The 110678-nt window shown below is 71.3% G+C and carries 119 protein-coding genes and 3 tRNA genes; 43 read left to right on the top strand and 79 right to left on the bottom strand.

Annotation, left to right across the window (positions count from 1 at the left end; all coding sequences use genetic code 11):
• Positions 1-549: 549 nt before the first annotated feature.
• On the top strand, positions 550-774 hold the full coding sequence (locus AB0O48_RS00005; RefSeq protein WP_357254541.1) for a hypothetical protein: 225 nt from the start codon (positions 550-552) through the stop codon (positions 772-774).
• Between the two features lie 3 nt (positions 775-777).
• Here AB0O48_RS00005 and AB0O48_RS00010 read toward each other — a convergent pair whose 3' ends face one another.
• Both AB0O48_RS00010 and AB0O48_RS00015 read right to left on the bottom strand, forming a co-directional pair.
• Positions 778-1575: a carbon-nitrogen hydrolase family protein gene (locus AB0O48_RS00010; protein WP_357573073.1), complete on the bottom strand. Its 798-nt coding sequence runs from the start codon at positions 1573-1575 to the stop codon at positions 778-780.
• Positions 1576-1613: 38 nt separating this feature from the next.
• The gene (locus AB0O48_RS00015; RefSeq protein ID WP_357573072.1) at positions 1614-2447 is read right to left on the bottom strand and encodes an EamA family transporter; all 834 of its coding nucleotides are present in this window, start codon (positions 2445-2447) and stop codon (positions 1614-1616) included.
• A 41-nt stretch (positions 2448-2488) separates the two neighbouring features.
• Here AB0O48_RS00015 and AB0O48_RS00020 point away from each other — a divergent pair, with 41 nt between their 5' ends.
• Positions 2489-3115, top strand: a complete 627-nt coding sequence (locus AB0O48_RS00020) for an XRE family transcriptional regulator (RefSeq protein WP_357573071.1) — start codon at positions 2489-2491, stop codon at positions 3113-3115.
• 26 nt (positions 3116-3141) lie between these two features.
• Here the strand turns inward: AB0O48_RS00020 and clpX are convergent, their stop codons facing one another.
• From clpX to AB0O48_RS00045, 5 genes are all read right to left on the bottom strand, one after another.
• Complete coding sequence (gene clpX, locus AB0O48_RS00025) at positions 3142-4437, bottom strand: ATP-dependent Clp protease ATP-binding subunit ClpX (protein WP_145779357.1); 1296 nt, start codon at positions 4435-4437, stop codon at positions 3142-3144.
• Positions 4438-4648: 211 nt separating this feature from the next.
• On the bottom strand, positions 4649-5311 hold the full coding sequence (locus AB0O48_RS00030) for an ATP-dependent Clp protease proteolytic subunit (protein WP_007464109.1): 663 nt from the start codon (positions 5309-5311) through the stop codon (positions 4649-4651).
• 10 nt (positions 5312-5321) lie between these two features.
• Complete coding sequence (locus tag AB0O48_RS00035) at positions 5322-5963, bottom strand: ATP-dependent Clp protease proteolytic subunit (protein ID WP_007464111.1); 642 nt, start codon at positions 5961-5963, stop codon at positions 5322-5324.
• A 272-nt stretch (positions 5964-6235) separates the two neighbouring features.
• Positions 6236-7582, bottom strand: a complete 1347-nt coding sequence (gene tig / locus AB0O48_RS00040; protein WP_357254549.1) for a trigger factor — start codon at positions 7580-7582, stop codon at positions 6236-6238.
• A gap of 137 nt (positions 7583-7719) precedes the next feature.
• Positions 7720-7793: transfer RNA gene (locus AB0O48_RS00045), tRNA-Pro, on the bottom strand.
• A gap of 338 nt (positions 7794-8131) precedes the next feature.
• Here AB0O48_RS00045 and AB0O48_RS00050 point away from each other — a divergent pair.
• Positions 8132-8202, top strand: a tRNA-Gly gene (locus AB0O48_RS00050).
• A 199-nt stretch (positions 8203-8401) separates the two neighbouring features.
• On the opposite strand, the gene AB0O48_RS00055 is transcribed toward AB0O48_RS00050, so the two are convergent.
• From AB0O48_RS00055 to AB0O48_RS00085, 7 genes are all read right to left on the bottom strand, one after another.
• Complete coding sequence (locus tag AB0O48_RS00055) at positions 8402-8899, bottom strand: GNAT family N-acetyltransferase (protein WP_357573070.1); 498 nt, start codon at positions 8897-8899, stop codon at positions 8402-8404.
• Between the two features lie 68 nt (positions 8900-8967).
• Positions 8968-9597 (bottom strand): hypothetical protein, encoded by a 630-nt coding sequence (locus tag AB0O48_RS00060; RefSeq protein WP_357254554.1) that lies wholly within the window; start codon positions 9595-9597, stop codon positions 8968-8970.
• A gap of 99 nt (positions 9598-9696) precedes the next feature.
• Positions 9697-10293 carry a hypothetical protein gene (locus tag AB0O48_RS00065; protein WP_357254557.1) on the bottom strand — a complete coding sequence of 199 codons (597 nt, stop codon included), beginning with the start codon at positions 10291-10293 and terminating at the stop codon, positions 9697-9699.
• Positions 10294-10410: 117 nt separating this feature from the next.
• Positions 10411-11253, bottom strand: a complete 843-nt coding sequence (locus tag AB0O48_RS00070) for a hypothetical protein (RefSeq protein WP_357254561.1) — start codon at positions 11251-11253, stop codon at positions 10411-10413.
• Positions 11250-11759 carry a SigE family RNA polymerase sigma factor gene (locus tag AB0O48_RS00075; protein ID WP_357254564.1) on the bottom strand — a complete coding sequence of 170 codons (510 nt, stop codon included), beginning with the start codon at positions 11757-11759 and terminating at the stop codon, positions 11250-11252. Before AB0O48_RS00075 ends, AB0O48_RS00070 begins: the two co-directional genes overlap by 4 nt.
• A 171-nt stretch (positions 11760-11930) precedes the next feature.
• Positions 11931-12476, bottom strand: coding sequence for a hypothetical protein (locus tag AB0O48_RS00080; protein ID WP_357254566.1), 546 nt, complete (start codon positions 12474-12476; stop codon positions 11931-11933).
• A gap of 209 nt (positions 12477-12685) precedes the next feature.
• On the bottom strand, positions 12686-13231 hold the full coding sequence (locus tag AB0O48_RS00085) for a hypothetical protein (protein WP_357254568.1): 546 nt from the start codon (positions 13229-13231) through the stop codon (positions 12686-12688).
• Positions 13232-13371: 140 nt separating this feature from the next.
• Between AB0O48_RS00085 and AB0O48_RS00090 the strand changes: the two genes are divergently transcribed.
• A complete protein-coding gene (locus tag AB0O48_RS00090; protein WP_357573067.1) occupies positions 13372-13713 on the top strand; it encodes a hypothetical protein in 342 nt (113 codons plus the stop codon).
• A gap of 50 nt (positions 13714-13763) precedes the next feature.
• Here AB0O48_RS00090 and AB0O48_RS00095 read toward each other — a convergent pair whose 3' ends face one another.
• From AB0O48_RS00095 to AB0O48_RS00110, 4 genes are all read right to left on the bottom strand, one after another.
• Positions 13764-14231, bottom strand: coding sequence for a ribose-5-phosphate isomerase (locus AB0O48_RS00095; protein ID WP_357254572.1), 468 nt, complete (start codon positions 14229-14231; stop codon positions 13764-13766).
• An 88-nt stretch (positions 14232-14319) separates the two neighbouring features.
• Positions 14320-15519: a DUF1015 family protein gene (locus AB0O48_RS00100; RefSeq protein ID WP_357254574.1), complete on the bottom strand. Its 1200-nt coding sequence runs from the start codon at positions 15517-15519 to the stop codon at positions 14320-14322.
• Positions 15520-15599: 80 nt separating this feature from the next.
• Complete coding sequence (locus AB0O48_RS00105) at positions 15600-16175, bottom strand: hypothetical protein (protein ID WP_357254576.1); 576 nt, start codon at positions 16173-16175, stop codon at positions 15600-15602.
• Positions 16176-16373: 198 nt separating this feature from the next.
• On the bottom strand, positions 16374-17000 hold the full coding sequence (locus AB0O48_RS00110) for a disulfide bond formation protein DsbA (protein WP_357254578.1): 627 nt from the start codon (positions 16998-17000) through the stop codon (positions 16374-16376).
• A 221-nt stretch (positions 17001-17221) separates the two neighbouring features.
• On the opposite strand from AB0O48_RS00110, the gene pepN reads away from it, so the two are divergent.
• A complete protein-coding gene (gene pepN, locus AB0O48_RS00115; protein WP_365062174.1) occupies positions 17222-19771 on the top strand; it encodes an aminopeptidase N in 2550 nt (849 codons plus the stop codon).
• Between the two features lie 180 nt (positions 19772-19951).
• Here the strand turns inward: pepN and AB0O48_RS00120 are convergent, their stop codons facing one another.
• From AB0O48_RS00120 to AB0O48_RS00185, 14 genes are all read right to left on the bottom strand, one after another.
• A complete protein-coding gene (locus AB0O48_RS00120; RefSeq protein WP_357573066.1) occupies positions 19952-20359 on the bottom strand; it encodes a DUF5130 family protein in 408 nt (135 codons plus the stop codon).
• Positions 20346-20642, bottom strand: a complete 297-nt coding sequence (locus AB0O48_RS00125) for a hypothetical protein (protein WP_355032334.1) — start codon at positions 20640-20642, stop codon at positions 20346-20348. Before AB0O48_RS00125 ends, AB0O48_RS00120 begins: the two co-directional genes overlap by 14 nt.
• Before the next feature lie 75 nt (positions 20643-20717).
• The gene (locus AB0O48_RS00130) at positions 20718-22181 is read right to left on the bottom strand and encodes an amidase (RefSeq protein WP_365062176.1); all 1464 of its coding nucleotides are present in this window, start codon (positions 22179-22181) and stop codon (positions 20718-20720) included.
• Positions 22182-22269: 88 nt separating this feature from the next.
• Complete coding sequence (locus AB0O48_RS00135) at positions 22270-23271, bottom strand: amidohydrolase family protein (RefSeq protein ID WP_357254584.1); 1002 nt, start codon at positions 23269-23271, stop codon at positions 22270-22272.
• Positions 23271-23795, bottom strand: a complete 525-nt coding sequence (locus tag AB0O48_RS00140; protein WP_357254586.1) for a 3-hydroxyanthranilate 3,4-dioxygenase — start codon at positions 23793-23795, stop codon at positions 23271-23273. Before AB0O48_RS00140 ends, AB0O48_RS00135 begins: the two co-directional genes overlap by 1 nt.
• Positions 23792-24220 (bottom strand): RidA family protein, encoded by a 429-nt coding sequence (locus tag AB0O48_RS00145; RefSeq protein ID WP_357254587.1) that lies wholly within the window; start codon positions 24218-24220, stop codon positions 23792-23794. Before AB0O48_RS00145 ends, AB0O48_RS00140 begins: the two co-directional genes overlap by 4 nt.
• 130 nt (positions 24221-24350) lie before the next feature.
• Positions 24351-25124: a fumarylacetoacetate hydrolase family protein gene (locus tag AB0O48_RS00150; RefSeq protein ID WP_357571756.1), complete on the bottom strand. Its 774-nt coding sequence runs from the start codon at positions 25122-25124 to the stop codon at positions 24351-24353.
• The gene (gene dmpG, locus AB0O48_RS00155) at positions 25121-26188 is read right to left on the bottom strand and encodes a 4-hydroxy-2-oxovalerate aldolase (RefSeq protein WP_357254590.1); all 1068 of its coding nucleotides are present in this window, start codon (positions 26186-26188) and stop codon (positions 25121-25123) included. Before dmpG ends, AB0O48_RS00150 begins: the two co-directional genes overlap by 4 nt.
• On the bottom strand, positions 26185-27120 hold the full coding sequence (locus AB0O48_RS00160; protein ID WP_357254592.1) for an acetaldehyde dehydrogenase (acetylating): 936 nt from the start codon (positions 27118-27120) through the stop codon (positions 26185-26187). The genes dmpG and AB0O48_RS00160 overlap by 4 nt, the downstream gene beginning before the upstream one ends.
• Entirely contained in the window at positions 27117-27914 is a 798-nt protein-coding gene (locus AB0O48_RS00165; protein WP_357254594.1) for a fumarylacetoacetate hydrolase family protein, read from the bottom strand. The genes AB0O48_RS00160 and AB0O48_RS00165 overlap by 4 nt, the downstream gene beginning before the upstream one ends.
• A 20-nt stretch (positions 27915-27934) precedes the next feature.
• On the bottom strand, positions 27935-29416 hold the full coding sequence (locus AB0O48_RS00170) for a 2-hydroxymuconic semialdehyde dehydrogenase (RefSeq protein ID WP_357254765.1): 1482 nt from the start codon (positions 29414-29416) through the stop codon (positions 27935-27937).
• Positions 29417-29439: 23 nt separating this feature from the next.
• Positions 29440-30768, bottom strand: a complete 1329-nt coding sequence (locus AB0O48_RS00175) for an NAD(P)/FAD-dependent oxidoreductase (protein ID WP_357254596.1) — start codon at positions 30766-30768, stop codon at positions 29440-29442.
• Positions 30765-32045 (bottom strand): kynureninase, encoded by a 1281-nt coding sequence (gene kynU, locus AB0O48_RS00180; RefSeq protein ID WP_357254598.1) that lies wholly within the window; start codon positions 32043-32045, stop codon positions 30765-30767. The genes AB0O48_RS00175 and kynU overlap by 4 nt, the downstream gene beginning before the upstream one ends.
• A gap of 14 nt (positions 32046-32059) precedes the next feature.
• Positions 32060-32962 carry a tryptophan 2,3-dioxygenase family protein gene (locus AB0O48_RS00185; RefSeq protein ID WP_357254600.1) on the bottom strand — a complete coding sequence of 301 codons (903 nt, stop codon included), beginning with the start codon at positions 32960-32962 and terminating at the stop codon, positions 32060-32062.
• A 147-nt stretch (positions 32963-33109) separates the two neighbouring features.
• Between AB0O48_RS00185 and AB0O48_RS00190 the strand changes: the two genes are divergently transcribed.
• The 3 genes from AB0O48_RS00190 to AB0O48_RS00200 all read left to right on the top strand — a co-directional run bounded on the left by AB0O48_RS00190 (position 33110) and on the right by AB0O48_RS00200 (position 35069).
• Complete coding sequence (locus tag AB0O48_RS00190) at positions 33110-33562, top strand: Lrp/AsnC family transcriptional regulator (RefSeq protein WP_357254602.1); 453 nt, start codon at positions 33110-33112, stop codon at positions 33560-33562.
• A gap of 139 nt (positions 33563-33701) precedes the next feature.
• Positions 33702-34226 carry a hypothetical protein gene (locus AB0O48_RS00195; protein WP_357254604.1) on the top strand — a complete coding sequence of 175 codons (525 nt, stop codon included), beginning with the start codon at positions 33702-33704 and terminating at the stop codon, positions 34224-34226.
• Between the two features lie 75 nt (positions 34227-34301).
• Positions 34302-35069 carry a class F sortase gene (locus AB0O48_RS00200; protein ID WP_365063205.1) on the top strand — a complete coding sequence of 256 codons (768 nt, stop codon included), beginning with the start codon at positions 34302-34304 and terminating at the stop codon, positions 35067-35069.
• Between the two features lie 24 nt (positions 35070-35093).
• On the opposite strand, the gene AB0O48_RS00205 is transcribed toward AB0O48_RS00200, so the two are convergent.
• Both AB0O48_RS00205 and AB0O48_RS00210 read right to left on the bottom strand, forming a co-directional pair.
• Positions 35094-35504, bottom strand: coding sequence for a type II toxin-antitoxin system VapC family toxin (locus tag AB0O48_RS00205; protein ID WP_357254606.1), 411 nt, complete (start codon positions 35502-35504; stop codon positions 35094-35096).
• Positions 35501-35779: a type II toxin-antitoxin system prevent-host-death family antitoxin gene (locus tag AB0O48_RS00210; RefSeq protein ID WP_357254608.1), complete on the bottom strand. Its 279-nt coding sequence runs from the start codon at positions 35777-35779 to the stop codon at positions 35501-35503. The genes AB0O48_RS00205 and AB0O48_RS00210 overlap by 4 nt, the downstream gene beginning before the upstream one ends.
• A gap of 135 nt (positions 35780-35914) precedes the next feature.
• Between AB0O48_RS00210 and AB0O48_RS00215 the strand changes: the two genes are divergently transcribed.
• Together AB0O48_RS00215 and AB0O48_RS00220 are read left to right on the top strand one after the other, a co-directional pair.
• Positions 35915-36190 carry a type II toxin-antitoxin system prevent-host-death family antitoxin gene (locus AB0O48_RS00215; protein ID WP_357254610.1) on the top strand — a complete coding sequence of 92 codons (276 nt, stop codon included), beginning with the start codon at positions 35915-35917 and terminating at the stop codon, positions 36188-36190.
• Positions 36187-36444, top strand: coding sequence for a Txe/YoeB family addiction module toxin (locus tag AB0O48_RS00220; RefSeq protein WP_357254612.1), 258 nt, complete (start codon positions 36187-36189; stop codon positions 36442-36444). Before AB0O48_RS00215 ends, AB0O48_RS00220 begins: the two co-directional genes overlap by 4 nt.
• On the opposite strand, the gene AB0O48_RS00225 is transcribed toward AB0O48_RS00220, so the two are convergent.
• The gene (locus tag AB0O48_RS00225) at positions 36410-37123 is read right to left on the bottom strand and encodes a TioE family transcriptional regulator (RefSeq protein WP_357254614.1); all 714 of its coding nucleotides are present in this window, start codon (positions 37121-37123) and stop codon (positions 36410-36412) included. The two genes, AB0O48_RS00220 and AB0O48_RS00225, sit on opposite strands and share 35 nt — an antisense overlap.
• 94 nt (positions 37124-37217) lie before the next feature.
• On the opposite strand from AB0O48_RS00225, the gene AB0O48_RS00230 reads away from it, so the two are divergent.
• Positions 37218-38810: a DUF6194 family protein gene (locus tag AB0O48_RS00230; RefSeq protein WP_357254616.1), complete on the top strand. Its 1593-nt coding sequence runs from the start codon at positions 37218-37220 to the stop codon at positions 38808-38810.
• Between the two features lie 15 nt (positions 38811-38825).
• On the opposite strand, the gene AB0O48_RS00235 is transcribed toward AB0O48_RS00230, so the two are convergent.
• Positions 38826-39362: an HNH endonuclease gene (locus AB0O48_RS00235; RefSeq protein WP_030333470.1), complete on the bottom strand. Its 537-nt coding sequence runs from the start codon at positions 39360-39362 to the stop codon at positions 38826-38828.
• A 302-nt stretch (positions 39363-39664) separates the two neighbouring features.
• Here AB0O48_RS00235 and AB0O48_RS00240 point away from each other — a divergent pair, with 302 nt between their 5' ends.
• The 3 genes from AB0O48_RS00240 to AB0O48_RS00250 all read left to right on the top strand — a co-directional run bounded on the left by AB0O48_RS00240 (position 39665) and on the right by AB0O48_RS00250 (position 42851).
• Positions 39665-40663, top strand: coding sequence for a mechanosensitive ion channel family protein (locus AB0O48_RS00240; RefSeq protein WP_365063207.1), 999 nt, complete (start codon positions 39665-39667; stop codon positions 40661-40663).
• Positions 40664-40921: 258 nt separating this feature from the next.
• Complete coding sequence (locus AB0O48_RS00245) at positions 40922-42307, top strand: MFS transporter (RefSeq protein WP_357571758.1); 1386 nt, start codon at positions 40922-40924, stop codon at positions 42305-42307.
• 115 nt (positions 42308-42422) lie between these two features.
• Positions 42423-42851, top strand: coding sequence for a globin (locus AB0O48_RS00250; protein WP_357254620.1), 429 nt, complete (start codon positions 42423-42425; stop codon positions 42849-42851).
• Between the two features lie 19 nt (positions 42852-42870).
• Here AB0O48_RS00250 and AB0O48_RS00255 read toward each other — a convergent pair whose 3' ends face one another.
• From AB0O48_RS00255 to ettA, 4 genes are all read right to left on the bottom strand, one after another.
• Positions 42871-43455 (bottom strand): YbjN domain-containing protein, encoded by a 585-nt coding sequence (locus AB0O48_RS00255; RefSeq protein WP_357254622.1) that lies wholly within the window; start codon positions 43453-43455, stop codon positions 42871-42873.
• 131 nt (positions 43456-43586) lie between these two features.
• Positions 43587-44318 (bottom strand): hypothetical protein, encoded by a 732-nt coding sequence (locus AB0O48_RS00260; protein WP_357254624.1) that lies wholly within the window; start codon positions 44316-44318, stop codon positions 43587-43589.
• Positions 44315-44761 (bottom strand): thioesterase family protein, encoded by a 447-nt coding sequence (locus AB0O48_RS00265; protein ID WP_357254626.1) that lies wholly within the window; start codon positions 44759-44761, stop codon positions 44315-44317. Before AB0O48_RS00265 ends, AB0O48_RS00260 begins: the two co-directional genes overlap by 4 nt.
• Before the next feature lie 12 nt (positions 44762-44773).
• Positions 44774-46450 carry an energy-dependent translational throttle protein EttA gene (gene ettA, locus AB0O48_RS00270; protein ID WP_357254771.1) on the bottom strand — a complete coding sequence of 559 codons (1677 nt, stop codon included), beginning with the start codon at positions 46448-46450 and terminating at the stop codon, positions 44774-44776.
• A 426-nt stretch (positions 46451-46876) separates the two neighbouring features.
• Between ettA and AB0O48_RS00275 the strand changes: the two genes are divergently transcribed.
• A complete protein-coding gene (locus tag AB0O48_RS00275; protein WP_357571759.1) occupies positions 46877-48277 on the top strand; it encodes a trehalose-6-phosphate synthase in 1401 nt (466 codons plus the stop codon).
• Between the two features lie 41 nt (positions 48278-48318).
• Entirely contained in the window at positions 48319-50883 is a 2565-nt protein-coding gene (otsB, locus tag AB0O48_RS00280; protein WP_357571885.1) for a trehalose-phosphatase, read from the top strand.
• Between the two features lie 52 nt (positions 50884-50935).
• On the opposite strand, the gene AB0O48_RS00285 is transcribed toward otsB, so the two are convergent.
• From AB0O48_RS00285 to cobC, 4 genes are all read right to left on the bottom strand, one after another.
• The gene (locus tag AB0O48_RS00285) at positions 50936-52222 is read right to left on the bottom strand and encodes a hypothetical protein (protein WP_365062186.1); all 1287 of its coding nucleotides are present in this window, start codon (positions 52220-52222) and stop codon (positions 50936-50938) included.
• Positions 52223-52469: 247 nt separating this feature from the next.
• A complete protein-coding gene (cobA, locus tag AB0O48_RS00290; protein WP_357571761.1) occupies positions 52470-53765 on the bottom strand; it encodes a uroporphyrinogen-III C-methyltransferase in 1296 nt (431 codons plus the stop codon).
• Positions 53766-53805: 40 nt separating this feature from the next.
• Positions 53806-54891: a nicotinate-nucleotide--dimethylbenzimidazole phosphoribosyltransferase gene (gene cobT, locus AB0O48_RS00295; RefSeq protein WP_357571886.1), complete on the bottom strand. Its 1086-nt coding sequence runs from the start codon at positions 54889-54891 to the stop codon at positions 53806-53808.
• Positions 54891-55976 carry an Rv2231c family pyridoxal phosphate-dependent protein CobC gene (cobC, locus tag AB0O48_RS00300; RefSeq protein ID WP_357254631.1) on the bottom strand — a complete coding sequence of 362 codons (1086 nt, stop codon included), beginning with the start codon at positions 55974-55976 and terminating at the stop codon, positions 54891-54893. Before cobC ends, cobT begins: the two co-directional genes overlap by 1 nt.
• A 109-nt stretch (positions 55977-56085) precedes the next feature.
• On the opposite strand from cobC, the gene AB0O48_RS00305 reads away from it, so the two are divergent.
• Positions 56086-58215 carry a transglycosylase domain-containing protein gene (locus AB0O48_RS00305; protein WP_357254633.1) on the top strand — a complete coding sequence of 710 codons (2130 nt, stop codon included), beginning with the start codon at positions 56086-56088 and terminating at the stop codon, positions 58213-58215.
• 33 nt (positions 58216-58248) lie between these two features.
• On the opposite strand, the gene AB0O48_RS00310 is transcribed toward AB0O48_RS00305, so the two are convergent.
• Positions 58249-59652, bottom strand: a complete 1404-nt coding sequence (locus tag AB0O48_RS00310; RefSeq protein WP_357254634.1) for a cobyrinate a,c-diamide synthase — start codon at positions 59650-59652, stop codon at positions 58249-58251.
• Between the two features lie 171 nt (positions 59653-59823).
• Here AB0O48_RS00310 and AB0O48_RS00315 point away from each other — a divergent pair, with 171 nt between their 5' ends.
• Positions 59824-60645, top strand: coding sequence for an SURF1 family protein (locus AB0O48_RS00315; RefSeq protein ID WP_357254636.1), 822 nt, complete (start codon positions 59824-59826; stop codon positions 60643-60645).
• Positions 60646-60768: 123 nt separating this feature from the next.
• Positions 60769-61449, top strand: a complete 681-nt coding sequence (locus AB0O48_RS00320) for a hypothetical protein (protein WP_357254638.1) — start codon at positions 60769-60771, stop codon at positions 61447-61449.
• Positions 61450-61459: 10 nt separating this feature from the next.
• Here the strand turns inward: AB0O48_RS00320 and AB0O48_RS00325 are convergent, their stop codons facing one another.
• The 5 genes from AB0O48_RS00325 to AB0O48_RS00345 form a co-directional block, all read right to left on the bottom strand.
• On the bottom strand, positions 61460-63052 hold the full coding sequence (locus AB0O48_RS00325) for an ATP-dependent DNA ligase (protein ID WP_365063212.1): 1593 nt from the start codon (positions 63050-63052) through the stop codon (positions 61460-61462).
• A gap of 128 nt (positions 63053-63180) precedes the next feature.
• Positions 63181-63387 carry a hypothetical protein gene (locus AB0O48_RS00330; protein WP_030333429.1) on the bottom strand — a complete coding sequence of 69 codons (207 nt, stop codon included), beginning with the start codon at positions 63385-63387 and terminating at the stop codon, positions 63181-63183.
• 77 nt (positions 63388-63464) lie between these two features.
• The gene (locus AB0O48_RS00335; protein WP_357254778.1) at positions 63465-64808 is read right to left on the bottom strand and encodes a dipeptidase; all 1344 of its coding nucleotides are present in this window, start codon (positions 64806-64808) and stop codon (positions 63465-63467) included.
• A gap of 36 nt (positions 64809-64844) precedes the next feature.
• A complete protein-coding gene (locus tag AB0O48_RS00340; RefSeq protein WP_365062192.1) occupies positions 64845-65978 on the bottom strand; it encodes a M48 family metallopeptidase in 1134 nt (377 codons plus the stop codon).
• Positions 65979-66139: 161 nt separating this feature from the next.
• Positions 66140-66757: a hypothetical protein gene (locus tag AB0O48_RS00345; protein ID WP_365063215.1), complete on the bottom strand. Its 618-nt coding sequence runs from the start codon at positions 66755-66757 to the stop codon at positions 66140-66142.
• Positions 66758-67281: 524 nt separating this feature from the next.
• On the opposite strand from AB0O48_RS00345, the gene AB0O48_RS00350 reads away from it, so the two are divergent.
• A complete protein-coding gene (locus AB0O48_RS00350; protein ID WP_088949799.1) occupies positions 67282-67683 on the top strand; it encodes a rhodanese-like domain-containing protein in 402 nt (133 codons plus the stop codon).
• Positions 67684-67911: 228 nt separating this feature from the next.
• On the opposite strand, the gene AB0O48_RS00355 is transcribed toward AB0O48_RS00350, so the two are convergent.
• From AB0O48_RS00355 to AB0O48_RS00365, 3 genes are all read right to left on the bottom strand, one after another.
• Entirely contained in the window at positions 67912-69453 is a 1542-nt protein-coding gene (locus AB0O48_RS00355; RefSeq protein WP_357571763.1) for a cobyric acid synthase, read from the bottom strand.
• Entirely contained in the window at positions 69450-70508 is a 1059-nt protein-coding gene (locus tag AB0O48_RS00360) for a cobalamin biosynthesis protein (protein ID WP_365062195.1), read from the bottom strand. Before AB0O48_RS00360 ends, AB0O48_RS00355 begins: the two co-directional genes overlap by 4 nt.
• A gap of 205 nt (positions 70509-70713) precedes the next feature.
• Positions 70714-71508: a single-stranded DNA-binding protein gene (locus AB0O48_RS00365; RefSeq protein ID WP_365062199.1), complete on the bottom strand. Its 795-nt coding sequence runs from the start codon at positions 71506-71508 to the stop codon at positions 70714-70716.
• 304 nt (positions 71509-71812) lie between these two features.
• Between AB0O48_RS00365 and AB0O48_RS00370 the strand changes: the two genes are divergently transcribed.
• Both AB0O48_RS00370 and AB0O48_RS00375 read left to right on the top strand, forming a co-directional pair.
• Complete coding sequence (locus AB0O48_RS00370) at positions 71813-72235, top strand: HPF/RaiA family ribosome-associated protein (protein ID WP_357254647.1); 423 nt, start codon at positions 71813-71815, stop codon at positions 72233-72235.
• A 122-nt stretch (positions 72236-72357) separates the two neighbouring features.
• Positions 72358-73347 carry an alpha/beta hydrolase gene (locus tag AB0O48_RS00375; RefSeq protein WP_357254649.1) on the top strand — a complete coding sequence of 330 codons (990 nt, stop codon included), beginning with the start codon at positions 72358-72360 and terminating at the stop codon, positions 73345-73347.
• A gap of 29 nt (positions 73348-73376) precedes the next feature.
• On the opposite strand, the gene AB0O48_RS00380 is transcribed toward AB0O48_RS00375, so the two are convergent.
• A complete protein-coding gene (locus tag AB0O48_RS00380; RefSeq protein ID WP_357254651.1) occupies positions 73377-74072 on the bottom strand; it encodes a hypothetical protein in 696 nt (231 codons plus the stop codon).
• A gap of 160 nt (positions 74073-74232) precedes the next feature.
• Here AB0O48_RS00380 and AB0O48_RS00385 point away from each other — a divergent pair.
• Positions 74233-74305: transfer RNA gene (locus AB0O48_RS00385), tRNA-Arg, on the top strand.
• A gap of 47 nt (positions 74306-74352) precedes the next feature.
• Here the strand turns inward: AB0O48_RS00385 and AB0O48_RS00390 are convergent.
• Positions 74353-75045, bottom strand: a complete 693-nt coding sequence (locus AB0O48_RS00390) for a site-specific integrase (RefSeq protein WP_365062202.1) — start codon at positions 75043-75045, stop codon at positions 74353-74355.
• Between the two features lie 241 nt (positions 75046-75286).
• Here AB0O48_RS00390 and AB0O48_RS00395 point away from each other — a divergent pair, with 241 nt between their 5' ends.
• Both AB0O48_RS00395 and AB0O48_RS00400 read left to right on the top strand, forming a co-directional pair.
• Positions 75287-75520 carry a hypothetical protein gene (locus tag AB0O48_RS00395; RefSeq protein ID WP_365062205.1) on the top strand — a complete coding sequence of 78 codons (234 nt, stop codon included), beginning with the start codon at positions 75287-75289 and terminating at the stop codon, positions 75518-75520.
• A gap of 244 nt (positions 75521-75764) precedes the next feature.
• The gene (locus AB0O48_RS00400) at positions 75765-76061 is read left to right on the top strand and encodes a hypothetical protein (RefSeq protein WP_365062207.1); all 297 of its coding nucleotides are present in this window, start codon (positions 75765-75767) and stop codon (positions 76059-76061) included.
• Positions 76062-76579: 518 nt separating this feature from the next.
• Here AB0O48_RS00400 and AB0O48_RS00405 read toward each other — a convergent pair.
• Complete coding sequence (locus AB0O48_RS00405) at positions 76580-77077, bottom strand: MarR family winged helix-turn-helix transcriptional regulator (RefSeq protein ID WP_357254656.1); 498 nt, start codon at positions 77075-77077, stop codon at positions 76580-76582.
• A gap of 31 nt (positions 77078-77108) precedes the next feature.
• Here AB0O48_RS00405 and AB0O48_RS00410 point away from each other — a divergent pair, with 31 nt between their 5' ends.
• The gene (locus AB0O48_RS00410) at positions 77109-78185 is read left to right on the top strand and encodes a bifunctional NAD(P)H-dependent oxidoreductase/GNAT family N-acetyltransferase (protein ID WP_365062209.1); all 1077 of its coding nucleotides are present in this window, start codon (positions 77109-77111) and stop codon (positions 78183-78185) included.
• Between the two features lie 3 nt (positions 78186-78188).
• On the opposite strand, the gene AB0O48_RS00415 is transcribed toward AB0O48_RS00410, so the two are convergent.
• Both AB0O48_RS00415 and AB0O48_RS00420 read right to left on the bottom strand, forming a co-directional pair.
• Complete coding sequence (locus AB0O48_RS00415) at positions 78189-78497, bottom strand: hypothetical protein (protein WP_357254660.1); 309 nt, start codon at positions 78495-78497, stop codon at positions 78189-78191.
• Between the two features lie 389 nt (positions 78498-78886).
• Positions 78887-79396, bottom strand: coding sequence for a hypothetical protein (locus AB0O48_RS00420; protein WP_357254662.1), 510 nt, complete (start codon positions 79394-79396; stop codon positions 78887-78889).
• A gap of 132 nt (positions 79397-79528) precedes the next feature.
• Between AB0O48_RS00420 and AB0O48_RS00425 the strand changes: the two genes are divergently transcribed.
• Positions 79529-79909, top strand: coding sequence for a VOC family protein (locus AB0O48_RS00425; RefSeq protein WP_357571888.1), 381 nt, complete (start codon positions 79529-79531; stop codon positions 79907-79909).
• 286 nt (positions 79910-80195) lie between these two features.
• Here the strand turns inward: AB0O48_RS00425 and AB0O48_RS00430 are convergent, their stop codons facing one another.
• Positions 80196-80480 carry a MerR family transcriptional regulator gene (locus AB0O48_RS00430; RefSeq protein ID WP_357254784.1) on the bottom strand — a complete coding sequence of 95 codons (285 nt, stop codon included), beginning with the start codon at positions 80478-80480 and terminating at the stop codon, positions 80196-80198.
• Between the two features lie 707 nt (positions 80481-81187).
• On the opposite strand from AB0O48_RS00430, the gene AB0O48_RS00435 reads away from it, so the two are divergent.
• A complete protein-coding gene (locus tag AB0O48_RS00435) occupies positions 81188-81685 on the top strand; it encodes a SigE family RNA polymerase sigma factor (protein WP_357254664.1) in 498 nt (165 codons plus the stop codon).
• Positions 81685-82731, top strand: coding sequence for a hypothetical protein (locus AB0O48_RS00440; protein ID WP_357254666.1), 1047 nt, complete (start codon positions 81685-81687; stop codon positions 82729-82731). Before AB0O48_RS00435 ends, AB0O48_RS00440 begins: the two co-directional genes overlap by 1 nt.
• A gap of 99 nt (positions 82732-82830) precedes the next feature.
• On the opposite strand, the gene AB0O48_RS00445 is transcribed toward AB0O48_RS00440, so the two are convergent.
• From AB0O48_RS00445 to AB0O48_RS00460, 4 genes are all read right to left on the bottom strand, one after another.
• Positions 82831-83721: a discoidin domain-containing protein gene (locus tag AB0O48_RS00445; protein WP_357254669.1), complete on the bottom strand. Its 891-nt coding sequence runs from the start codon at positions 83719-83721 to the stop codon at positions 82831-82833.
• A gap of 11 nt (positions 83722-83732) precedes the next feature.
• A complete protein-coding gene (locus tag AB0O48_RS00450; RefSeq protein ID WP_357254671.1) occupies positions 83733-85331 on the bottom strand; it encodes an alkaline phosphatase D family protein in 1599 nt (532 codons plus the stop codon).
• Positions 85332-85609: 278 nt separating this feature from the next.
• Positions 85610-85933 (bottom strand): STAS domain-containing protein, encoded by a 324-nt coding sequence (locus AB0O48_RS00455; RefSeq protein WP_357254673.1) that lies wholly within the window; start codon positions 85931-85933, stop codon positions 85610-85612.
• Between the two features lie 311 nt (positions 85934-86244).
• Positions 86245-86991 carry a GAF and ANTAR domain-containing protein gene (locus AB0O48_RS00460; protein ID WP_365062214.1) on the bottom strand — a complete coding sequence of 249 codons (747 nt, stop codon included), beginning with the start codon at positions 86989-86991 and terminating at the stop codon, positions 86245-86247.
• A 430-nt stretch (positions 86992-87421) separates the two neighbouring features.
• Between AB0O48_RS00460 and AB0O48_RS00465 the strand changes: the two genes are divergently transcribed.
• A complete protein-coding gene (locus AB0O48_RS00465; RefSeq protein WP_365062216.1) occupies positions 87422-87745 on the top strand; it encodes a plasmid stabilization protein in 324 nt (107 codons plus the stop codon).
• Positions 87746-87811: 66 nt separating this feature from the next.
• Here AB0O48_RS00465 and AB0O48_RS00470 read toward each other — a convergent pair whose 3' ends face one another.
• The gene (locus tag AB0O48_RS00470; RefSeq protein WP_357254679.1) at positions 87812-88525 is read right to left on the bottom strand and encodes a GAF and ANTAR domain-containing protein; all 714 of its coding nucleotides are present in this window, start codon (positions 88523-88525) and stop codon (positions 87812-87814) included.
• Between the two features lie 236 nt (positions 88526-88761).
• Positions 88762-89763, bottom strand: coding sequence for a hypothetical protein (locus tag AB0O48_RS00475; RefSeq protein WP_357254681.1), 1002 nt, complete (start codon positions 89761-89763; stop codon positions 88762-88764).
• A 99-nt stretch (positions 89764-89862) separates the two neighbouring features.
• Here AB0O48_RS00475 and AB0O48_RS00480 point away from each other — a divergent pair, with 99 nt between their 5' ends.
• The 6 genes from AB0O48_RS00480 (at position 89863) to AB0O48_RS00505 (ending at position 94797) form a co-directional block, all read left to right on the top strand.
• Entirely contained in the window at positions 89863-90351 is a 489-nt protein-coding gene (locus tag AB0O48_RS00480) for a hypothetical protein (protein WP_365062219.1), read from the top strand.
• Between the two features lie 78 nt (positions 90352-90429).
• Positions 90430-90825 carry a VOC family protein gene (locus AB0O48_RS00485; RefSeq protein WP_357254685.1) on the top strand — a complete coding sequence of 132 codons (396 nt, stop codon included), beginning with the start codon at positions 90430-90432 and terminating at the stop codon, positions 90823-90825.
• 117 nt (positions 90826-90942) lie between these two features.
• Positions 90943-92118 (top strand): ATP-binding protein, encoded by a 1176-nt coding sequence (locus tag AB0O48_RS00490; RefSeq protein ID WP_357254687.1) that lies wholly within the window; start codon positions 90943-90945, stop codon positions 92116-92118.
• Between the two features lie 49 nt (positions 92119-92167).
• Positions 92168-93316: a hypothetical protein gene (locus tag AB0O48_RS00495; RefSeq protein ID WP_357571889.1), complete on the top strand. Its 1149-nt coding sequence runs from the start codon at positions 92168-92170 to the stop codon at positions 93314-93316.
• On the top strand, positions 93289-94002 hold the full coding sequence (locus tag AB0O48_RS00500) for a response regulator transcription factor (protein ID WP_357254689.1): 714 nt from the start codon (positions 93289-93291) through the stop codon (positions 94000-94002). Before AB0O48_RS00495 ends, AB0O48_RS00500 begins: the two co-directional genes overlap by 28 nt.
• Positions 94003-94074: 72 nt before the next feature.
• Positions 94075-94797 carry a hypothetical protein gene (locus AB0O48_RS00505; protein WP_357571771.1) on the top strand — a complete coding sequence of 241 codons (723 nt, stop codon included), beginning with the start codon at positions 94075-94077 and terminating at the stop codon, positions 94795-94797.
• 100 nt (positions 94798-94897) lie between these two features.
• Here AB0O48_RS00505 and AB0O48_RS00510 read toward each other — a convergent pair whose 3' ends face one another.
• The 5 genes from AB0O48_RS00510 to AB0O48_RS00530 form a co-directional block, all read right to left on the bottom strand.
• Complete coding sequence (locus AB0O48_RS00510; protein ID WP_357254693.1) at positions 94898-95653, bottom strand: lysophospholipid acyltransferase family protein; 756 nt, start codon at positions 95651-95653, stop codon at positions 94898-94900.
• A gap of 84 nt (positions 95654-95737) precedes the next feature.
• Complete coding sequence (locus AB0O48_RS00515; protein ID WP_365062223.1) at positions 95738-97798, bottom strand: glycogen debranching N-terminal domain-containing protein; 2061 nt, start codon at positions 97796-97798, stop codon at positions 95738-95740.
• Entirely contained in the window at positions 97798-98169 is a 372-nt protein-coding gene (locus tag AB0O48_RS00520) for an SCP2 sterol-binding domain-containing protein (RefSeq protein WP_357254697.1), read from the bottom strand. Before AB0O48_RS00520 ends, AB0O48_RS00515 begins: the two co-directional genes overlap by 1 nt.
• Before the next feature lie 196 nt (positions 98170-98365).
• Positions 98366-98782, bottom strand: coding sequence for a CBS domain-containing protein (locus AB0O48_RS00525; RefSeq protein ID WP_357254699.1), 417 nt, complete (start codon positions 98780-98782; stop codon positions 98366-98368).
• A gap of 73 nt (positions 98783-98855) precedes the next feature.
• Positions 98856-99569: a TMEM175 family protein gene (locus AB0O48_RS00530; RefSeq protein ID WP_365062226.1), complete on the bottom strand. Its 714-nt coding sequence runs from the start codon at positions 99567-99569 to the stop codon at positions 98856-98858.
• A 125-nt stretch (positions 99570-99694) separates the two neighbouring features.
• Here AB0O48_RS00530 and AB0O48_RS00535 point away from each other — a divergent pair, with 125 nt between their 5' ends.
• Positions 99695-100276: a nucleotidyltransferase family protein gene (locus AB0O48_RS00535; RefSeq protein WP_357254703.1), complete on the top strand. Its 582-nt coding sequence runs from the start codon at positions 99695-99697 to the stop codon at positions 100274-100276.
• Positions 100277-100318: 42 nt separating this feature from the next.
• On the opposite strand, the gene AB0O48_RS00540 is transcribed toward AB0O48_RS00535, so the two are convergent.
• The 4 genes from AB0O48_RS00540 to AB0O48_RS00555 all read right to left on the bottom strand — a co-directional run bounded on the left by AB0O48_RS00540 (position 100319) and on the right by AB0O48_RS00555 (position 104724).
• The gene (locus AB0O48_RS00540; RefSeq protein WP_357254705.1) at positions 100319-100789 is read right to left on the bottom strand and encodes a PPOX class F420-dependent oxidoreductase; all 471 of its coding nucleotides are present in this window, start codon (positions 100787-100789) and stop codon (positions 100319-100321) included.
• Between the two features lie 87 nt (positions 100790-100876).
• On the bottom strand, positions 100877-101902 hold the full coding sequence (locus AB0O48_RS00545; protein WP_357571774.1) for an aspartate-semialdehyde dehydrogenase: 1026 nt from the start codon (positions 101900-101902) through the stop codon (positions 100877-100879).
• Between the two features lie 198 nt (positions 101903-102100).
• Positions 102101-103438: a pitrilysin family protein gene (locus AB0O48_RS00550; RefSeq protein WP_357254709.1), complete on the bottom strand. Its 1338-nt coding sequence runs from the start codon at positions 103436-103438 to the stop codon at positions 102101-102103.
• Entirely contained in the window at positions 103435-104724 is a 1290-nt protein-coding gene (locus tag AB0O48_RS00555) for a pitrilysin family protein (protein WP_365062230.1), read from the bottom strand. Before AB0O48_RS00555 ends, AB0O48_RS00550 begins: the two co-directional genes overlap by 4 nt.
• A gap of 100 nt (positions 104725-104824) precedes the next feature.
• Between AB0O48_RS00555 and AB0O48_RS00560 the strand changes: the two genes are divergently transcribed.
• Positions 104825-105562, top strand: coding sequence for a phosphodiesterase (locus tag AB0O48_RS00560; RefSeq protein ID WP_365062232.1), 738 nt, complete (start codon positions 104825-104827; stop codon positions 105560-105562).
• On the opposite strand, the gene AB0O48_RS00565 is transcribed toward AB0O48_RS00560, so the two are convergent.
• Positions 105529-105747: a hypothetical protein gene (locus tag AB0O48_RS00565; protein ID WP_357254715.1), complete on the bottom strand. Its 219-nt coding sequence runs from the start codon at positions 105745-105747 to the stop codon at positions 105529-105531. The two genes, AB0O48_RS00560 and AB0O48_RS00565, sit on opposite strands and share 34 nt — an antisense overlap.
• Before the next feature lie 274 nt (positions 105748-106021).
• Here AB0O48_RS00565 and AB0O48_RS00570 point away from each other — a divergent pair, with 274 nt between their 5' ends.
• From AB0O48_RS00570 to AB0O48_RS00580, 3 genes are all read left to right on the top strand, one after another.
• Positions 106022-107116: a 3-deoxy-7-phosphoheptulonate synthase gene (locus AB0O48_RS00570; protein ID WP_357254717.1), complete on the top strand. Its 1095-nt coding sequence runs from the start codon at positions 106022-106024 to the stop codon at positions 107114-107116.
• Positions 107117-107408: 292 nt separating this feature from the next.
• The gene (locus AB0O48_RS00575) at positions 107409-107633 is read left to right on the top strand and encodes a hypothetical protein (RefSeq protein ID WP_357254719.1); all 225 of its coding nucleotides are present in this window, start codon (positions 107409-107411) and stop codon (positions 107631-107633) included.
• 49 nt (positions 107634-107682) lie between these two features.
• Positions 107683-107877, top strand: coding sequence for a hypothetical protein (locus AB0O48_RS00580; protein WP_357254720.1), 195 nt, complete (start codon positions 107683-107685; stop codon positions 107875-107877).
• A 62-nt stretch (positions 107878-107939) separates the two neighbouring features.
• Here AB0O48_RS00580 and AB0O48_RS00585 read toward each other — a convergent pair whose 3' ends face one another.
• From AB0O48_RS00585 to AB0O48_RS00595, 3 genes are read right to left on the bottom strand one after another with little or no spacing between them, the layout of a single operon-like run.
• Positions 107940-108482 carry a DUF1360 domain-containing protein gene (locus tag AB0O48_RS00585; protein WP_357254722.1) on the bottom strand — a complete coding sequence of 181 codons (543 nt, stop codon included), beginning with the start codon at positions 108480-108482 and terminating at the stop codon, positions 107940-107942.
• 54 nt (positions 108483-108536) lie between these two features.
• Entirely contained in the window at positions 108537-108869 is a 333-nt protein-coding gene (locus AB0O48_RS00590; protein ID WP_357254724.1) for a hypothetical protein, read from the bottom strand.
• Complete coding sequence (locus AB0O48_RS00595) at positions 108869-109204, bottom strand: DUF6158 family protein (RefSeq protein WP_357254726.1); 336 nt, start codon at positions 109202-109204, stop codon at positions 108869-108871. Before AB0O48_RS00595 ends, AB0O48_RS00590 begins: the two co-directional genes overlap by 1 nt.
• A gap of 131 nt (positions 109205-109335) precedes the next feature.
• Here AB0O48_RS00595 and AB0O48_RS00600 point away from each other — a divergent pair, with 131 nt between their 5' ends.
• Both AB0O48_RS00600 and AB0O48_RS00605 read left to right on the top strand, forming a co-directional pair.
• Positions 109336-109758 carry a hypothetical protein gene (locus tag AB0O48_RS00600; protein WP_365062237.1) on the top strand — a complete coding sequence of 141 codons (423 nt, stop codon included), beginning with the start codon at positions 109336-109338 and terminating at the stop codon, positions 109756-109758.
• A 25-nt stretch (positions 109759-109783) separates the two neighbouring features.
• The gene (locus tag AB0O48_RS00605) at positions 109784-110113 is read left to right on the top strand and encodes a DUF3817 domain-containing protein (RefSeq protein WP_357254729.1); all 330 of its coding nucleotides are present in this window, start codon (positions 109784-109786) and stop codon (positions 110111-110113) included.
• A 39-nt stretch (positions 110114-110152) separates the two neighbouring features.
• On the opposite strand, the gene AB0O48_RS00610 is transcribed toward AB0O48_RS00605, so the two are convergent.
• A complete protein-coding gene (locus AB0O48_RS00610; protein ID WP_357254731.1) occupies positions 110153-110653 on the bottom strand; it encodes a DUF6232 family protein in 501 nt (166 codons plus the stop codon).
• Between the last annotated feature and the right edge of the window lie 25 nt (positions 110654-110678).

Below are 110678 nucleotides of genomic sequence, written 5' to 3' on the forward strand. Positions count from 1 at the left end.
TATAAATCATAATTGGCACTGGCTTTACAAGCACCCTGTTGAGTTCTCAAAGAACAACCACACACCGACCAGAAGCCCCACCTCAGTGGAACCCCGTTTCGGGGCAACCGCTCAAACCTACTTGGTCGAACTTTCATTGTCAACCTCATGTTCGAGGCGATCAATGTGGTTCGTCCGGACCCACGATGACGCACGCCGAACCCGGCGGTCGTTGCTGTCGTGGGAAGCCGCAGACCGGCCGATCGCCGCTTCGCGGCCATCCGCCCGGCTCCTGCCGGCTTCAGAACCTTACCCGGTCGGCTTCGCGTTCGCAACCCCGTTTCCGGGATGTTCCGCACCGCCCGATCCTCAGTCTCGCTCGGCGTCTCCGCCACGAGCCTGGCGCCCGTTCTCGGCCGGTTTGTCCGGCCTCCCCCGTGCAGAGAGAAAGTTACGCGGACGGCCCGGAGAAGGCAAATCAGGGTTCATCACTGGTTCGGATCGGCTGGTTCGCAACGGTCCCGGTACAGGCGGAGACGCGGGCCGTCCCGCCGTGCCAGAGTGTCTGACATGGATGAGTCCGGGCTCGGCACCACTGTGCTCGCCGAGGAGTCGCTGCTCGGCGTCCTCCTGCCGTTCTGGCAGGTGGTGATCGGTGCGGTCGTGCTCGTCGTACTGGTGCTCTCCGTGGGACGACTGGCCCGACGGGGCAAGTCCCGAATGACCACCGCGCTGCTGATAACCGCCGCGGCCATCGCCGGGTTCGCGGTCATCGGCGTCCTGCTGGAGGGCTGAGGCTCAGAGCCGCCGGTTGGCCAGGCTGGGCAGCTCGGCCCGGATCGCGGCGAGCCGGCCGAGGTCCAGGTCGACCACTGACACACCCGGGCCGTCCGGCACCTGGCTGAGGACCGTCCCCCACGGATCGACCACCATGCTGCGTCCGAAGCAGGTGCGGCCCGGGTCGTGGTCGCCGGTCTGGCCGGCCGCCGCCACGAAGCACTGGTTCTCGATGGCGCGGGCTCGCAACAGAACCTCCCAGTGGTCCCGGCCGGTGTGCATCATGAATGCCGCCGGGACCACCAGCAGCTGTGCCCCACCATCGGTGGCGAGCAGCCGGTACAGCTCCGGGAAGCGCAGGTCGTAGCAGATCGACAGGCCGACCCGCAGACCCTCGACATCCACCACCACCGGCTGAACCCCGGGTGCGACAGTCGCCGACTCCCGGTAGGAGACCCGGCCAGGGATCTCCACGTCGTACAGATGGATCTTGCGGTAGCTCGCGGCCAGACTGCCGGAGCGGTCGAAGACCAGAGACGTGTTCCAGGTGTGTTCCGGGTCCGGGCCGGCCTCGTGGAAGGAGCCGGCCACCAGCCAGATGCCGAGCCGCTGGGCGACCTCGGCGAAGAAGCTGCCGACCTCGCCGTCCACCGGCTCCGGCTCGGGCATCCCAGCGGCCGGGCCTATGTACTCGACGTACTCCGGCAGGACGGCGAGGTCCGCGCCGCCGGCGGCCGCGCGGCTCAGCAGGGCCTCCGCGGTGGCCAGGTTGGCCTTACGGTCGTCCCGGGCGTTGAGTTGGCAGACCGCGACGCGCATGAGCACAGGGTACGGCGGGGAGGGCGGCGCGGACAGCGTCACAGGCTGGCCAGCACCAACGCACCGGCCGCGAAGCCGAGCCCGGTGATCTGGACGGCGCGCAACCGTTCCCGGTCGACGGCCAACGCCAGCAGCACGGTGCTCGCCGGGTAGAGCGCGGCGAGCGCCGCGACGATGCTCAGGTGGCCACGGGCAGCGGCGGCCAGGAACAGCGCGTTGGCACCACTGTCGAGCAGACCGGCGACCGCCGCCCAGCCCCACTCCCGCCGCCCGAGGCGCAGCGGCGTCCGGGTGCCGACGGCCAGCGCGAGGCCAAGCGCGATCGAGCTTGCCCGAACCGCCGCCACCGGCCACATCCCCGCGCTCTCGTCGGCCTGGCCCAGGAGGGTGAAGAAGACACCGAACAGCGCCCCGGCGGCGGCGGCGAGCCCGACGAGCCGGGCCGGGATTGCCCGCCTGCCGCCGCTCTCCCCCAGGCTGACCAGGGCGATGGCCACCACCGCGAGGCCGGCGCCGGTGAGCGCCAGGGCACCCGGGAAGGACGCCGTGAAGAGACCGGCGACGATCGGCACCACTGCCGCGGTGATCGCGGTGATCGGTGCCACCACCGCCATCATCCCGCCCGCGAGAGCCCGGTAGAGCAGCATGATGCCGCCCCCGCCGGCCACCCCGGCGAGCAGCCCCCAGCCGAGGTCACCGATGTGCGGTGTTCCGGGTACGGCAAGCGCCAACACGACCAGCAGCGGGACGCTCAGCAGTTGGGAGATCACGGTTACGGCGATCGGTGCGGCGTGCCGGGACGCCTTACCGCCGGAGAAGTCGGCCGTGCCGAACGCGAGGGCGGACAACGCGGCCAGGACAATGGGTATCATGCATGTGTCGTACCACAATAGTGACCGTGAGGGATAGTTTAATGACCGAGTCGAGTCCGGATCGGGTGGGCGCGGTTACCGCTGCGGTAGCCCGACAGGTACGCGACCTACGGGCCGCCCGAGGGTGGTCCTTCGACGAGTTGGCCGGTCGGTCCGGGGTGAGCAAGGGCATGCTCGTGCAGATCGAGGGCGCGCGTACCAACCCGAGCGTCGGCACGCTGTGCCGGGTCGCCGACGCGTTCGGCGTCAACATCGCCCAACTACTCGAACCAGCCGAGGAACGGGCCGTGAAGATCAGTTCAGCCGGGGAGGCGCCCGTGCTCTGGCAGGGCGAGCACGGCGGCACGGCCCGCCTGCTGAGCGGGTTGGGCGAGCCGGATCTCGTCGAGCTGTGGGACTGGCGGCTACTCCCCGGGGAGTCCCACCGTTCCCTCGACCACCCGCGTGGCACCCGCGAGGTGCTGCACATCCTGGACGGCACGGTGATCGTCCGGGTCGACGGGCAGGACCATCCCGTCCGCGCCGGTGAGACCATCGAGATTCACGCCGATCGGGAGCACGGCTACCGCAACGACGGCGATGCCCCGGCCCGGCTGATGATGGTGACCGTCACCCCGTCGGGCGAATGGGACCGCCGGACGCGATCACGCCGGCCGCGTCAGGAGTAGAGCGGCCGGCGTGATGTCCGGTGGGATCAGGCCGACTTCTCCTCGCGGTCCCGCCGGGCCCGACGCCCGGTGAACTCGCGCGGAACGATTGTCGGGTTGACGTTCTCCAGGACCACCTCACGGGTGATCAACACTCGGGCGGCATCGGGGTTGCTCGGCACCTCGTACATCGCGGAGAGCAGCACCTCCTCGATGATCGCCCGCAGGCCACGGGCACCGGTGCCCCGCAGCATCGCCTGGTCGGCAATCGCCTCCAGCGCCGGCTCGTCGAACTCCAACTCGACACCGTCCAGCTCGAACAAGCGCTGGTACTGCCGGACCAGGGCGTTACGCGGCTCGGTGAGGATCCGCACCAGGGCGCTGCGGTCCAGGCTGCGCACGTTGGTGATCACCGGCAACCGGCCCACGAACTCGGGGATCAACCCGAACTTGAGCATGTCTTCCGGCATGACCTGGCTGAAGATGTCGTCGGTCGAGCGCTCGGAGACCGAACGGAGCCGGGCACCGAAACCGGTGCCGCCCTGCCCGGTGCGGGACTCGATGATCTGATCCAGACCAGCGAAGGCGCCACCACAGATGAACAGCACATTCGTGGTGTCGATCTGGATGAACTCCTGATGCGGGTGCTTACGCCCACCCTGCGGCGGCACGTTCGCCACCGTGCCCTCGAGCATCTTGAGCAGAGCCTGCTGCACACCCTCGCCGGAGACGTCCCGCGTGATCGACGGATTCTCCGACTTGCGGGCGATCTTGTCGACCTCGTCGATGTAGATGATGCCGGTCTCGGCACGCTTGATGTCGTAGTCCGCGGCCTGGATCAGCTTGAGGAGGATGTTCTCCACGTCCTCGCCGACGTAGCCCGCCTCGGTCAGCGCGGTGGCGTCGGCGATGGCGAACGGGACGTTCAGCATGCGGGCGAGGGTCTGCGCCAGGTGGGTCTTGCCGCACCCGGTGGGGCCGAGCAGCAGGATGTTGGACTTCGCCAGCTCGACGGCATCGCTGCCGGAGCCCGGCGCGTTGGCCGCCTCAGCCTGGATCCGCTTGTAGTGGTTGTAGACCGCGACCGCGAGCGCCTTCTTGGCCTGATCCTGCCCCACGACGTAGTTGTCGAGGAACTGGCAGATCTCCATCGGCTTGGGAAGCTCTTCCCACTTCACCTCGCCGGACTCGGCCAACTCCTCTTCGATGATCTCGTTACAGAGATCGATGCACTCGTCGCAGATGTAGACCCCTGGGCCCGCGATGAGCTTCTTGACCTGCTTCTGCGACTTACCGCAGAAGGAGCATTTCAGTAGGTCGCCGCCGTCACCGATCCGTGCCACCTACGTTCTCCCTGCACTCGTCGGCCGGAGACCCGGCCCTGACCTGCGGACGCTGCGCGCCGCCCGGTTTGGTTCACCCCACCGGCCCAACCGGCGAAGCGGTACGGACCCGACGTTACCCGCTGGCGGGGCATTCTCCGACCCCCAAAAGGGGTGTGTCAGAGGTCGGCCGGGAACTGCACGCCCCGGCCAACCTCTGACCCGGTACTGCTCAGCTGGCGGAGTGGGTCGCCAGCAGACCCTTCTTGCGGCTGGTCAGGATCGTGTCGACCAGCCCGTACTCCTTGGACTCCTCGGCCGTCATGATCTTGTCACGGTCGATGTCCTTGCGAACCTGCTCGATCGGGCGGTTGCAGTGGCGGGACAGCATGTCCTCCAACTGCGTCCGCATCCGCAGGATCTCCCGGGCCTGGATCTCGATGTCCGAGCCCTGCCCGTAGCCGCCCTCGGTGGCCGGCTGGTGGATGATGATCCGCGAGTTCGGAAGAGCCATCCGCTTACCCGCGGTGCCCGCCGACAGCAGCACCGCTGCCGCGCTGGCGGCCTGCCCGAGGCAGACCGTCTGGATGTCCGGACGGACGTACTGCATGGTGTCGTAGATCGCCGTCATCGCGGTGAACGAGCCGCCCGGCGAGTTGATGTACATGATGATGTCGCGGTCCGGATCGGTGCCCTCGAGCGTCAGCAGCTGGGCCATCACGTCGTTGGCCGACGCGTCGTCCACCTGGACGCCGAGGAAGATGATCCGGTCCTCGAAGAGCTTGTTGTACGGGTTCGACTCCTTGACCCCGTACGACGTGCGCTCGACGAACGACGGCAACACGTAGCGGTTGTGCACGGCCGCGAACTGGGGCGGCAAGCTCAGATCGGTCATCGTCAGCTCCTCAGCTCAGGGTCCCGGCGCCATCCGGAACCTGTGCGGCCCCGATGATCACCTTGTCGATGAAGCCGTAGTCCATGGCCTCCTGGGCGGTGAACCAACGGTCCCGGTCCGAGTCCGCCTCGATCTGCGACTGACTCTGGCCGGTGTGGTGCGCGACCCGCTCCTGGAACATCCGCTTCGTGTAGAGCATCTGCTCCGCCTGGATGGCGATGTCGGACGCCGTGCCGCCCAGACCACCGGACGGCTGGTGCATCATGATCCGGGCGTGGGGCAGGGCGTACCGCTTGCCCTTGGTGCCCGCGCAGAGCAGCAGCTGGCCCATCGAGGCCGCCATGCCCATCGCCACGGTCGACACATCGTTGTCGATGAACTGCATGGTGTCGTAGATCGCCATGCCGGAGTAGACCGAGCCACCCGGCGAGTTGATCCACAGGTTGATGTCGCGGTCCGGGTCCTCCGCGGCGAGCAGCAGCAGCTGCGCGCAGATGCGGTTGGCGACCTGGTCGGTCACCTCACTGCCCAGGAAGATGATGCGTTCCTTGAGCAACCGGTTGTAGACCGAGTCGTCGAGGTTGCCAATGGAGTCGCCACCGCGCGCGTCAATCGCCCGGAGCGACTTCTTGGGGATGTGCATGTCGGTCATGGCAGCCCTTCGCTCTCCGTACCGTCTTTCCCGACACTAACCGCTGTGCGGGGCGGCAGAGTCCCGGTCGGGGCACTGTTCGCTCTCAGCGCAGCTGTGTCGAGGGCACCCGCGGCGCGGGCTTCCGGGCGTACCCGGCAACGCTGACTTCCGGGCGTACCCGGCAACGCTGACTTCCGGGCGTACCCGGCAACGCTGACTTCCGGGCGTACCCAGAAATGGATTCGGCCGCCGTCCACCGCACAGCGGCGGACGGCGGCCGCACCCGACGATCAGTGGTCGTGGTTGTGCTCCGCCTCGTTGGCGGCACGGAGGGCGTCGAGGGTGACCTCGTTGCCGGCCGAGTCCTTGATCGTGATCCGCTCCATGACGGCGGCGAGCGCCTTGCCCCGCCGCACGTCGCCGAAGACCGCGGCGGCCGCGCCGGAGCGCACCAGCTGGTCGTAGTACTGCTGCGGAGCCATGCCGGCGCGCTGCGCCCGGTGCACGATCTCGTGCCCGAACTCGTCGTCGGAGACCTGCACGTCCTCCGCGTCGGCAAGCGTGTCCAGCAGGAGCTGGACCTTGACGCCCTCGGTCGCCGCCTCGGTCAGCTCGGCGTCGATCTGCTCCTCGGTCTTGTCCTCGGCCGCGAGGTATTCCTCCATCGAGGCGCCGATCCGCTCCAGCTGGTCGACCATCGCCTGCTTGCGGCTCTCGACCTCCTCGCGGACGACACCCTCCGGGGCCGGAATCTCGGCGGCCTCGACCAGCTGCGCGAGCGCCTTGTCGCGAGCCGCGTAGATCTGCTCGACCTGCTTGCCCTGGTTGACCCGGGCACGCAGGTCGCCGCGCAGTTCCTCGATCGTGTCGAACTCGCTCGCCATCTGGGCGAACTCGTCGTTCAGCTCGGGCAGCTCCTTCTCCTTGACCGTGCGCACGGTCACCGCCACCTCGGCGTCCCGGCCGGCGAAGTCGCCGCCGACGAGCTGGGTGGTGAAGGTGGTGTCGTCGCCGGCGGCAAGCCCGACGACGGCCTCGTCCAGACCGGGCAGGAGCTGCTTGCTGCCAACCTCGTGGGAGATGTTGCTCGCCTGGCCGCCCGGCACGTCCTCGCCGTCGACGGTGGCGTTCAGGTCGATCTGGACGTAGTCGCCCTCGGCGGCGGCCCGCTCGACGGTCTTGAGGGTCGCGAAACGCTCCCGCAGGTTCTTCACCTGCTCGTCGATCTCGCTCTCGTCGATCTGCAGCTCGTCGACGGTCACCTCGATGGAGGACGCGTCCGGGATGGTGATCTCCGGACGGACGTCGACCTCGGCGGTGAAGTTGAGCGAGTCACCGTCGTTGAACTCGGTGATCTCGACCTCGGGGCGCCCCAGCGTCTTGAGGTCGTGCTCGCGCACCGCGGCGAGGATGTTCTCCGGGATGGCCTCCTGCACCGCCTCGTTGAGGACGGTGCCGCGGCCGACCCGCTGGTCGATCACCGCGGTCGGCACCTTGCCCCGGCGGAAGCCCGGAACCTGGACCTGCGAACCGATCTCCCGGTACGCCTTCTTGAGGCTCGGCTCGAGCTCGACGAACGGCACCTCGATGGCGAGCCGCACGCGCGTCGGGCTCAGAGTCTCGACGGTGCTCTTCACAGGCGTACTCCTTGACGGATCTCAGTTGAGTCTGGGCGTGATTCAGCCCATCGAGTGTAGGCGAGCCGGCCTGACGCTCCGGCATCGCCCGGGAACCGCGGTGGCGGCACCCGGGGCGGCCCGGCCGCGGACGACAGTCGGGGTGGCGGGATTTGAACCCACGGCCCCTCGCTCCCAAAGCGAGTGCGCTACCAAGCTGCGCCACACCCCGTGGCGACGTGCAGTCTATGCCGTCGGCACGACTCAGGCGGTGCCGGGGCACCCACCACCCGGACACATCTTCCCAAACCGCCCGTATCACCTATGTAGCACGCCGCCGGGGCGGCCTCGGGGGCCTCGGCGGCCTCGGCGGGTGGAGATCCACACGACGTCATGAATCTCGCGGTATCCGGAGGCCGGAGAGACCACGACATCCGTGCCGCGGAGTGGATCTTCGGGCTGCGGCGGGGCGCGCACGCACAGCCCGGTGCCGCCGGGCGGTGACGTGGCTGCGCGGCCGGCAGAGACATTGGGTAAGCTGTCTGCGCGCCCCGTTTCGGCGGGGTGCACGCGGGCGTAGCTCAATGGTAGAGCTTCAGTCTTCCAAACTGACTACGCGAGTTCGATTCTCGTCGCCCGCTCAGCAATGGTGGCCCAGGTCAGGGATGGTTTCCGACCTGGGCCACATTCATGCCCATCGTGAATCCGTCCTGCCTGGCGAATCCGTCGGGACAGGCGCGACAGCCGGCCCCGACGGCACGACCAGCCCGCTGGCGATGGGTGACAGCCGCGCTCGGCACCCGGGACGCGGAGACGCCGTCCCGGATCACCTCGGACGTGTCACGACACGCGCGGCAACGCGAGCCAGTCCTGCCAGCTGATGTCCCGGCCCAGGTAACGGGGCTGCCGGAAGGGCCACTCGGTGGCGATCCACTGCGGCACCAGCGCGTCGAGCGCCCGCTCCGCCGCGCTGCCGACCAGGTCGTCCACCACCCACCAGGAAATCTCGCCGTCGGCGCCGACGCGCTCAGGCGGGTCGATGTAGACACATCCGAGGAGCGCCGTCTCCGCCTCGTCGAACAGCGCGTAGTTGAACGACTGGTGCGCGGCGATCTCCTTCTCGTGCCGCAGCAGGTCGGCGCGGTCCTCGTCATAGGTCATCGTCTCCGGGGGCCAGGCCCAGGCCGGGCCGAAGATCTCCCACAGGCGCTCTCGGGAGCCCATCACGGCGGGGTAGTCGAGCGCGGTGTCCGCCTCCCTGATCGGCCGCAGGTGCAGCGAGCTGTCGGGCACGGGCACGTGCACGGGGTGGACGAAGTCATCGGGCAACCAGCTCATGGGCCGAACTATCGCCGGTGGGTGCGGGGTGGTCCAGGGGTTTACGCGCCGCGGCGGACCACAGAAGATCAGCAGGAGCTGGAGATCCTGGTGACGTGGGGGCGGACGGCCAGGCACCGGTGGCGCAGGTTGAGCTGGGCGATGGCCTCCGCGTACCTGCCGTGGTGGACGTCGGTCAGGACCACCATCGGGTAATGGGCGTCCGCAGCGGTGAGTGCGCTGATCGGCAGGGAGAGGTGGAACAGTTTGCGGATCTCCACCAGTGCCCTCACCCCGGGACGGTGGGTGACCAGGACGTCGATCGGCCCGGTCGACGCTGCCGTATCCCCGAGATCTTCGGCCGAGTCGATCGACCGGAAGCCGTCCGCCGCCAGGAGCGACAACTGACCGGCAGGTGTGCCGTCGACGGTGCCCACCGCTCCGAGGCCGATGAGGACGACCTCGGGATCGCTGTCGTTCCGCGCGACGAAGAGGCCGACGCCGCCGCCGTCGTCCCCGATCAGCAACAGGTCAGGTGCGTAGTCCGGGATCTCGTACGTGCGGTTGCGTTCGGCGATCTCGTCCGGACCGTAGACGGACACGTCGGCTGCGGCGTCCACCGGCCGCTCACCAGTCCACACGTCGAGCAGCGCCTCCGGCGGCCGGACGCCAACCTGGGCCTCGACCTGCTTGGCGAGCGACTCCCGATCGTCGTCCACGAAACGCTCCCGGTCCCGACGGCCCAAACGGCGCTGATGCTGTTGAAGTGAACCATTCTCATCGCGATCAGGGGTCGCCACGACCCGACCGGACCACGATCACGGACGACTCATCGACCCGGTCCATCGGGCCGGGTCAAGCCCAGGCATCCCCGAACCGCGGGCCGGGCGACGGCGCACGTGGTAGGCGCAGGCCAGGGCGAGCACTATCGGTCCCCAGAGCGCTATCGGGCTGATGCACACCATGGCCAGCGCCTGCCACCAGCCGTTCTCGTACGCCACGCCGTCGGACACACCGACCCAGGTGAGCGCCATCCAGCCCGAGACCGTGGTCAGAAGCAGTCCCCCGACCACGGCCGGGACAACCGTCGCCATGGACGGCACACGTCGGCCACCGATGACCGGGATCCAGCTCGGGACCACCTCGCCCCAGCCGCGCACCAGACCGATGCTGAGCAGCGCCAGCAACTCGGTGAGCACACTGAGTCCGAAGACGTACGGAATGGCGATCCACAACGGTGACACGGGTGCGTCGTCGAGCTGACCCATGTCGAAGTTGAAGGCAAACGGCAACCTCCACAGGCAGGAGGGAAGCAGCAACCAGGGAAGCGCGTAGGCGGCACGGAGCGCCCAGCGTGGCACGGGCTGTTCGGTGTCGCTGCTGGCCGGGGCCGCGTGCAACAGGGTGATCGCCATATGCCAAATCCTTCACCGGCGTCGACGACAGCTGATCCCCGGTGAGGACCAGTCACCTCCCCCGCGCGAGCTAGGGCGCGGCGCCGGCCGGGCATCCCCGAGCCGGTGCCGCACGGGTCAGCGCAGGTGGAATCGTTCGTCGACCGCGAGGGCCGCCAGTTGCGGCACGGAGAACGGCAAGGTGGTCAACCCCGGCCGACTCTCGTCGAGCTTCGCGCCCTGCGCCACGTAGACCACCACGCCGTCCGGGTGCCGGTAGGCAGACCACTGGTCGAGCCGGTCGTCGTTGCCCGGTCGGACCACCACGCCGACCTGCGCCGCCCCGACCGTTTCGAGCTGGCATTCGCCCTGCATGCCCCAGAAGTCGCGGGCCAGGGCGCACGGGTCGGTCGGCAACTGGGTGCCGGCGTCGTGCACCTCGACGATCACGCGCCCGGTGCGGTTGCCCTTGGCCACGGCGACCGAGGACAGGTAACTCCACCTGTCGACGCCGTCCACCTTCTCCTCGAACTGCGCCTGGTGGGTCCGCAACGTCCGCTGGTCGGCGGGCTGGCTCGCCGGATCCTCCGGCGCGGTGTAGCCGGTGGGCACCACGGCGACGACCTCGTTGAGCAGGTGGACGCCCCGGTCGTGCTGGGATCCGGCCCGCGCCGTCCGGTCCTCCTGCGGTTTGCCGTCCGGTCCGGTCGGCCACGGCTCCTTGGTGTCCCCCGTCGCGTCCAGAGACACCAGTGGCCCCCGGCCCGCCGGTTGGTAGACGAGGTCGTCCGGAGTGGTGACGACCGCGAAGCCGGTGACCGCCAGCACGACGGCCGCCGATCCGAGCGACGTCCACAACGCGCGGCGGCGGAACTGTGCCCGACGTGCGGCGGCGAGCGCGGCACCCGTACTCAATGGTGGTGGCGGGGTGGTGTTCGCCATCTCGCCGCGCAACGCGTCACGCAACTCTTGTCCGTTCATCGCTCCCCCATCTCGATCCCGCTGTAAGTGGGTGCCAGGAGGCCGCGCAGCGTGTCGAGCCCGCGTGCCGCCTGGCTCTTCACCGTCCCTGGAGAGCAGTCCAACAGCCCCGCGACGTCCTCGATCGACTGGTCCTCCCAGTAGCGGAGAACCAGCACCGCCCGTTGGCGCGGTGCGACGCGGGCCAGGGCCTCAAGCAGCACCAGCCGACTCTCCGGCGAGTCGGGAGCGATCACCTGTTCGGCGTCTTCGCCCCCCACCCGTTCGCGCCGCCACCAGCCGCGACGCCGCTCGTCGAGGAACGTCCGGACCAGGATCTGCCGGACGTAGCTGTCGAGCACCTCGTGCCGCGAGATCCGGTGCCAGACCCGGTAGAGCTTGACGAACGTGGTCTGCACCAGGTCTTCCGCCCGGTGCCAGTCGCCGCACAGCAGGTACGCCGTGGCGCGCATGGCAGCGGAGCGTGCCGCGAAGTACTCGGCGAACGCCTCGTCGCGATCGCTCATTCAGGCCTCCGATTCCCGTTTCGAGATAGACACGCGGGGTCTCACCCGGGGGGTTGCCTCGCAACTCGTGCGTGTCTCGGAGGGATCAACGCCGAACGGGCCGCCGAGGCGACAAACCCCGACGACGGGCGTCACTCACCAGCACCCGATCGCGCGGGCGGCGCTGTCGGCTCAGGCGAAGTCGCGGCGCTTCAACTTGGCCCGCCGGCCGTCCGGGTGGTGCCAGACGATCCCCTCGTACCGGGGGTGCGCCAGCAGCCAGTCACGCAGACCGTCCAGGTCACGCGGCACGTCGAACTGTTCGGCGTCGGCGTGGGGCACGAGTTCGTGGCCCCGTACCCCCTCGGGGTTGCCGTTGATCTTCGGGCCGATCAGTTCGTAGGTGCCGGGAGGCCGCCGTTCCGGCCCGGCGGCGGCCAGGGCCTCGGCGTGGTACCTGGCGTACGGCGACTGCTCGACCGGCTCCCAGCCCATGGTCTTGCCCGTCACGTCGTCGGTCATCACCGGGCGGTAGCCCGACGGCTGCGGCCGGCCCGGCCGCACCTCGCGCCGCGCCCACCACACGCCGTCCTCGTCGAGCAGCACGCAGGTGCCGTCGTACTTTCGCGTCGACGTCCCCTCCCCGTCGAGGACCCACTGGCAGGTGGGGTTGACCTCGGGCAGGACGTGCCTGCGGTCGTCGGGGTCGCGGAGAAAGAGGGTGGGAATCTTCTTCACCCGAGCATGGTCCCATCGGCCCGAAGCGATTTATCGCGGGAACTGGGGTCCTGGACGCGAGACGGACCGGTCCCCGCACGGATGAACCGTGGCCAGCGGGGTATGCGGCGGCCCTGTCTGGTGGAGGAGACGACCGGCCTCGCGGCGTGCCGCGAGGCCGACGCCCGGGCGGGCGGCGCTCGCCGGCCGCCTGGGCGTTTCCCCGATCCTCAGTTCGAGGAGATCCAGTTCCAGGCCGAGACGACCCACTCGGTCTGCTGGAGCCACGCCACACCCAGGCCGACGAGGAACACCGCCGTCGCCAGGTGGGCACCGCGGGCGCTGCGCCGCACCCGTCCGAGCTGCCGCTCCCACACCACCCGGCCGACCAGCCGGGACAGGGCGAACAGGCCGACCGCCACCAGCAGGCTGAGCACCAGCACCAACACCGGACCAGTCAGGTCACCCTGGCCGGAGAGCGCCCAGATCCCCCAGCAGACGAACGCGAACAACCCCGCCGCCGCGCTCCACTCACCGCCGCGGCGCAGTTGCGCCATCCGCCAGCTCAGGGGCCGACGCGGGGCCGGCTCACCGGGCCAGCCGGTGCCGGTCGGCTCCTGCTCGACCACCGGGAACGGCTCGGTCCGCGGGGTGCGCGCCTGACCTACCGGGGCCACGCCCCGGCGGAACGCGTCACGCTGCGGCGGCACCCCGACGCCGGCCTGCGGTGGCACCTCCACGGTCCGCTCCGCCCACGGCTGCGTCTGGTCTGCCATCTCGTCCTCCCCCTGACCGACGGCATCACCGCCGCCTGAATCCGAGGGTAACCAGCCGGCAACCAGGTCGCCGACCCCGCCCGGGACGCGCAGCGGCACGACAGTGCCGAATCGCACGCCGGGCAGGGTACGGTCGGCGGATGGGTGACCCCGACCGACGACGGCGACGGCTACGCCACCACCCCGACCCGGAGCCGGCCGGTCGGAGCACCGACACCCCGACGGCCAGCACCGCAGGGGTGCACGACGGCGACAACCCGCCCCCGCGCCGCCGCAACTACGGCGGCGACGAGCGCGACGGCGAGCGGGGCCTGCGCGGGTTGGTCGGTTCCGGTTCGTCCCAGGTGGGGCTCAGCGCCGCGCTCCGGGCCCGGGACGCCGCCCGACCCAGCGACGACGACCTGGCCGAGGCGGAGGCCCGGGTGGTGGTCGTCCGACGCAACTGGGTGCCCCGCGAGGAGTTGCCCCGCTCGCCGCGCTGACTGCCGCCCCGGGCCGGGACGCCGTTGACAGAGCCGGAAGCGCCGGCCGGTCAGGGCAGGTCGGGCAGCTGCCGGGTCTTCTCGTAGTCGGCCACCTGGGTGATCCGGCGGGCATGCCGCTCGTTGCCGGAGAACGGCGTGTTGAGGAACGCCTCGACGATGCCCGTGGCGTCGTCCAGCGTGTGCTGGCGGGCGCCGATCGCGACCACGTTCGCGTCGTTGTGCTGACGGGCAAGTTGGGCGGTCTCCACGCTCCACGCCAGCGCGGCGCGGACCCCGGCGACCTTGTTCGCGGCGATCTGCTCACCGTTGCCGGACCCACCGATGACCACACCGAGGCCCGTCTCGTCGGCCACCACCTGGTCGCCGGTGTGCAGGCAGAACGTCGGGTAGTCGTCGTCCGGGTCGTAGCTGTGCGGGCCGACGTCGACCACGTCGTACCCCTGTTTGGCCAGGTGGTTGGCCAGGTGCACCTTCAACTCGAAACCGGCGTGATCGGATCCCAGGTAGACGCGCATACCGCGCAGTCTCTCAGGCCGTGCTCTCCGACGACGCGCGGGCGGCGTCGGAGAGCCGGGTTCGTCACACGGTCGGGTGCGGGACCGCTCAGCGCGGCAGCTCGGCGACGACCAGACCGCCGCGCGCCTTCGGGGTGAACCAGGTGCTCTTGCGGGGCATCTTCTCCCGGGCGAGGTTTACCGCGACGAAGTCCGCCACGGTCACCGGCGCGATCAGGACCGCCAACTCGGCCCGTCCGGCATCGACCTCACCGGTGAGCCAGCTCGCCGGGTAGTCGCCGCCGACGTAGGTGATCCGCTTGTCGCCCGGGTCCAGACCGAGCGCGTCGCGCAGCAGCAGCCGCTCGACCAGGGCGTGGTCCAGGTTCTCCAGGTCGCCGGCCGCCGTGGCGGGCAGGCGCACCGCGTACCCCTGGTCGCCGAGGCGGAGGTGCACGGTGCCGCCGGCCGCCGGGACCTCGACCGGGCCGTCGATCGGCGCGACCTCGGCGCCCGCCGCCCGCAGCCGGTCGAGCAGCTCGGCCGGTGTGGTGGTCAGCTCGCTGACCAGCCGGTTGTAGGGCTGGATGGCGACCGACGCGGGCGTGGTGACCACGGCCAGGAAGCGCGGCAGCCCGCCGGTCTGTGCGGCCAGGCTGCGGTGGTTACCGTCGGCGACGACCAGCTCCCCACCACCGGCGAGAGCGGTGAGCGTGGCCTGCTCCGGGCCGGGGCCGAGCAGCCAGATGGCATGGGTGCGGCCCGCCTGGTCGGTGTCCGTCGCGGCGGGCGCGCCGGCCGTCTCGGTCGCCGCCGCGAGCGCGGCGTGCAGCTCGTCGCCGCGCCCGGTCTGCAACAGGAGTACGGGTGAGAGCAGGTGACCAAGCGCCTCGGCCAACGCCACCCGCTCGCGCACCTTGGCGATGAAGACGTCCTCGTTGCGGATGACCAGACCGGGCTCGTCGGCCCGGGTGGAGATCTGGTCGGTGTCCACCATCGCGAACAGCCCGTACGCCGACTCCTCGCCGGGCGCGCTGATCCGGTAGAGCACGACCACCTGCTCGGCGGGTGTGTAGCTGCCGTCGGCCTTCGCCTCGGCGAGGCGGGCCACCGCGTCCGGCAGCGCGTCGAGGAACGACGTGCCCAGACTCTGTGGGGCGCGATGCGGCATCTCGATGCCGAGAGCACTGTGCGGGTTCGCCTCGATGATCGCGGTGATCTCCGCGTCGTCGGCGAACTCGTCGTAGTTTTGCGCGCCGGTGCCACCAGTGGTGACCCACGCCCGGGAGATCGGATGCACGACGGTCATGCCCACTGACGCTACCGGCGGCGGTGTCGCCACCGACGGGGACCCGCGCGGGGGTCCACCAGATGAAAGCGCCGAGCCGGTCAGCTGGCGCGGTCGGAGGCGCCCCGGCGGTGCCTGCCTGCCGCCGGTCCGGCGTTGCCCCGTCGACCGATCGCGGCCGGCCCGGTGTTCACGGCGCGGCGGGGCGACGCGGGCGGCCCCGGTACCGGACGGTCGGGAGGCGGGGACGGCACGGGACGCGGGCTCAACGGCGGCGTCGGCACCGGACGCGGAGCGGTGGGTGCCGGCGGGGGCGGCGCGGGTTCGGCCGGTGCGGCAGCCGACGGCAGGACCGGAGCCGACGCCACGGCGGCAGCCACCGCCGCGACCGGCGGTAGCGGCGCAACCGGCGGTAGCGGCTCGAGCGCCGGTGCCACCGGTGGCGCGGAACCGGCAAGCGGTGCCGCGGGCTCGACCGGGGTCAGCCGTGAGGTCACCGGAACCCGGGCCACGCCGACCACGATGGGCGGCGCGAGCAGATCCACCATGTGGGCGGGAAGGTCGGGGCGGACCGCCGGCCAGCGGGAGTCGTCGACCGACCAGTAGGCCGCGCCGGGAGTCTCGATCACCCCCGGTCGGGTCAGTTGATCGTCACCGGACGCACGGTGCTTGGCCATCGGGAATGCCTCCACGAACTGCGGGGTGCGGCCCTGCGGGTCGCTGCGGCGGACATGCAGGCCAACGACGCGGGCAGTCTCCCGGTGACGGGGCGGGCACCGCCGACCCACGACACGCCGAGCGAACGTGCGTGGCGCCGTGCCGTCGGGACGACCGCCCTGCCAACGCCGGGCGTTGACAGGGCAGCCCTCCGCAGCTCAGTCGAAGATCGGGCTCTGCTCGCGGGTGCGCTTGAGCTCGTAGAAGCCCGGGGTGCCGGCGACCAGCAGGACGCCGTCCCAGAGTCGCCCGGCGGCCTCCCCCTTCGGGGCCGGGGTGATCACCGGGCCGAAGAACGCGACCGGCGTGCCGTCCGGGCCGGGCGCGTGGACGACCGGAGTGCCGACGTCCTGCCCGACCGGGCGCATGCCGGCCTCGTGGCTGGCCCGCAGCGCCTCGTCGTAGTCGGTGCTCTCGGCGGCCGCCGCCAGCGCCGGGTCCAGGCCGGCCTCGGTCAGCGCGGCGACGTAGAGCTCGTGGCGCCGCTCCTCCTTGCCGAGGTGGATCCGGGTGCCGAGCGCGGTGTAGAGCGGACGCAGGGCGTCGTTGCCGTACCGCTGCTCGGCGGCGATGCAGACCCGCACCGGCCCCCAGGCGGTCTTCAGGAACTCCTTGTAGTCCTCGGACAACTCGTCCCGGCCGTCGTTGAGCACGGACAGGCTCATCACGTGGAAGCGGATGTCCACGGCACGGATCTGCTCGACCTCGAGCAGCCAGCGGGACGTGATCCAGGCCCACGGGCAGGCCGGGTCGAACCACATGTCGGCGGTGACACGTTCGGTCACGGTGAGATCCCTTCGCAACGGGGGCGCCGGCGGCGGTCGGCGTCTCAGGAGAATCTTCACCCCGAAGCGCATCGACCGGCACTCGAATGAGAGCGTGACCTCGGCCACCGGGACGGGGCCTTCATGGAAGACTCGAATCGAGCCGGCCGTCACGAGCGGTAGGCGAACGGGCGCCGCCGGGCGTACGGCGAGATGTGGGATGGAGAGAAACAGTGCCGGGAGTGCGCAACCTGACGCAGGTCGAGGCGACCGAGCGGGCCCGCCTGCTCAACGTGACGGGGTATGACATCAGTCTGGACCTGTCGAGCGCCGTGCTGGCGGCCGACGGCCGCACGTTCCGGTCGACGACCGAGGTCCGGTTCCGTTGCAGCGAGCCCGGCGCGAGCACGTTCATCGAGCTGGCGGCCGAGTCGGTGCGGTCCGCGACGCTGAACGGCACGCCCGTCGACCTCTCCGACTGGTCGGCCGAGAAGGGTCTGGTCCTGTCCGTGCTGGCCAGCGACAACACCCTGGTCGTCGAGGCCGACTTCAGTTACTCCAACAGCGGGCAGGGACTGCACCGGACGGTCGACCCGGTGGACGGCGAGACGTACCTGTACAGCCAGTTCGAGACGGCCGACGCGCAGCGGGTGTTCGCCTGCTTCGACCAGCCCGACCTGAAGAGCGTCTACACCTGGCACGCCACCGTGCCGGCGCACTGGCGGGCGGTGTCCAACATGCCGGTGCAGCGCGAGGAGCCCGCGGGTGAAGGGCTCAAGACGCTGCACTTCGCCGAGTCGCCCCGGATGAGCGCCTACATCACGGCCCTGTGCGCCGGGCCGTACCACGAGGTGCGCGACAGTCACGACGGCATCGACCTGGGGGCGTTCTGCCGGGCGTCGATGGCGCAGTACCTGGACACCGACGACCTGTTCCTGATCACCAAGCAGGGCTTCGACTTCTTCCACGAGAAGTTCGGCGTGCGCTACCCGCTGCCGAAGTACGACCAGCTCTGGGTGCCCGACTTCAACGCCGGCGCGATGGAGAACTTCGGCTGCGTGACGCACGCCGAGTCGCACTACCTGTTCCGCTCGCAGGTCACCGACTTCGAATACGAGCAGCGGGCCAACACGATCCTGCACGAGCTGGCCCACATGTGGTTCGGCGACCTGGTCACCATGCGCTGGTGGAACGACCTGTGGCTCAACGAGTCCTTCGCCGAGTGGGCCAGCCACTGGTGCAACACCAACGCCACCCGGTTCACCGAGGCGTGGACGACGTTCCTGTCCATCCGGAAGAACTGGGGCTACCGGCAGGACCAGCTCTCCTCCACGCACCCGGTCTACACCGAGATGCCGGACATGGAGGCCGTCGAGGTCAACTTCGACGGCATCACCTACGCCAAGGGCGCGAGCGTGCTCAAGCAGCTCGTCGCGTACGTGGGTGAGGAGCCGTTCGTCGCCGGCCTGCGGGCCTACTTCGGCAAGCACGCCTGGGGCAACGCCACCTTCGACGACCTGCTCACCGAGTTGGAGGCCGCGTCCGGCCGGGAGCTGCGCAAGTTCGCCGCGCAGTGGTTGGAGACCGCGCAGGTCAACACGCTGCGACCGGAGGTGACCATCGGCGCGGACGGCACCTACGAGCAGGTGGCGGTCCTGCAGGAGGCACCGACCGCGTACCCGACGCTGCGCACGCACCGGATCGGCGTGGGCCTGTACGACCTGGCCGACGGGCGGCTGGTGCGCCGCGAGCGGTACGAGGTGGACGTGACCGGCGAGCGGACGGACCTCGCCGAGCTGCGCGGCGTCCGGGCCGCCGACGTGCTGCTGCTCAACGACGACGACCTGAGCTACACCAAGCTGCGCCTCGACGATCGCTCGATGGCGACCGTGGTGCAGCACATCGGTGGCTTCGAGTCGTCGCTGGCGCGGGCGCTCTGCTGGACCGCGGCCTGGGACATGATCCGCGACGCGGAGCTGTCCGCCCGCGACTACGTGGCGCTCGCGCTGAGTGGGCTGCCCGCCGAGACCGACATCAATCTGGTCACCGCGACCCTGCGGCAGGCGACCACCGCGCTCACCCTCTACGCCGACCCGGCCTGGGCGCCGACCGGCTGGGCCGATCTGGCCCGTACCGCCCGGGACGCGCTCGCCGCCGCCGAACCCGGCAGCGGGTTCCAGCTGGCCTGGGCCCGTGCGTTCACCTCGGCGGCCCGCTCCGACGAGGACCTGGCCACGCTGCGCGGCTGGCTGGACGGCACGGGTGCGCCGGCCGGGTTGACCGTGGACACCGAGCTGCGCTGGTCGGTCCTCGCCGCGCTGGTGGCCAACGGCGCCGCCGGCGCCGCCGAGATCGAGGCGGAACTGGCCGGTGACCGCACCGCCAGTGGCGAACGGGAGGCGGCGTACGCGCACGCGCTGGTGCCGACGGAGGAGAACAAGGCAGCCGTGTGGGCGCTGCTGACCGGCCCCGACGCGCTGCCCAACTGGCGGCACCGGGCGCTGTTGCAGGGCCTCGCCCACCCGGCGCAGGTGGAGCTGATCACCCCGTACCGGGAGAAGTACTTCGCGGCGATCGGCCAGGTGTGGGCCACCCGGGACAGCGAGCCGGCACAGGAGTTCGTGCAGCTGGCGTACCCGGTCTACCTGGTGGAGGACGAGACGGTGGCGGCCACCGACGCGTGGCTGGCCGGCGACGGGCATCCCGGCCCGCTGCGCCGGCTGGTCGCCGAGGGCCGCGACGGCGTGGTGCGGGCACTCAAGGCCCGCGCGAAGGACGCGCCACAGAGCTGACCAGGGAGTACGCGGCCCGGTGCCGGCGTGGACGCGAGTCCTCGCCAGCACCGGGCCATCACCTCGGAAGATCGTGCTCGAACACGGAAACAGGGGCCTCAGCCGCAGCCGAGGCCCCTGTTTCCTGGATCGAGCACGATCTAGCTAGCGGGCGTGCGCGTCGTACCTACGTGGGAGGGCTCAGCCCTTGCCGGCGTGGCTGGCGAGCTGGTCGAGGCCGTTGATGATGCCGCCGGCCAGGTCGCCGCCGCTGAACGCACCCGCCATGGAGAGCGCGGCCAGTTTGGCGTACGTGTCGGGGATGCGCTTGCGCGCGTAGCGCCCGGTGATGATCTCCAGCTGGCGCTGGTTGGGCGACACCGCGATCAGCACCGACTTGTCGGGGTCGGCGAGCTGGCGGTGCAGCCGCTGGGCGTGCTCCCGGATCGGCTCGTCGAGACCGCCGACGAAGACCGAGAAGACCAGGCCGGTGCCCCTGTCGGCCAGGCGCAGCGCCTCGTCGATGCGCAGCAGCTGGCGGGTCGAGAAGGGCCCGTCCAGCACCTCGGGCGGATTTTCCGTCCCGGTCTGCTTCTCACCAACGGTCACTTGCGCCTCCGGTTCCACCGGCCGGCGCGTCGACGCTGGCCTGCTCAAGCTTGTGGCTGGTCAGCGCGGGCGCCTGCGCCCCCGCCGTCAGCGCGGTGCCGGCCGAGTCGGCCAGCTGCTCCGGACGGCCCAGGAACCAGACCGGAGTGAAGTCGAAGGGCCGGCCCGGCCGGTAGCGCTTCGCGCCACCGCCACCGCCGGTGGCACCCCCACGGCTACCGGCGTACGACAGGCCGGCGATGACCAGGACCGCGGCCAACGGGATGCCGACGAAGACCAGCAACGTCTCGGTAACAGACAATCCCAACGCCCCCAGGCGGAAGAAGGACGACCTCGAACAACCGGGTCGGATGGACGATCATGATGCCGACCACCCGACTCCGTCACCATTCACGTTAGCGGAGTCGACGGCCCGCCAGATTGCGGGGTGCCGATCCCATCCGTCACTGGAGTTCTCCAGTTGCGCAGCCGTCGCGATGAGCCGCGCGTCGTCGCCGTACCGGCCGGTCAACAGCACCCCGACGGGTAGGCCGTCGGTCGTGGTGCCCACCGGCAGGGACACGGAGGGATCGCCGGTGACGTTGAAGATGGCACAGTACGGCGAGAAGCGGCGTTGCCTGTCGAAATCGGCCGCCGGGTCACCGTCGGCGGTGAACCAGCCGACGGGTGCCTGCGGGGCCGCGAGGGTGGGGCAGAGCAGCAGGTCGCAGCCGGCGGTGCGACGGGCACCCAGCCGGACCTGTGCCTGCAACTCCCCGAGGGTGGCGGCCAGGGTGCCGGCGGAGATCTCGGCGCCACGGGCCCGCAGCAACCGGGTCAGCGGCAGCAGCTCCGCCTCCCGCTGGGGCGGCACCGGAGTGAGCGCCAGCACGTACCAGAGGATCTCGAACAGCGGCCACGCCGCCGGCCCGAGCGGCGGTGCCACCTCGACCACCTCGTGGCCGGCCGCGGTGAGCAGCGCGGCGGCCTGGTCCACGGCGGCCACGCAGTCGGGGTGCACCGGCTCGTCGGCGAGCATCGGCGTGGTGAACCGGCCGATTCGCAGCGGGCCGGGATCGGCGCGGCGCGCGGCGGCCAGGTAGCCGCCCGGCGGCGCGGTTGGCGGCAGGTAGGGCTCGCCGGGGACCGGCACCGCCATGACGTCGAGCAGCGCGGCGACGTCGGTGACGGTCCGCCCGAGCGGGCCGCTGGTGGGCAGGCCGAACGCGCCGGAGCCGATCGGCCCGCCGGAGACGAGGCCACGGCTCGGCTTGTAGCCGACGAGGCCGCAGAGCGCCGCCGGGATGCGCAGCGAGCCGCCGCCGTCGGACCCCTGGGCGACCGGGACCAGCCCGGCCGCGACCGCCGCCGCCGCGCCACCGCTGGACCCACCGGCGGTGTACGCCAGTTGCCACGGATTGCGGGCCGGTGGCGCGACCCGGCCCTCCGAGTAGAGCGAGCAGCCCAACTCGGAGGTGGTGGTCTTGCCGAGGCTGACCAGGCCGGCGGCCTTGATGAACCGGACCACGTCGGCGTCGACCGGCGGCACGAAGTCGACGAACGCGGCCGAACCGAAGGTGGTACGGATCCCGGCGGTGAGGGTCAGGTCCTTGATCGCGGTCGGCACACCGTGCAGCGGGCCACGCGCCTCGGTCGGCACGGCGTCGGCGGCGCGTGCGGCCTGCCGGGCGAGCTCCGGTGTGACGGTGACGAACGCGCCCACGGTGTCGCCGAGCGCCGCCACCCGGCTCAGGGCATGCTCGACCAGGTCGACGCTGGACAGCTCGCCGCGGGTGATCGCGGCGGCCTGCTCCAGCGCGGTCAGGTCGTGCGGCTCGGCCATCCCGTCATCCTGCCCTGCTCGGACCAGCGATGACGCTCCGACACGGCGTCGGCGTCCCTCCCGCTCGGGCCGTCGGTGCCAGAGACGTTCAGCCGTGCAGGAAGCGCAGCGCGTTGCCGCCGAGGAGTTTGTCGCGTTGGTCGTCGGTGAGGAAGTCGGCCGCGTGGACCACCGCGCCGGCCGGGCGTTCGCCCAACGGGTACGGGTAGTCGCTGCCGACCAGCACCCGGTCCTCCCCCATCGTGTCGACAAGCAGCCGCAGGGCGGGCGGCGCGAAGACCACCGAGTCGACGCTGAACCGGTCGACGTAGCTGCTGGGCGGCGCGGCGGACGCGCCACGGACGAGGTCGCCCCGGCGGTGCCAGGCGTTGTCGGCGCGGCCGAGCCAGAACGGGAAGCTGCCACCACCGTGCGCGAAGCAGATCCGCAACGTCTCCGGTACCCGGTCGAAGACACCGCCCAGGATCATCGCCAGCACGGACAGGTGCGTCTCGGCGGGCATCCCGGTGAGCCAGCGGGCCATCCAGCGGTCCAGGCGGGGACCGCCCGGCATGTCCCACGGGTGGACGAAGACGGGCGCGCCCACCTCGGCGCAGTGTTGCAGGAAGGTGACCACCCCCGCGTCGTCCAGGTCCCGGTCGCCGACGTGGTTGCCGATCTCCACGCCCACGTGCCCGGCGGCGAGGCTGCGGTCCAACTCGGCGCAGGCGGCGTCCGGGTCCTGGAGCGGCACCTGGCAGAACGGCACCAGTCGGTCGCCTCCGGCCGCGGTGACCTCCAGGGTCAGGTCGTTGAAGATCCGGGCGACCTTCACCGCCTGGTCGGCCGGACGGTCGTAGCTGAAGAAGACCGGCGTCGGCGAGACCACCTGCACGGCCACGCCGTCGGCGTCCATGTCGGCCAGTCGGCGTGCCGCGTCCCAGCACTCGGCGCCGACCGGGCGAAACTCCGTCTCGCCCACCATGACCATGGCAGCGCGTTCGGAGTCGACCCGCAACCAGGGCCAATCGGACCCGCCGCACGCCGCGCCGAGGTCCGGCCAACCCTTCGGTACGACGTGCGTGTGCACGTCGACGACGCCTGCGGGCATCAGCCCTTGCCCGGGTGCAGGGTGCCGCAGTTGGCGCAGGTGCGGGCCTGCTCGTCGGCGTAGAACGCCTGGAACACCGGCGGCAGATCGGCGGCGATGTCGCGGACCTGCAACTCCACCTCGTGCACCTTGTTTCCGCACTCCGGGCAGTACCACTGGAAGGTCTCCAGGGTGCCCTCCTCGCGGACCCGCTCGACGACCATGCCGATCGAGCCGGCCTCCGGGCGCTGCGGCGAGTGCGGGGTGTTGCGCGGCAGCATCCACATCTGACCCTCGCGCACGTGCACCGTACGCGGCCCCTGCGGGGTCATCAGGTTGATGTGCATGTTGCCCTTGACCTGGTAGAAGAACTCCTCGTACGGGTCCACGTGGAAGTCGGTGCGCTGGTTGGGCCCGCCCACCACCATCACGATGAAGTCGTCCCCGCCGGGGAACATCTCCTTGTTGCCCACCGGCGGCTTCAGCAGGTGCTGGTTGTCAGCGATCCACCCGGGAAAGCTGAACGGTTCGGCGATCTCACTCACGACTGACCTCCCGAGGGAAGAAGGGCCACGGCCTGGATCTCGATGAGCAGGTGCGGGTGGGGCAACTGGTGCACGGCCACCGTGGTGCGGGTCGGCCCGGACGCGTCGAAGAACTCCGCCCACACCTCGTTGTAGCCACCGAAGTCGTTCATGTTGACCAGGTACGACGTCACCTGGACGAGGTCGGTGAGGTCCGCGCCGACCGAGCGCAGCAGGTCCCGCACGTTCTCGATGACGGCCCGGGTCTGCACCCGGATGTCGAGGTTGGTCGTGCCGAACTCGTCCACCGACACACCGGCGAAGCTGTTGTCCGGCCGTCGCGACGACGTACCGGAGACGAAGACGAACCCACCCGCCACCTTGACGTGCGGAAAAGCCCCCCGCGGCACAGCCTTTCCGGCCACCACCCGCGCGACGCCGCTCATGACCACCCACCCCCAGGCACCGCCGCGCGGACCCCAACCAGGTCAGGGGTTCCGGGCAGCCCGACCGGCGCAGGGATCAAGCCTGACCGCCCGGAGCCGGTCGGGCTGCCCGGAACCCCCACGGCCGCACTCACGAGGACACCCGCAAAGACGCCGTGCCGAGCTTCTCCACGACGGCGCGGACGTGGGCGCCGGGACGCAGCGGCACGGCAGCGGTCGCGGCACCGGCCAGGAACACCCACCCGGACTCCAGCCGCACACCGTGCCGGCCGGCAAGCCGGATGCCCTCGTCGAGCGCCCGGCGCGGATCGCCGAGGATCGCCGCCGTCGAACCGACCTGCGCCACCCGCCCGTCGATCTCCAGCAGCACGCCCAGGTTGTCCAGACCCGCCGGCACCGGCGACCAAGGCCCGATCACGAACGCGGCGGCCGAGGTGTTGTCGGCGATCACGTCCGGGAGTGCGAAGCGGAAGTCCGCGTACCGGGAGTCGATCAGCTCGATGGCCGGCGCGACCGCGCGGACGGCAGTGGCGAAGTCGCCGACCGGCTCGCCCGGCTCGGGCAGCCGGTCCAGCAGGAACGCCACCTCCGGCTCGACCCGGGGATGGATGTACGCGGACGGGTCCACGGCACCGCCGTCGGGCACCCGCATCGCGTTGGTGAGCCGTCCCCAGATCACCTCGTCCACGCCGACCTGAGCCATCTTCGCCCTGCTGGTCAGCCCCATCTTCAGCCCGACCAGCCGCTCACCGGCGTCCAGCCGGCGTTGGAGCAGCGCGGCCTGCACGCCGTACGCGGTGTCCACGTCGAGGCCGGTCTCGGCGGCGAGCTGCGGGATCGCGGTGGCCGTGGCCGCTGCCACGCCCAGCTTCTCGGCGATCCCCGTGATGTCTACGCCGATCATGCTGCGCCACCTTCCGTGCCGGCCAGGTCGAGTGCGACGTCGACGATCATGTCCTCCTGGCCGCCGACCATCCGACGCCGGCCCAGCTCGACCAGGATCGAGCGGACGTCCACGCCGTACTTGGCGGAGGCCCGTTCGGCGTGCCGCAGGAAGCTGGAATACACCCCCGCGTACCCCAGGGAGAGCGTCTCGCGGTCCACCTGGACCGGCCGGTCCTGGAGCGGGCGCACGATGTCGTCGGCGGCGTCCATCAGCGCGAACACGTCGCAGCCGTGCTTCCAGCCGTGCAGTTCGGCGACCGCCACGAACACCTCCAGCGGCGCGTTGCCGGCACCCGCGCCCATGCCGGCCAGGGAGGCGTCGACGCGGACGGTCCGGCCGTGCGGCGCGTCCGGGCCGGCCGGCCCGGAGCCGGTGACCCGGCCGTGCTCGACGGCGAGCACGCTGTTGGCCACTCCGAGCGAGAGATTGTGGTGCGCGTGGATGCCGATCTGCGTCTCCGGTGCCAGGACCTGCCGGTACGCGTCGACGCGTTGCGCCACGTCGGACATCAGCAGCCGACCGCCGGAGTCGGTGACGTAGACGCAGTGCGCCCCGTACGACTCCATGAGCTTGGCCTGCCCGGCGAGCCCGGCCGCATCGAACATGTGCGACATCATCAGGAACCCGGCGACGTCCATGCCGTTCTCCCGGGCCCAGGAGATGTGCTGGGCGGAGATGTCCGCCTCGGTGCAGTGGGTGGCGATCCGGACGCTTGTCACCCCGAGCGCCTTCGCGGCCTTCAGGTCGGCGATCGTGCCGATGCCCGGCAGCAGCAGGGTGGTCAGCTTCGCCGTGGTCAGCACCTCGGCGGCCGCGGAGATCCACTCGGCGTCGCTGGCCGCGCCGTGGCCGTAGTTGACGCTGGAGCCGGCGAGCCCGTCACCGTGTGCCACCTCGATGGCGTCCACCCCGGCGGCGTCCAGCGCGGCGGCGATGGTGCGTACCTGATCGACGGTGTACTGGTGGGCGATGGCGTGCATGCCGTCGCGCAGCGTCACGTCCTGGATGTACAGGTCGGTCATCGCGCGGCCACCTCCGACGATCGCAGGGCGACCAGCCGTTCCGCGGTACGCAGCGCGGCGGAGGTCATGATGTCCAGGTTGCCGGCGTACGCCGGTAGGTAGTGCCCGGCTCCGGAGACCTCCAGGAAGACCGACACCTGCAACGCGGTCAGCTGCCGCCCGAGCGTCGGCACGTACGCCCGCACCCGGTCGAACTGCACGTCCTGCTTGAGCCGGTAGCCGGGAACGTACTCCTGCACGGCCGTCACCATGTCCGCGACCGAGGCGGCGATGGCGGCGGTGTCGGCGTCAGCGTCCGGGCAGAGGCAGTAGACGGTGTCGCGCATCAGCAACGGCGGGTCCGCCGGGTTCAGCACGATGATCGCCTTGCCCCGCTCGGCCCCGCCCACCACCTCGATGGCCCGGGCCGTGGTCTCGGTGAACTCGTCGATGTTGGCCCGGGTGCCCGGACCGGCCGACTTCGACGCGATCGAGGCGACGATCTCCCCGTACGCCACCGGGGTGACCCGGCGCACCGCGGCGACGATCGGCACTGTCGCCTGCCCGCCGCAGGTCACCATGTTGACGTTCGACTCGTGCAGGTGCTCGTCGAGGTTGACCGGCGGCACCACGTACGGGCCGAGCGCGGCCGGGGTCAGGTCCACCACGGTGCGGCCGTGTGCGCGCAGCACCTCGTCGTGGCGTCGGTGCGCGCCGGCCGAGGTGGCGTCGAACACCAGCTCGACGTCGGCGAACTCGGGCATCGCCACGAGCCCGTCCACACCGTCGGCGGTGGTGGCCACGCCGAGCCGGCGGGCGCGCGCCAGCCCGTCGGAGGCCGGGTCGATGCCGGCCATCGCCACCATCCGCAGGCTGTCACTCAGCCGGAGAACCTTGATCATCAGGTCGGTGCCGATGTTGCCGGAACCGAGCACCGCCACACCGACGCTCACGCTGACTCCCCTCGGCTGAAACAGGTCCGCACCGAGCCGAGCCCGGAGATCCGCGCCTCGTACGCGGCTCCCGGGGTGACCGGCACCATGGGGCCGAGCGCCCCGGAGAGCACCACGTCCCCGGCGCGCAGCGGGTCACCGGCGCGAGCGAGCGTGCTGGCCAACCAGTGCAGGGCGTGCAGTGGGTTGCCCAGGCAGGCCGCGCCGGCGCCGACCGAGACCGGCTCGCCGGCGTGTTCCAGCACCATTCCGCACAGCCGCAGGTCGACGTCGGCGAGTCGGCGGGGCGTGGTGCCGAGCACGAACAGCCCGCTGGAAGCGTTGTCCGCGACGGTGTCCACGATGGAGATGTCCCAGCCGGCGATCCGCGAGTCGACGATCTCGATGGCCGGCAGCACGTGGTCCACCGCGCGGATCAGGTCGACGGTGGTGATCTGCGGGTCGGCGAGATCCTTGTCGAGCACAAACGCGATCTCCGCCTCGACCCGGGGCTGGAGCAGCCGGTCGATCGGCACCTCGACGCCGTCGCCGACCGCCATCGCGTCGGTCAGCAGGCCGAAGTCCGGCTGGAACACCCCGAAGGTCTCCTGCACCGCCCGGGAGGTCAGCCCGATCTTGGCGCCGACCCGGCGTTCGCCACGGCCCTGCCAGGCCCGCGTGTGGAGCTGCTGCACCCGGTACGCGGACTCGACGTCGCCCTCCGGCAGCAGCCGCCCGCGCAGCGGTGGGCAGGGCTTGCCGGTGCTGCGCGCCTCGGCCAGCTCCCGGTTGGCGGCCTCGATGTCAGCTTCCATGCCCGCTCCCTCGCCTTGGCTCACGACAGGTCCACGCAGACGTTCGTCAGTTCGGAGTAGAAGTTCAACGAGTGCACGCCACCCTCCCGGCCGATGCCGGAGGCCTTCACCCCGCCGAACGGGGTTCGCAGATCACGCAGGAACCAGGTGTTGACCCAGACGATGCCGGCGTCCAGCCGGGCGCCGGCCCGGTGCGCGACGCCCACGTCCCGGGTCCACACGGTCGCCGCCAGGCCGTACTCGGTGCCGTTGGCGAGCGCATACGCCTCGTCCTCGGTGTCGAACGGCGCGACGTGCACCACCGGCCCGAAGATCTCCTCCCGGTTGGTGCGGGCGTCCGGGCCGAGGCCGGCGAGCACCGTCGGTTGCACGTACGACCCGCCGTCACGGGCGTCACCGAAGGTGGGCGTACCGCCACCGGTGAGCACCTCGGCGCCCTCGGAGCGGGCCAGCTCGTACGCGCCGAGCACCTTCGCCCGGTGCTGGTGGGAGATCAGCGGCATGGTGGCGGTGGCCTCGTCGGTCGGCCACCCGTACGCCAGCTCGCCGGCCCGCTTCGCCAGCCGCGCGGTGAACTCCTCGAAGACCGGGCGCTGCACGTAGATGCGTTCGGTGCAGAGGCACACCTGCCCGCCGTTGGTGAAGCTGGACCGCACCGAGCCGGCCACTGCGGCGTCCAGGTCGGCGTCCGCGAAGACCAGGCCGGCGTTCTTGCCGCCCAGCTCGAAGCTGACCGCCTTCACGCCGTCGGCGGCGGCCCGCATGATCGCGCCGCCGGTGGCCGACTCGCCGGTGAAGGTGATGGCGTCGACGCCCGGATGCCGGGTGAGGAACTCGCCGGCCGAGTCCGGTCCGAAGCCGTGCACCAGGTTGAACACCCCCGCCGGTACGCCCGCGGCGGCCATCACCTCGGCGAGCACCGTCGCCGAGGCGGGCGTCTCCTCGCTGGGCTTGACCACCACGGCGTTGCCACAGGCCAGCGCCGGGGCGACCTTCCAGGTGAGCAGCAGCAGCGGCAGGTTCCACGGCACGATGACCGCGACCACGCCGACCGGCTTGCGCAGCGCGTAGTTGAGCGCCCGGCCACCGGTCGGGGTGACCGTGGTGAACGACTCGGTGGGCGCGGTCGCCACGATCTCCGCGAACGCCCGGAAGTTCGCCGCGCCGCGCGGAATGTCCAGCGTGCGGGCCTGGGCGATGGACTTGCCGGTGTCGGCGACCTCGGCGGTGACCAGATCGTCGAAGCGGCGCTCCAACTCGTCGGCGACCCGGCGCAGCACCTCGGCGCGTTCCCGTTCGCCCATCCGACCCCACGGCCCGCGCAGCGCCGCGCGGGCGGCGGCCACCGCGTCGTCCACCGTGGACCGCGACGCCTCGTCCACCTCGAAGACCGGCTCCCCGGTCACCGGGCTGGCCTTGGCGAACGTCGACCCGCCGTCGACGAACTCGCCGCCGACGAAGTTACGCAACCGCTGCGGCCCGGCCGGCGGGTGGCCGGCCATCAGTCGTGCATCCCAGTTGGCGGTCATCCGCGCCTCCCTCGACCGAGTGTCGCGCCGAGCAGCAGCAACGCGGCCCCGCCGACGACCGCGCCGAGCACCCGATGCTGCCGGCGCACCCGGCGGCGCACCTCCGCGTACGGGGTGGTGGAGAAGGACACCAGCTCGTACTGGGAAACGTACCGGCCGGGCAGGGCCCGTTCCAGGGCGTGCTCGATCCTGCGGCGGAGCTGGAAGACCGGGGAGGCAACCCGGTCCCGCATCTCCACGAAGTTGGTGAGCGCCATCGTGGCGATGGCCTCGGCGTTCTCCTGGCGGCGTCGCTGGAACAGCGGCAGCGCCGCCAACCAGTCGTCGGCGCACTCGTCCAGGCAGCGGTCCAACTCGACCACGTCCTCGAACGCGCAGTTGGCGCCCTGACCGTAGAACGGCACGATCGCGTGCGCCGCGTCACCCAGCAGTCCCACCTTGCCGAAGACCTGCCACGGGGCGCAGCGGACCGTGCCGAGCACGCCCACCGGGTTGTGCTGGTAGTCGTCGATGAGGTTCGGCGCCAACGGGATGACATCCGGGTAGTGCGTGGCGAAGTGCTCCTCGATCGACGCCGGACTGTCCAGCGCCGCGAAGCTCCCGTCGCCCTCGTTGGGCCAGAACAGCGTGCAGGTGAAGGAGCGGTCCGGGTTGGGCAGCGCGATCATCATCGAGGTGCCGCGCGGCCAGATGTGCAGCGCGTCCGGATCGAGCGCGAAGTCCCCGCCCAGCGGCGGGATCGTCAGCTCCTTGTAGCCGTAGTCGAGGAAGTCCACGCTCTCGTCCAGCAGCCCGTGGCTGAGCAGTTGCCCGCGTACCGCGGAGCCGGCGCCGTCGGCGCCCAGCACGACCGACGCCTTCGCGGCGACCGTGCCCTGCGGGGTGTCGAAGCTCAGGGTTCCGTCGATCGGGTCGAGCGCGACCAGCCGGTGGTCGAAGACGACCCGCACCCCGGGCAGCGCGGCGGCCTCGTCCAGCAGGGCGTTGTTCAGCGCACCCCGGCTGATCGAGTTGATCGCCCGGTCCCCGGCCGCGCTGTACGACTGGAACTGCTGCTCACCCTCGACCGGGTGGATCATCCGGCCGCGCATCGGCAGCGCGTCGGTCAGCACCTGCTCGGCCAGCCCGATCCGGCGCAACGCGTCCAGCCCACGCTCGGAGAGCGCCAGGTTGATCGAGCGACCGCGCTCGGCCGTACCGGCCCGCGGGTCGGAGCGGCGCTCGTAGAGAGCCACCGGGTAGCCGCGCCGGGCCAGGAAGCAGGCGGCCAGGCAGCCGGCCAGCCCGGCACCGATGACCGCGATCTCGTCCCGTCGTGCGGTCATGGGTTGACCTCCCCCACCGTCGCCGCCAGCGCGGCGGCGGCCCGCCAGCAGTCGTGGTACGTCGAGTAGAGCGGCACCGGGGCGAACCGGACGACGTCCGGCTCCCGGGCGTCGGCGATGACGCCGTGCTCGTACCGCAGGCGTTTGGTCAGCTCGGCGGCGCTGCCGGCGCCGATGCGGACCGAGAGTTGGCTACCTCGCCGGGCCGGGTCGCGCGGGGTGATCACGCGCAGCGGCCGGTCGGCGACGACCTCGTCCAGCAGGGTCTCCAGCCAGCCGGTGAGGCGAAGGCTGCGGGCGCGCAGCGCGGTCATCCCGACCGCGTCGAACAGCTCCAGCGAGGTGCGCACCGGACCCATCGCGAAGATCGGCGGGTTGGAGATCTGCCAGGCCTCCACAGTGGCCGGCGGCCGGGACACCGGGGTCATCTCGAACCGGGTGGCCGCCGCGGTGCTCCACCAGCCCTCGAAGCGGGGCAGGCTCTCGTCGCCGAGGTGCCGCTCGTGCACGAAGACGCCGGCCAGGGCACCCGGGCCGGAGTTCAGGTACTTGTAGGAGCACCAGGCCGCGAAGTCGACGTCCCAGTCGTGCAGGGCCAGCGGCACGTTGCCGACCGCGTGGGCCAGGTCCCAGCCGACCACCGCGCCGGCGGCCCGGCCGGCGGCCGTGATCGCCGGGATGTCCAACAACTCGCCGGTCAGGTAGTTGACGCCGCCGAGCAGCACCAGCGCCACCCGGTCGCCCTCGGCGGCCAGGTAGGCGGTCACGTCCTCGGTGCGCAGCGCGTCCTCGCCGGGGCGCGGGCGTAACCGGACCACTGCGTCGTCCGGGTCGAGGCCGTGGAAGCGGGCCTGGCTGCGCACCGCGTAGCTGTCCGAGGGGAACGCGGCGTCCTCGATGACGATGCGGGTGCGGGCGCCGGCCGGGCGGTAGAAACTCACCATCAGCAGGTGCAGGTTGACCGTGAGCGAGTTCATCACCACGGTCTCCGCGGGCCGGCCGCCGACCAGTCGGGCGGCCGGTGCGGTCAACAGCTCGTGGTACGGCAGCCAGGCGCGCTCCGCCTCCAGGTGCCCCTCCACGCCGAGCCGGCCCCAGGCGTCCAGATCGGCCAGCAGTTCGTCGCGGGTGGCCCGGGGTTGCAGGCCGAGCGAGTTGCCGGCCAGGTACGCCGACTCGGGGTGGTCGCCGCCGTCGGCCGGCGGCACGTGGAACAGGTGCCGGTGGCCCGGGTCGGCCTCGTCGAGGCGGTGCGCTTCTTGTTCAGGGGTGTGCATGTCTCGCTCTCCGGTCACATCGCGGTACGGGCCGACCACAGCTCCGGGAAGACCACCCGGGACATGCTGCGCTGCAACCACGCCAGACCGGCGGAGCCGCCGCTGCCGACCTTGGCGCCCATCGTCCGCTGCACCGCCTTGACGTGGTTCCAGCGCCAGTCGCCGAACTCCTCGGCGACGCCGCTGAGCGCCTCGCCGAGCAGGCGCAGATGGTTGTCCGGGCCGGTGTCGCCGTAGATCCGTACCCAGGCCGCCTCGACCGACGACTGCGGATCGTGCTCCACCGCCACATCGCGGTCGAGCAGGTCGGCGGGGAGGTCGAAGCCACGCCGGGCGAGCAGCGCGACCACGTCGTCCCAGAGGCTCGGGGTGGTCAGCGCGGCGCTCAGGGCGCCGTGCACCTCGGTCTGCCGACGGAAGGGCCTGATCAGCGCCGGGTCGCGCAGGCCGAGCAAAAATTCCAGGTGGCGGTACATCGCCGACTGGAAGCCGGAGCCCTCGCCGAGCAGGTTGCGGAACCTGTTGAAGTCGGCAGGCGTCATCCAGCGCAGGCCCTGCCAGGCGGCGTTGAGCCCCTCCAGGTGCAGGGTGGCGCGGCGCAGCGGGGCCAGCGCATCCCAGACCCGGTCGGCGCGCAGCAGGCGCTGGGTCTCCCGTAGCTCGTGGCAGGTCAGCCCGAAGTACAGCTCCATGATCTGGCTGACCATCAGGAAGGACATCTCGCCGGGGTCGTCGCTGAGGGGCTGCTGCAACTGGTGCAGGGCGCTGGCCCGCACGTACGCGTCGTAGGGCACCAGGTCGGCGAACTCCAGGGTCGGCTCCCCGCCGTTGCGTGCGGCACGGGCGGCCCGCTGTCGCGGGGTCACCGGCCGCACCGAGGCGGGGCGGTTCGGCGCCCGCCGCTCCGTCTGATCCACCAGTCGTCTCCCTCCCCCGGACCTGTCGACGTCATGATCTCGCGGTCGGATCGGCCTGCGGAATGCCGGATCAACGGCTCTCGCCGCGTTGTCTTGACGAACCGAAGGCAAGTAGGCGAATTCGGTTCACGAAAGTAAGGTCTGAGCGTGGACGACATGGACTGGGCGCTGCTGCGCGAGTTGCAGGCCGACGCGCGGCTCTCCTTCAGCGAGCTGTCCCGGCGGGTGCACCTGTCTCCACCGGCCGTCGCGGAGCGGGTTCGCCGGCTGGAGGAGGCCGGGGTCGTCACCGGCTACCACGCCCATGTCGACCTGACCCGGGCCGGCCGTAGCGTGGTCGCGCTGATCCGGATGTCCTGCTACGGCGCGCGCTGCATCCTGCACGACCCGGCGGTGGCCGGCTGGCCGGAGATCCTGGAGATCCACCGGATCACCGGTGACGCGTGCAGCATGCTCAAGGTGGCCGCCGGCTCGATCGGCGACTTCGAGGCGGTCATCGACCGGCTCGCCCCGTACGGCCAGCCGTCGAGCACGATGGTGCTTTCCTCCCCGCTCGACTGGCGACCGATCACCGCCCTCCCCTCCCCCCGCCGCGGCTGACCCGGGTTTGGCCCCGAGCCAGCGGGAAAGCAGCGCCGTGCCCAGGGGACGCCCTTCCTCCGTCCGGAGTGCCGCCTTCGGCGCGGAGGCGGAATGAGGGGCGGAGGTTCCGGCGGTCGTCGCCGGTTGGGGGGAAATCATGCAGGGAATCCGCACGATCAACCGCGCGCTCTCGTCCGCACTGACACTGGTAGCGCTGGTCGGTGCGTTCGTCCTGATGTCGGCCGTACCGGCGCGTGCTGGCGAGAACGTCTTCGTCGAGGTCATGCCGAACAGCGCCCAGGCCGGTAGCCGGGTCAACATCAAGGCGGGCTGCGACAACGCCAACAACAACCGCCAGTCCAGCGTGCACTCCGACGCGTTCGGGCACGTGACCCTCAAACCGGACAAGGGCTTCCTGACCGCGCAGGCCACCATCATCCGCGACAAGCCGGCCGGTGACTACCCGGTCGACCTGCGCTGCGAGAACGGCCAGACGGCCTCGACCACGCTCACCGTGCTGAACATGGCCTCCCCCAGCAAGGGACCGGCGACCGGTGGCGGCGGGACAGCCGGCGGCCGCGGCACCGGCTCGTTGCTGGTGCTCGGCGGCGTGGCGCTTGTCGCCACCGCGGTCGCGCTCGGGATGGCGGGCGGCCGACGTCGGACCGGAGCCGGCTCCTGAGCCGGGTGACCCATGACCCGCAGATCCGCGCGCGCGCGGCCGGACCGCCGCGCCCGCTTCCAGGCCGGGCCGCTGCTGCGCGCCTCCGGCCGGCTGGTGGCCCGCGCCTCCGGCCGGTTGGGTCGGGTCGCCGGGCAGGCCGGGTCGGCCAGTCTCGCCACCCCGGATCCGACCGCCGCTCCGCTGCCGCCGCGCGGCCCGGCCGGATCGCGGTCGTTCCGGCCCCGTTTCGGTACGGGACCGGGGCTGCCGGTGCTGGCCATCGCCGCGGTGATGGTGCTGATCGTCGCGATGCTCGGCGTCGAACAGGTGACCGGGATGAGCCTGCTACCGGACCGGCTCAGCGCTGGATTCCGGCCGCCGCCGAAGAAGTTCCCGGTGCTGGCGGCCAGCCGTCCGACCAGCCTCGCCATCGAGAAGATCGACCTGCGGGCGCCCGTGCACGACGTGGGCATCGCTTCGGACGGCACCATCGCGGTGCCGGACGCGGCCCGCGCCCAGGAGGCCGGCTGGTACGACCAGGGGCCGACCCCCGGCCAGTACGGTCCGGCGGTGATCGTCGGGCACGTCGACACCACGAGCGGGCCGGCGGTCTTCCACCAACTCCGTGAACTGCGCGACGGCGACCAGATCGAGGTCACCCGCACCGACCGCAGGGTGGCGGTCTTCGAGGTGAACTCGGTGGAGAAGTTCGACAAGGGCCAACTGCCGGTGGACGAGGTGTACGGCGATTTCAGCCACCCGAGCCTCAGATTGATCACCTGCGGTGGCCAGTGGGTCGGCGGCGAGACCGGCTACTCGGACAACGTGGTGGTCTTCGCCTCGTTGGTCAAGGCGCGTTGAGGACGGGCGGATCGAATTTACCGGTCAGTTCTGGCCTGGGCTTGCCACAGGTAACCCGGCGGCCTTGGCGCAGTCGAGCAGCCGCCGGTCGTAGCTGACGAATGCGATGAGCGCGGTTCCGGACTCGTTCGTCAGGACCTGAGCCGTGGCAAGGTGTATGGCGTCGAGACTGCGTAGCGTCGGCTCCGCAAAGGCGGCGGCGGTGGCGCGGATAGTGCCATCGATTTCCAGCCGAAAGAGCCGTCCGACAGCTACCGGCACTCCGATCAACGCTTGCGGTGCTGACCGGCGCAACGCCCTGGGCACCTCAACCTCGACGAGAGCGGAGGAGACCAGCGGGACGTCGCCCTGCGCGTTGAGCCAGGAGACGAGGTCAGCGCTGCACGCCTCCTGGCGAACCAACTTCACGACGGCGGCGGAGTCGAGATAGATCACCAGCGCTCCTCGTCGCGCATCTCGGCGAGAGCGGCAGCCACGTCCACGTCCTCGGCGCCGAGCTTTGGCGGAAGCGGGACAGGGCCGCTCCCGGTTGGCGCGACGGCCCGTCCGGCCACTACCAGCTTGGCCAGCACAGATCTGTCGTCACCGACCGGGATCAGTCGGGCGATCGGATGCCCGCGATCGGTGATCTCCACCGTCTCGCCGCCACTCACCCGAGCGAGCACCTGACTCGTGTTCTGGTTCAGCTCCCGGACCCCGATACGCTCCATGGACCCAGTGTAGAACCAAATGTTCTACAGCTGCGCGAACCTGCCCGTCACGTATGGAAAGTGGCAGCCAGTGTTTCGGCGGTGGCCACCTCACCGGTCTCAGGTACAGTTTTCTGTACTTACGTGGAGGTGACCATGCGGACCGTGAACTTCACCCAGCTTCGACAGAACCTGGCCGCCGAACTCGACCGCGTCATCAACGATGCGGAGGAGGTGGTGGTGACCCGATCAGGCCACGACCCGGTGGTCATCGTGCCGCTCGCAGAGTACGAGGCGATGAAGGAGACCGAGTATCTCCTGCGCAACCCGAGTAATGCCGCAGCCCTGCGCCGCTCGGTCGCCGAACTGGAGGCCGGTGACACAGCCGAGCGCGACCTGGTCGACCCGAGCACCGTCCGGGACGTCGCGTGAGGCTGGTCTTCACCGCGACGGCATGGAACCAGTACCTCAGCCACACCGACCGCAAGTTGGTCAAGCGCATCAATGACCTCATCGCCGACGTGATGCGCAACGAATACGAGGGTATCGGCAAGCCAGAGCCCCTCCGGGGCGAGCTGTCCGGCTTCTGGTCCCGCCGGATCGACCGCGAACATCGGTTGGTGTACCGGGTCAGCAAGGGCGACGTCGAGATCATCGCCTGTCGGTACCACTACGGCGACAGGTAGCTGGACCAGCGTCGAGGTAGTCGGCCAGCCGGGCGGCCCCGGTGAGCATGGCCCGGCCGCGCTCGGTGAGCCGTTCGCGCCACCGGCCCAGCGACGCGGCGAGCGGTTCGGTGCCGCCCGCGCCGCGCACCTGATCCAGCACTGCGGCGATGTGGTCGAGCCGGTATCCACCACGGCGCAACAGGTGCGCCAACTCGGCGTCGCGGACGTCGTCCGGGAGGTAGACCCGGTAGTGGGTCACCGGATCGCGCACCGGCCGCAGGACTCCGGCCCGCTCCCACTTGCGCAGCGTGGCCGGCTGTAGACCGAGCCGATGGGCCAGCACGCTGATCGGCACGGCTGTCTGGCTCCGCGGTTGCGGTCTCGTTCCGGTGAGAGCCGCCACCGCCGACTCGACCGCGTCCAGGGTCTCCCGGTCGCGTTGGAGCAGGGCATGCCCCTCGTCGACGGTGCGCAACGCCTCGTCGACCTCACCCCGGTTGACGGCCCGCATGATCTCGCCGCTGGCCGCGTAGCCGTGGCCCACGATCAGCGCGAGGTAGGCACTCAACGCCCTCGCGTGCGTCTCGGTGAACCGGCGGTAGCCGTTCGGCGTGCGCTGGGCCGGCGGCAGGACGCCGTCTCGTTCGTAGTTGCGCACGGCCTGCGCGGAGAGACCGTGGGCGCGCGCGAGGTCCACCGGGCGTACTCCGGGGTTTGAGGGTTTTGTGGGTGTCACCCGTGCTCCATCGCTCCTGAGTCTCAACCGCAGGTTCAACGATACGGTTTATGGAATGCCATCTCTTCTCGACCTGCTCGCGGTGTCCCCGGACCTGCTCGCGCTCGGTGAGCCGACGCACGGCGAGTCCGCCTTCCTCCAACTCCGCAATGACGCCTTCCTGTCGCTGGCGGAGCACGGCTACCTGTCGATCGCGGTGGAGAGCGACCGGGCGGCCGGGCTGATCGCCGACGAGTTCGTGCAGGGCGCTGCCGTGCCGCTCGAACGGGCGCTCTCCGAAGGGTTCAGCCACGGGTTCGGCACCGCCCCGGCCAACCGCGACCTCCTGCTGCGGATGCGCGAGTGGAACGCGGGACGCCCGGTCGCCGAACGCCTGACGTTCTACGGCTTCGACGCCCCCTTGGAACTCGCGAACGCACCGAGCCCGCGACGCCACCTCATCCGGGTCTGTGACTTCCTGGGCCTCGACCGATCCGCCGAGATCGACGACCTGGTCGGCGACGAGGCGCGGTGGAGTGACCCGGCCGCGATCTGGGAGCCGGGCCGGTCGGTGGGGCGCTCGACCGACGCCGAAAGACTGCGGGTGCTCGCCGACGACCTCCTGACCGAGTTGTACCTGCGGGCACCCGGGAAGGCCGCGGGCTGGCCGGCGGCGTTCGTGCAGGCGACGTCCGCGGTCGCGGTGCTGCGCTACCACGCCGCGGCCGCCGCCCCACTGGCGCAGGAGGAACGCTTCGCCCGCCTGGCCGCGGTGCGGGACGCGCTGATGGCCGAGAACCTGCTCGCGATCCGATCCGCCGAGGCCCACCGCGGGCCCACGCTCGTCTTCGCGCACAACACGCACCTCCAGCGTCAGGCGGGCACGATGACGCTTGCCGGCGCGGAGGTGTCGTGGGCCGGTGCCGGCGCGATCGTCGCGTCGCTGCTGGGCGACCGCTACGCGGTGATCGTCGGCAGTCTGGGGGCGAGCCCGGCGCTCGGCATCGAGGCACCGGCCGCGTCGACCTACGAGGGCAGGCTCCAGCAGGAGACCGACATTCCCCGGTACGTGCCGGCGGCCGACATCGGGCCGGCCGAGCAGCGGACGCACGACTACCGGTACGTCCCGCTGGACCGGGCCACCATCGAACACGCCGACGCGGTCCTGCACATCCCGACCGGTGTCAACGCGGCCGTGCTGGCCGATCGGATCGTCGCGCTGCCCGGCGTCGAGCAGGTCGTGGCGAGCGAGGACAACGGATCACCCGAGGCGGCCTGGGGTGACCGGTTCTTCTTCGTCGGCCCGGACCGCCGGCAGCCGTTCGCCACAGTCGTCGAGCACGACGTGCCCGGCTTCGACGAGGCCGGACAGCTCGACCGCCCCGGTGTCTTCCGCCTCAACCTGGACCTGGGCCGGAGCGAATTCGAGCGACGCTTCGGCTTCCCGCCCAAGGCGTTCGAGGACCACCGGGACGAGTTCGACTTCGCCCGACTGGACACCCTCACACCGCACCCGGGCTACGCGCTGCACGGGTTCGCCAGCATCGTCATGCCCGGCCCGCACCTGCTACCCGAGATCGACCGGCTGTTGACGGTCGCGCACGGTCGAGCAGTCGACCGCAACGAGCGAGCCGCGCGCCGGGCAGCGGACCAGCAACCCGGAGCCTGACGGCACCGTTCGGAGTCAGGCGGCGGCTTCCGGCTCCCGCAGGTCCAGCCAGTCGGCCCAGCGGGGGTCGGGGGCGCGATGCCCGAGCACCCGCCAGGCGGTGCCCTTCGGTGCCGCGGGCAGCGCATGCAACCGCCACCCCATCTCCGCCGGCGTCTTGTCGCCCTTGGTGTGGTTGCACCGGGCACACGCGGCGACCACGTTCTCCCAGGCGTGCCGGCCACCCCGGCTGCGGGGAAAGACATGGTCGATGGTCTCGGCCGGACCCCGACAGTAGGCGCACCGCCACCCGTCCCGGGCGAAGATCGCCCGCCGGGACAACCCGACGTGCGTCCGGTACGGCACGCGGACGAAGCGGGTCAGCCGGACCACGGACGGCACCGGGAGCGCGTCGCGGGCGCTGTGCAGGATGCCATCGCCGTCGGCGACGCAGACGGCCTTGGCGGAGAGAACGAGGATCGCGGCACGGCGCACCGACACGACACACAGCGGCTCGTAGGTGGCGTTGAGGACCAACGCGCCGGAGCCCACCGTGGGTCGTATGTCAGGCATCGCGATCACCCTCCCGGTTCAGCGGCTGCTGCGTACCGCCGTCGACCGAGGTCCGGGCATGACCACCCACACGGTCGACGCCGGCCGATCACCGACGTCCGTTGCGCCAATAGTCCCTGATCGGACCCCGGATTGCACGTACTAATCCGGGGCCGGGTACGAAGCTCTCTCCCGCACCTGTCACGATGGCCGGTTCGCCCCGATCCGGCCCTGCCCTCGGCGGCAGGTCACCCGGCCGGTGGGTCGGCGGTGGCCGCGCGGGCTCCTTGCGGTACGAAGACAGGGTGAGTGCCGCAAGCGTGATGCCCCTTGCCCTGTCCACCGCCGGGTCGGTGAACTGCCAGGGCAGTTCCTCCTGCCAATTCCTGTACGAGCTGACCAGGTCGGCCTGGTTCGCCGAGGGCAGTTACTGGATCCTGCTCAAGCCGCTGCGGGTGCTGCTGATCCTGGCGCTGGCGATGGTGGCCCGCTGGGCGGTGCACCGCACGATCAACCGGTTGGTCCGTACGACGACCGACGGCGCGGTGCCGACGATGCTGCGGCCGCTGCGCGAGCGGGTGCCCAGCGCGGCGGTCGACCCGACCGAGTTCGTACCCGAGCGGCGACGGCAGCGGGCCGAGGCGATCGGCTCGGTGTTGCGCAGCCTGACCACCGCGTTCGTCTTCGGCATCGCGCTGCTGATGATCCTGCGTGAGTTCAGCTTCGACCTGGCGCCGCTGCTGGCCAGCGCGGGGATCGCCGGCGTGGCGCTGGGCTTCGGCGCGCAGAGCCTGGTCAAAGACCTGATCGCCGGCCTGTTCATGCTGATCGAGGATCAGTACGGCGTGGGCGACAACGTCGACCTGGGCGAGGCGATGGGCGTGGTCGAGGCGGTCGGGCTCCGGGTGACCACTGTGCGCGACGGTCGCGGCGTGCTCTGGTACATCCGCAACGGCGAGATCATCCGGGTGGGCAACAAGAGCCAGGGCTGGGCGCTCGTGGTGGTGGACCTGCCGATCGGGTTCAACAGCACCGAGGAGGCCACCGCCGTCCTGCGGACCGCGGCCGCCTCGGTGGCGGTGGACCCGGAGCTGTCACCGGAGATCGTCGAGGCGCCGGAGGTGTTGGGTGTCGAGCAGGTGACGGTGGACGGTGCGGTCATCCGGACGGTGGTGAAGACGACAGCGGACGGGCAGTTCGCGGTGGGCCGGGAGCTGCGTCGGCGGCTGGCGGAGGCGCTGGAGAACTCGGGCATCACCGCGCAGATCGCGGCGGCCCGCATCTTTCCCGGGCTGCCCCCCCCGCCCACTGCCCGACGGTGAAACAGGCCAGGGTGGTGCCACCTGACCCACCCGCCATTGTCCTCGAATTCAGGGGTCGCGAGCCGCCCGGCCCCTCAGGTATCGTCCGTTCGTTCAGTCGGGGAAGCGACGAACGATCCGTTCGACCTAGATAGTTGTCAGACGATCGGGCAGAATCCGGAGCACGCGTTCCCGCCAAAGCGTGATCACAACCTCGCTGATCCGTGATCTGACGAGCGCCTCCGGCCGGGCTGCCACGAGCGGCCGACCCGGAGGCCGATGGAGGCGACGGTGCCCGACGAGCGACCTTCCGCGGAAGGCCCAGCCACTTTTCGCGAAGTGTTCGCCCAGCACGAGTTCCGCGCCGTGTTCATGGCAAGCGCTCTCTCCTGGGTCGGCGATTACGTAGCGAAGGCCGCCGTCACCCTGCTCGTCTATCAGAAGACCGACTCGGTAGGGCTCTCCGCGGCTGCCTTCGCGGTCAGTTTCCTGCCCTGGCTGCTCGGTGGTCCGGTGCTCGCCGCACTGGCGGAGCGGTACCCGTACCGGCGGGTGATGGTGGCGTGTGACCTCATCCGGATGGCGTTGATGCTGCTCATCGCCATCCCGCAACTGCCGTACCAGGCGGTGCTGGTACTCATCTTCGCCGCGACGCTGGCCAACCCACCGAGCCAGGCGGCGAAGTCCGCGCTGATGCCGCAGATGCTCGCCGGGGACCGGCTGGTGCTGGGGCTGTCGCTGAACGCCAGCGTGGGCCAGGCGGCGCAGATCGTCGGGTACGTGATCGGCTCCGCCGCCGCGGCCTCGGTCAACCCGCAGGTCGCGTTGCTGTTCAACGCGGCCACGTTCGGCGCCTCGGCGCTGCTGGTCCGCCTCGGCGTGCGAGACCGATCGGCGGTGCCGAACCCGGCGCAGCGCAGCCACCTGCTACAGGAGACCCGCCAGGGCTTCACCATCGTGTTCGGCACACCGGTGCTGCGGGCGATCGCGCTGCTGGTGTTCAGCGCGATGCTCTTCTCGATCCTCCCCGAGGGGCTGGCCGTCGGCTGGGCCAACGAGGAGGGCGGTGGCGACCTGAACGCGAGCACGGCCCAAGCGGTGATCATGGTGGCCAGCCCGGTCGGTTTCATCCTCGGCGGGTTGCTGGTGAGCCGCCTCTTCGGGCCGGCACGCCGGCTGAAGCTGATGCGGCCGCTCGCGGTGCTCGCCCCACTGGCGTTGGTGCCGACGTTGTTCGATCCGCCCGCGCTGACGGTGGCTCTGCTCGCCGCTCTCTGCGGTTTCGCGGTCGCCGGCATGCTGCCGATGGCCAACGGGCTCTTCGTCCAGGCACTGCCCAACGGCTTCCGGGCCCGCGCCTTCGGAGTGATGGCGACCGGCGTCCAGGTCATCCAGGGCTTCGCCGTGCTGGTCACCGGTTTGATCGCGGACCGCTTCGACAACATCCCCCTTGTGGTGGGGCTGTGGAGCACGGCCGGCGTGGTGCTGATGGCGGTGGCCGCGCTGCGCTGGCCGGATCGGCAGGCGTTCAGCGACGCGATCACGGCAGCCACGGCGGCCAACGCCGAGCCGCCCGACCCGGACGACCCCGCCACCGGCGACACGGCGGCCGGCCCTGCCGAGCCGCGTGCCGGCGACGGCCACCGCCGGCACGCGGTCACCTGACCCGTCCCGCCCGCCCGGACCCGGAGCGGGCCGGACGCGGGGCATCGGCCCGGCGTGATCCGACGCACGGTGCGCGGGTCCGTCCGGCACTCGGTGCACCTGGCAGGATGGAACGGTGAACCCCGCAGGTGAATCCGAGCGTCCCGGTGCTTCGACGACCCTCTTCGAAGCGGTCGGCGGCGAGCCCACCTTCCGCAAGCTGGTCGACGAGTTCTATGCCGGCATCGCCAACGATCCGCTGCTGCGGCCCATGTACCCGGAGGGGGACCTGGGGCCGGCCGCGGATCGGATGACCCTGTTCCTGATGCAGTACTGGGGTGGACCGAACACGTACTCCGCCCAGCGTGGTCACCCGCGGCTGCGGATGCGGCACGCGCCGTTCCGGATCGGCGCGGCCGAACGGGACGCCTGGCTACGGAACATGCGCCGGGCCGTGGACCGGCTCGACCTCGAACCGGAGATCGCCACCACGCTCTGGGACTACCTGGAGCGGGCCGCGTACTTCATGGTCAACGCCGAGGAGGACCCGGCCGTCGGCGGCTGACCGCCGGGCCGAGGCAGCGTCAGAGCAGCGCGCCCTCGTCGTGGAGCCAGTCCACGAAGCTGGTGGCGACCGCCGCGCCGCAGTCGAGCATCTCGACCAGCAGCGCGTCGTGGGTCCCAGCGCCGAGCGGCACCTGAAGCTCGGCGTAGATCGGCAGCTGCCCGCGCTCCGTCGGGTCGCCGATGTACGCCTTGCAGAACCGACGGGTGTGGTTCCACTCGTTGACCACCCGATAGGCCCGGTCGGCCCAGTCCGGCGGGACCGTGGCGTGCGGGCGTGCCCGCATGACCAGGATCTCGTCCTCTGGCCCTTCGAGGGTCACCAGCACGGCGTGCCGCTCCCACATGGCCAGCAGGTTGCCGTCGCCGTCGGCCAGGTAGCGCACGTCGAGCAGGTCGAGTGCGTCGCAGACGCGGCGCAGACTCACCGGCTCGACGGTGGCCAGCATCTCCGTCAGCACTGGCCGCTCGCTGGCCGGGCAGTCGTCTCCCGGTTGGCGAGGATTGGGCGGTCCGACCCGGACCGCGCTCTCCACTGTGATCCCGCTTCGGGTTTCCGGATCGCCGCCGTCGGCGGGACCGGGGCGCCATGACCACCACGGCATCGCTCGCGCACCTCACTCCCCAGCGGATCCAGTCGCCTACGGTGCGTTGGATCCGAGGATGGACGGTACCCGGACAGCCGAGTTGAAGCACCCCCCCAACGACCGCCCCGGCCCAGAAGAATGAGCAGGGGTCATCCGTTCGGAGGAGCACCGAGGGGTTTCACCGCAAGATCCGTGGCCGTCTGCAACCATGCCGCTCCGTATGGTCCCGCCAGACCAACCCACCGTCCCGCCACCCGGACCTGAACGGCCGCCTCGTCGTGGCCCGTGGCCGGACCGTCGGCGGCACCGAGGAAGCCCATCCGGACCACCCCCTGCACCAGGCGCTGCGACACCTCGACCGGCGCGGCGGGCGGCCCGTCCGGCGTGACCAGCACCGCCACGTGGTCGAGCAGCGCGTCCCGCAGCGCCCGCTGGCCCACCGCGCGGCCGGCCACGCCCTGCTCGCTCGCCGTGCGCAGCGTGCCCGCCGCGGCGTCCGCGATCCGCCGCAGCTCGGCGACGGGCAGCGCCTCCACCGTCCGGCTGCGCGCCGGGGGCAGCGGCCACCGCCACTGCGCGTCCCGGCGGACCGGCCGGGACGTACCACCGCGTTCCAGCTCGGCGAGCAGCTCCGCGCCAGCCACCGTGACGTCCTCGACGCTGCCGTCGGCCGGCTCAGCAGCCACCGTCCGGACCACCAGAACCTGCCACGGCAGACGGGCCCAGAGGGCGACCCGACCGGGCACACCGGCCGGCCGCAACCGGACCGGCGCGGCCCGATCCAGCCGCACCAGCCGGGCCAGGAAGGCACCCGCGTCGGCCACCCCGGCCACACCGTGTGTCGGGGTGGCCGCCGCCCGGCCCGTGCCCGACCCGTTCACACCAGGCCGCCCTGCGGTGCGTAGGTGAGCAGGAAGTCCCGCTCCTCGGTGGTGATCCGGCGGGGCACCTGGCGGGTCAGGTCGAACGGCACCAGCACCGAGCGCGCCCGGCTGGCCAGCACCTCACCGTCGTACAGCTCGTAGGCGACGGTGAACCGGGAGGCCCGGATCTCCTCCACCCACAGCTCGATGCGGACGGTGGGCGCGGCCTCCGCGGTGGCCCGACCCAGCGAGTAGTCGACCGGGCGCAGGTAGTCGACCTCGTGCCGACGGATCACCACCCCGTCGGCGAACGAGCCAACCCCCCAGGCCCGGCCGCCGGCGAACATCAACGCCACCCGCGCCTCCTCGTACAGGGTGAGGAAGCGCGAGTTGTTGATGTGGCCGTACGCGTCCAGGTCGGACCAGCGCAGCGTGCAGTGGTAGACGAACCGGTCAGACACCTTCTCGGCCGGTCAGTCGCGGGTCAGCTTGCGGTAGGTCACCCGGTGTGGCCGGGCAGCCTCCGCGCCGAGGCGGTCGATCTTGTTCTTCTCGTACGCCTCGAAGTTGCCCTCGAACCAGAACCACCGCGACGGGTCCTGGTCGTCGCCCTCCCAGGCCAGGATGTGCGTGGCCACCCGGTCCAGGAACATCCGGTCGTGCGAGATGACCACGGCGCAGCCGGGGAACTCCAACAGCGCGTTCTCCAGGCTGGACAGCGTCTCCACGTCCAGGTCGTTCGTCGGCTCGTCGAGCAGGATGACGTTGCCGCCGATCTTCAGGGTCAGCGCCAGGTTGAGCCGGTTGCGCTCACCGCCGGAGAGCACCTTCGTCGGCTTCTGCTGGTCCGGTCCCTTGAAGCCGAACGCGGCGATGTACGCCCGCGACGGCATCTCGACCTTGCCCACCATCAGGTAGTCCAGCCCGTCGGAGACGACCTCCCAGACGGTCTTGTCACCGTTGAGGCCCTCGCGGTTCTGGTCGACGTACGACAGCGAGACGGTGGGGCCGACCCGGACCTGGCCGCCGGTCGGCTCCTCCAGCCCGACGATGGTCTTGAACAGCGTGGTCTTGCCGACGCCGTTGGGGCCGATGATGCCGACGATGCCGTTGCGCGGCAGCGAGAACGACAGGTTGTCGATCAACAGCCGGTCGCCGAAGCCCTTGCTGAGGTCGACCGCCTCGATCACCGTGCTGCCCAGACGCGGGCCCGGCGGGATCTGGATCTCCTCGAAGTCCAGCTTGCGGGTCTTCTCCGCCTCGTTGGCCATCTCGTCGTACCGGTCCAGGCGGGCCTTGGACTTGGTCTGCCGGGCCTTGGCGTTGGAGCGGACCCACTCCAGCTCCTCGGTGAGGCGCTTCTTCATCTTGGCGTCGCGGCGACCCTCGACGGCCAGCCGGGCGGCCTTCTTCTCCAGGTAGGTGGAGTAGTTGCCCTCGTAGCCGATGGCCCGGCCACGGTCCAGCTCCAGGATCCAGCCGGCCACGTTGTCGAGGAAGTACCGGTCGTGGGTGATCGCCATGACGGTGCCGGCGTACTTGGCCAGGTGCTGCTCCAGCCAGGAGACGCTCTCCGCGTCCAGGTGGTTGGTGGGCTCGTCGAGCAGCAGCAGGTCGGGCGCCTCCAGCAGCAGCTTGCAGAGCGCGACCCGGCGGCGCTCACCACCGGAGAGCTGGGTCACGTCGGCGTCCGGCGGCGGGCAGCGCAGGGCGTCCATGGCCAGTTCGAGCTTGGAGTCGATGTCCCAGGCGTCGAGGTGGTCCAGCTCCTCCTGGAGCTTGCCCATCTCCTCCATCAGCTCGTCGGAGTAGTCGGTCGCCATCTGCTCGGCGATCTTGTTGAATCGCTCCAGCTTGGCCTTGGTCTCGGCAACCGCCTCCTCGACGTTGCCGAGCACGGTCTTGGCGTCGTTGAGTGGAGGCTCCTGGGCGAGCATGCCGACGGTGTAGCCGGGCATGAGCCGGGCCTCGCCGTTGCTCGGCTTGTCCAGTCCTGCCATGATCTTGAGGAGGCTGGACTTACCGGCGCCGTTCGGACCGAGGACACCGATCTTGGCTCCCGGCAGGAAGCTCAACGTCACGTTGTCGAGCACGACCTTGTCGCCGTGCGCCTTGCGGGCCTTTTCCAGGACGTAGATGTACTGGGCCACGGTGCGGGCTACCTCCGTCGGTTGCTGTCGCTGATCGGCGGCGCGGCGCGGGCCGAGAGATCCGCCCGCCGCCGCCGGCCGGGAGCCGGCCACGCGCACGCCATCGTCAATCCTGACAGGTACGCCGCGCTTCGCCCACATCACCCCGCCCCAGGAGTACGCCGAGAGCCCCGCCAGCCCATGATCCACTCGACTTTATGAAAATCGGGCCGTCCCCCGCGCCTGGATACCCCGAATTCACGAAACCGGAGTCGATCACCCCCCGCCGATCATCGACCTCTGATCGACGGGCTGTCGACAAGATCACCCTGGGGATTTCGGCGCGTACGGGGCGGGTAGGAGACTCCGGCACGGGGCACAAGTAGCCGCAGCTACGCTCAGTACGCTCATCGCGGTGGACCCGTCAGTACCCGGAGGTGGCCGATCGTGACCGTCCGTAGCTCCTTTGTCGTAGTGGCGAACCGTCTGCCGGTCGACGAGGTGAGCACTCCCGAGGGCCGACAGTGGCGACGCAGCCCTGGCGGGCTGGTCACCGCGCTGCACCCCGTGCTCGCCGAACACCAGGGCACCTGGGTCGGCTGGGCCGGTGGCACCGGTGCCGCCCCCGAACCGTTCGACCTGGAGGGGATCCGGCTGCACCCGGTCCCGCTCAGCGCCGAGGAGCTGGAGCGCTACTACGAGGGCCAGTCCAACGCGACGATCTGGCCGCTCTACCACGACGCGGTCGAGACACCGGCCTACAAGCGCCGCTGGCGGGAGGCGTACCGCCTGGTCAACGCCCGGTTCGCGGAGGCCGCCGCGGAGGTGGCGGCCGAGGGCGCGACGGTCTGGGTGCAGGACTACCAGCTTCAGTTGGTCCCGGCGATGCTCCGTGAGCTGCGCCCGGACCTGCGGATCGGGTTCTTCCTGCACATCCCGTTCCCGCCGATCGAGCTGTTCATGCAGATGCCGTTCCGCACCGAGATCCTGCGCGGCCTGCTCGGCGCCGACCTGGTCGGCTTCCAGCAGCGGCTGGCCGCGCAGAACTTCGTCCGGCTGGCCCGGCACCTGCTCGGGCTGCGCTACGAGGGGCAGATGATCCAGGTCGACGGTCGGCAGGTGAAGGCGGGTGCCTTCCCCATCTCGATCGACACCCAGGAGATGGAGCGGATGGCCGCCGACCCGGCGATCCAGGCTCGGGCCAAGCAGATCCGCGCCGAGTTGGGCGATCCGAAGACGATAATCCTGGGCGTGGACCGGCTGGATTACACCAAGGGCATCGAGTTGCGACTCAAGGCCTTCCGCGAGCTACTTGCTGACGGAAAGTTGACAGTTCCCGACGCGGTTATGGTGCAGGTGGCCACGCCCAGCCGCGAGCGCGTCGAGCACTACCAGGCACTTCGGGTCAAGGTCGAGCGCGAGGTTGGCCGGATTAATGGTGAATTCGGCCGAGTCGGCGTGCCGGCCGTGCATTACCTGCATCAGTCGTACAGTCGCAGTGAACTCGCCGCGATGTACGTTGCCGCCGACGTGATGATGGTGACACCGCTACGCGACGGCATGAACCTGGTGGCCAAGGAGTACGTGGCGTCGCGCGCCGACCAGGGTGGCGCGCTCGTGCTCAGTGAGTTCGCCGGCGCCGCAACGGAGCTGCGTCAGGCATTCCTGTGTAACCCGCACGACCCGGACGCGGTCAAGGACGCCCTGCTCCGGGCAGTGCACGTGGAGAAAACCGAGGCACGCCGCCGGATGCGGACAATGCAACGTCACCTGCGTACCCACGACGTGGGCCACTGGGCCAAGTCTTTCCTCTCCGAGCTCGGAGTTCCCGAGGCGGAGGCCGAGTGAACACGACCGTCAACGATGGAGCGGCCACGGCCACCGGGGTGATGGACCCCGAGCTGCGCTCCGCCATCGGCCGGATCGCCCGGGTCCCCCAACTCCTGGTCGCCTGCGACTACGACGGCACACTGGCGCCGATCGTGGAGGACCCCAGCACCGCCGTACCACTGCCCGAGTCGGTGGCCGCGGTCCGCGCGCTCGCCGCGCTGCCGCAGACGACCGTGGCGGTCGTCTCCGGCCGGGCGCTGCGCGACCTGGCCGCGCTGTCCCGGCTGCCCAGCGAGGTGCACCTCGTCGGCAGCCACGGCTCCGAGTTCGACATCGGCTTCGTCGAGCGGCTCTCCCCCGAGCTGGTCGCGGTGCGCCAGCAGGTACGCAACGCGCTGCGCGACATCGCCTCCGCGCACCCGGGCATCCGGCTGGAGCGCAAGCCGGCAAGCGTCGCCGTGCACACCCGGGGGGTCGACCCGGAGGTCGCCGCCGCCGCCATCGAGGCGGTCCGCAACGGCCCGGCGACCTTCGACGGCGTCACCGTGACCCAGGGCAAGGAGGTCATCGAGCTCTCCGTCGTGGCCACCCACAAGGGCACCGCACTCGACCAACTGCGGACCCAGCTCGCCTCCAGCGCGGTGCTGTTCATCGGCGACGACATCACCGACGAGAACGCGTTCGGCCACCTGCACGGTCCGGACCTCGGCATCAAGATCGGCTCCGGGGACACCAAGGCCAGCTACCGGGTCGCCGACCCGCTGGAGGCCGCCCGCGCGCTGGCGCTGCTGCTGGAGACCCGTCGACACTGGCTGTTCGGCGAGCGGGCCGTGCCGATCGAGCGGCACTCCATGCTGGCCAACGGTCGTACCGTCGCTCTGCTCACCCCCGAAGCCAAGGTCAGCTGGCTCTGCCACCCCAAGCCGGACTCGGCGGCGATCTTCGCCGACCTGGTCGGTGGCAGCCCGGCCGGTCACTTCAGCGTCGCCCCGGAACGCGGCGGCATCCCGCTGGGTCAGCGCTACCGCTCCGGCACGATGACCGTGGAGACCCGCTGGTCCGGGCTCACCGTCACCGACTGGCTGGACAAGCCGGCCCGGGAGACCACTCCGAACGACAGCCCCGCGGTCATCACCGGCGACTCGACCCTGATCCGGGTGCTCACCGGCAGTGGCAAGGCCCGGGTGGAGTTCGCGCCGAGGCCGGAGTTCGGTCAGGTCGCCGTGCAGTTGCAGCCGCTCGGCGACGGCCTGCTGGTGCTCGGCTCCAACGAACCTGTCGCGCTCTACGCCCCCGGCGTGGAGTGGGAGGTCGGCAACGACGGCGGGTACGAGACCGCCAAGGCGATCGTCGACCTCTCCGCCGCCGGTGGGCAGGTCGTGCTGGAGTTGCGCTTCGGCACGCACAGCCTGGAACACCACCGGGTGCCGATCCACGAGCGGCAGGCTGCGGCCGAGCAGCCGTGGAAGGACTGGGTGGCCTCACTTCGGCTGCCGTCCACCGCCCGTGACCTGGTCGCGCGCAGCGCCCTCACCCTGCGCGGGCTCTGCCACGAGGCCACCGGCTCGATCCTGGCCGCGGCGACCACCTCGCTCCCCGAGGAGCTGGGCGGCGTCCGCAACTGGGACTACCGCTACTGCTGGCTGCGCGACGCCGCGCTGACCGCCCGCGCACTCGTCGACCTGGGCTCCGTCGAGGAGGCCGAGGCGCTGCTGCGCTGGGTGGACGGCTGCATCGAGCGCACCGGCGGCCACCCGGAGCGACTGCACCCGCTCTACACCATCGACGGGTACGAGCTGGGTGCCGAAGCGGTCATCGACACGCTGCCCGGGTACGCCGGCTCCCGGCCGGTCCGGGTCGGCAACCTCGCCAACCACCAGCTCCAACTCGACGTCTTCGGCCCGATCGCCGACCTGATCGCGGCCGTCGCCGACGCTCGCGGCTCGGTCCGCGAGGACGAGTGGCGGGTCCTGGAGAACATGGTCGAGGCGGTCCGTCGCCGTTGGCACGAGCCCGACCACGGCATCTGGGAGGCGCGGCTGCCACCACGGCACCACGTGTTCTCCAAGGTGATGTGCTGGATGACCGTCGACCGGGCGCTGCACGTGATGCGCGAGCACGGCGGCGAGGACCGGCCGGAGTGGAAGGACCTGCGCGACCGGATCGGCGCCAACGTCCTGGAGCAGGGTTGGCACTCCGACGTCGAGGCGTACAGCGTCGCGTACGGGGACGAGGACATGGACGCCTCGTCGCTCTGGATCGGGCTCTCCGGCCTGCTCCCGGGTGACGACCCGCGCTTCCTGTCCACCGTCCTGCGCATCGAGGCGGACCTGCGCAGCGGCCCGGTCGTCTACCGCTACCACTGGGACGACGGCCTGCCCGGCCGGGAGGGCGGCTTCCACATCTGCACGGCGTGGCTGATCGAGGCGTACCTGCGCACCGGCCGCCGCACCGACGCCGAGGAGCTGTTCGCACAGATGGTGCTCACCGCCGGCCCGACCGGGCTGCTCCCGGAGCAGTACGACCCGCTCGCCGAGCGTGGGCTGGGCAACCACCCGCAGGCGTACAGCCACCTCGGACTGATCCGCTGTGCCCTGCTGCTGGACAACATGCTCAAGCAGTAGTTCGACCGCACGCACGACGACGGGGCCGGAGCGCATGCTCCGGCCCCGTCGGTCACTGCGGGTACGGCAGGGCCGGTTGCCACCCGTACAGGCGGACGCCGAGGTCGGTGGGCACCGTCCAGTGCGCGTACGGCAGCACCGCGCTGCTGCCCGTGTGAATCAGGCACAGCAGTGGGGCGTCGCCGGTGTGGTCGAGCGCGAGCTTCGGTTTACGAGCCGCGCCGACGCCACCGAGGCCGAACAGGACAACCGGATCCCGCACCGGCAGCCCCAGTGCCTGCCGGCCGTCACGCCACCCTCGGTACGCCGCGTCCAGCCGCCACGGCGCGAGGTCGGCGAGACCGCGGTAGAGGTTCGCCACCCAGGTCGGGGTGAGTTCGGCGTCGGAGAGCCGGTACGGCACCCCGGCCAGCAACGAGTCGAGCTCCGGATCGGTCTCCACCCCGGCCGTGGTCAGCGCCTCGGGCAACGCGCCACGACGGACCGCCGCGACCGCGGGGGCGGCCTGCTCGACCCGATCGACCTGCCAGCGAAGCCCCACCGGGGTGGTCGCCTGTCGGCGGTCCCACAGCCAGCGGGCGCTGTCCCAGCGGTGCCGCTGGTTGGCCGGGATCAGCTCGTCGACGCCGACGACCAACTCCTCGCCCTCGACCCGTGCGGTGAGCCACCGACCCCGCAGGTGCGGCCGCTGCTCGCCGTAACCGGCCAGTGCGACCACCGCGGACCGCAGGTAGGCACCTGTGTTCCCGCGCGGGAAGTGCCAGCACAACGCGGACCTGTCGAGGGCGTCGAGGTCGGCGGCGGCCTCGTCCGACACCACACCGATCCGGACCTGCGGCGATGCCGCACCGGCTTGGCGGTTGTCGAACTGTCGACGGTCCCGGCGCTGCCGCGTCTCGGCCGGCTCGACCGACGGGCTGACCGAGTACGCCGCCTTCCTCCCGGCCCACCGCAGCACCTCCGCCCCGGCCGCCTGCGGGTCGCCGAAGAGCCGGAAGGCCAGCAGCTCGTGCTCGTCGGACCCGTCGTCCTCGGTCACCTGCAGCTCGTACACCAGGTCTCCGGGCGAGTCCAGGTCGTAGCCGGTGTGCGGGTCCCGGCCGAACTCGTTGCCGACGAGCGAGTCGCCCGGCTGTTGGCGGTAGCCACGGACCACCGTGACCAGGACGGCCCAGGAGCCGTCGGCGGCCGCGCACCGCAGCGTCCGGACCGGAGCAGCGCGCCATCGTGAGGGGAGGTCCTCGAAGGTGGTGGTCAGGCCCGGACCCGCGCACCGCAGCGCGACGGAGTTGAGCAGGTCCGTACGCCACGTCTCGTGCGGGTCCTTCACGGTGAGCATGAGCGACATTGTGTCCACCGCCACCGACAGCCCCGCCCCCGCGTCGGATCAACCAACAGCGACAACGGTCAGGGCCGCGCCGACCGCCAGATCGACCACCGCAGAACACCTTTGCTCTGCTTCAGTCCACGCACCAGAGTTGGCTTCGAAGTGTTGCGCGGGTTGAAGCAGAGCAAAGGGCGCAGAGGGACCACATGGTCCTCTGCCGTGGCACCTCACCCAGGCCCAACCCACCGTGTGCGCCTCCTCAGGCGTCGAGGGCCCCCACCACATCACCCAGCACGACGACGGCCGGCGGCCGCACATCGGCGGCGAGCGCGTCGGTGGCCACCTCGCCGAGCGTGGATCGCAGCACCCGCTGGGCACCCGTCGTGCCTTCCTGCACCACGGCGGCCGGCGTCTGCGGCAGTCGACCGTGGGCGATCAGGGTCTCGCTGATGGCCGCCAGGTTCTTCAGCCCCATCAGGATCACCAGGGTGCCGCGCAGCCCGGCCAGGGCGTCCCAGCGCACCAGCGAGGCCGGTGAGTCGGGCGCCACGTGCCCGGAGACCACTGTGAACTCGTGCGCCACCCCTCGATGGGTCACCGGAATCCCGGCCGCGGAGGGAGCGGCGATCGAGCTGGTCACCCCGGGCACCACGGTCACCGGCACGCCGGCGGCCGCGCAGGCCAGCAACTCCTCGCCGCCGCGCCCGAAGACGTACGGGTCACCGCCCTTGAGCCGCACCACGATCGCACCAGCCAGCGCGCGGTCGACCAGGATCTGGTTGATCTCCTCCTGGGCCCGGGACGGTCCGTAGGGGATCTTCGAGGCGTCCACCAGCTCGACGTCCGGGCGCAACTCGTCGAGGAGCAGCCCGGGCACCAACCGGTCGGCGACCACCACGTCGGCCTCGGTGAGCAGTCGCCAACCCTTCACGGTGATCAGCTCCGGGTCCCCCGGCCCCGCCCCGACCAGCGCCACCCGCCCGACTGGCCGCCCGTCGGCCGCTCCGGCGGCACCGGCTGCACCGGCCGCACGGGTCGCACCGGTCGCAGCGCTCGCACCGTCGGGCCGGCTCTGCGTCGGAGCGATTCCGTCCGGTGCCAGGCGGACGGCGAGGAGGTCGCGGATGGCGTCGCGGACGGTCATCGCCCGGCGCGGGTCACCGCCGCCGAGCACCGCCACGGTGACCGGGCCGTGCCGGGTCACCGCCGGGGTCCAGGCGGTGGCGGCCGTCCGGTCGTCAGCCCGGACGCAGAAGATCCGCCGCTCGGCGGCGACGGCGCTCACCGAGGCCGCCGCCATCGGGTCGTCGATCGCCACCTGGACCAGCCAGGCGCCGTCCAGGTCCTCGGGCAGGAACCGGCGCGGCACCCAGTGCAGCCGCCCCGCGTCGACGCGGGCGCGCAACGCCGGGGTCAGCTCCGGGGCCACCAGCAGGACGTCCGCACCGGCGTCCAGCAGCGCGGGCACCCGCCGGGTGGCGACCGCGCCGCCACCCACCACGACCACCCGCCGCCCGTCGAGCCGCAAACCAAGGGGGTACGGATTGGAGGTCACGCCGCACCTCCGAGGCGGACGGCTCGCTCGCTGCGCGTTGTCACTTCTCCGCCACCCCGGCGGAGTCGAAGGTGGCCACCTCGTGCAGCACCCGAACCGCGCCGGTGACCACCGGCAGCGCCAGCAACGCGCCGGTGCCCTCACCGAGGCGCAACCCCAGGTCGATCAGCGGGTCGAGGCCGAGGTGCCGCAGCGCCGCGGTCGCACCCGGCTCGGCCGAGCGGTGCCCGGCGACCATGGCGCAGACCGCGTCCGGGGCGAACGCGGCGGCAGCCAGTGCGGCCGAGACCGCGATCACGCCGTCCAGCAGCACCGGCGTACGGCGGGCGGCGGCACCCAGGATCAGCCCGGCCAGCGCGGCGTGCTCCAGGCCACCGACGGCGGCCAGCACACCCAGCGGGTCGGCCGGGTCGGGCGCGTGCCGGGCCAGCGCGGCGCGCACCACGGCAACCTTGTGCGCGTAGGTCGGGTCGTCGATGCCGGTGCCCCGCCCGGTGGCGTCGAGCGGGTCGGCGCCGGTGAACGCGGCGATCAGCGTGGCGGCCGGGGTGGTGTTGCCGATGCCCATGTCGCCGGTGAGCAGGATGTCGGCTCCGGCGTCGATCAGCTCGTCGGCGATCCGGATGCCGGTCCGCACCGCCGCCAGCGCCTCGTCCCGGGTGAGTGCGGCGGTCACCGTGAAATCGCGGGTGCCCCGGCGGACCGACGCGACAACCAGCCGAGGCACCGCCGGGTCGAGCACGGAAGCGTCGGCGGGCGGTCCGGCGGGCAGCGGGGTGGCCACCCCGACGTCGACCACGGTGACCGACGCGCCGGCCTGCCGGGCGAACGCGTTGACCACCGCCCCGCCGGCCAGGAAGTTGCCGATCATCTGGCCGGTGACCTCCTGCGGCCAGGGGCTCACCCCCTGGGCGTGCACTCCGTGGTCGCCCGCGAAGATCGCTACCGCGGCCCGCTCGGGCAGCGGTGGCGGGCAGGCCCCGGCCAGGCCGGCGAGGCGTACCGACAGCTCTTCCAGGGCGCCCAGCGAGCCCGCCGGCTTGGTCAGCCGGCCGTGCAGCTCGCGGGCGGCGGCCATGGCCGCGTCGTCCGCCGGGCGGATCGCCGCGATCGTGGTTTCCAGCATCATGCCTCCATGGTCTCGCGCAGCACGTCGACGAACGCGTCGCTGGTGTTCCGGTCCCGTACCGCCACCCGCAGCCAGTCTGGGCCGAGGCCGGGGAAGGTGTCGCCCCGGCGCACCGCCCAGCCGCGCTCACGAAGGGCGGCCCGGATCGCTGTCGCGCCCGGCAGGTGCAGCAGGACGAACGCGCTGGCCGGGCGGCCGACGACGCGTACACCGGGCAGGTCGGCGAGGCGGGCGACCAGGTGGTCGCGGTCGGCGGCGAGATCGGCGGCGATCGCGCGCTCGGCCTGAACCGCGACGTCGGTGGCGCAGGCCGCGGCGGCGGCCAGCGCGGGGGTGGAGACGGCCCAGAGCGGCTGGACGGCGGCCAGCCGGGCCAGCAGGTCCGGTGCCCCGAGCAGGTAGCCGATCCGGAGGCCGGCCAGGCCCCACGTCTTGGTGAGGCTACGCAGGACGAGTAGGCCGGGCAGGTCCCGCCGCTCGGCCAGCGACTCCGGTTCGCCGGGGTGCCCGGGGGCGGTGGTGGTGTCGGCGAACGCCTCGTCGACCACCAGCACCCGGCCGGGGCGGGCCAGCGCGGCCACCGTCCGCGCGGGGTGCAGCACCGACGTCGGGTTCGTGGGGTTGCCGATCATCACCAGGTCGGCGTCGGCGGGCACCCGGGACGGGTCGAGCCGGAAGTCGTCGGCGGCGTCCAGCAGCACCCGCTCGACCGGGTGTCCGGCGGCCCGCAGCGCCGCCTCCGGCTCGGTGAACTGGGGGTGCACCACCACCGGCCGGCGCACCCCGCGCAACGCCTGGGCGATCAGCACGAAGCCCTCGGCGGCGCCGGCGGTGAGCAGCACCTCGTTCGGGTGACGGCGGTGTCGGGCCGCGACCGCCGCCCGGGCCGGCAGCGGATCCGGATAGTGGGCCAACTCGGTCAGGGTCGCGGCGATCGGCCCGGCCAACCAGGCGGGAGCCGGTGCCTGCCGGACGTTGACGGCGAGGTCGATCAGCCCGTCGCCGACCTCCGCGTCGCCGTGGTGCGCGAGGTCCGGCTCGACCCCGGCGGTGGCGGCCACCCCGCTCGGCTGATCAGACATGCCCGCGATCCTGCCGGGAAGGTGGCCGGTGGGACAGTAAGCCGCGTCACCACTCGCCGGTTTAAGAGTTCTTCTCAGGTACGAATCGGAAATGTCATAACTTGGCCATGTGAGTAACCGACCCCTTGCTGCCGCTGGTCGACTCGTTCCTCTTCTCCGCGCCGGACTGATCGCCGGAATCGTGATCGCCGCCGCCGCGTACCCACTCGTCGCCCTCACCGGGCTCGGCGCGAAGGCCACCGCGCACGCCGTGGAGCAGAAGACCAGAGTGCTGACCACCGCCCTGCCCGCCGAGACCTCCTACGTCTACGCCCCGGACGGCAAGACCGTGCTGACCATGTTCTACGAGGAGTACCGGCAGTACACCAAGCTGTCGGACATGTCGCCGAACATCCAGCAGGCGATCATCGCCGCCGAGGACTCGCGCTTCTACCAGCACCACGGTGTCGACCCGAAGGGCGTGGCCCGCGCCTTCGTGTCCAATGCGCGCTCCGGCGGCTCCCAGGGTGCGTCGACCCTGACCATGCAGTACGTCCGGATGGCACTGCGGGACAGCGCGACCACGCCCAAGGAGGTCCAGGAAGCCACCCAGCAGACCAGCCTGCGCAAGGTCAAGGAAATGCGGATGGCGATGGACCTGGAGAAGGAGCTGAGCAAGGAACAGATCATGGAGCGCTACCTCAACTCGGCGTACTTCGGGCACCGGGCGTACGGCATCTACGCGGCCAGCGAGATCTTCTTCTCCAAGACCCCGAAGGACCTCACCCCGGTGGAGGCCGCCACCCTCGCCGGGCTGGTCAAGTCCCCGTCCGAGTACGACCCGGCCGACTCCGACCAGAAGGAGGCCACCGGGCGGCGGGACTACGTGCTGGACCGGATGAGCCAGCTCGGTTACCTCTCCCCCGACTCGGCCGCCGCCGCGAAGGCCGAGCCGATCCGGCTGAAGCTGACCACCCCGCCGCACGACTGCGCGGCGGTGGCGGAGAAGTACAACAGCTGGGGCTTCGCCTGCGACTACCTGAAGAACTGGTGGAGCGCGCAGCCCGCCTTCGGCGCCAACCCGCTGGAACGAATGGACAAGTTGCGCCGGGGCGGCTACCGGATCGTGCTCAGCCTCGACCCGAAGGTCCAGGCGGCGGCGGAGAAGAACGTCGGCAGCAAGGAGGCCACCGGTAGCCCGTTCGCCAACGGGATCGTGGTGTCCGAGCCAGGCACCGGCCGGGTGAAGGCGATGGCGGTGAACCGGACGTACTCGCTGGATCTCAGCGAGAACCCGCAGAGTTCCAACCCCGAGGCCGGGCCGAAGGTGAAGGCCAACTACCCGAACACGGTGGCGCCGCTGCTGGGCGGCGGTGACCTGGCGGGCTACCAGGCCGGGTCGACGTTCAAGATGTTCCCGATGCTGGCCGCGCTGGACTCGGGGATGACGCTCTCCACCTCGTTCAACGCCCCGCACCGCTACCGGTCGCCCGTCTACGACGGCTGGGCGCCCTCCAACGCCAGCGGCGCCATGACCGGCCAGCAGACCATGTGGTCCGGCTTCGGCAAATCGGTGAACACGTACTTCGTGTGGCTGGAGGAGAAGGTCGGCGCGGACCGGGCGGTCCGGTTGGCCGAGCAGCTCGGGCTGCGGTGGCGCACCGACGTCGACCGGGACCACGCGTCCCCGGAGAAGGCGAAGAAGTGGGGCGCGTTCACCCTGGGCGTCTCCGACGCCACCCCGCTGGAGATGGCGAACGCCTACGCCGCCATCGCCGCCGACGGCCGCTACTGCGAGGCGATCCCGGTTCAGGCGATCATGAACCGGGACGGCACACCCGCCACCTACGCCACGCCGGGTGGCCTCCACCGGGAGGTGGCCAAGCCACGCTGCCGGCAGGTGGTGAGTGCGGACGCCGCCCGGGCGGCCACCGACGCCGCCCGCTGCCCGACCGGAGACACCCCGGCGCGCGGTAGCTGCGGCGGCTGGTCCACCGCCGACAGCGTGCGAGGCACGGTCGGACGCCCGGTGGCCGGCAAGACCGGTACGACCGACAGCACCCGGTCCGCCTGGTTCGTCGGCTACACCCCGGAGCTGGCCGCGGCGAGCTTCATCTCCGACCCGGACAATCCGTTCAACGCCGTGGGTGACGGGCAGTCCCAGATCCCGATCAAGGCGGTCTCGGAAACCCTCCGCGACGGCCTGAAGGGCACACCGACCCGCCAGTTCACCCCACCGTCGGACGCGATCGTCGGCTGACCCGACGGCGGCGGCGCACCGCCACCCGAGGAGTCAAGCCGGCACCCCGCCGGACTCCACGGGCACCACCTCGGCCGTCGGGTCGGCCGCCGCGGCGGCGACCAACCGGGCGGCCGTGGCCGGATGACCGGCCCAGTGCAGGGTGAGCTGCGAGGCGTGCACGTTGCGCCAGACGAAGCCCTCCGGCGTGCCGCCCTCCCAGCTCCACGCCGGGCGCTGACCAGCACGGGGGGTGAGCACCGCCCGGTGCGCCTTGTGGCCGACAAGCACCGTGCCGTGGGCGGCGACCACGCTGTCGGTCTGGGCGGTCGCCTCCCGGTAGCCGGCCACCAGGCCGTCCCGACTGACACCGACCGCGTCGAGGACCCCACACATCGGCAGCCCGTCCAGCTCGCGGGCCAGCCAGAGCAGTCCGGCGCCCTCGGCGATCACCGGACGGCCGGTCCGCGCCAACTCGGCCACCGCGATGCAGAGCCGCCGGTTGGCCGACAACTGCTCGGCGTACGCCTCGGGCAACGCGCCGCCGACGACAAGCGCGCGGGTGCCGACCGGCAGCGCCTCGTCGCGCAGCGGGTCGACGACGACGACCTCCGCGCCGGCAGCCCGCAGCAGTTCGGTGGTCTCCGGGTGGCTGAAGCTGCCGCCCGGCCCACCGGCAACCGCCACCAGCGGCCGGTTCGCCGGGGGCGGGAACGCCCCGAGGGCCTCCTCGGGAGACCAGGCCGGTGCCGGCAGCGGCGGGGCCGAGCGGGCCAGCCCGAGAAGCCGTTCCAGATCCACCGTGGCGGCGACGGCCTCGCCCAGCCGGCTGACCGCACGGACGGCGTCGGCCGACCCGTCGACCACCGGCGCCACCCCGTGCCGCCGCGACGGCAGCACCGCCGGCAGGTCCTGGCGACGCAGCGCGCCGTAGACCGGCACCCCCACGTCGTCCAGCGCCTCGCGCAGCATTCCCTCGTGCCGCGACGACGCCACCCGGTTGAGGATCACCCCACCGAGCCACAACTGCTCGTCGTACGAACGGAAACCGTGCACCAGGGCCGCCACCGACTGACCCATCGCGGCCACATCGACAACGAGCACCACCGGGCTGCGCAGCGCGGCTGCCGCGGCGGCGGTGGACTCCTGTTCGGGGCGGCCACCGACCGAGTCGTACAGCCCCATGCTGCCCTGCACCACGGCGAGCCCGGCACCGGCCGCGCCGTGCGCCACCAGCGGTGCGAGCCGGTCGGTGCCGACCAGCCGGGGATCGATCACCCGACCTGGCCGACCGGCGGCCAGACCGAGGTACGCGGCGTCGACGTGGTCCGGCCCGAGCTTGAACCCGGCGACGTCGACCCCACGCTCAGCCAGGGCGGCGAGCAGCCCGATCGCCAGCGCGTTCTTACCGTGCCCGGAGGACGGCGCGCTGAGCACCAGGCGCGGCACGACGGTCATCATCGACTCCTCGCGAGCGGCGGCGGGTACGCGACGGGGACGACCGCGGCCGATCCGTCGGCGTGACGATACCCGCCCCGTTGTCGAGGCGAGCACCGCCAACCGGGGCCGGCGGCGCGGTCGCGGCCCGGTCCAGGTCAGTGGTGCCGGTCATACGGGTAGCCTCGTGCTGTGTACCGGTTCCTGCTGAGCCCACGCTGGCTGGGCGCTCTCGCGCTGACCCTGGTCGCCGCCGCCGTGATGGTGTTCCTCGGCAACTGGCAGCTGGACCGCTACCGGGGGCGTACCGAGGTCAACGAGCGGATCGACGCGGGTCAGCGGATGACCCCGACGCCGCTGTCCGTCGCCCTGCGTGCCCCCACCGGCGGCGCGGGGACGGTCGGCCCCGCGCCGGCCGAGGACAGGGTCTGGAGCCGGGTCACCGTCACCGGCCGTTACGACCCGACGAACACCGTGCTGGTCCGTGGCCGGACGGTGGACAGCCGGGTCGGCTTCGAGGTGCTCACCCCACTGGTGCTCGCGGACGGCACGGCGCTGCTCGTGGATCGGGGTTGGATCCCGCCGGCGCCGGGTGGGGCGACCGCCCAGCCGTCGGTACCCGCCGTGCCGACCGGCGATGTGACGGTGGTCGGTCGGGTGCACGAGACCGAGAGCGGCGCCGGCGCGGTGGCGCGGCGCGACGGGCGACTGGAGATCCGCCGGATCGGTGTGTCACGACTCGCTGGCGAGCTGCCCTACCCCGTCTACGGCGCGTACCTGCTGCTCGACGAGCAGACCCCGGCGGCCGATCCGGTGTTCAAGGCGGTGCCCGTCGGGCACGCCAACAACTGGCAGAACTTCGGCTACGTCGTGCAGTGGTGGCTCTTCGCGGTGATGTCCCTGTTCGGCTACGGCTGGGTGGCGCGCCGGGAGGCCCGCCGCGCCGCCGGGATCGGTGTCACCGCGGCCCCGGTGGACCGCGCCGCCGAGCCGACGCCGAGCGCGACCGCCTGACCGAGGCCCGAGGTCGGCGCGTCGGCGTCGGCGTCGGCGTCCCAAACAGACACTCGGGGGCATGCGGGACGACAGGGCAGCCGGTAGCCTGCGCCACGTGACGATCCCGTGTTGGAGGTCTCGGTGAGTTCGGATCCCACGGCCGCGCAGCCGGAGCCGGTGACCCAACCGCAACCGCCGATCGATCCGTGGACCGCCGCGTCGTCGACCGAGCCGCTGCCGACCACCCCGCCGACGACACCCTTCCCGAGCGTGCCGCCGCAGGCCACACCGCCGTTTTCGGCGCCGCCGTATCCGGCGCAGCCGTCATCGTTCTCGTCGCCGCCCGCGACGCCGTTCTCCGGCCCGCCCGCGCAGCACGCGACGCCGCCCGGCGGGGCGTGGCCGGCGGCCGGGCCGTACCCTCCGTCGCCGGTGTCGGCGCACCCGGCGGCGCTCGCGTTCGGCGGGCCGGAGGTGGTCGCGGTGCAGATCGCCGAGATCGCGGTCTGCCCGCCGGTCATCCGCACGCCCACCGGAGTGCTGCCGTTGGCCGGTGCCACCTGGCACGTGGCCGACTACTGGCAGCGCGAGGAGAAGGTGGCGACCTGGGCGCTGGTCTGCGCCATCGTCGGGTTCTTCTGCCTGTTCGTCTTGAGTCTGCTGTTCCTGCTGGTCAAGGAGACCCGGCACCACGGCACGGTGCAGGTGACGGTCACCAACGGCCCGCAGCAGTACGTGGCCCGGATTCCGGTCGCCGATCAGGCTCAGGTGGCGCACATCAACAACCAGGTGAACTACGCGAGGTCGTTGTCCGGAAGGTGACCCGGGCCGGTCAGCCGACGGGACGGCCGGTGTGGATGGCGCGGACCGCGTCGATGGTGTCCGCCTCGGCGGCGGACTTGTCGTCGCGGTACCGCACGACCCGGGCGAACCGCAGCGCCATCCCCCCGGGATAGCGCGAGCTGGTCTGCACCCCGTCGAAGGCGATCTCCACCACCTGCTCGGGGCGGACCCGCACCACCCAGTCGCCGCGCTCCACGGCGAGGTCGAGGAAACGCTCGGTCTGCCAGCGCAGCAACTCGTCGGTGAGCCCCTTGAACGTCTTGCCGAGCATGACGAAGCCACCCGTCTGCGGGTCGCGCGCACCCAGATGCAGGTTGGACAGCCAGCCCTTGCGCCGCCCGCTGCCCCACTCGACGGCGAGCACCACCAGGTCGAGGGTGTGCCGGGGCTTGACCTTGACCCAGGCGGCACCGCGCCGGCCGGCGTCGTAGGGGGCATCCGGCGCCTTGACCACCACGCCCTCCTGCCCGGCGTCGAGCGCGGCGGCGAACGCGGCGGCGGCCTGCTCCGGGCCGTCGACCTCCATCCGCCCGACCAGCAGCGACGAATCCACCGCACCGGCGAGGGCGGCCCACCGTTCGCGGCCGGGCAGGTCGATCAGATCTTGACCGTCGAGGTGCAGCAGGTCGAAGAAGTACGGAGTGAGCACCGTCGCGCCCGTGCTGGCGGCGGCCGCGAGCACCGCCGGGGCGACAGGTGTGCGCCCGGTGGTGCTCGGGGTGGTGCGGCGGGCGGCCCGGCTCGATGTCTGCTGGAACGGCAGTGGTCGCCCGGTCTCGTCGAGACCGATCGCCTCCCCGTCGAGCACCAACTCCCGCCCCGGCAGGGACCGGACCGCGGCGACCACCTCGGGCACCCGGGCGGTGATCTCGTCGAGGCTGCGGGTGAAGACGGCGATGTCCGCGCCGGAGCGGTGCACCTGGATGCGGATGCCGTCGAGCTTCACGTCGACCACCGCCGGCGTGCCCGTCGCGGCGAGCGCCTGGTCGACCGAGGGGGCGCTCTGCGCGAGCATCGGCGCCAACGGTCGGCCGACCCGCAGGCCGAAGCCGGCCAGCTCGGCAGCTCCTCCGGCCAGCGCGGCCACCGCCACGGCGCGCAGGTCACCGGCGAGCAGCAGCGCCCGACGGACCGCGGCCACCGGCACGTCGGCGGCCCGCGCCACCGCGTCGGCGAGAAGACCGGCCTGGGCGCCCTGCCGCAGCTCGCCACTGAACAGACCGGTGAGCAGACGCTGCTCGTCGGCCGTCGCCGCCGCGTAGAGGGCACCGAGCAGCGCCCGACGCCGAGTCTGTGAACCGGTGCCGTGCACCGCGGCGATCTGCGCGATGGCCGCGTCGACGGCGGCCACGGTCAGCGTCGGCTCGGCGGCCGGTGGCGGCAGGTCACGAAGGCTCGCATAGCCCACCCCGGTCTGCCGTTGGCGCAGCTCACCCGCGAGGTAGCCGGCACCGGGCTCGACCTCGGCCGGGTCGAGCCGGCGCAACGCGTCAGCGAGCAGCTCCACCTTGGCCCGTCGGCCGCTGGTGGCGCCGACGGCCGCGGACGTCGCTGCCAGATCGAGGAACCGCACGCCGCCCATCCTGCCAGTCACCTCCGACACCGCCCGGGCATTGCCGTGCCCGGGCGGTGTCGGCGGGGTGCCGCCCACCTGCGCGGACGACGGTTCGGGGCCTGCGGCAGGCCGTCCAGGCCTCAGGAAACAGGCGGCTAGGCGGAGACGGGCTCCTCGATGCGCAACCCCCGCGCACGGACCTCGCCAGCGACCCGGGAGAGCACCGAGTCGAGGGCGACCAGAGCGGCGGAGAGCTCACCGAGCTGTTCGTTGAGCGTGTCCTCGGACCACGCGGAGACGTCGACATCTCCCAGTGCGCTGACGGCGGCCCCCAACCGGGCCATCACCTCGTTCGTACTCATGTACGAAAGGCTATAACAGCCAGCCATCCGACACGCCGTAAAATCCCAGATCAGACCGGAAGTTGCCGTTCCGACACCTACCTCCCCGCTGCGGCCACCTTGCCCAGCAGCAGCGCCTCGGCGAGGCAGACCCGGGCGAACTCCCCCAGGTGCAGACTCTCGTTCGGGCCGTGCGCGCGGGCGTGCGGATCCTCCACACCGGTCACCAGGATCGCCGCGTTCGGGAACATCTCCTGGAACGTGGCGATGAACGGGATCGAACCGCCGATGCCGATGTCCACCGGCTCGGTGCCGTCCCAGGCGGCCCGGAACGCCGCGCGGGCGGCGTCGAACATCGGCCCGGACGCGTCGATCACACACGGGTTGCCGTCGTGCTCCAGGCTGACGGTCACCTGGGCGCCCCACGGGGCGTGCTTCTCCAGGTGGGCGCGCACCGCCGCGTACGCCCGCTTCGGGTCGTCCCCCGGCGCGAGGCGGACGTTGAGCTTCGCCTTGGCGGCCGGCACCAGGGCGTTCGGCGCCTCGCCGGTGGCCGGCGCGTCGATGCCGAGCACCGCCACGGCGGGTTTGGTCCAGAGCCGGTCGGTGAGCTGTCCGGTGCCGACGAACTGCACGCCCTCGGCCAGGCCGGCCTCGGCGCGGAACCGGTCCTCCGGGTAGTCGACGGTGGCCCCCTCCCGGCCGACCAGCCCGTCCACCACCACGTCACCGGCGTCGTCGTGCAGGCTCGCCAGCAGCCGGACCAGCGCGGTGAGCGCGTCCGGGACGGCGCCGCCGAACATGCCGCTGTGCACCGCGTGGTCCAGCGTGCGCACCTCGACGAAACAGTTGACGACGCCGCGCAGCGAGGTGGTCAACGCCGGTACGCCCACGTCCCAGTTGCTGGAGTCGGCGATCACGATGACATCCGAGGTGATCTGGTCGCGGTGCTCGGCGAGCAGCCGCTCCAGCGAGTCGGAGCCGTACTCCTCCTCACCCTCGATGAAGAGCACCACGCCGACCGGCAGCGCGTCCCCGTACGCCCGCAGTGCCGCCACGTGCGCCATGACACCGGCCTTGTCGTCGGCCGCGCCCCGGGCGTAGAGCCGGCCGTCCCGTTCCACCGGCTCGAACGGGTCGGACTCCCACAGCGACCGGTCGCCGACCGGCTGCACGTCGTGGTGGGCGTAGAGCAGAACGGTCGGCGCGCCGGGCGGGGCGGCTCGACGACCGATCACCGCCGGCTGGCCACCGGAACGCACGATGTCGACGTCCAGGCCGCAGCCGCGCAGCAACTCGGCGACCGCCTCGGCGGAGCGTTCCACGTGGGAATGGTCGAAACCCTCGAAGGCGATGCCGGGGATGCGGACGAGGCGTTCCAGGTCGGCACGGACGCCGGGCATCTCCCGCTCGACGGCGGCCCGCACCTCGGACTCGGACATGATCGGTGAGGTCATGACCGGAATCGTATGCCGGCCTTACCGGGTCGTGCCGGCGGAGCCCGTACCGTCGCCGCCGTCCGCCGGGCCGGCGCCCGGGGCGGCCCGACCGGCGCGCTGCGCGCGGCCCGCCGCCTCGGTGGCGGCATCCACCCAGGAGCGGGCCCGACCGGCGGTGCCGCCGACCCACTCGCCGACGTCGCTCGCGCCGTCGCCGAACCGGCGCAGCAGCCCGACCAGCGGGTCGGTGGAGCGGCTGAACTCCTCCCGGTACGAGTCGGCAGCCGCCTTGATCTCCTCGGAGACGCTCGTCGAGCTGTCCTCGTCGCGGCGCGGATAGTCCCCACCCAGCACCCGCCCGTACGCCCCGGAGTCGATCCACTGGCGCAGTTGCGCCGCCCGTGCCACCGGCGCGGGATGGGTGCTCCACGCCGTCATCCGGATCTTGTGCAGGCTGTCGCGCAGGTCCCCGCCCCCGGCGTACTCGGCGGCCTGCTCCAGGAACGCGGTCGTGTCGATCTGGGACAGGTCACCGCCGCCGGCGAGCTTCATCAGCAGCCGCAGCGCGGCGGCCGGGTCCTGCCCGGCGAGCAGACCGGCTCGGTCGGCGGACAGTTCCGCCTTGCGCCACCACTCCAGCATCGCGGCGATGATCGCCCGCAGCGCGATCGCGCCCACCGGCAACCAGCTCAGGTTGGCCGCCCACCGGGTGAGGATCATGAGCATGGTCTTGTAGACCGCGTGCCCGCTGCCCACGTGCCCCAACTCGTGGCCGAGCAGGCAGCGCAGCTCGTCCTCGTCGAGTTGCTGCTCGCACGCGGAGTTCAGCACGATGAACGGCCGCTCCAGCCCGACCGCCTCGGCGCCCAACCAGGGCGACTGGGTCACGTACAGCTCGGGCAGCTCGGCCACGTCGAGCGCCGCCGCGGCCTCGGTGTAGCGCTGCCACACCGCCGGGTACTGCCGGTGATCGACCCGGATGCCGGAGGCCAGCACGGACAGCCGGAACCCGCGCTCGTTCCACATGCCGAAGAACGACCGCACCACGTCGTCGAAACCGCGCAGCTCCCGCAACGCGACAAGGGCGCCCCGGTCGGCCGGATGCTCCCAGGCCCGCGAGCTGATCCCGGTGAGCGTGATCCGGCGCCGCGCGGGCGGCTCCGTTGCCGACATGATGAGTCCCCCGTTCGCCGCGCGCCCTGAGCGCTGTCACGTGGTGCTTCTGGCGTCGTCGTTCCCGCGTCGTGCTGCTCGCGTCGTCCTTGTTGCATCGTGCCGCTCGCGTCGTCCTTCTCGCATCGTGCCGGAGCCGGTGCCGCTCGTCCACTGCCCGCTCAACGGATGCGCGCGTAGTAGCGGTCCGCGTCGGACGGCAGCCTCGGCGCGCCGTCGACGAGCAGGTCGGCGCGGGCGGCCGTGCCGTCGGCGGCGAAGTGCGCCCGCTCCCCGGCGTGCCAGCGACGCAGCTCGGGCAGGATCTCCGACCCGTCCCGAGCGACCGCGCGGGCCAGCCGCACCGACGCGGGCGCGGTGACGAACACCGACAGGGTCGCCTCCGGCCGGACCACCGCGCGGGCAGCGGTGACCCCCTCCACCACCAGCACCTGCGCCACCGGCACCGGCACCGGCCGGGCCAGGAAGCGCTGCCGCACCCAGCTGTAGCGCCGGTAGGCACCCGGTTTCCCTTCGCGCAGCGGGGCGAGCACCTCCTCGTCGAGCCGTGGCCAGAAGGTGACCTGGTCGTCCCAACCGTCGAGCAGGTCGTCGGTGTGCACGACGGGCGGGCGAGCACCGCCCAGCCGCACCGCCAGGGCATCCGCGAGGTGCGCGGCGAACCGGCTCTTACCCGCGCCGCTCGGCCCGTCGACCGCGACGAGCCGGGTCCGCCCCAATCGCGCCGGGCCCGCGAGCGCCCGACGAGCCAGTTCGGCGTACGCCTCGACAACCACCACGCCCGGCCGGTCCCCGGCCTTGCCGGCGTCCCCCAGTTCGTCGGCGTCCCCCGGCTCGTCGGCGTCCCCCAGCTCGTCGGCGTCCCCGGCCCCGCCGGCGGCCACCCACTCGTCGGCAGGCCCGGCCTTGCCGGCGTCCCCCGGCTCGTCGGCGTCCCCAGCCCTGCCGGTCGCGGGTCCTGCCGTGTTCAGGGCTTCGCGGCCCGACACCGGCCGGCCGGTGTCGGGGCTCAGCACAGCCTCGCCTGCTGCATGACCGAAGTATGCCGCCGCAACCACGGATGATCGACTCCAGATCACGGATGTCGCGGTATCCCCGACAGCGGGACACCGCGATATCCCTGAGGTCGAGTGGATCATGCTGCAACAGCGGTCGAGGTTGGCCATTCCGACTCGTCCGGCTGACCACCCTGGCCGAGTGCCGTCACGTCCGGGGGAATTGGGGCGGCGACGGGTGACGGGCGACCCGTTCGCCGTCCGGGGCGCTACCAAATCGGCATGATCGGGTGGTGCTCCGAGACGTGATGAGCCCCGGCATCGACGCCCTGCTCGAACAGGCCCGCGCCGGGCTGCACCGACTGACCCCGCAGCAGACCGTCGAGGCGGTCCGCGGCGGCGCGCTGCTGGTCGACACCCGCACCGACCTGCAACGCCGAGAACAGGGCGACCTGCCGGGTGCGGTCGTCATCGACCGGACCGTGCTGGAATGGCGGCTCGATCCGGCCAGCGCCTGGCGGATCCCCGAAGCCACCGGATACGACCGGGAGATCGTGCTGGTGTGCCGGCAGGGCTACAGTTCCAGCCTCGCCGCCGCCAGCCTGCAGACCCTCGGTCTACGCCGGGCGACCGACATGATCGGCGGTGTGGACGCCTGGCTCGCCGCCGGTCTCCCCACCACCGACCGGCCAGCCGACATCCGCCCCTGAATCCCACCGCCTCGCCGGCGCGCTGCCGACACCCAGATCAAGATCGCGCTCGATCCCGGAACCAGGCCCCTCCCGTCGCTCGCGAGGCCACTACAACCAGGATCGTGCACGATCATGCGGAGGCGGTGACCCGCGAGGGCAACCCACTCGCGAGGGCACCCCACTCGCGAGGGCGCCGCGAACACCCCGGGCGCGGCCCGGTCCCCCAACACTCCGCATTGGACAGGGTCAGGACGGTGGCGGGCCGGGTGGAATGAAGGGTAGGCCGGCGGGTGGGCCGGCTTCGATGAGACGCCAGAGGGCAGCGGTGTCCAGGTGCTCCTCGACCAGGTCACCGAGCAGGTCGAGTGAACGCTCCCGCGCGGCGGCGAAGCTGGTCGTCGGCGCGACCCGGAATCCACTACGCCCGGCCAGGCGAGCCGCCTCGGTGAGGAACCACCTGCGGAACCCGTCGGACTCGAACGCCCCGTGCCAGTGCGTGCCGTGCACCGCGCCGAGCACGGCTCCCTCGCCGACACCGTCGTCGCCGGTCAGCAACGGGGCCAGGGTGGGGTCGGTGTGCGAGACGTACCCGTGGTGGATCTCGTAACCGCGCACCGCGAGGTCGCCGTGGGCGGTGCCCACCGACTGTCGGACGGTCTTGCGGGGATCGAAGGTGATCTCGATGGGCAGCAGGCCGAGCCCCGGTACGCTGCCCCGCCGGCTCTCCACCGTGTCGTGGATGGCGCGGCCGAGCATCTGAAAGCCGCCGCAGAGGCCGAGCAGTGGCTTACCGGCCGCCACGTGGGTGACCACCGCGTCGGCGAGACCCGTCTCGCGCAGCCAGGCCAGGTCGGCGACGGTGGACTTGGAGCCGGGCAGGACGACCAGGTCGGCGGCGGCCAACTCGGCCGGCTCGATGGTGAGACGTACGCGAACGCCCGGTTCGGTGGCCAGGGCCTCCACGTCGGTCGCGTTGCTGATCCGGGGTAGGCGAACGACCGCCACGTCCAACCACTCGGTGCCGTGCGGGGCCGCGGGGCGGCCGAGCACCCGGCCGTAGGCGAGGGAGTCTTCCGCGTCGAGCCACAGGTCCAGTGCCCAGGGCAGCACTCCGTACGTGGGCCGACCCGTGACGTGACGCAGCATGTCCAGCCCCGGCTGGAGCAGCCCCCGGTCACCCCGGAACTTGTTGATCACGAAGCCGGCGATCAGTGCCTGGTCCGCCGGGTCCAGGAGGGCGACGGTGCCGAACATCGAGGCGAAGACGCCGCCACGGTCGATGTCGCCCACCACGATGGTGGGCAGGTTGGCGTGCCGGGCCAGCCCCATGTTGACATAGTCACCGGCCCGTAGGTTGATCTCCGCGGGGCTGCCGGCGCCCTCGCAGATCACCACGTCGTACGCGTCGCGCAGCTCAGCGAGTGCGGCGTACGCGGTCTCGGCGAGCCGGGGACGCAGGTGCCGGAACGTGCCGGCGGTGATCGTGTCGACCGCCTCGCCGAGCAGGACCACCTGACTGGCCAGGTCGCTGCCCGGCTTGAGCAGGACCGGGTTGAACCGCAGGTCGGGGGCGAGGCCACAGGCAGCGGCCTGCATGGCCTGGGCCCGTCCGATCTCGCCGCCGCGCCCGTCCGGCCCGACGACCACCGCCGAGTTGTTCGACATGTTCTGTGCCTTGTACGGCGCCACCTTCACGCCCTGCCGGTGCAGCCAACGACAGATACCGGCGGTGAGCACGCTCTTGCCGGCGTCGGAGGTCGTGCCGGCGACCAGCAGCCCGCCGCTCACCGCCCCCTCCCCGCTCCGACAGCTCGCAGCCCGCGCCCGCCGGTCACCGCAGAAAACCCGCGCCCTCCGGTCACGGCGGACAACCCGCGCCGACTCACGAAGCCGACCAGACGGCCGAAGGTCACCGGGTACACGGCGGCCAGCCCGACCGCGGCCAGCCCGACCGAGCCGGAGATCCGGGCGGCCCGCTTGAGGTGGCGCGCCTCCGGGCGGGGGCCGTCGCCGAGGAACGGCCGCACCTCGGAGCGCCCGAAGTAGACGTTGCGGCCACCGAGGCGGACGCCGAGCGCGCCGGCCATCGCCGCCTCGCACTGGCCGGCGTTGGGGCTCGGGTGGTCGTTGCGGTCACGCCGCCATACCCGCCAGGCCCGTTGCCGATCCCCGTGGGCGACCGGCGCGACAGCGATGGTGAGCAGCCCGGTCAGCCTCGACGGCACCAGGTTGAGGACATCGTCCAACCGCGCGGCCGGTGTGCCGAATCGGGCGTAGCGCGCCGACCGGTGCCCGACCATCGCGTCGAGGGTGTTTGCCGCCCGGTAGCCCAGCAGGCCGGGCAGGCCGGCGACCGCACCCCAGACCAGAGGGGCGACAACCGCGTCGGAGGTGTTCTCGGCGACCGACTCGACGGTGGCGCGGGCCAATTCCGACTCGCCCAACGTCGACGGGTCCCGCCCACAGAGGTGGCCGAGGCGTCGCCGGGCGGCGGGCAGATCACCGTCACGCAGCGTCCGACCCATGGTGGTGGCTTCGTGGCGAAGCGTGCGACCACCCAGCACGGTCCAGGTGCCGGCGGCCACCAGCGCCGCCCGGGTCACCGGCCGGTGGCGGGTAGCCGCGGCGGCGACCGCCCCGAGCAGCACCGGCCCGCCCACGGCCAGCGCGGTGAACGCGGCGCCCGCCGTCCGATCCGGGCGGTAGAGGCGGCGCTCCAACGCACCCGCGGCCTGCCCGAAACCGGCCACCGGGTGCCACCGGCGCGGATCACCGAGCAGCCTGTCCAGCGCGTACCCGGCCAGCAACCCCACCGCGTTCGCCACCGGCGCGGTCCGTCGCACGTGCACCACCTCCCAGGCCGGCCAGCCTAGACGAGCGTCCCGGAAACCGGCCCGACCCACGGCGCTCCCAGGCGGCCAGCGCCTGCTGGCGGATCGCAGCCGACGATCCTCCGCTGACCCCGCCGATGCCGTCACGCGGGGTGACGACGCTGGTCGCGCCGCCACCCCGCCCCCGTCGTGCCAGGTCAGTCCTCGAACCGATCGGTCAGGCCGGCTGCGGGATCCTTCCCCGACCACGCCGCCCGCGGCCGGCCGGCGGCGGCTCCGGCTGCCCCTCGTCCGGCACCGGCCCCAACTCGTCGTCCGGGTCATGGCCGCCGCCGTTGTCCGCCTCGGATGGGAGCCCCAACTCGCCGTCGACACCCGCCGGGACGTTGCCCGGCCCGATCTGCCCGCTGGTCGGGGTAACACCGCCGGGCGAGGAGAAATCGTCGGTCGGAGGACCATCGGCGTCCATCGGGTCGTCGAGGTACGGACTGGTTCGCAGCGCGGCGTAGTCGGGCAGCTCGAAGTCGTCATCCAGCGGGCGGTCGTCGGGGAGCACGGGCTCGTGCCCGGCCGGCACCGGCTCGGTGGGCTCGCCGTGCACCCGACTCTCGGCCTCGGAGTCCTCCACGGTGCTGGTGGTCATGCTCGGTCGGTTGCGCAGGAACCGGGCTCGACCGCGGGACAGGTCGTGGCCGACGGCAACCGCCTCCAACTCGTAGACGGCGCGGTGGTTGCCGGCGTCGTCGGTCCAGTCGCGGGTGTAGAGCCGCCCGCAGACCACCACCGGATCGCCGACCATCACGGACGCCGCCACGCCTTCGGCGAGCTTGCGCCAGCAGTTGACGCGTACGCGCAGCGAATTGCCGTCGACCCACCTGCCGCTGTCCCGGTCGAGTCGGCGGGCGGTGGAGGCGACCTTGAAGTTGGCCACCAGCGTGTTGCTCTGGCTGGTGCGTCGCCATTCGGGAGCAGTCAGCACATTGCCGACAATTGTTACGTAGGTGTCGAACATCGTCCCTCCAGGGGGATCGGGGCCTGCGAACGCGAGTCGACTCGACACCGAGCCTGGGCGCTGCGGGCGAGCCTCACCAGCGCGCAGGCCGAACCTGTGGACGACGAACCCACCTGTGGACAAAGCCCTGATCACGCGCTGATGTGGTACGGCCGACCCGGCCACCCCGGCGTCGGCGGTTTCCGAGACCAACCACTTTGGGTAAGCACTTGATCAACGCACCACCGACAGCTCCACGTCGACGAGAGGTCAGCTTCATGATGATCACCAGAATCGGCTCCGCGATCGCTTCCGAGGCACGGCGATGAGCGCCGCGGCGAACCCGGCCACCGTCGCCGAGTGCCTGCGGGTGGGCACCGGGTTCTCGCAGGGCGACCGCAACTGGATCGCCGAGCAGTTCGCCACGCTCGACGCTCGGCTGGCCAGCTTCCACGCCGACGCCACCGAGCTGGAGGTGTCGGTGAAGGACCGGGAGGCACGTGGTCAGAAGGTCACCCTGGAGTGCTGGATCGCTGGCCGACAGAAGATCGTCACCACCTCCGCCGAAGAGGACCTGCACGCCGCGCTCAACGACGTCCGCGACGACCTGCGCCGCCGGCTCAACGACGCCAAGACCCGTCAGGAGCCCCGGCACAACAAGCACCTGCGCGACATCCCGCAGCCCCAGGGCGAGCTGGACCCCACCGACGAGCAGGACCCCGAGCGCGCCGACACGGAGACTGCCTGACCTCACCCGCTCCGCTCCGCGATCTTGCACTGTCGTATCCCCAGTCAGTGCAAGATCGCGGGAGCACGGGGCAGCCAGGCGAGGGCTACCGTTCGGTAGGTTGGCGGCGTAGCGTCGCGTTCGTGGAACCGGACGTGTTGGGGCCGCCGTACGAACGGCAGACGATCGACCTGGGCACCGACGACGAAGGACCTGTCGTCGCGACCCTGGTCCGGCGCCGGGCCGAGCGCCCCAGCGGGCGGGCCGTCCTCTACGTGCACGGGTTCGTCGACTACTTCTTCCAGACCCACCTCGCCGACTTCTTCGCCGAGCGCGGCTGGGACTTCTACGCGCTCGACCTACGCAAATACGGGCGCAGCCTGCTCCCGGGCCAGACCCCGAACTTCTGCCGCGACATCAGCGACTACTTCCCCGAGCTGGACGCCGCCGCCGAGATCATCCGCTCCGACGACGGGCACGACACCCTGCTGGCGATGGGCCACTCCACCGGTGGTCTGATCCTTCCGCTCTGGGCAGACGCCCGCCGCGACACCGGCACCGTCGACGGCCTGGTCCTGAACAGCCCCTTCTTCGACCTGAACGCCCCCTGGGCGGTGCGCCGACCCCTCGCGGCCGCCGTCTCCCGACTGGGCCGCAGGGCGCCGCACCGCATCCTGCCGCTCGGGCTGGGCACCGTGTACGGCGAGAGCCTGCACTCCGACCACCGCGGCGAGTGGACCTATGACCTGGCCTGGAAGCCGCTGGCCGGCTTTCCGGTCCGGGCCGGCTGGGTGAACGCGATCCGCACGGGCCAGCGCCGGCTGCGCGCCGGTCTGGACATCCCGGTTCCGGTGCTGCTGGCCTGCTCAACCCGCTCCTTCCGGGGCACCCGGTGGCACGACAACGCGACCCTCGCCGACGCCGTTCTGGACGTCGAGCACATGGTCCGGTATGCGCCACGCCTCGGCCGCCACGTCACAGTGGCCCGCTTCGACGGCGGGCTGCACGACCTGACGCTCTCCGGCCCGGCCGTCCGCAAGAAGGTCTTCGACGAGGTCGGCCGCTGGGCCGACGCGTTCCTCGCCGCCGGCCCCACCGCCCCCGAAGCGGCAGGCGCGGCGACAGCCGGCTGACCGGTCCGGAGGACGGCGCGGCTGGCAGCTCAGACGTCGCCGGGCGTCGCCGGGAGGACCGCACGGATCCGGTCGAAGGTCGCCACCGGATGCTCGCCGACGCCAGGCAACACCAGACCCAGGCAGTACGGCGACAGCTCCCCCGACGCGTCGGGCTGGACGACGAAGACCGGGGCGCCCACGTACCCCTCCGGTAGTTCGGTGGTGATCCGCACGGCGTCCCCGTCGCGGACCACCCGCTCGATCGCGACCTCCAGCGGACGCGACCCGTCCTCGCGTACACCGTGGGCCAGCACGAAAGCGGAACCGGCGTCGGCGGTGAGGCGGGCGACCACCTCGGGCCCGGCGGCGATCCCCGCGGGCACCGGCTGGACGCGCCAGCGCCAGCCGCCGTCCCCGGCGTACCGGTGCAGACCCGCGGTCGGCAGCACCGCGACGCCGTCGCCCGGGAAGCGGGACCAGCCGGGCACGATCTCAACCGCGGCAACGGCGGCCGGGGCGACCCCGGCCGGCTCGGTGACGCTCGCCCGCAGCCCCAGCTCCCCACCCGGCCCGCCGACCAGGTCGGCCGCCGTCAGCAGCGACTCCCCCACCGGGTCGTCGCCATCCTGGAAGAAGAACGCGGTGCCGACATCCTCGCCCGACCGGTACGGCAAGATGGCCCGGCCGACGATCTGGCACAGCTCGTAGGCGACGTCGCTCTCAACGTCGGGTTCCAGCAGCACCAGCCAAAGGTACGGTCCGGGGCCACGTCGGTCCGCGGGAACCCGGATGCCCGACACGCGATCGACGTGAGACCCTGCTCGGCAACGTGGACGCGGGCACCCTTTTCGCCACTGGGCAGGAGGGCGGCGGTACCCTCTGGGCGCGACATCCACGCCACACGCGCCCGTAGCTCAGCGGATAGAGCAGGGGACTTCTAATCCCAAGGCCGCAGGTTCGAATCCTGCCGGGCGCACCCTTTTCCGCCGCAGGTCAACGGGCCGCCGTGCCCGATCCCGTCGATCACCTCGCCCCCCGTACAGCCATTCGTACAGCCAAGTCAGCCGAGAGGTGCTTCGCGGCCTCGTCCACGGCGGTCCGTTCGATCTCCGGCAGGACGTGCGCGTAGGTGTTCATGGTCAGCCCGATCTGGCTGTAACCGAGCACCTTCATCACGGTCCGGGGCGAGGCACCGGAGACGAGCAGGAATGTGGCGCACGCGTGCCGCAGGTCGTGCAGCCGCTTGGCCTCATCCACGCCCAGGGCGCGACGCTCGATCTGCCTCATGGCCGGCGGACGGACCGACTTGGCGGCGTTGCGGTGCACCAACTCCTCCCGCTCCGCGTCACCGAGTGAGTTCCGGATCAGCCCGTGGATGTGCCGAACCGTCGTCGCCGACAGACCTGCGTCTGTCTTCTCGGCCAGCAGCCGGCGGATGACGGTCGGCGTCAGCTTGTCGAGTGCCAGCCGGCCAAGCGCCGGGCAGACGTGGTTCTCAATGAGCTTCCGGTAGCCCTGCAACGTCGACGGCCGTTTCCCGTCACGCTCCTTCATCCGCAACCACTCGTCCAGCCACTCCCCGGCCGTCCGAGGAGCGGCGGCGAGGTTCTGCCCCTGCTCCTGGCGGCGGCGCAGGTCGGCCAGCTTGCCGAGCACTTCCCGTTCCGTCTTGCCGTAGACCCACTTCCGCGACCGCTTGCCCTCACCCCAGCCCACGTCGAGCACCGCAGTAGGACTTCAGGGCTGGTCTGGTTGGGCTACGGGGGTCTTGGCCTCATCGGGCTAGTGCTGACCGTAGTCGGCGTCGCCAGGGCGCGGAGCGGCGGTAGCGGTGACTCACCTAGTGAGTGAACGTCCGCTTCTGCCGCCGAGCGGGCGCCCCGTTCCGTGACGTCGGGGGGTGGGGCGGACGCCCGGCCGATGAGCGTATGTTGGGAGCAGCGAAGGGCGGATCGCCGTGATCCCGACACTGATCTTGTTCGGCCTTGTATTCGGACGCTGGTGGCGGTTGTCGCTCATCGCCGCCGCTCTGGGGTGGCCAGTCCTGCTCGCCGCCGACGACGCGATGAGTGTCGGGCCGGGGTTGCTCGGCGCGTCTGGGCTCGCCATAGCCAACACCGGCGTCGGCGTGTTGATTCATCAGGGCATCCTGCGAATGATGCGCGCGCTGAGAACCGAGCAGGACCGTTAATCTGCCGCGATCCGCTCGGATGTCGCAGATCAGTTGGCGGACGACCGTCGCGCATCAGTCGACGGAGGGCAGGTCCGCGACGTTCGAGACTGCCGAATTCCGCTCTATTAGATCAAGGCACCGCGCGAAGCGCGGCGCGACCGCGCCGGCACGGCGCCGCGCTCTGGACCTCCGGCCCGCCGCGCACGCCGGCCGGCCGCACCGTCGGGTTGTCCGCGCCATTGACGCATGTGACACTCCCGCAGTGTCCACCTTGCTGACCGCGCTGTCCGCCATCGTGATCCTGGCCGTGGCCAGCGGCGTCTACGGCTTTTTCACGAGCAGGCGACGGATGCACGCACTACGACGCGGAACTGACTACCAGCCGCCGTGGATTGCCAACGTCCTGCTTGCCGTCGTATCGGGCCTGGCATGCGCGTGGGTCTCAATATCATGGTCGAAGCCAGAGCACCCGTGGCTGACCCTGCTGCTCTGGCTCGTGATCTGGACACCCCTGTTCTACTGGTCCGGGTTGAGGCGGATCACGGCCCGACGCAAGTAGCGAGCGGCAAAGAACGCGGCAAGAACAGCAGTTCCCGGGGCTCCGCCCCGAACCTCGGCCCTCCTCAGAGATCCGCTCTTAGCCAGGAAGCCAAACTGATCGATTCGTGGCACCCTACCGGCATGGCGAGAGCGAGTAGATCGGCGTGGTTCCGTATGACTCGGACGCAGCGAGGGATCTGCGTCGTCGCACTGTGCGTGGGGTTGGCAGGGATCGCACTGGGCTTGGCCCTGAACCCTGCACTCGGGGGAATCATCGCGTCGGTATCCATGCTCGTCGGGATCTTTACGTCGATATTCGCCCCGCCGGATCCCCCAGCTCCAAGGTGACTGGAGCAGCAGCGGCGCTGGCTGTACAGCCATCCATACAGCCAAGCGCGCCCGCTAAAGCGGACGCCACCCGACAACCACGGACGGTCTGACCAGGGACACGGCCACCCGACCAGCCATCCCTGATCTTCTTCTAGTCCCAAGGCCGCAGGTTCGAATCCTGCCGGGCGCACCCTTTTCCGCCGAAGGTCATGGGCTTTTCGGTCTCTGTCGATCGTCGCCGGCTTCGGGTTCATCCAGCCTCCGGGCGATCTGTTCGATGGCGATGAGGTCTGCTGGGACGAGCCGGTCGATGAAGTGGCGTCGTACCGACTCGACGTGGGCCGGTGCGGCGTTTTCGAGTGCGTCCAGACCTTGCGCGGTGAGGACGAGGAAGCAGCCTCTGCCGTCGGTCGGGTCAGGTGTGCGCCTCAGGAGACCGCGCGCCTCCATCCGGGTGGCGTGCCGGGACAGCCGGCTGCGTGACCAGCCCATCTTGTCGGCCTGTTCCCCCAGGGTGCTGGTGTGGCCGGGCCGCTCCGACAGGGTGCTCAGTACCTCGTAGTCGGGTTCGGAGAGCCCGATCGCGGCCAGATCGCGCGCCGTGCCGGTCTGGACGGCGACCACTACGCGCAGGAACGCCCGCCACGCCCGCTCCTCGTCAGGATTCAACCAACGCACGGTCTTGGTCGGCGGCTTCGTTGACATGTAATCAACCTAGCATCTACACTTCGTTTCCATGTCAACGAAAACGGTACGTGTCCTTGCGCTGGTGTGCAGCACCCGCCCAGGCGCCCTCGGCCCCCTGGTAGGACGGTGGCTGATCGAAACGATCACCTCTCGTGCCGCGGAACTCGGCGTCGAGCTTGTGCCGGTGACCCTCGGCGATCTGAACCTGCCGTTCCTCGACGAAGAGGAACATCCGTCGTCGGGTGTCTACCAGCATGAGCACACACGTCGGTGGAGCGCGATCGTCGACGCGGCGGACGGGTTCATCGTGGTCACGCCGGAGTACAACTACGGAATGCCAGCGACCCTGAAGAACGCGCTGGACTACCTCAGTCGTGAATGGGCCTGGAAGCCGATCGGTTTCGTCAGCTACGGCAACACGTCGGCGGGCACCCGGGCGGTTCAGCACGCCAAGCAGGTGGTGACCACGCTGCGCCTTGTTCCGCTGGGCGCCACGGTCGCGATCCGTATCGGAGACGCGACGGACAATGGGCGACTGCGGCCCGACGCAGCCCGCGACACGGCGGGTATCGGCCTGCTGGACGAACTGGTCCGGGTCGCCCACGCCCTACGTCCACTGCGCGAACGCGCACAGGCCGGGGCGCTGCCCGGCCCGCTGCCAGGGTCCTATGCGAGACGGCTGACCCCTGACGACGCGCCCCAGGTCACCGTGCTGCAGCGGTGCTGCTGGGTGGACGAGGCCGTCGTCAACGACACCATGGCCATACCGGCCCTGCACGAGTCGCTGGAGGAGGTGCGCGAGTGGCTGGCGACCTGGCACACCACGGGCATCTGGCTGGACGGCCGACTACTGGGCATGGTGCGGACCCGCCGCGTCGACACCGACTGGCACGTGGGTCGGCTCGCTGTCGTGCCCGACCTGCGAGGCCAGGGGCTGGGCCGATGGCTGCTGCGCACCGCCGAGGCCGCCGCCGAACCCGCCTGCCGTCGCATCCTGCTGGTCACCGGCACCAAGAGCCTGCGGAACATCGACCTCTACCACAGCGAGGGATACCAGTCGGTGCCACTCGCCAGCCCGGACGGAACCACCTGCCTTACCAAGGACATATTCGTCAGGTCACGCTGACACTCAAGGCGCTGGCCTTGGTCCGTGGTTCCCGTCGTAGTCACCCAGATTCACCGACGACAACCGTTCGTCCCAGCTGTCCCAGTACGCCTGCTTCTTCGAGCCCCAGTAGTAGTTGTGGTATCCCAACAGATCGCCGTAAGCCTCATGGTTTTCGACACGGTCGGGTGTCCCGAACTCGTTGAGGAACTCCTCGTAGGACCGCAGCGAGCTGAAGTGGGCCAGGGGGCCGCGCTCCGCAGCGTAGAACGCGAAGCCGACCACTGTTCCGCCCGCGATCTTGTAGCTCATGTTGCCGGCGATATGCAGCATGCCCCCAGCGTTACAGCCAAGACTGCCCGCAGCCCCCACGGTTACTGCGAAGTGAGGACTCAGTCAGGGCCGACGTCTACGTAGAGAATGAGCACATCTCGGGAGCGTTCCGGAGGCTTTGATCACCGTTCAGCAAAGGCAAGACTTGGTTGACCTGTAGATGGACCTGTTGCCCCTGCAACTTCCACGTCGTTGGACGGGCCTGGAGGAGCCGCAGGACGCGTTGGTCACAGCCTCGGACAGGAACGGCCCCTTGTTACCGCAGGGGGCCGTTCGTACGGGCATGAGGGATCAGCAGGTTCAGCGTCGCGCGTGGAGCCCGGCAGGATGCCGGGAAGCGGACGGCCTACACGCGCCCGACGATGCCGACCGGGGCAGGTGCGGCCTCCTCAGCCGTCGCACACCGTCTTGGCGTAGCGGGCAAAGCCTTCGAGCGTATGGAACGTGGCGACGTAGCCGCCGTGCTCCTCGCCCTCCCACCGCTTGGTGAGGATCACGGCGGAGCCGGTCCGGCCGCGCATCTCGCTGATCCGGAACGGGAAGTCTTCCACTGGCCCACCGCCCTCGTTCCACGAGCGCAGGTCGTAGATCTGGTCGTCGTCCAACGTGGGTGGTGCCAGCTTCGTCTGCCAGCCGGCCGTCGGGTCGAGCAGCGCAACTTCCTCTGCGGTACGGGCGCCGCGGCCGGGATCCCGATCGAGCTGAATCACCTTGTCGGTGACCCCGCCGTCTTCTTTGCCGAGATAGAGGGTGATCCGGTCAGTCCCCTTGCCTCGGCACCAGTCGAACACCCCAACCAGCCGTCCGTCGGCGTCCAGCCGTACCCCGACCGCGCCCTCGATGACCGGGCTGCAGCCGCTCAGCCCTGCCAGCACCAACGCGCAGATCAGTCCCAGCATCCCCGTCCGTCGCATCCCTTCAGCGTGAGCACCGACGGTCACCAGGTGGTCACGACGAGAGGACGGCTTGACGGCATCGAGGATCGGCTTCCACCGGGCGGCCCAGCACGCTGCTAGCGTCGTCGCGTGTCGATGTTCCGCACCCCTCAGGTGGTTCTCTTCAGTGCGGACGTTGCTCGCGCCGCCGGGTTCTACGCCGGACTTGGCTTCACCGAGACCTTCCGGGTGCCGACCGAAGGTGAGCCGATCCACATCGATCTCGTGCTCGACGGCTACCGGATCGGCATCGCCTCGGTGGCCTCCACCCGGGACGATCACGGGCTCGACCCCGTGTCCCACGGTCAGCGTGCGGCGGTGATCCTGTGGACCGACGACACCGCCGGGGCGTACGCCGAACTGACGGCGAACGGCGCCCCCGCGCTGGCCGCGCCGCACCGCTGGCTCGATAACCTGCTGATCGCCTGGACGGCCGACCCGGACGGCAATCCGATCCAGATCGTCCAACGGCTCTGACAGCCTCGTACGCACCCGATCGCTCTGGACGAATGGTTCTCCTACGCCGAACGCCTGCCGGGAATTCGGGAGCCTCGCCGAGGACTTTCAGGCACACCTTCAGGGCGACGACGGCGAGCGGTACACCACGAGTGGCGTCCTTCCCCGCAGTGCTTAGCGGTGCGGGCGGATCCTCTTGATGCCAACGAGGTCCAGTCCCGTGGACGACGAACGGCCCCTGCCCTGGCGGGAGGGACCGTGTGGCGCTCGGCGTCGCCTGTGCGGGAGACCGCGGCGTGGGGTGTGTTCAGCCCTGCTGGTAGCGCTCGTTGCGTCGAAGGGCCTCTTCGAGTTGGTCCTCGAGAATGATGATCCGGCAGGCCGAGGCGATGTCGGTGCCCTGGTCGCACATCTCCCGGGCTCGCGCGGCAAGGCGCAGCTGATAGCGGGAGTAGCGGCGGTGCCCGCCGCCGGAGCGCTGCGGGGCGATCAGTTTGGCGTCACCGAGCCGACGGAGGAAGTCCTGCGAGCAGCCGATGATCTCGGCGGCTCGGCCCATGGTGTAAGCGGGGTAGTCCTCGTCGTCGAGCATGTCGTCCGATTGGGTCAATGAAACCTCCATCACGAGGGCCCCGGTGCTCGAAAGCACCGGGGCCCAAGGGTTGTGGGTCAGGAACACCATCTGCCGACAGAGCGTCGGCTTGTCTTGTCCGCACCGGCCGTCAACGACGGCATCGGGTGCGAGGATCGCATATGCGTGACCGGAGACCACCTCTCGTTCGATGGAAACTGCGGTGTCCGCGCCCAGCCCACGACTGCGGCTGGCTGCGGGCGATCCAACGGTGTAGTGCCCTCCCTTGCCTCTGATTTCCTCTGCCATTCCTCGTGCTGTCCGTCGGTGTCCGAGCCCCACGCGACTTCTTGGCCCTGACACGTACGACGAACCTTGCTCACCTCGGGTGAAGCCCTGAACGAGCGTCAGCCTCACCCGCAACTTCTCGTGCGTCATACCAACTGCGACAGAACCGAGCGGACCTCAAGTTCCTGGCCCAGCTCCTTCGCCCTCGGGTGGGGCGGCACGTCAGCGTCTTTACTTGCTCCGTCTTCGACTTCAGGAACGTTAGCGCATGGCAGCAAGAATATCTAGCGCTTCGCACAGAGATTTTCTCTGCCGACGTGCGCAACCCCGTCGGCCGTGCGGCGGAGGGCGACGCCGGCGGGCCGGGCCGACGCCGCGCGGGCGACCAGAAACACCCGGCGGGTGTCTACGGGCCGGCCGGCCCACGACGTTAATAGGGCGTGACGTTCGAGGAGTACGCGTTCGCTCGCACTTCGGCGCTGATCCGGCTCGCCCGGCTGCTGACCGATGACGAGCACCGAGCCGAGGACCTCGTTCAGGAGGTCCTCGCCATGGCGTACGCCCGGTGGGGGCGCATCTCCCGGACGGACCGACCGGACGCCTACGTCCGTCGGATGCTCGTCAACGCCCACCACTCGTGGTGGCGTCGGCGCAGCAGCCGGGAGGTAGCGGTCGCCGCCGTGACGGACCGGGCGGGCACCGCCGACGAGGCCGCCGCGCTCGCCGAACGCGACGCGTTGTGGCGGCTCGTCCGCGAACTGCCGACCCGTCAGCGCACCGTGATCGTTCTGCGCTACTACGAGGATCTGGACGACGCGATGATCGCCGAGATCATGGCCTGTTCGGCAGGCACCGTCCGCACCCACGCGAAGCGTGCCCTGGCCACGCTGCGGAAGCGGCAGGAATCCACGATCCCCGCCCGGACAGGAGGGTTCTGATGTTCAGCGACCTCGATCAGCAGCTCGCCGCGACGCTCAAGCAGCGTGCGGGTGGCGACATCGACCCGACACCGATCGTGGAACAGGCCCGTCAGCGGGGTCGACGGCTCCGACGCCGTCACCGCGGGTTCGTCGCCGGGGGTGTGGCAGCGGCGTGTCTCGCTCTCACCGCGGTGGTGGCGCTGCCGATCGGCGGGGGCACCGATGACCCGATCATGCCGGCCGCAACGCTCCTGCCGCCGGAAATGCCGGGGCAGGCCGGCGCCACCGCACGCCCGGAGGACGTCGGCGCGGATCCGGACGTGGTGCACTTCTCGGTCGACTCCCTGGTCGACGGCGCCGAGTACGCGACCTGGCGCGCCGGGCGCGGCATCGAGAGCGTCGAGTTTCGGGGGCCGACAGGTCAGGCCCGGTTCGCGCTGGCGCGCACCGTGACGTCGTTGGACGAGCTACCGCAGACGTTGTCCTCCGCTGGACGGCCGCAGGCCCGCACCGACGTGCGGGTCGGCGACCGCCCGGGCGTGGCCTGGTTCGATCCGTCCGGTGATCAGAAGCTCTGGTTCGTACGCTGGCAACCCGCCGACGGGCTCTGGGCCCAACTGGACTCGTACGCCACCGGCCGCGACGAGGCGACGGCCACGGCGAGCCGGGTCCGGTTCGACGCGGCCCACCGCTGCGTCGTGCCGTTCCGCCTGGAGTCGCTGCCCCCCGGCGGACGGCTGCTCGAATGCTCGGTCACGCTCGGCCAATCGGAGCACGGCGACTTCGTCGACGGCTCACTCGTGGTCGGCGACGAAGCCGGTCGCTGGCTGACCGTCCGGGCGCAACTCGCCCCCGCTGGCGACAAGGCCCGTTCCGGGGATCTCGTCGCGGGACCGTACCGGGCGCGTCGGCAGGGCAGCGACGTCCTGGAGATGACCGTGCAGCCCTGTGCCGTCGAGGCGTTCCGCAAGGGTTGGGGCAATGGCTACACCGAATCGGAAGGCTTGGCGATCCTCGGCGGATACCGGCCGGCCCGCGACCTCGACCGCCCAGAGACCTGGTGACGCGCCTGCGGTCACGAAAATCGTGGGCTACCGGTCGTGCGGACCGGATCCAACAGGGCGCGCCCGGGCCTCGTGACGTCGGCCCGGGCGCGACGTGCGTCAGGAGGCGTACGCCTCGAGTTCCACCACCCGCGAGTAGCCGGCGGTCTCGTTGCTGGTCAGCGTGACGACCCGGAACGCGCTCGCGATCAGCGGTGTGAAGGTCGAGCTGACCTGACCGGCGACGTTGCCGCGCACCTGGGCGACGGTCTGCCAGGTCTCGCCGACCCGCACCTGGACGTCCCAGTCGCGCAGCCCGTACTTCGCGGCCGGGTACTTGGTGGAGTCGAGCGTGTAGAGGTCGACCCGGCCGACGGTCTGCGGACGGTCGAACGTCACCTGGAGCCAGTCGGGAAAGGCGCCCTTGTTCGCGTCGTTCCAGCCGGTGGTGGTTGCCCAGTGGTTCGAGTCGCGGTCGCCGTCCACCGCGCCGCAGGCCGGGTAGTTGGGCAGGTTCTCCGAGGAGGCGGTCACCGGCACGTACCTGGCGAGGTTGCCGGTGGTGTCGACCGGCCCCGGGGTCACCTCCACCGGCACCGAGAGCCGACGCTCACCGGACCGGACGTTGATCGTGTACCGGCTGCCGGGCACGGTGTCCCGGGGTGCGGTGACCGTGATCGGCACCTTGAGCGTGTAGCCGGCGGGCAGGTAGCTGGAGACGAGGGTCCTGGACAGCTGAAGCGGCGCGGTCACCTCAAGGAACGCGTCGGCGTACACGGCCGCGCGGCCGGTGTTGCCGAACTGGAGCTGGAAACCCTGGTTCGCGCAGGGTATCGGGTTGACCTGCACCAGGCTGACGTCGGAGGCGAGGCTCAGCCGGGTCGGGTCGGGTCGGCCGGCGACCGCGGGGGCCGTGCCGCCGATCGCCACCAGGGCGATGACGGCACCGGCGACGGCTGCCTTCCGGCCACGGGACAGGCCGGCGAGCCGGCGCCAGAGGGTACGTGTCATGGCTTTACCTCTCATGCCGGGTGCAGGCCGGGGTTGCCGGCCTCGACGGCGAAGGAACTGATGGTCTCGACGGGCGCGTCGTTCCGGTCGACGTACGGCACCGCCCGGTAGTCGGCCCGCAGCTCCCGCTCGGTGAGCCGGACCCGGAGATAGCCACGCCGCTCGTTGACGAGCTTCAGGTGCGGGTTGCTGTCCAGGAACTTCTGCCCGGCGGCGGAGATCTCGCTGCCGTTGCCGCCGCTGCTGATCGACGTTCCCACCAGCTCCACCCCGTACGTCTGCGAGTCGGGGTTGGTGAAGTCACGCTTCATGTCGAACGCGTAGGCGGCGTGTACGTCGCCGGTGAGGACGACCGGGTTGCGTCCCCGCAGCATGGCGAGGCCGTCGAGGGTGAGCTTCTGCTCGGCGGCATAGCCGTCCCAGGCATCCATGTTGTACAGGTCGCCGGCCGTCGGGTCCTGGTCCATCCGGCTCATGATCACCTGGTTGGCGAGCAGGTTCCAGGTCGCGTGCGAGGTGCGCACACCGTCTAACAGCCAGCGCTGCTGCTGTGCGCCGGCCAGGGCGCGCGCCGGATCGCGGCGCTGCTCCGAGTCGACCTTCCAGCCGTCCCCCGATGCCTGGTCGGCGCGGTACTGGCGGGTGTCGAGCACGTTCAGCTCGGCCAGTCGCCCGAAGGTGAACCGGCGGTAGAGCATGTAGTTCGGTCCCTGCGGGGCCGGTGAGCGCAGCGGCATGTGCTCCCAGTACGCCCGGTAGGCGCTGGCCCGCCGGACCAGGAAGTCCTCGACCGGGGCGTTGGTCTTGGAGGTGAGGCCCGCGTAGTTGTCCTGCACCTCGTGGTCGTCCCAGGTGGGGATCCAGGGCGCGGCCTGGTGCGCGGCGCGCAGGTCGGGGTCGGATTTGTAGAGCGCGTACTGGAGGCGGTAGCGGTCGAGCGTGTCGGCCTCGGTGCGGAACTGGCTCGGCACCGGCTCGGCGAGGTTACGCAGTCCCCCGGAGGCGGAGACGCCGTACTCGTAGATGTAGTCGCCGAGGAACACCACGGCGTCGACGTCCTCGGCGGCGATGTGCCGGTGAGCCGTGTAGTAGCCGTCCGGGAAGGACTGACACGAGGCGACCGCGAAGGTGAGGTGGTCGACCCGCTGCCCGGGTGCCGGGGTGGTCCGGGTACGACCGACCGGGCTGAGGTGCCGGCCGACCTTGAAGCGGTACCAGTAGCGACGGCTCGGCTGTAGGCCGCGCACGTCCACATGCACGCTGTAGCTGTACTCGGGTCGCGCGGTCGCGCGTCCGGACCGGACGATTCGCCGGAACCGCTCGTCGGTCGCCACCTGCCACTCCACCTCGACCGCGTGGTACGGCATACCGCCCAGCGGCTCGTACGGTCGCGGTGCCAACCGGGTCCAGATCACCACCGCTTCGGGTAGCGGGTCACCGGAGGCGACGCCGAGGGTGAACGGGTCGTCGCCCAGGGTGCTGGTGGCGGCGGCACTCGACTGGCCCGGCAGGTTCGTCGCGAAGGCGAGCGCCGTCGCGGCGCCGGTGACGGTCAGGAACCGCCGGCGCGCCAGACGGGCGGCCGGTCTGGGGTCTTCCACTGGGATCACTCGCAGGACTCCTCTCGAAGGGGGCACGACTTGTCCCGCAGTCGTTGATCATTAAGTGGGAGCCAGTTGGCCGCCGGGTGGCGAACTGGTGATCATGGCGTGGACCGGGTCCGACATCCGCTCGTCAGGGACGAGGCGCTGGCAGGTCAGAACGCCGCCGGGTGATTGTGGTCGCCGCCGGACAGCGGCACGGCGCCGAGACCCGGGCGGTGACAACGAGAAGCCCCGGACCTCTGCACAGGGTCCGGGGCTTTCCGAGAACTACCTACACCGCACCCTCATTCGGGGCCGAGGAGCAGGGGTGCCACCCCGGTGATCCGGAGCACCCGCAGAGTGACTCCGCTGGCATGTCGGATCGAGAAACGGGAACCGACCCGATCCGCCCGCTCATGCGCCAGCAGGAGTACGTGCACACCCGCGGCGCTGAAGAAACTGACGCCGGTCAGGTCGCAACAGACTTCCGGATGGCTGTCGACCGCGTTGAACAATGCCGTCGCCAGGCGCGGCGCGGTGTCCATGTCGACATACCCGACCGGGGCGACGACCATCCGGTCGGCGGAGATGGCCGCGGACAGGTCGAGGGGCTCGACGAAGCGGGTCACCTGGAACGACAGCTCACTGGAATCCGCTTCCGCGGAGCCAACTGCCGGACGGATGCCGAGTGTCGCTGGTGTGGCCTGCCCGGGGCTGATTGCCGCAGGGGGACGAGCGAAATGGGTCTGCAAAAGTGAGTGACGTTCAATCATAGGCTCGCGCCTCCTGTCATGATCCGTAACAGGACGGGCGCGTGGCTTGACCCGAACTCAACGGTAATCGGAAGGACCGCCGACCGCCAGTCGACTCGTACGCCGGAGCCAAATTCAGCCGGAGCGACGACTGCCGGGCCGCCACCCCAGGCGACACCAGCAGCCGCTCACGGCAGGGAGCCCGCGTCACCGCGATCACGCTTGGGGCTCGCCGGTCGGGCGGCCCTCTCGACGAGCGCGGCGGCCACGTCGCGCAGTTTGCGGTTGGAGTCATGGGACACCTTCGCGAGGACGGCGAACGCCTCGTCCGGGGTGCAGCGGCGTTCGCCCATGATGATGCCCTTCGCCTGCTCGATGACCGCGCGGCTCTGCATGGCCGACTGCATCTGCGCCGCCAGGGTGACGGTGGTGTCGTACAGGTGGGCGTTGGCGAGGGCGACGGCGGCGTACCCGGCGAACGTCTGCGCGAGGGTGACCGCGTCGTCGTCGAAGGCGCCCGGTGCGATGCCGTAGATGTTCAGCGCGCCGAGCACTGTCTCCTGGATGGGGAACCCGATCGACAGTGAGCTGAGCGCTCCGTCCTGCACGGCTCGGGCCGCCCACTCCGGCCAGCGAACCTCCTGGGCCATCTCCGGAACGGACACGACGGTGGCCTTTCGGGCCGCCTCCAGACACGGGCCATGGTCGAACTCGTACTGCAGCTCGTCGAGCCGGAGCGCCATCTCGCCGCTGAACGCGGCGGTGTGCGCCCCCTCCTGCTTCAACAACGTCACCGACACCTCCTCCGCGCCGGGGATCGTTCGCCGTGCGAGTTCGGAGACCTGGGTCAACACTCCGGACAGGTCGGTCTCGCCGAATTTGATCTGGCCGAGTTCGATGATCGCCGCATTGGGATCAATGCGCTGCTGTGCCATGACTTCAAAGTCCTCGTGCCCGGGGCGCGTACCGGTTGCAGGAAGGCGACGGCAGCGCGCGTGGTGATGGCGCACCGCGAGCACGGAGCGCCGCACGGGCTCGCCAACCGAGCCCGGCGCCCGCTGCTGGACGCTGGCTGGCCGACGCTGGAGCGTCGGCTGCGGCAACAACTATACGACGCCGACCGGAGCGGCTCCCAAGGTGCGGCCCGGTCGTGCCCAGCGCGGGTGCCGGGACGCCGAGTCGCGTGGACGGCGTGCGGCGTGCCGATCGGCCGACAGGCGAACGGCAGTCGTTTGACCTCTGTGGCGACTGGGCATGGTGGCACGAGAAGCGTGAGCGCGACGCCCCGGTCTGGGATGTCTCGATCGCACCAGGGCGTGCGAGCCGGGTCTCGTCCTCACCCGACAGCGGCTGCGGGAGGCACCGATGCCAGCAGGATCAAGCCCCAAGAGGGAGCGGCAGTACGAGCACATCAAGGACAGCGCGCAGGAGCGGGGCGCGTCGGCCGGTCGGGCCAAGGAGATCGCCGCCCGCACGGTGAACAAGGAACGGGCCCGCTCCGGTGAGGCGCGTACGTCGAGCCGGTCGTCCCGCAACGACGTGTCGTCCGGGCATCGTGGCGGTAAGCGCTCCCACAGCGGCGCGCAGGGTCGCACCAAGGAGCAGCTGTACAACGAGGCGAAGCAGCGTGGCGTCAAGGGGCGCTCCTCGATGTCGAAGGCGGAGCTGGAGCGCGCCCTGTCGAAGTAGTGAACCTTCCGGGTGGGCGCTGCCGGCGTACCTCGGGTGCCGGCACCCCACCGCGGTCGAGGTACGTCAGACCCCGGACGTGCCGGCCGCCCGGTCGACCAGGGCCTGGGCGACGTCGCGGACCTTGCGGTTGGAGTCCTGGGAGACCTTCGACAGGATCGCGAACGCCTCGGCCGGGCCACAGCGCCGCTCGCCCATGATGATGCCCTTGGCCTGCTCGATGACCGCCCGGTTGGCCATCGCCTCGCGCATCTGGCGGGCGAGGTTCGCGGTGCTGTCGTAGAGCTGGGCGTTGGACAGGGCAACCGCGGCGTACGCGGCGAACGTCTCCAGCACCTCCACGGTCTCCTCGTCGAAGGCCTCGGGTGTGTGCGCGTAGACGTTGAGCGCTCCGACGACAGCTTCCTGGATCGGCAGGCCGATCGACAGGGAGCTGCCCAGGCCCCGCTGTCGCGCACGGTCGGCCCACTCGGGCCACCGCTCCTCGTGGGCGAGATCGGGGACGGACAGGACGTCGCCGCTGGCCGCCGCGTCCAGGCAGGGACCCCGCCCTTGGGCGTACTGCCGCTCGTCCATCTCGCGGGCCACCTCGTTGGTGAACGCCGCCGTGTGACCGACCCCGCCGCGGATCAGGGTGACCGACGCCTCCACCGGCATGGGCAGGACGCGTTTCGCGAGCTCGGCGACCCGCTGGAGGACCTCGTCGAGATCCACCTCGGCGAGCTTGATGCTCCCGAGTTCGGCGAACGCGCTGGCAGGGTCGGACGGCAGGCGGGGCATGTGCACCAGATCCTCGGGGCCGGCGCGCCTCTGGGCAGCGGAGCCGAGGGGCGTGCGGATGGCAGCACGTCGAGCGGGCTGCTGCACAGATCCTCGGACAGACCTGGGACCAACGCCAATTTCTTGACGCCGGCTCGCCTCGCCCCATCCGGGAGCAAGGGCTACAGAATTTTCACCCTACTCCCCCGGCCGCGAGGTGGCCCGCGACAACGACCGAGGGCGGCCGGCGGGCCTACTCAGACGGGCCGCAGCAGGGCGGCCAGCGCCTCGTCGCCCTGGCCGAGCTGCCCGCCACCGGTCGACCCCACGACCAGGAAACGCCGACAGCCGTCGAGTTCCACGTACCGGTCGGGGCCGGCGGTGCCGTTCAGTGGACGCAGCACCGCGAAGCGGGACGCCGGGGTGGCGCAGTCGGCCACCGCCCGGCGGTTGGCCAGCGCCCGCAGCACAGCCGCCTGGCGCTCGGCCGGCAGCGGTCCGCCGTACACGAAATCGCCTGCCGGTTTGCCGCTGCCCCGCTCTGCCGGGGGGACCTGGTAGACGCAGAGGCGCAGCGGCCCGGCGGCCGGCGAGGTGGCCACCGCGGGTGGCCCGGGCCGACCGTTGCTGGTCTCCACCCACACCAGGTCCGTCCACCGCTGCTCGCATCCGGCGGCCTCTGCCGCCCGGCCTTCGACCTGCTGGACGACACGGCTGTCCACGGTGGTCGTCGACAGTTCGGCGAGTGCCGTCCGCACCTCCGCGCGTGGCTTGCCACAGGTGTCCGTCGGTAGGTGCGGCCGCAGCCAGCGGCCCCGGTCGTCGAGCAGGGCCAACCACGGTGGGACGATCATTTCCAGGGTGCAGTTGGTGTCCCGGTCGGATTCCTGGTCGGGCAGACGCAGTGCGGTGAGCAGCGGCGTGATCTGCGTGGCGCGCCGCTCGGTGGCGACCTGGTCCCGCCCCCCGTCCCGTCCCGGACGCAACTCCCGGCCGCAGAGCACGGCCGCGACCGGGGTGAACGCGGGGTCGATCCGCCCGATCCTCGGTTCGACCCCGGCCGGTGTGGGCGCCCCCGTGTCCGGCACGCCCATGATCGCGCCAGCCTGTGGTGCCGTTTCGGCGCAGGAGGTCCACGCTTCGAGGATCTGCGCCGGGCCGGGCTCGTCGGCCCCGCCCGGACCGATGGTCGTGCCACCGCAGCCACCCAGGGCCACGCCGAGCAGTGCCACCGCCAGTGCCGTTCGACCAGAGCGCATCCGGCTCACCACCTCTCCACCCGAGGATGGGACGGACGACGACCACACTCGGTTCCGGCAGGACTGGAACCGGCATCATCCGTCGGGCGTCACAGTGGGATGGACAGACTGCGTGCCGCGATCCTCAGCACGACCACGTTGCTCGCCCTGGTGGGGTGCTCCGGCCCGGCGCCGAGCTCCCCGATCGCAAGCCGGACCGCGCCACCGAGCCGGACCGCGCCGCCGAGCCCGGCGGCGCCCACCGTGCGTGTCGTCGAGGAGGACCGTGCCGACCTGCACCTCTGGGTGACCAACCAGTCGTTCCGGGACGACCCGGTCGCTCTCACGGTCAGCATCGACGGCATCGAGATCGTCGATCGGCACTTCGCCGTCGAGAATCAACACAACTTTGTCCTGTTTCCGGTGCAGGTCCCACCGGGCCGCCATGTGCTGCGCGTCGTCTCGGGCACGGGGGTCGAGATCCAGGAGACCTTCACGATGCCCGAGGCCGGACGCCAGTACGCGGCCATCGACTACGAGAACGCCGTGGACGATGCTGGTCGGCGGGTCAACTGGTTCATTCGGTCCACCCCGATCGCGTTCGCCTGATCGAGCGACGGCGTGACGCGGGTGACCGGCGGGGACGCCGCCGGCTCACCCCGGTGCGCCCGCCGGCATGATGACCGAATGGCACATCTGGGACTTGTCGCGCTGCTGGTCAGGGACTACGACGAGGCGATCGACTTCTACGTCGGCGACCTCGGTTTCGAGCTGGTGGAGGACACCGCCCGACCAGACGGTTCCCGCTGGGTGGTGGTCCGCCCGGCGGGCGCCCGCGAGACGGCGTTGCTGCTGGCCCGGCCGAGCACCGCCGAGCAGCGGGCGCGGGTCGGTGACCAGACCGGCGGCCGGGTCGGGCTGTTTCTCTACACCGAGGACTTCGCGCGTGACCACGCCCGGATGGTGGCAGCCGGGGTGCGTTTCCTGGAGGAGCCACGGCACGAGGCGTACGGTTCGGTGGCGGTCTTCGTCGATCTCTACGGCAATCGGTGGGACCTGCTGCAGCCGCGCAGCACGCCGTGACACATTAGCGACACCGCGCGCACATTAGGTTACGCTCGGCACCGCCCATGCTATTCTCCGATGTCGATCTCTGCCGCGCGGACCCCTACCGGGTCGTTGTCGGAAGGACACCTCCCGATGCCGGCCGTTGCCGCTCCCACCGTGCCCCCCACGCTGGACAATCCCGCCGGTGGTGCGCTCGTCCTCATCTTCACCACGATCCCGGCGATACTGCGTCTGACCTGCGGTGTGATCGGTGGGGCGGTGGCCCTGTCGGTGCCGGCCCCGTCGGTTGAGCCCGCCGTGCTGCTGCCCGGCGTGGCAGCGTTCACCGGCTGGTCGATCTGGTACGCGTACCGCGCGATGCGCCAGGGAATCACCCCGAGCCTGGTCGCCGCTGACGTCACGATCACCGCGTTGGTCTGTCTCCTCATCCCCGTGCTGGTCGCACCCGGGGTGTTGCCCGGCGAGGGCAGTTGGATCGCCGTGCTGGCCAGCACCACGGTGATCAACGCACAGGCCACCGCCCCGGCGCGCTGGTCGATTCCGGCCGGGCTGCTCGTCACCGTCACCTACGCGACGGGCGCGCAGGCCGCCGGCAATGCCACCGAGGCACGGGCACACGCGACCACCCTGCTGGTGCAGACCGCCTGCACGGCGATGATGGCGGCGGTGATGCGCCGACGCATCGGTCGCGCCGACCGCGCGTTCGTCGAGCATCAACGGCTGACCCGGCAGGCACTTGTCGCGCGGGCCGCCCGCGACGCCGAACGCCAGCAGAACCGCGACCTGCACGACACGGTGCTCGGCACCCTCACCATGGTGGGACTCGGTGCGGTGACCGGGTCCTCGGCCACGTTCCGCGACCGGTGCGACGCCGACCTGCGTACCCTCGTCGCGCTCACCGACGTCGGCCCGGTGGCCGGCGACGGCCCGGTGCCGCTCGACGGTCGGATGCGGGCGGTGGCGGGCCGACTGCCCGAGCTGTCGACGCAGCTGGACCTGACGCCGTGCGCGGTGCCCGCCGGGGTGGCCGACGCGATCGGCGAGAGCGCCTACGCGGCGCTGTCCAACGTGGTCCGTCACGCGCCGGGCGCGCGGGTCACGCTGCGGCTGAGCCGGCACGCGGTCGGCGTCGTGGTCGAGGTCGCCGACGACGGCCCCGGCTTCGACCCGGCCACCGTCCCACCCCACCGGTACGGGCTGCGCGAGTCGATCCACGGTCGGATGGCAACGGTCGGGGGGCGGGCCGACGTGCGATCGGCACCCGGGGCCGGCACCCGAATCCGACTGGAGTGGCCCGGTGTCGGCTGATCTCGGCGCCGCGGCGCCCCACACCGCCGCGACGGAGACACCGGATCGGATCGGCGTGCCCCTCCCCCCGGAGCCGGCGACCACGGCAGGGCTCGCCGCGCCGGCCGCGGTGGCGCACGCGTCCGACCGGGGCGCCCGGATCGTCGCCGTGGCCATCGCACTGGCCTGGCACGTCGCGATCGGGCTGCCGGCGGTGTTGGCCGCCCGCACGGAGTTCACCGCGCCGACGGTGGTGCTCGGCGGCTGGGCGCTGGTCGCGGTGGCCGGCGCGGTGGCCGGGGTCCAACTGCTGCGCGGCTCGCCGCTGCCGCCGGGGCTGCTGGCCGGACTGCTGCTGGCCGTCGACGTGGCCGTCTTCGCCGCGGTCGGCGAGGAGCAGTTGTTCACCGCCGCCAACTGGGTGTGGGGCACCCTCGGCTGGTTCTTCGTGCTGGCGGTGTGGGGTCGGCGGGTGGTGGGGCTGGTCGCGCTGCTGAGCACACACGCGATCATCGCGCTGCTCGCGGTGCTCGGGCACGGCCCCGACCCGACCGACGTGGCCCGCTACGTGATGTACGTCTACGGCACGTTCTCCCTCCCGGTGGCGGTGTTCGTGGGCAGCGCGACAATCGTGAGCCTGGCTCGCGAGCGGGCGGCCGTCTCCGCTGCCGCCCACGCGATGGCGGCGGAACGCGATGCCGCCGAGCGGGGCCTTCGGGAACGCCGGGACCGGCTCGCCCTGGTCAGCTCGGCAGCCGGGCGCGTGCTCGGGGAGTTGGCCGCCGGCCAGGCCGACCCGGACGACCCGGAGGTGCAGCGGCGCTGCGTACTGGCCGCCGCCCGGCTGCGCCGACTGATCGCCGAGTCCGACGACGTGCCCGACCCGCTGCTGCACGAGTTGCGAGCGGCCGCCGACCTCGCCGAACGCAACGGCCTGCCGATCGACCTGGTCACCATCGGCACCCCACCGCCGCTGCCGGTGGAGATCCGCCGTCGGCTGGCGGACCCACTCACCGGCGTCCTCGCCGACGCCCGGGGCTGGGCCCGGCTGACAGTGGTCTCCGGCCCGGACGAGGTGGTGGTCAGCCTGGTCACACCGGACCGGGAAGGTCCCGACGCCACCGGCCCACCCCCGGGGGAGCACGACGACGGGCAGGTGGAGCACCTCTACGAACGGGACGGAAGCATCAGATGGGCGCAGACCCAGTGGCGACGGTGACCGGTGACCGGCCGATCGGGGTGGCGATCGTCGACGACCACCCGGTCGTGGTCGAGGGGGTCCGTGCCTGGCTCGCCACCGAGCCGCGGCTGACCGTACTGGCCACCGGGGACGACCCGGACGAGGTGCTGCGGACGGCACCGGACGCCGACGTCGTCCTGCTCGACCTGCGGCTACACGGGCGGATGGCGCTGGACAAGCTAGCCGAGCTAAGCGCCGCCGGGAGGCGGGTGGTGGTCTACTCGGAGCACACCGACCCGTCGACCATGCTCGCCGCGCTGGACGCCGGGGCGGTGGCGTTCCTGGCCAAGCACGAGGGCCGGGAACACTGTGTGGCGACCGTGCTGGCCGCCGCGAGTGACCGCCCGTACGTGCCGCCCGCGCTGGCCGGGGCGATGGTCGGCGACCCACGACCGGACCGGCCGATGCTGTCCGACAAGGAGCGTGAGGCGCTGCTGCTCTGGTTCCAGTCGATGTCGAAGGCGTCGGTGGCCCGCCGGATGCAGATCAGCGAGCACACCGTGAAGCAGTACGTCGACCGAGCGCGCATCAAGTACACCCGGGCGGGGCGGCCAGCCGCCACAAAGGCGGCATTACTCGCCCGCGCGATCGAGGACGGCCTCGTTCGCCCGGAGGAGATCGGCATCTACCGGTCACACGCGACGCACGACCGGACGACCCCCTAACAGGCGTCATGACAGCGGCCCTCCGATCCGACAGGCTTCATTCACAAGCCAGCTGACCGGAAGGTCGTGACGATGCACGCCGACACGTCCCCCTTCTTCATCGGTCCCCACCGGTTCGACGCTCTGGACGACGACGTGGGGCCGGCCCTGGATCGCCGCTACAACCTGCGTCCCGCGCCCGGTGAACGGGTGCTCGGGCGGCACCAACTGCTGGTTGCGGGCTACCTGCTCGGGCCGAGCGAGGCACGGCGTCGCTGGCAACTACCCGCGGCGGTCTCGGTGACCGTCACCGACCAGCGGATCTGCTGGGTGGGCAGCGGCGCGCAGCTGGCGCTTGTCGTCGACGACACGCCCCGGGCACGGCCACCCGCCCGGCTCAACGGCCTGATGAGCGGGCAGATCCGCTGGCAGTGGCCGTCCCGGTTGGAGGTGCTGGCCGCCGATCGGGACGCGCCGACGCAGTTGCTGGTCGTCTGCGACGCGCTGCGCACCATTCAGCAACCGGCCCTGGCCCTGGGCGGGCCGTCCGCCGCGGTGGCGGCGCTGGCCCAGCAGGTCCGCCGGGCGGTGGCCGAGTTCCGGCTCACCCGCCCCCAACTGGTCGACCTCTCGGCCCAGGAACGCGACGTGCTGCTGCTGCGCGCCGGCCCCAGCCTGCTCGCCGGGGACACCCGGATCACGCTTCCCGGTTCGCTGCCGGTGGAGTTCCACTCCCGAGACGACTACTACCGCTCGGGGCCGGAGCCGGCGCCGTGGGGCGGGCTCGCGGGCGGGGCGGCATCCGGGCTTCGGTGACGCCGACGGCCCACGCGGCGGCTGCCCACGATGACCGGACGGCGTCCGCACCGGCAGACCTCGGCACGCCCGGGTGCGGAACGCCCCGGCCACCGTGACGTCAGACGCTCGACGCCCGTTGCTGCTCCTCGGCCGCGTCCAGGGCGGCGGCCTCCTCCGGCGTGGGGGCGCTGCCGCCCAGGTGCGCGGGCAGCCACCAGGTGTCGTCCGGGCCGGCCGGCGCGTCCGGGTATTCGCGCTGGGCCCGCTCGACGAGCGCGCTGAGCCTGGTGTTCAGCTCGGTGGCCAGCAGGTTCGGGTCCGGGAAGTCCGCCGGGTTGATCGGCTCGCCGATCAGGATGGTGATCGGCGTGTGCCGACGGGTGAGGGTGCGCGGGCGGCCCTTGGTCCAGAGCCGCTGGGTCCCCCACAGGGCGACCGGTAACACCGGGACCTTCGCCGAGCGGGCCATCCGGACCGTGCCGCTCTTCAACTCCTTGACGGTGAACGACTGGCTGATCGTCGCCTCCGGGAAGACGCCGACGATCTCGCCGCGCTTGAGGGCGGCGACGGCGGTGCGGAACGAGGCCGCGCCGGCCTCCCGGTCCACCGAGATGTGCCGCATCCCGCGCATCAACGGGCCGGAGATCCGGTGCGAGAAGACCGACTTCTTGGCCATGAACCGCACCAGCCGGCCCGACGCGTTCGCGCCCAGACCGGCGAAGATGAAGTCGAGGTAGCTGATGTGGTTTCCGGCCAGCACCGCCCCGCCGGTACGGGGAACGTGGTGGGCGCCCTCGATAGTGATCTTCAGATCGAGAAGACGGAACATCGTCTTGGCAGCGGCGATAACGGGCGGGTACACGAGCTCCGGCATCCGCAGAATCTACCCTGCCAGCCTGGGTGACGGACCGGCGGCGGCGCGGGTCGCGCGCCGCCGCCGGCTCGACGGGTCGGTCGATCAGTCGGCGAGCTTGTCCAGGTCCAGTCGGCCCCGGGCGAACGCGTCCACCCGTCCCCAGCGACCCGGGATGTCCAGCACCTCGATCCGGCCCATGCCCACGGGCAGTCGTGGCTCGACGGACAGGTGACCGTCGTGCGGCTCCAGGCCGAGCATGGTCCGCAGCAGCAGCAACGGGGTGCCGGTCGACCAGGCCTGCGGGCTGCACGCTGTCGGGTACTCCACCGGGAACTTGGTGAGGTCCCGGGGGTAGCCGCCGAACGCCTCCGGCAACCGGCCGTCGAAGTACGTGGCCGCGTCCAGGATCCCGTTGGCGATGGTGGCGGCCTCCTCGGCGAAGCCGTACCGGCGCAGGCCCCAGGCGATGAACGAGTTGTCGAACGGCCAGATCGTGCCGTTGTGGTAGCCGATGGGGTTGTACCGGGCCTCCCCCTCGGCGAGCGTCCGGACACCCCAACCGGAGAAGAGCCGCGGCCCCACCAAATGGTGGGCGATCTTCTCCGCCCGCTCGGGTTCGACGATCCCGCTCCACAGCAGGTGGCCGATGTTGGAGCTGAGGACGTCGCACTGGCGGCCGTCCGGGTCCAGGGCCAGGGCGTAGAACTCGCCGTCGGCCACCCACCAGTCCCGGTTGAACCGCTCCTTCAGCGCTGCCGCCTCCCGCTCCAACTGGTCGGCGAACTCCGGGTCATCCCAGAACTGGCGAGCCATCCGGGCCGCGCGGATCTTCGCGTCGTACGCGTACCCCTGCACCTCGCAGGTGGCCCGCGGGAACGGCGGCAGCGTGCCGTCGGAGTAGGAGATGGAGTCCCAGGAGTCCTTCCAGCACTGGTTCTCCAGGCCGGTGTCGGTGTTGCGCCGTTCGTACCAGATGTAACCGTTGCCGACCAGGTCGGCGTAGTTGTCGATCCACCGCAGCGCCGCCCGGGCCTCCTGCTCCAACTCCTTGACCAGCGCGACGTCCCCGGTCCACCGCTCGTACTCGTCGAGCAGCACGACGAACAGCGGCGTCGCGTCCGCCGAGCCGTAGTACGGCGAGTGCGGCTGCTCCTCGAAGGCCGCTGTCTCGCCGTACCGCATCTCGTGCAGGATGCGCCCCGGGTCCTCGTCGCGGAAGTCGTCGAACCGGCTGCCCTGCAACGAGGCGAGGATGCGCAGCGTCGTCTTCGACAACTGCGGGGTGAACGGCAGCGTCTGCAGGCAGGTGAAGATGCTGTCCCGACCGAACATGGTCATGAACCAGGGCAGGCCGGCGGCCGGCAGGGTGGCACCGCCCAACGACAGGGGCGAGAAGCGCAGCGCGGCCAGGTCGATCAGACTGCGCCGGTAGGTGCTGGCCACCCGACCGTGCTGACTGTTGACCTTCGGAGCGTCGGCGATCCACTGCTCCAGGTCGTGCTGGAGGGCGAGCCGCTCGTTGCCGTGCACGCGCAGCCCGAACCGCAGGTCTCGACCACCAGGACCGACCGCGTGCGTCTGGACGTCGATCGAGGTTTCCCACTGCTCGTTGGGTTCCAGGTGAACCGTGTACACGAAACCCTCGCTGTCGTACCGGGCCGACATGGACGAGGAGACCACCGTCTCCCGCCGGAAGTTGCCCCGGCGATAGCCCAGCCGGAGCCGGTCGGACTCGACCTCGGTGTAGATCTCGCCCTTCTTGTTGAGGATCTCGTCCTTGACCTGGAACAGGTCGGCGAAGTCCGACGCCGCGTCCATCCGGACTTCGAGATCGACAGGCTTCTCGTCGTGGTTGAGGATGGTGAGTTGCTCGCAGAAACTGCCGCCCACCGTGCGCTCACGGATGATCGACAGCTTCGCGTCGATGTAGTGCGTGGCCATCCCCGGGACGAGGAAGAACCGGGACTCGAAGTACTGGAGATCGTCGTAGGAGAGCGAGTTGAGCCGCTCACCGTTGACGGTCAGCACCCAGGTGGACAGAAACCGGGTGTCGATGGAGAAGAGCCCGGTCGGCTCGCTCGGAGTCGCCTCGATGTCGCCGGTGTCCTGGCAGACGACGAACGTGTTGCCGTCCAGGATCCGGACCGTGTTGGACTGCCCCATCAGTACCCCTCCCCCGCGAAGCGTCGACGGGGTCCCCGGGCGTCCGGCGAACTCGGGAAGATCCGCTCCACCTGCACCACCAGCCGGGCGTCACCGGTCACCGTCATGTCCCCGCGCAACAGCGCGGCGAGGCCGTGCTCGCGGCCCGCGGCGATGTCGTCGAAGAGGATGGGGCTCGCACCGATGACGGTGTCGGCTTCCCGGTCCTCCTGGCTCACGTTGACCCGGCCGTGGTCGATTCTCAGCAGCCAGTGCCGGGTCTGCGCCCCCTCGTGCAGGTCGATACGCAGTGTCCCGGAGGTCTTCGCCAGCAGGGGTTCGTACCCCCGCCGGTCCAGGTCCTCGAAGAACCTCGTGGTCGCGTCCACCATCGAGTCCACTCCTCCCAGTTGCCCGGGCTCCCGCGCCGCGCTCGCGTCGCGCGGCCGGCCGGCGTCGCACGTCCCGGCACGGGTCCCCGAAGACCCTCCGGTCAATCTCGCCCGAATCGGGTGAGCGGCGGCGTCCCGACAGCGCAGCGCCGGCCCTCCCACAGGGGGAGAGCCGGCGCACGTCCGCGGCGGACGGTCAGTTGTTCGGGTCGTCGGCGCTGATGTCCGCGAGCACCGACTGCGGTTCGCGCTCCACCGCGAGGTCACCCATCGAGATCAGGCCGACCAGGCGCCCGTCCTCGATCACCGGAAGCCGGCGTACGGCGTACGTGCGCATCAGGTCCGCGGCGGCCACCACGTCGTCGTACTGACTCACGGTGATCACATCGCGGGTGGTGATCTGGCTCAGTTGGGTCGAGCCCGGATCCATGTTCTCCGCGACACCACGTACCGTGATGTCCCGGTCCGTGACGATGCCGACCACGTTGCCGCCGTCGGTCACCACCACGTCACCAATCGCACTGTCACGCATCTCCTGCGCGGCAGCGATGAGCGTCTCGTTGCCGTCCATCGTCACCAACCGGGTCGTCATGAACTCTCCGACCGTTGTCATGGTGCTCCCCTCTCGGTGTCGGCACGGCCCGTCTACCCGCCGCCCGGCAGGGGGTAACGCCCACCGCCGGTGGCTATCTGCGCGAGCGCGGGTGCCGCGGGTGCGAGTGCCGCAGTCGCCGGAGGCGCCGCAACTCGTACAGGCCGCTGCTGGTCAGCGAGAAGAAGATCGGTAGCAGCAGGAAGATCCCCAGTGCGAACAGCGGGTTGACCAGGTATCCGACGAGAATCGCCAGCGAGTACCCCAGCACGCCGGCCGCGGCCCGCGCCCGTTCGCTCGGGAAGAAGAAATCCGCCACGGCCTCGTCCAACAGATCACGATGTCGGGCCAGGTAGTGGTACAGCCCCAGCCAGGTCAGCGAGAGAAACGCGCCGGCCAGGCCGTAGAGGACCACGGCGGCCCGCTGGTCCGCCCGGTCCCCCTCCCGCAGCGCCTGCGAGAGCACCGAGGTGGCGAACGGCAGCAGCGCGGTGCTGAACAGCACCCCGAGGTTGTACCACTGGAGGCCCTTGCCGCTGCTGGTCACCCGGTTGAAGGTGGCCCGGTGGTTTATCCAACTGACCGCGACGATCACGTACGACGTGACGTACGCGAGGTACGCCGGCCACTGCTCGAAGAGCGCGTCCAGCAGCTGACCGCGTCCGACCCGGGGTGGCTGGAGGTCGAGCACCAGCAGCGTGATGATGATGGCGAAGACACCGTCGCTGAACGACAGCAGACGGGAGGTTTCCCGGCGCAGGGACGGGCCGCCGGGGCGAGCCTCGTCGCCTGTCGTGTCGGCGCCCATCCCACTCCCCCCGCGTTGCCTGCCGTTCCGCGTTGTCGGCACGGCAGCGCGTTATACCCGCCGGCGGGCGGCACACCCACCCGTGGGCGACAGCAGTCCTCGGGTCCGCTGCCTATCGTGGGCAGATGATGCCGGGCGAGGGGGAGCTGCGGGACCTGGTCGTCGGCAGCCGTTGGCTGACCCGGGCGCTGTGCGTGGTGCGTGACTCCGGGCTGCCAAACGCCTGGATCGGGGCGGGCGCTCTGCGCGACCTGGTCTGGGGCGACCGCTACGGCGACGGGTTCGACCCGACGACGGTCCGGGACGTGGACGTGGTCTTCTTCGACCCGACGAGGCTGACCCGCGACGACGACCACGGGGCCACCGCCCTTCTCACGCGGGCGTGGCCGCAGCCGCCATGGGAGGCACGGAACCAGGCGGCGGTGCACACCTGGTACGCGGCGAAGTTCGGCGGTGACCCGATCACCCCGTACGGCAGCGTGGCCGAGGCGATCGCCACCTGGCCGGAGTACGCGACCGCGGTGGCCGTCCGCCTGGACTCGACCGATCGGCTGGAGGTCTGCGCTCCGTACGGTCTGGCGGATCTGCTGGGCGGGATCTGGCGGCACAACCCGGCGCGGGTGGACGTGGCCGCGTCTCGGCAGCGGTTGGCCCGGCACCGCCCGGCGCAGCGCTGGCCCGGGGTGACCGTGATCGAACCAGGCTGACCAGCAGCTACGGGCGCAACAGCCCAGAACGACGGGCGTGCGTCAGCCCCGGGGCGGCATCCCGTAGACGCGCTCCACGTGCAGCCGCAACACCAGCCGCCCGTCGTCGACCATGGCCTGGCGGTACTCGTCCCAGTCCGGGTGTTCGCCGCTCAGCGCCCGGTAGAGCGCCACCAACTCCTCGACCGTCTCGTCTCCGGGCGCCGCGGCCGGCGCGGTCAGCTCGGCGCGACCCTCGACCACCGCGTACGCCCAGCCGTCCTCGCTGCCGACGTGGAAGCTGGCGCGCGGATCCCGACGCAGGTTCGCGGTCTTGGCCCGGCCGTCGGTGACCGAGACCCGGATCAGGCCGGCGTCCCGGTCGAAGGAGTAGACCACTGTGGACATCTGCGGCCGCCCGTCCCGCTTGATGGTCGCCAGCACGCCCATCGAACGGCTGGAGATCAGGTCGGTCAAGGCCTGCTGGCTGCGGTCATCCGGCACGGTTTCCTCCAGGGATCGGCTTCGTCCCATCCAAGCACGCCTGGCCCGGTGCCGCGTCGCCCGGACGCGACCGAGCCCCCGCCGGTCGTCGGCGAGGGCTCGGGGTGAGCGCGGCGGTCAGCGACGCTCGGCGGCGACCAGCTCGGCGAGCTGCACCGCGTTGAGCGCCGCGCCCTTGCGCAGGTTGTCGTTGGAGCAGAACAGGGCCAGCCCGTACTCGACGGTCTCGTCGGCGCGGATCCGGCCCACGTACGTCGGATCCTGGCCGGCGGCCTGCAACGGCGTCGGGACGTCGGTCAGCGCCACCCCGGGCGCGTCGGCCAGCAGCTCGTGGGCGCGCTGCGGGGTGAGCGGCCGGGCGAACCGGGCGTTGATCTGGAGCGAGTGCCCGGTGAAGACCGGCACCCGGACGCAGGTGCCGGACACCTTCAGGTCGGGGATCTCCAGGATCTTGCGGCTCTCGTTGCGGAGCTTCTGCTCCTCGTCGGTCTCGAACGAGCCGTCGTCGACGATCGAACCGGCCAGCGGGAGGACGTTGAAGGCGATCGGCTGGCTGAACGAGCGCGGCGCGGGGAACTCCACGGCCGACCCGTCGAAGGCCAACCCGGCGGCGTGCTCGGCCACCTTGCGGACCTGCTCGTCCAGCTCGGCGACGCCGGCCAGTCCGGCGCCGGAGACCGCCTGGTACGTGGAGACGACCAGCCCGATCAGACCAGCCTCGGCGTGCAGCGGCCGCAGGACCGGCATCGCGGCCATCGTGGTGCAGTTGGGGTTGGCGATGATGCCCTTCGGGCGGTCGAGGGCCGCGTGCGGGTTGACCTCGGCGACCACCAGCGGCACCTGCGGGTCCATCCGGAACGCCGACGAGTTGTCGATCACCACGGCGCCGGCCTCGGCGACCCGGGGTGCCAGCTCCCGTGCCGTGCCCTTACCGGCGGAGAAGAGCACGATGTCCAGTCCGGAGTAGTCCGCGGTCGCGGCGTCCTCGACGGTCACCTCGCCGTCCCGCCACGGCAGCGTCCGCCCGGCCGACCGCGCCGAGGCGAACAACCGCACCTGCTCCGCCGGGAACTTCCGTTCCGCCAGCACCTGCCGCATCACGCCACCGACCTGGCCGGTGGACCCCACAATGCCGATCCTCATGCCCGCGAGGCTACCCAGGCCACCCCCGCAACCGGGAGCCCTTTCCCACCCCCCGGGTCCCGCATCACACGAACCCACCCACCACCCACCCACCCCCGCCCCACCCCCACCCCGCGTGATCAAGAGATTTGCGTCAGAAATCGCTCTCGGGTTGACGCAAACCTCTTGATCAACCCCAAGGACCGGGGGGTGGGTTGGTTAGGGGAGCAGGTCGCCCAGGGATGCTGCGGTCAGGTCGTCGCGGATGACCGCCGCGTCGCCCTCGATGACCAGGGTCAGCGCGTCCGGGTGCAGGTGGGTGGCCGCCGCCGCGGAGACCTGGTCCACGTCCGCGGCGAGCAGCGCCTCACGCAGCCGGGCGTGGTAGTCGTCCGGCAGGTCGTGCACCACGAGCGTGGTCAGCGCCGACGCGATCGCCCGCGGGCTCTGCAACTCGACCGAGAGCTGCCCGGCCCGCCAGGACCGGGCCACCTCCAGCTCGTCCTCGGTCACCCCACCGGCCTGGGTACGGCTGATCTCACCCACCGCCTCGATCAGGGCCGGCACGGTGACCGCGGTCTGCACACCGGAGCTGACCCCGAACCGACCGAAGCGGCGGGACGAGGCGAAGTCACCCCGAACGCCGTAGGTGTAGCCGTGCACCTCGCGCAGCAGGTGGTTGAGGCGGGAGGTGAACGCCCCACCGAGGACCGTGCCGGCGAGGGTCATCGGCACGTGGTCGGGGTGCGCCCGCTGCGGCGACGGGTGGCCCAGCCGCAGCGTGGACTGCACCGAGCCGGGCCGGTCCACCAGGATGATCCGCCGCCCGGCGTGCAGCGGCACCTCGATCGGGCCACCCCGCTCGGCCGGGCCGCCACCGGTGCCGGCGAACGCCGCGGCGGCCAGCGCGTCCAGGTCGATCCGGTCCAGGTCGCCGGCGACGATCAGGGTGCCGGGACGCAGGAACCACTCGGAGTGGAAGACGGTGACGTCCTCCACGTCCAGGCCGGCGACCGACTCCGGGTCGCCGTACATCGGCCGGCCCCACCGGTTCTGGGCGCCGAACAGGTCACCGCGCAGCGCGGCGTCGGCGCGGGGGCCGGGGTTGGCCCAGTCCATCCGCAGCGCGGTCGCCTCGTCGTCCCGGACCCGGCGCACGTCGGCGGGGTCCAGCCTCGGCGTCCGGACCGCTTCGGCGAGCAACTCCACGGCGGCGCTGAGCCGGTCCACCGGGATCACCACGCTGGCCTGGAACGAGTCCCAGTCCAGCCCGGTCGACAACGAGGTGCCCAGCCCTTCGACGGCGAGCGCGTACGCGGCGGCGTCCCGCTGCGCCGTCCCCTCCTCCAATGCCTTGGCCAGCACACCGGACAGGCCCTCCTTGCCAACCGGCTCCTGGCCCGCGCCCACGTCGAGCAACAGCAGGGCCACGGCGAGGTTCTGCCCCGGCAGGTGCGCGGCGACGACCTGACCACCGGCCACGGTACGGCGAACCACCTGCGGGAACCGGTACGGACGGGCGGCACCCGGGCCGGGGCGGTCGGCGATCAGCGTCATGAGGTCTCCTCGGGCAGGTAGGTCAGCAGCACCCGGTCGGTGGCGAGCACCTCGGCGGCGGCCTCGGCGATCTGCTCGGCGGTGACCGCGAGCAGACCCGGCAACTGGTCGGCGACGCGGGCCGGGTCACCGAACTGCGTGGCGTACCGGCCGAGCAGGTCCGCGCGACCATCCACCGTGGACAGTTGACGCCACCACCCGGTGCTGAGCATCGCCTTGGCCCGATCCAGCTCGGAGGCGGTGACCGGCACGGTGGCCAACTCGTCGACGACCTCAGCCAACCCCTCGGCCAGTCGCTCGGCGCTCACCCCGGGGCGGGCGGTGGCGGTGGCGATCAGGGGTGCCGGGGCGTGCGCGAGATCCACCCCGTACGCCCCGACCAGGTCCGGCTGAGCGATCCGCTCACCGTCGGCGAGTCGCTGGTAGAGCCGGCTGCCCCGCCCGCTGCCGAGGACGGTGGCGAGCACGGTGACCACGTGGTACTCCGGGCTGCCGAACGGGTAGGTGCGGTGGGCGAGGTAGACCCGCGGCGCCGGTACGTCGGCGCGGACCGACTCGACCGCCGCCTGTCCGGTCGCCGGGACGTTGCGGCCGTCCGGGGCGGCCGGGATGTCGTCGCGTGCCGGCAGCGCCCCGAAGTACTTGTCGGCGAGCGCGAACACGTCGGACGCGGTGGCGTCGCCGACCACGGTGAGCACCGCGTTGTTGGGGGCGTAGTAGGTCTGGTGGAACGCCTGGAAGGTGGCCAGGTCGGCGGCGTTCAGGTCGGCCATCGAGCCGATCGTCGCGTGGTGGTACGGGTGCCCCGCCGGGTAGAGCAGCGGCAGCAACCGCAGCCAGGCGTCGCCGTACGGCACGTTCTCGTACCGCTGCCGGCGCTCGTTCTTGACCACGTCCCGCTGGTTGTCCAGCGTCTCCTGGGTGAGCGCGGGGACCAGGCCGCCCATCCGGTCGGCCTCCAGCCAGAGCGCCAACTCCAGGTGCTCGGCCGGGACGGTCTCGAAGTAGTTGGTCCGGTCCGGGTTGGTGGTGGCGTTGAGCGAGCCACCGGAGCCCTGGATCAGCTTCATGTGCTCGGTCTTCGCCACGTTCACCGAGCCCTCGAACATCAGGTGTTCGAAGAGGTGGGCGAAGCCGGTCTGCCCGCTCGGCTCGTGTCGGGAACCGACGTCGTACCAGAGGTTGACGGCCACGGCGGGCGCGGTGCGGTCCTCGCTCACCACCACGCGTAGGCCGTTGTCCAGTCGGGACGTCTCGATGGGCCAGGGGTAACCGCTGTCGGGCATACCCCGACGCTATCCGATCTCGCGGGCGGAAAGGTGACGTGCGGTGGGTCGGCGAGCCGGCCCCGGGCATCGAGACGGCCCTCCGGGGTACCGGAGGGCCATGACCGTCACCCCGCCCCCGTCCCGGTCCGCCGCCGTCGTCGAACGTGCCAGCGCCGCGCTCGGCCGGCTGCGCCACGGCCGGCTGCTGCATCCGGCCGGTCGCTCGTTCGCCGGCGAGGTGGTGATCTGGGGTACGCCCGGACCACCCACCGGGGTCGCCCTGCTGGACGAGCCCGGGCGGTATCGGGCCACCGTCCGGCTCTCCAAGGGAACCCCCACGCCCGGCGGCTGGCCGGACGTGCTGGGCGTCGCGCTGCGCCTGCACCATGACCGCGGTCGACCGTTCGACCTGCTGGTCAGCTCCAGCGGCGCAGCCCCGCTACTGCGGAACCTGCCGCTGCCCCGACGGCGCTTCACCGGGACGTACAGCACGATCGTGGGTTACCGCGTGGGACCGCGCCGGATCTGGCTGGCCACGCTGGCCGACCCCGACTCCGTGGACCTCGGGAGCAGCCTGCGCACGGTGGCCGCCGCGACCCGGACGGACACACCGCGCCTGGTGCTCGCGGTCGCGTCCGCCGTCGGGTCGTGGCGACCCGTGGGGCAGGTCGGGATCGGTGCCCCGCTCAGCGCCGAGGAGGACGCCGCGCTCGCGTTCGACCCGGTGCGGAACCTTCCACCCGAACTACGGGCGGCAGGTCCGCTGGCCTGGCTGCGGGAGCACACCTACCGGGGATCCCGCCGGGCGCGTGGGGCCACCGCTCAGTCGGGCGGCTCGACCGCGACCACTGTCTGATCCGAGGTACGACGTTCCAGCACCGTGTCGGGCGCCGCGTTCTGGTCCGCCTCCCGGAGGTCCGACTCGGCGAGGATGGCCTCGGCCTGCGCCTCCGGATCGTCGCTGCCCGCGGCGATCTCCTCGGGCAGGAGGTGGTGGGCACGGGACTCCACCCGCTCCTGATCACTCTGCTCGTCAGTCATGGCTCCCCTGTTACCCCGACCCCGCTCCTGGCACGCGGTCTCCGCCCCGCATCTTGGGACGACGGGCCGGAGGTTCCCGTGCGGTCGGGTACGCTTGCCCCCGTGACGCGTTCCTATCGATGGTTTAGGCAGCCGGCTGGCACGCCGGTGACTTCACCATGAACTGACGTCACCACGGACCGAGCCGGCTGGGCAGGAGCTGTCGTTCCTGCCCTTTTGCGTACGAGCAGCCGGCTCGGCTCGGGCACCGGCCCCGGGCACGGTCGGCGGAAGGATGCCCACCGTGACGACCCCGGAGACCGATCGGGTCAGCGATCAGCGGATCGACCGTGTCGTGCCGCTGACCACGCCCGCCCTGCTGCACCACGAGTTGCCCCTGGACGCCTCGCTCGCGTCGGCCGTGCTGACCGGTCGCCGCGCGGTGGGTCGCGTGCTGGATCGCGAGGACGACCGCCTGCTGGTGGTGGTCGGCCCCTGCTCGGTGCATGACCCGGCCGCCGCCCTCGAGTACGCGGGGCGTCTGCGTGCGGTAGCCGACCGGCTCGCCGACGACCTGCTGATCGTCATGCGGGTCTACTTCGAGAAGCCGCGCTCGACCGTCGGTTGGAAGGGCCTGATCAACGACCCGGGCCTGGACGGCAGCGGCGACGTCAACACCGGCCTACGGCTGGCCCGAGCGCTGCTGCTCGACGTACTGCGGGTCGGTCTGCCGGTGGGCTGCGAGTTCCTCGACCCGATCACGCCGCAGTACATCGCGGACACGGTGGGCTGGGGCGCGATCGGCGCCCGCACCGTGGAGAGTCAGGTGCACCGCCAACTCGCCTCGGGTCTGTCCATGCCGATCGGCATGAAGAACCGCCCGGACGGCAGCATCGGCACCGCTGTGGACGCGATCCGCGCCGCCGGCGTGCCGCACGTCTTCCCCGGTATCGACTTCTCCGGCACTCCGGCGATCATGCACACCCGGGGCAACTCCGACGGTCATCTGGTGCTGCGCGGTGGGGGCGGGCGACCCAACTACGACGCGGACTCGGTCGCCGGGGCGCTCGACCTGCTCCGCGCCGCGGAACTGCCGGAGCGGCTGGTGATCGACGCCAGTCACGCCAACAGCGGCAAGGACCACCGCAACCAGCCGCGGGTCGCCTTCGACGTGGCCGCCCAGCTGGCCGCCGGCCAGCGCGGGATCACCGGCGTGATGCTGGAGTCGTTCCTGCTGCCCGGCCGGCAGGACCTCGACCCGACCCGGACGCTTGAGTACGGCCGGTCGGTCACCGACGCCTGCCTCGGCTGGGACGACACCGTCGAGGTGCTCGACCACCTGGCCTCCGCGGTGCAGGCCCGCCGGGCCACCCTGCCGGCGACGGTGTGACCGCCGACACTGCGGCGCGCGGAACACTGGTGGGGGCCGGCTCGTTGACTGGGGTGTCGGTGTGTCATGTGTCCCCGGGCCTCACCTAAATAGCCTTCGCGGAATACCGTCCGGCTGGAGCCGCGTAGTGCCACTCGCCGAGAGGCGACCTGCACACCGACACCAGCGCCGCCCCCGGCCAAACGGCCGGGGGCGGCGCTGTATGTGTGCCTGGGGCGGGGCCCGCCAGGGGACGTGGGGTCGGGCCACCGGCGTGACGTTTGACCGATTCCGCCCCGGGTAGCTGATCGACGTGACCGACGACGCATTCGTGCCCGACGAGCCGGACACCCGGGCCCTCGACGACCTGCTGAACGACGTCTACCGGGCGCAGGAGCGGGTCACCCAGGCGGAGATCTACCGCCAGGCGGTGGCCGCCGAGCTTCCGCCGGATCTGCTCGCGCGCATCGACGCGCTGCCCGAGGGCGAGTACTCGGTGGACGAGGCCAGCGACCTGCTGGGCGGTTCCATCGGCTGAGCGACCTGGGCGGTTCCACCGCTGGGGCCACCGCAGAAGGGACACCGACATGACGCACCACGAGGACCACGACGAGAAGGTGCCGGCGCTGGGTCAACCGCCGAAGGGCAGGGACACCACGCCCGAGCCGGACTTCGCCAACGAACACGACCGCACCGCCGTGGACCGGGACATCGTCACCGGGGCGGACGAGGACGAACGCGAGCCGGAGTCGCCGCACGGCTGGTCCGGCATGGAGCGCTGAGACAGGTACGAACAAAACGGGGGCCGGCGTCCGCCGGCCCCGTTTTTTGCGCGTGCGTTCGGTCAGTCGTCGTCGTGGTGCCCACCCTCGGCGGCCTGCTGCGCCGTCGCGTACGCCATCTGGAGGAAGTCCGACGCGGCGACCGCCGTCAGCGCGGTGGCCACCAGCCGGGTCAGCCGGGGTGCGAGCACCAGACCCCCGGTCAGCCCGGTGGCCACCCAGACCGCCAGGCAGAACGGGCAGCTCAGCAGCTCGCCGATGGCATGCCGGGTCGGGCTGCCCGAGTCGCGGACCTGCTCCATCACCTCGCCGCTGCCGATCGGACGGTCGTATTGGGTGAACGGCGCCCGCAGAGGGCTGGTCACCGCGTCCTTGGACAGCAGCCGGCTCAGCTTGTGCGTGGCGATGGAGAGCAACACCACGTCGGACGCGGCGGGGCGCTCCGGTACCGGCCGGCCGGTGGCCTTGACCAGGCCGGCGAGCGCTCCGGTCACCCCGGCGTAGGCACCCATGGCCACCAGGTAGCCGCCGAGCGGCCGGTGTTCGTGCGGCGCGTACGCCCGGCGCAGCCGCGCCGCCTTCTGTCGCAGGCCAGTGTCGCTCACCCGGTCTCCTCACTATCTCGTGGTGGTGCGGGAGCGGCGTCCCGCGGGGCCGCCTCAGCCGGCCTGGAGGTTGTCGGCGACCTCGCGTGCCAGGTTGGTGAGCGCCTCGTCGGCCAACTGGTCTGGACCCGAGCCGTCCGTACCGTCGGCCAGATCGAGCTGGATCCGGGCGCCACCGGAGTCGGCCGACTCCACCCGGATCTCGGCGGACCAGTCGGCGTCGCCACCCCACCGGGCGCGCAACTCCGCGCCGCTGATCTCCGCGGTGGGGTTACCGCCGCCGCGCAGCGGTTCCGGCAGCCACGCGGAGGCGCGGTTGGGGTCGGTGGCGGTGTTGAAGACCACCTCGGGTGGCGCGGACATCCCGCGCACGGCGCGCGCCGCCATCAGGAGTCCCGCAGACGGTTGGGGTCGACCTCCCGGCCCGGGTGACGCGCCAGGTATTCGGTCTCCAGCTCCGCGGTGCGACGCAGGTGGTTGGCGAGCGCGGAGTCCGCCGCGTGCCGCAGGGTGTCCAGGCGGGTGCGGTGCAGGCTGTGCATCTCGCGGATCAGATCCTCGTCGCTCAGCTCCGTCGGGTCGACGCCGGGCAGGTCGCCGTCGAGAGCGCCCGCCGGGTCGGCGAGGTCATCGCCACTCCACTCGGGCACCCGCTGCTCCGGGCTCATGTCCGTGCTGCCGCTGGACGCAAAGCCGTCCTCACGTACCGATCCGGTCATCATCGCCCCCCTTGATCTCGTTTGGGCTGGCGTCTAGACGATTGCCCAGGCGCGGTGTCGCCAAACCATCCCGGCCACGCGACAACTACGACACCGTGTCGGAGACCGGCGGCGCCCCCGGTACTCTCGATGCCATGAGGCGGCTCTGGACCCCGGCGTGGATCGCACGTCACGTGGCCATGGTCGTGCTGGTCGTGGGCTTCCTCGGGCTGGGCTGGTGGCAGATCAGCCGGGCCGCCGCCGGCAACAGCCTGAGCTGGGGGTACGCGGTCGAATGGCCGATCTTCGCCGGCTTCGTGGTCTACGTCTGGTGGCGTGAGGTGAAGTTGGCCCGTCGCCGAGCGACCGACACCGACGCGCCTTCGGCGGAGCCGGCCACCGAGCCCGCGCCGACGGTCGCCACCGGGTCCCGACCGGTGGTACGCCGACCGGTGCGGGTGTCCCGGGGGCCGTCCGGCGACGACGCCGTCGAGGACACGGACCTGGCCGCCTACAACCACTACCTGTCATGGTTGAGCGCCAATCCGGGCGCCCGACCCGGTGACTATCCCGGCTGAGCCGGGCTCGGAAGGACGGACGAAGGTGGGCGCTGCCCTTACCCGTTACCGCGCGATCGCCTGGATCGTGGGTGTCGTGCTGATCCTGCTGGTCGTGATCGGCATGCCGCTGAAGTACGTGTTCGACAACGCGGTCGTGGTGGAGACGGTGGGGCCCGCGCACGGGTTCCTCTACATGATCTACCTGGTGGCGGCGTTCGACCTGAGCCGTCGGGCCGACTGGCCGCTGAAGCGGATGCTGCTGGTGATGTTGGCCGGCACCGTGCCGTTCGTCTCCTTCTACGCCGAGCGCCGGGTCAGCGCCTGGGTGGCCGCACCGCAGGAGACCCGTACCCCGGAGCCGGTCGCCCGCTGAGCGGCCGTTGGGGCCGACGCGCGCTCGGCGTCCGTCGGCTCAACGGCTGGGCCGCCACGGCTCGGCCGAGGCGAGCGGGTCGACCCAGCCGCCGAGTCGGTTCATTTCCCGTGCGCGCAGCAGCGCCCGGGTGACCTGGCCGAACTGCCGCTCGTCGTCGGCGCTGAAGAGCAGCATCTCCGCTCCCCCATACCACCCCCACAGCTCGTGCGGTGGTGGGCGCCAGCGGTCGCCGACCACGGCCAGCGCGGCCGGCAGCAGGAACACCGCACCGAGGATGAGGTACGCACCGGCGGTCAGGCGGTGCAGCCCGCCGGTGAAGCCGAGCAGCAGCCCGACGCCGCCGAGCATGCTGGCGGTGATGACGACGGCCCGGACGGCGATCCGGTCGTGCGGACCCCGGGTGGTACGCAGATGGGTCAGGTCGGCGACCCGGTAACTGGTCCGGCCGACCGTGAACCGGTCGGCGGTCACGATGATGCCGGGCCGCGCGTAGAGCAGGGTCGACCGGCCGCCTGGCACCGATCGCGGCGGTCGCACACGTGCGCCTTCACGATTCACGGTT

The sequence above is a fragment of the Micromonospora sp. NPDC085948 genome (assembly GCF_040686315.1).
GTDB lineage: Bacteria > Actinomycetota > Actinomycetes > Mycobacteriales > Micromonosporaceae > Micromonospora.

Coding starts and splice junctions, on each gene's coding strand:
- AB0O48_RS00145 (WP_357254587.1), bottom strand. CDS start 24,220: ATGAGCGGCGTCGCGCGGGTGGTGGCCGGAAAGGCTGTGCCGCGGGGG.
- AB0O48_RS00405 (WP_357254656.1), bottom strand. CDS start 77,077: ATGTCAACGAAGCCGCCGACCAAGACCGTGCGTTGGTTGAATCCTGAC.
- AB0O48_RS00445 (WP_357254669.1), bottom strand. CDS start 83,721: ATGACACGTACCCTCTGGCGCCGGCTCGCCGGCCTGTCCCGTGGCCGG.
- AB0O48_RS00175 (WP_357254596.1), bottom strand. CDS start 30,768: ATGACCGCACGACGGGACGAGATCGCGGTCATCGGTGCCGGGCTGGCC.
- AB0O48_RS00010 (WP_357573073.1), bottom strand. CDS start 1,575: ATGCGCGTCGCGGTCTGCCAACTCAACGCCCGGGACGACCGTAAGGCC.
- AB0O48_RS00440 (WP_357254666.1), top strand. CDS start 81,685: ATGTTCAGCGACCTCGATCAGCAGCTCGCCGCGACGCTCAAGCAGCGT.
- AB0O48_RS00195 (WP_357254604.1), top strand. CDS start 33,702: ATGCAGGGAATCCGCACGATCAACCGCGCGCTCTCGTCCGCACTGACA.
- AB0O48_RS00210 (WP_357254608.1), bottom strand. CDS start 35,779: ATGGAGCGTATCGGGGTCCGGGAGCTGAACCAGAACACGAGTCAGGTG.
- AB0O48_RS00560 (WP_365062232.1), top strand. CDS start 104,825: ATGACCGTCACCCCGCCCCCGTCCCGGTCCGCCGCCGTCGTCGAACGT.
- AB0O48_RS00510 (WP_357254693.1), bottom strand. CDS start 95,653: ATGCCGGAGCTCGTGTACCCGCCCGTTATCGCCGCTGCCAAGACGATG.
- cobC (WP_357254631.1), bottom strand. CDS start 55,976: ATGTCTGATCAGCCGAGCGGGGTGGCCGCCACCGCCGGGGTCGAGCCG.
- AB0O48_RS00165 (WP_357254594.1), bottom strand. CDS start 27,914: ATGGAAGCTGACATCGAGGCCGCCAACCGGGAGCTGGCCGAGGCGCGC.
- AB0O48_RS00460 (WP_365062214.1), bottom strand. CDS start 86,991: ATGGCACAGCAGCGCATTGATCCCAATGCGGCGATCATCGAACTCGGC.
- AB0O48_RS00340 (WP_365062192.1), bottom strand. CDS start 65,978: ATGTCGGCAACGGAGCCGCCCGCGCGGCGCCGGATCACGCTCACCGGG.
- AB0O48_RS00425 (WP_357571888.1), top strand. CDS start 79,529: ATGTTCCGCACCCCTCAGGTGGTTCTCTTCAGTGCGGACGTTGCTCGC.
- AB0O48_RS00130 (WP_365062176.1), bottom strand. CDS start 22,181: ATGGCCGAGCCGCACGACCTGACCGCGCTGGAGCAGGCCGCCGCGATC.
- AB0O48_RS00370 (WP_357254647.1), top strand. CDS start 71,813: ATGAGCGCCGCGGCGAACCCGGCCACCGTCGCCGAGTGCCTGCGGGTG.
- AB0O48_RS00580 (WP_357254720.1), top strand. CDS start 107,683: ATGACGCACCACGAGGACCACGACGAGAAGGTGCCGGCGCTGGGTCAA.
- AB0O48_RS00090 (WP_357573067.1), top strand. CDS start 13,372: ATGGGTGACCCCGACCGACGACGGCGACGGCTACGCCACCACCCCGAC.
- AB0O48_RS00485 (WP_357254685.1), top strand. CDS start 90,430: ATGGCACATCTGGGACTTGTCGCGCTGCTGGTCAGGGACTACGACGAG.
- AB0O48_RS00565 (WP_357254715.1), bottom strand. CDS start 105,747: ATGACTGACGAGCAGAGTGATCAGGAGCGGGTGGAGTCCCGTGCCCAC.
- kynU (WP_357254598.1), bottom strand. CDS start 32,045: ATGCACACCCCTGAACAAGAAGCGCACCGCCTCGACGAGGCCGACCCG.
- AB0O48_RS00170 (WP_357254765.1), bottom strand. CDS start 29,416: ATGGCCGGCCACCCGCCGGCCGGGCCGCAGCGGTTGCGTAACTTCGTC.
- AB0O48_RS00335 (WP_357254778.1), bottom strand. CDS start 64,808: ATGTCCGAGTCCGAGGTGCGGGCCGCCGTCGAGCGGGAGATGCCCGGC.
- AB0O48_RS00590 (WP_357254724.1), bottom strand. CDS start 108,869: ATGGCGGCGCGCGCCGTGCGCGGGATGTCCGCGCCACCCGAGGTGGTC.
- AB0O48_RS00500 (WP_357254689.1), top strand. CDS start 93,289: ATGGGCGCAGACCCAGTGGCGACGGTGACCGGTGACCGGCCGATCGGG.
- AB0O48_RS00420 (WP_357254662.1), bottom strand. CDS start 79,396: ATGCTGGGACTGATCTGCGCGTTGGTGCTGGCAGGGCTGAGCGGCTGC.
- AB0O48_RS00005 (WP_357254541.1), top strand. CDS start 550: ATGGATGAGTCCGGGCTCGGCACCACTGTGCTCGCCGAGGAGTCGCTG.
- AB0O48_RS00540 (WP_357254705.1), bottom strand. CDS start 100,789: ATGGGACGAAGCCGATCCCTGGAGGAAACCGTGCCGGATGACCGCAGC.
- AB0O48_RS00530 (WP_365062226.1), bottom strand. CDS start 99,569: ATGGGCGCCGACACGACAGGCGACGAGGCTCGCCCCGGCGGCCCGTCC.
- AB0O48_RS00310 (WP_357254634.1), bottom strand. CDS start 59,652: ATGACCGTCGTGCCGCGCCTGGTGCTCAGCGCGCCGTCCTCCGGGCAC.
- AB0O48_RS00075 (WP_357254564.1), bottom strand. CDS start 11,759: ATGAGCGATCGCGACGAGGCGTTCGCCGAGTACTTCGCGGCACGCTCC.
- AB0O48_RS00365 (WP_365062199.1), bottom strand. CDS start 71,508: ATGTTCGACACCTACGTAACAATTGTCGGCAATGTGCTGACTGCTCCC.
- AB0O48_RS00465 (WP_365062216.1), top strand. CDS start 87,422: ATGCCAGCAGGATCAAGCCCCAAGAGGGAGCGGCAGTACGAGCACATC.
- AB0O48_RS00600 (WP_365062237.1), top strand. CDS start 109,336: ATGAGGCGGCTCTGGACCCCGGCGTGGATCGCACGTCACGTGGCCATG.
- AB0O48_RS00135 (WP_357254584.1), bottom strand. CDS start 23,271: ATGCCCGCAGGCGTCGTCGACGTGCACACGCACGTCGTACCGAAGGGT.
- AB0O48_RS00550 (WP_357254709.1), bottom strand. CDS start 103,438: ATGACGCTGATCGCCGACCGCCCCGGCCCGGGTGCCGCCCGTCCGTAC.
- dmpG (WP_357254590.1), bottom strand. CDS start 26,188: ATGACCGACCTGTACATCCAGGACGTGACGCTGCGCGACGGCATGCAC.
- AB0O48_RS00100 (WP_357254574.1), bottom strand. CDS start 15,519: ATGACCGTCGTGCATCCGATCTCCCGGGCGTGGGTCACCACTGGTGGC.
- AB0O48_RS00570 (WP_357254717.1), top strand. CDS start 106,022: ATGCCCACCGTGACGACCCCGGAGACCGATCGGGTCAGCGATCAGCGG.
- AB0O48_RS00035 (WP_007464111.1), bottom strand. CDS start 5,963: ATGACCGACATGCACATCCCCAAGAAGTCGCTCCGGGCGATTGACGCG.
- AB0O48_RS00255 (WP_357254622.1), bottom strand. CDS start 43,455: ATGCCGTGGTGGTCATGGCGCCCCGGTCCCGCCGACGGCGGCGATCCG.
- AB0O48_RS00520 (WP_357254697.1), bottom strand. CDS start 98,169: ATGGTGGACGCGACCACGAGGTTCTTCGAGGACCTGGACCGGCGGGGG.
- AB0O48_RS00105 (WP_357254576.1), bottom strand. CDS start 16,175: ATGGCCAAGCACCGTGCGTCCGGTGACGATCAACTGACCCGACCGGGG.
- AB0O48_RS00480 (WP_365062219.1), top strand. CDS start 89,863: ATGGACAGACTGCGTGCCGCGATCCTCAGCACGACCACGTTGCTCGCC.
- AB0O48_RS00415 (WP_357254660.1), bottom strand. CDS start 78,497: ATGCTGCATATCGCCGGCAACATGAGCTACAAGATCGCGGGCGGAACA.
- AB0O48_RS00470 (WP_357254679.1), bottom strand. CDS start 88,525: ATGCCCCGCCTGCCGTCCGACCCTGCCAGCGCGTTCGCCGAACTCGGG.
- AB0O48_RS00235 (WP_030333470.1), bottom strand. CDS start 39,362: ATGCCTGACATACGACCCACGGTGGGCTCCGGCGCGTTGGTCCTCAAC.
- AB0O48_RS00350 (WP_088949799.1), top strand. CDS start 67,282: ATGAGCCCCGGCATCGACGCCCTGCTCGAACAGGCCCGCGCCGGGCTG.
- AB0O48_RS00015 (WP_357573072.1), bottom strand. CDS start 2,447: ATGATACCCATTGTCCTGGCCGCGTTGTCCGCCCTCGCGTTCGGCACG.
- AB0O48_RS00150 (WP_357571756.1), bottom strand. CDS start 25,124: ATGATCGGCGTAGACATCACGGGGATCGCCGAGAAGCTGGGCGTGGCA.
- AB0O48_RS00095 (WP_357254572.1), bottom strand. CDS start 14,231: ATGCGCGTCTACCTGGGATCCGATCACGCCGGTTTCGAGTTGAAGGTG.
- cobT (WP_357571886.1), bottom strand. CDS start 54,891: ATGCTGGAAACCACGATCGCGGCGATCCGCCCGGCGGACGACGCGGCC.
- AB0O48_RS00325 (WP_365063212.1), bottom strand. CDS start 63,052: ATGGGCGGCGTGCGGTTCCTCGATCTGGCAGCGACGTCCGCGGCCGTC.
- AB0O48_RS00535 (WP_357254703.1), top strand. CDS start 99,695: ATGATGCCGGGCGAGGGGGAGCTGCGGGACCTGGTCGTCGGCAGCCGT.
- otsB (WP_357571885.1), top strand. CDS start 48,319: ATGGACCCCGAGCTGCGCTCCGCCATCGGCCGGATCGCCCGGGTCCCC.
- AB0O48_RS00505 (WP_357571771.1), top strand. CDS start 94,075: ATGCACGCCGACACGTCCCCCTTCTTCATCGGTCCCCACCGGTTCGAC.
- AB0O48_RS00020 (WP_357573071.1), top strand. CDS start 2,489: ATGACCGAGTCGAGTCCGGATCGGGTGGGCGCGGTTACCGCTGCGGTA.
- AB0O48_RS00515 (WP_365062223.1), bottom strand. CDS start 97,798: ATGGGGCAGTCCAACACGGTCCGGATCCTGGACGGCAACACGTTCGTC.
- AB0O48_RS00410 (WP_365062209.1), top strand. CDS start 77,109: ATGTCAACGAAAACGGTACGTGTCCTTGCGCTGGTGTGCAGCACCCGC.
- AB0O48_RS00475 (WP_357254681.1), bottom strand. CDS start 89,763: ATGCGCTCTGGTCGAACGGCACTGGCGGTGGCACTGCTCGGCGTGGCC.
- AB0O48_RS00215 (WP_357254610.1), top strand. CDS start 35,915: ATGCGGACCGTGAACTTCACCCAGCTTCGACAGAACCTGGCCGCCGAA.
- AB0O48_RS00490 (WP_357254687.1), top strand. CDS start 90,943: ATGCCGGCCGTTGCCGCTCCCACCGTGCCCCCCACGCTGGACAATCCC.
- AB0O48_RS00545 (WP_357571774.1), bottom strand. CDS start 101,902: ATGAGGATCGGCATTGTGGGGTCCACCGGCCAGGTCGGTGGCGTGATG.
- AB0O48_RS00245 (WP_357571758.1), top strand. CDS start 40,922: ATGGAGGCGACGGTGCCCGACGAGCGACCTTCCGCGGAAGGCCCAGCC.
- AB0O48_RS00240 (WP_365063207.1), top strand. CDS start 39,665: ATGCCCCTTGCCCTGTCCACCGCCGGGTCGGTGAACTGCCAGGGCAGT.
- AB0O48_RS00430 (WP_357254784.1), bottom strand. CDS start 80,480: ATGCTCGACGACGAGGACTACCCCGCTTACACCATGGGCCGAGCCGCC.
- AB0O48_RS00555 (WP_365062230.1), bottom strand. CDS start 104,724: ATGCCCGACAGCGGTTACCCCTGGCCCATCGAGACGTCCCGACTGGAC.
- AB0O48_RS00065 (WP_357254557.1), bottom strand. CDS start 10,293: ATGGCGATCACCCTGTTGCACGCGGCCCCGGCCAGCAGCGACACCGAA.
- AB0O48_RS00330 (WP_030333429.1), bottom strand. CDS start 63,387: ATGAGTACGAACGAGGTGATGGCCCGGTTGGGGGCCGCCGTCAGCGCA.
- AB0O48_RS00525 (WP_357254699.1), bottom strand. CDS start 98,782: ATGACAACGGTCGGAGAGTTCATGACGACCCGGTTGGTGACGATGGAC.
- AB0O48_RS00230 (WP_357254616.1), top strand. CDS start 37,218: ATGCCATCTCTTCTCGACCTGCTCGCGGTGTCCCCGGACCTGCTCGCG.
- AB0O48_RS00595 (WP_357254726.1), bottom strand. CDS start 109,204: ATGATGACCGGATCGGTACGTGAGGACGGCTTTGCGTCCAGCGGCAGC.
- AB0O48_RS00285 (WP_365062186.1), bottom strand. CDS start 52,222: ATGCTCACCGTGAAGGACCCGCACGAGACGTGGCGTACGGACCTGCTC.
- AB0O48_RS00030 (WP_007464109.1), bottom strand. CDS start 5,311: ATGACCGATCTGAGCTTGCCGCCCCAGTTCGCGGCCGTGCACAACCGC.
- AB0O48_RS00055 (WP_357573070.1), bottom strand. CDS start 8,899: ATGAGCTGGTTGCCCGATGACTTCGTCCACCCCGTGCACGTGCCCGTG.
- AB0O48_RS00085 (WP_357254568.1), bottom strand. CDS start 13,231: ATGGCAGACCAGACGCAGCCGTGGGCGGAGCGGACCGTGGAGGTGCCA.
- AB0O48_RS00070 (WP_357254561.1), bottom strand. CDS start 11,253: ATGAACGGACAAGAGTTGCGTGACGCGTTGCGCGGCGAGATGGCGAAC.